Origin of the sequence: Marinobacter gelidimuriae, from assembly GCF_000372805.1 — a bacterium.
GTDB lineage: Bacteria > Pseudomonadota > Gammaproteobacteria > Pseudomonadales > Oleiphilaceae > Marinobacter > Marinobacter gelidimuriae.
In genome coordinates this window covers 1-92642 of the sequence record NZ_KB889952.1, presented here as the reverse complement: position 1 = coordinate 92642, position 92642 = coordinate 1, and the positions used below count along the sequence as shown (strand labels likewise).

The window sequence follows — 92642 nt, the reverse complement described above, 5'->3', positions numbered from 1 at the left end:
GCTCAAGCTGGCCGCCGACGCCTGGCTGTATCATATCGACGATACCGGGAACCGGATACTGGATCAGAAGCCGGTCATGAAACGCAGTCGCCATGACGGCCGTGAGCGACTGCGCTCCGGCATTCATACCTCCGGCATGATTGCCGAGCAGCGCGACGGTCCGCCCCTGGTGCTGTACCAGACATCGCTCAGCCATGCCGGTGAATTACTGGACGATGTCCTGCGCCTGCGCAGTGACGGCAGCCCGCCGCCGCTGGTGATGAGTGATGCGCTCTCATCCAACCATGTCAGCCGCACCCCGCTGCGCATCGCCCTGTGCAATGCACACGGCCGGCGCAACTTTGCCGATCTGGTGGTGCACTTTCCTGAAGAGGCGGAGGCGGTACTGACGCGTTACCAGCTGATCTGGCAACACGACACTGAAGCGACTGAGCAACAGATGACGCCCGCGCAGCGGCTGGCCCATCACCGCGAGCACTCATTTCCGGTGATGGAAGACATCCGCCGCTATGGCGCAGACCGGCTGGCTGCGAACGCGGCTGAAGCCAACAGTAGCTTTGGCCAGGCGGTCAACTACTTCAACAAGCACTTCGACGGACTCAGCGCATTCTGCCGCCATGAGGGGGCACCGCTCGACAACAATCGCATGGAGCGTGGTCTCAAGCTGCCGATCCGTAATCGCAAGAACGCCATGTTCTTCAAGAGCGCCGCCGGTGCGGCCATCGCCGATGTGATCACCTCAGTGATTGCGACCTGCGCCTTTGCCGGAATCAATCCGCTGATTTACCTGCGCAGCGTCCAGCGCCATGCCAGCGAAGCCAGGCAAAGTCCGCAGAACTGGTTGCCGTGGACCTATCAAAGCCATAGCAGTCAAGACACCAAAGCCGCCTGAGCGCGCCCTCCAGACAGGTCTAGCACAAGCGTAGCGCGAAGTTGCGCTATGCTGCCGTAAGGTCACGCAGAGTATTCAGGGATGCCCGTTGAGCCTTCCTGACGCTTCACGATATCCAGCTCGACAGTAGCAATTGCGCCAGATTCGACTATATCTGAGAGGACTTTGCCGCAGCCGATGGGCGGTAACTGATTGGGGTCGCCTGTCAGAATGATGCGTACCGACGGATCGAGGTGTGTGACGATCCTATACATGGTCGGCAGGTCGATCATACTGCTTTCGTCGATAACCAAAAGATGCTTGGGCTGGACCAGTGAGGGTGAGATCGGCTCCTCCCGCAACAGGCGAGCAATCGTCTTGGTGAAAAACCCGATGCTTTCGTGCAGTCGCATGGCCGCCCGGCCAGACAACGCCACGGCATGAACTTCATAACCTAGACTGGCATAAGCTTTGAGCACGGTTCGCAGCACCGTGGTTTTGCCCGTTCCGGCACCGCCAGTTATACAGCTCACCGCGTTGGTAAGACTCGATTCGACCGCCTCTATTTGTTGCTCGGTCAGATCGTAAGGCAGCTCCAGAACGGCCTCTATTAGCGCCTTGAAGACGGATTCGTCTTCATCCTTGATAGTGGCCAGGGTCTGGAGTCGTTTGGCGACGACCGACTCCATCATTAGCTGGGCGGTGGGGTGATAGGTCCCAGTCTCCGGCCTGAGGATGAACTGGCCATTGCGGTGACCTTGAGAAAAGGCCTCCGATACCAGCTCTTTGTCGCCTAGAAGCTTTATGATCTCGGGGTTCAGAGCCTTATGCGTGGCGTAGGTGTGCCCTTTTTCGACCTGCTTGCGGATCGCGCTTTCTAGGGCCGCTGCGAGCCTCACCGGAGTCGATTTCTCTAAGCCCAACTGCTCGGAAATGGCATCGATGTCGGCAAACGACATCCCGAAGCCTAAGAGAGCGTAAGGATTACCCTTGAGTACATCGACGGTGCGTTCATCGTGGTATTTCAGAATGCGTTGTTGGATACGCAAAGGGATTCCGAGCGAGGCCAGCCAATTAGCATGTGCGAGGTTTCGGTATTTGGCGTAGCCGTTATATATGGCGTCTACAGATACATCACTCAGAATACCCCTCAGAAGCTCCCTGTGATCCGCTGTGTCGTATCGCAGCATCTGGTGTAGTTTGCTGCCGAAGGCGTCCCAGAGCGCCCGTGCTTTCACCTCACCAATGCCGGTGAAATCCCTGTCTGACGCGATAAAGCGGATCAGTGCTTCACCGGATTCTGGTAACGTGCATTCCATTTCAACCGGCGCGTTATAGACATGCTGCTGTAATTCATAGTCGCCTGCCTCAACCACCTCCAATACCCGCTCACCACGCACGCGCCATTGCTGGCCCACGGATGGTTTGATGGGCAGTGATTGGTTTTCGCACCGGATGGAGATGATGTATTTCCCGCTGTTGATGCAGTAGCTGTTGGCTTTCAGCGGGACACCAGAAAAGATCGTGTATTTCGCGCCTTCATGCTGGCAACTGGTTACACGGAAATAGTCTTCATTCACGGGGCGACACCAAATTCCGTCAGCACCTCGGATAACTCGCCATAGCGCTTGAGTTTGGCTTCAAGCGTTGCTACACGGGCTTTCAGCTCAATGTTTTCCTGCTCCAGCACTGAGAGTCGTTTTGACTCCAGGGACCGCTGATTGGCGCTGGCATCGTAGGGCTTTGGCGCAGACCGTTGTTGCTGTGCGGTTTCAGTCAGTGGCAGTAATACGCCTCTTTCACGGAGGTCCGTTTCCAGATGATCCAAGGCCGATTTTATCGCTGGATTCTGGCGCAAGGCGCTCTTTCCGATACCGATAGCGTTGGCGACTTCGCCACGGTTTAACTGGCAGCGAAAGACGATCTGTTTGAAATCGTCATCGGTTTGCGTAGCGGCCCAACGCTGAAAGGCAACAAGGTTTTCGCGAGCTTTTTCTTGTCCATTAGCCATTCTCGATACTCAACACTTTGTCAAGGGCATCCACAAAACCGTTTCTAAGGACAACCTTGCCGTTTTGATCCTTGATGCTGCCGCGTTCTGTTTTAGTCCAGCCCTTTAATTTAAGGGATTCCTCAGAGATGGCGTCTTTCAATGCATCAATCTCGTGGCTCAACAGGCTCGGTAACCTCGATTCAGATTTGTCTTCAGCACCCGCTCGGTAGTCAATTTCCAATTTCTTGATCGATGCAAACCTTTTATTTTCGGCCCTCAATTTACGGACCTTCGAAATCAGGTCGAGTATGAGGAAGCGATGAGTTTTATTGCTTACCTCATCAATCCAATCGTACTCGCCCGAGGGCGTGGTCTGTGCTTTGATCGCTTTCTTTTTCTGGTCTCCAAGCGCCTGCCAAGCCTCAATGACCGCTCTATAATGTTCTCCGGTTTTGTTTCGGATGGTCTGTTCGCTAGGAGCGCCACGACTGGCTCCTAGCTTCGCAATCGTTGAGATTCTGAAATCAACCGCGCCTGACTCGTGATGCTCCTTGCAAGCGGCGTGAAGGGCCTCCAGGGACTTCCTGGAACGAGAATTTTTCATTTGGCCCAGTACAGCCTCGTAGACTTCGTTCGGTTCACTCATTGCAGCTCTCGATTCCTAGCGGGAATTTCAAAGACCCGTTCATGGCTGACTCGATCTCTTGGCGCACATCACCTAGCTGTAGTGATTCGGCGAGATCTTCCAAGGTGATTTGCCCATTGATCAACTGGTCAGCGACGTGCCAGTTATTCTGTGTCACTTGCATAATCAGCCGGACGACCTGATTGGCAGCTTTGAGCTGCTGATCCTCGGTCAACCGAAATATCGCGGGTGCAATCCCATTGGTGTCCGCCAATTTGTCGAGCATCTGACTGAGCAGGGGGCGTGCCCTAGAGGCACTGGCGCTCTCGTAAATTTCAGCGTTGGCACAGACCTCAGCGAGCAACCGAAACTCGCTGCTTTGCTCCTCTAAATGCATCTCCATTTCCACGTAATTGCCGCTGACGATCAGTTGGTGCTGGCCTGTCTCGGAGGTCTTCAGCAGTTCGGTAGATTGAGAAATCAGGCGGTATAAGTGCTGGAGATCCGTGAGAAGCATGTCGAGCTTTTTGGCTTTTTCCTCATACGCCGAGGTGATCTTTTTCAGCGTTCGCTCTTTACCAAAAACCTGTCCCGAAGACTCGGCATCGTACCGCTCGTCATCGAGCGTCTGCCTTTTTTCTTCGAGTTCGTGGTATTCATTGCGGGTGACATTGATTTCCAGAATGATTTCGTTGGCAATAGCCGACAAACCGCCCAGAAACGCCGGGCCGGTAATGAAGAAACGGCACTGAGGACAATTTCGAGTCCCAAGGTAGCCATTGGGCACCGGCGCGTACTGTGCTTCAACCTTCCGCTCAACCAGCGCCATGCCACCTTCGTCACACTTGTTGCCGCTCATGGGGCAGATTCCGAAACTCATAAGTTGGAAGGCTCCAGAGGGCCAACTAGGTATCAGACACTGATCCATGATGCTTCGGTCTGTGGCGATTAATTCCGGACGCGCCTCTTCGATTTTCTTCTGGAGGATGAGGTCTTCGTAACGATAGTGACTCTGCTCAAGTGCCCGTTTTTCAGCCGCCGCCATCTCCAGCCGCATTTTGCTGGCTCCTACCTTTGTGTAGTAAATCGTCATCACCAGCGAGGAATGACCAACCAGCTTTGAAATCACGGCTATGGGCGCTCTGCCGTCGACAATGTAGGCAGTGATAAGGCTGACGCGGAGAGCGTGAGGGGTAAATTGGCTCTTGTAATCCACGCTGTTCTTATTTTCGGTTTTCTCAGCGAAGTCCGCACCGGGCCTCTGACTATGAAACAACAGAGCAGGCAGAGTTCGTGTAAACGCGGTTGTCGTAAATATGGGCGACACCTTCTCATCACAGGTAATCGACGCCTGATCGCGAAGAAGGAACGCTTGTTTACCACGCCGTTTGAGGATGTCTTTGTTGGTCTTTTGCTTCAGCTTGATTTGCGTCCACGGTGTGAGTTCCTCGATAGGATTGTATTTGGACTGCCACTCCCGAAGCTGGATAACCCAATACGCTAGGTCTTCCGGCATGAAAGGAACTTCGTAGCCGCCCAGCTTCTTTCCGGTTTTGTTCGTCGTGATGTAGGCACTCAACTCACCGTCATCGTTCCCTTTCCGAATAAAGCCTTGGTTTCGCTTTCGGGTTGCAATCGGGTTTAAATTCTTGATCCAGTGGACCTGCCCATCACGCCATACCGGAAGGAATTCATCCCCCTCTCCGCTATCGAGCCAAAGGATCTGTTGACTGCGCAATGGAATGGACAGCAACGTGTAGAGAGCAACAATTTTCACGGGCGACCATAACTCGTACACCTCTTCAGAATAGCGCTTGCGACCTCGCTTCCGTTCTTTTGTCACTACTCGACAAACGCAGTTTGGGTCGTTCTCATCGATTAACTGAGGATCAACCTCGAACCAGCAGCCTTCGAGGAAGGGATGCAATTGATAGAGATCGCGAAACGACGTCGCCTCTAGCGGAACAAGATGCTGCTTGGCTCGTAAAATGGCATCCATGGGTAATGCGGGCTTGTTTGATTCACTGCGCCTGTAGCTGGGCAACTGGCCTAACAAGCCCTTGAGAACGGTTCTCAGCGGATTACGGTAGCCGGGCAGAACTATCAACTCACCGTTATCGTCCTCGTCAGAGCAATAGGTCTCCAAAACCCACTCGAAAAAAGCGGAACAAGCGTTATGCCGTGATTTTTTTACAGTATCTGCGGTGGCATTTATGAAGTTTTCGTACGCTCGCTCATTAAACGGGATATCCCTTGACAGCATGGCTCCCGGATCGTCAACCAAGCCCAACTTGTCCACGTGAAATCTAAGGAATGCTCTCAAATGTGAGTATTTGTTGGATTGGCCTGTACCAGCATTTACATAACACTGAATGGCTTTCCAAAACTCGGGGTATTTGCTGGTCAGTTCTCGATTAATGGCGTTTTCGTTGCCTAGGAAGTGAGGCCAACTTATCCAATCTCCGGCATAAAATTGGTTTGGGGTCGATACCAGCTTCGGGTCTTTTTCGTAGCCCCTGAAGTATTCCGCCCCTGATTTAAACCCCAAGCGTTGAGCGGCTTCGGACGCCTCGGCGACAGTGGCGTACCTCTTCACGGGGCGCTCAATGCCAAGGTAGCTGTACCAATCATCCCAATCTTCGGCATAGAAGTCGTTGGGAGATACTGTCAGCTTCGGGTCTTTTTTGTAGCTCTTCTGGTATTCCTTAATTGATTTGAATCCCAGGCGCTGAGCGGCTTCGGACGCCTCGGCGAGCGTCGCGTACTTTTCTCTGGGGCGCTCATTGCCAAGAAAACTGTACCAATCAGCCCAATGTTTGCGATAGATTTCGTCGGGATGGGATGGCAGCTTCGGGTCTTGTTTGTAGCCCTCTTTGTATTCTACGGACGTTTTGATTCCTAAGCGCTGAGCGGCTTCGGACGCCTCGGCGAGCGTCGCGTACTTCCCATCGGGGCGTTCAGTGCCAAGGAAGCTGTACCAACTACTCCAATCTTCGGCATAAAATTGGTCTGGGGTCGATACCAGCTTCGGGTCTTTTTGGTAGTCCTCATAGTATTCCGCCTGTGTTTTTAACCCCAAGCGTTGAGCGGCTTCGGACGCCTCGGCGACAGTGGCGTACTTCTCACTGGGGCGTTCAGTGCCAAGGAAGCTATACCAATCATCCCAATCTTCGGCATAGAAAACAGCGGGTTGTGATGGCAGCTTCGGGTCTTTTTGGTAGTCCTCATAGTATTCCGTCTGTGTTTTGAACCCCAGGCGCTGAGCGGCTTCGGACGCCTTGGCAAGCGCCGAGTACCTCTCGGGGCTCTCAACGCCAAGGAAGCTATACCAATAATCCCACTCTCCGGCATAACTTCGTTGGGGATTCGATGGCAGCTTCGGGTCTTTTTGGTAGCCCTCCAGGTATTCGGTGCGTGTTTTGAAGCCCAATCGCTGAGCGGCTTCGGACGCCTCGGCGAGCGTCACGTATTTTTCTCTGGGGTGCTCATTGCGAAGGAAGTTGGGCCAATCAGCCCAATCTTCGGCATAGTGTTTGTCGGGAGCTGCTGGCAGCTTCGGGTCTTTTTTGTAGCCCTTGTTGTACTCATCTCTTATTTCAAATCCCAAACGTTGAGCGGCCTCGGACGCCTCGGCGACAGTGGCGTACTTAGTTGTCATGAGTGAGTCCTTTCTTGATTGGAGAAATTAAGCCGTGCTCGGGCGACAATCTGCTCAAATGTGCTCGCATCTGCTTATCAGTGAGTTCGGTGTAGACCTGCTGACTTTCTATCGATTTATGGTGTAGGGCGTTTTTAATGATCAGAGAATCAGCGTTTGCATTAGCCAGAGCTTGCCCATACGAGTGTCGGTGGGCGTGTGCTGTCGTTCCCGCTTCTTTTGAAAACGGTAAACCAATTCTTTCAACGGCTCTTTTAAGCGATTGGTTATAGCCTTTGATTGAGTGCGGAGCGCCTGATTGCGTCGTGAATGCAAACGGATGTTTACCGCCATCGGGGTATCGCTGGTAGGTCAGGTAAAGCCGCCAAAGGTCGTTAAAGGTTTCACCAGCACTCCTTGGAAACCACCAAACCTGAAGAAAGTGGCGACTTTCATTGTCCTCTTTGGGTGCTTTCCAACCTGCATGCAGCGTATGGGATTTCGAATATTCAAATCGCGGTTGCATCCCATACTTATTGAGCAACTCTTCGCGCCTGCTGGGGCCGTTTGGACGGGGCCGCCCTTTATCGGGATGAAAAATTTTGACCAGTGCAGTTCCGTCCTCCCACGGAACGACATCTTCTACCCAAAAGTGAAAGCACTCGCTGAGCCTGAGTCCGCCGTAATGCATCAGCATTGTAATGAGCACATTCTTCAGGTCCAGGCGCTCATGAACTACGTCGCTCGTTCCAAAGCCATATCGCGTAAAGCCATTCCACAAGAGGTCGTCAATTCGTCCAGAAGGAAAGCTTTTCTTACTCTCATTGCCGTTAGAACGCGACACCTTCCTGGGCATGACCTTCCGGAAATAAGAAGGGTCTGGTTTGTTAGCCCAAAGGTGCGAAAAAAAAGCCCGCCGTTTCTTCTGGTAATAGGCTGCGAGGCCCATCCACTCCTCGTAACGAGTAGGTTTCACCGTTGGGTTTATCTGAAGCTTTTTCTCTTCGTACTGCTCAGAGAGCCAGTCTGTATATTGTGTTATGAGGCTGATTAGAAAGTTCGCGTCCTTATCCTCGCGTGGTTTCCACCGCAGCCAACTTGGATCGCTACCATCCTCGCCAATCGTTCCGGTGTAGAGGCTGTTTGAAAACTCTTGAAACAATTGGTGAGGAGTTTCAAAGCAGTCTTTATTCTGATTCGTGTAATCGATGAGGAGTCGAACCGCAAACGCGCTCCTGTCTTTCCAGCTCCGAGATTTGTATCGATGAACGATCAAATAATCCAAATAACTTTTCAGCAAACCATCTTGGGTGACGATCACCGGAAGACTTATCTTCGTCCCCGTGTTGTCTACTTTGATATTTGCTTCTATGCAGACGCTGTTCAGCACGCAATTTCCAATCGGTAAAATGGTATGTTTTTAATTCCACTATAAAAGCATGTATGCTCAAAAAAAACCAGATTTCGATTTCTGGCATAGGTTTTTGATGCTTTTTAGGATATTTTTTCTATTCCACTAATGTCATCGTTTAACTTGAAATAGTCCAGAAAATCGCCGCTCAGAAACAATGATGGCTTGATCAGGTGATCAATAACCACGCCGTTCACCTCCATGTTGTGCTCTGGCAGCATTTTCATCTGCACTTTACGGCCGGCCCGGTGATCTGCGCTAAGCTCGGACATACCCGATCGCAGCTCCCGGTTGGCGTCTTCCAGTTCTTGACGGTATAGCTGATTCAAGCGATTGATCCGCGCTCGCTCAAGGAGCTTTGCAATCACATCGTCCAGAGCGTTACGGTCTGAACTGCAAGGTTTTAGCAGGAAATCTGAGGCACCGGCTCGCATGAGCGCTACAACGTCAGCACCTGTGGCCTGTTCTGCGCAAGCCACAATCGGTATAAAATGTTCGCTGTCTTCAAGGCGGTTTGCCACTTTCTGAATGGCGTCTGGCGGTAAATCTGCAAATATGATGTCTGGTGCTGGCCCCTCGTGAAGCGCGCTGGCCGCTGACGGATTTGAATAACCCAGCGCGTAAAAGCCGCGAACTTCCAGGTAACGGGACAGTTCAGCGCGCGCATTTGCGTCGGAATCAATGATCAGAATGCGCTGAGTACGCGAAACCATGGCAGCTGCCCTAAACGACTGACGAGAAGCGGAAAACAGAGGGTACAAGGCTTATTCTGGCATTCCTCTGTGATATAACAAGCGGTATAGAAACCGGTACAACACCATTACGAAATCATTACGAAACCAAGAGTATCATCAATTTTAGGGAAAGCCGATTATGAGGCGCGCCGTAAACGACTTGCTCGGAGCCTACGACAAACTGATTATGGACCCGGTTCACGGGGCCATCCCCCTGTACCGCCATGAAATACAGGTGATAGACCACCCGCTGTTCCAGCGCCTGCGCAATATCTGCCAGAACGACATTCTCAGCCTGGTGTTTCCCGGCGCCACCCACTCGCGATTCTTACACAGCATTGGCGTGATGCACGTGGGCACACGCATGTTCCGTGCGATGATCGACGCCTATCTGCGCGAGCGCCAACTCAGTGAACAAACCGACCTGACCCTGAGCCAACTTGACGCTATCGACTACCTGGCCAAGACCATTCGCTTGGGCTGCCTGCTTCACGACAGCGGCCACTCCAGCTTTTCTCACCAGTTCACCCAGGCCCGGCACATTCGCGAACTGATGTCGCGGCCCGGAAGATTTGAGGATTTGTGGGCCAATGTGGACTTTCGCCAGTACCACCCGCAGCCACCGGAGGAACTGGAGCACGAGCATTATTCTGTGCGCGTGGCGCACGATGTTCTGAGCGCTATAGATCTGGCCGACGCCGGGCTGAACGCGGTCGACGTTATCGGCATTATGGAAACCACAGAGGTAAAGCCAAGCCCCACTTTCTGCAAGCACGCAGTGACTTTCTGGGAATTTATCGCCGGGGCCGATGCTCACGGAGGCGCCATTGTGGAAGACGATATTCCGGGGATGGTCATGAACCTGCTTTCGTCTATCGTATCCGGCGAAATCGACGCTGACCGGGCCGATTACATGCTGCGCGACGGCTTTCACTCGTCTGTCACCATTGGCGGCTTCAATCTGGACCATCTGTTGAGCAACCTGCGCTTTGGCTGGAACCCTCACGAGCCCTGGCTGGGACTGGCCATCACCCAGAAAGGCCTGGGCGCGCTGGAGGATTTCGTTTACAGCCGTTATCAGATGTACCGCAAGGTGTATGCCCACAAAACAGCGCTGGGTTTTGACTGGCTGCTGCGCGAGGCCATCAACGAAGTATTGGATGACGAAGAAAGTTTCCACTGGATTGATACGTGCCTGAGCAATATGCAGTGGTTTGCGGAGCTAACGGACAACTTCTTTTGGGAAGCGTTTCGTAAAGTGGCGCGGCGCCAGCCGGAAAGCTTTTCATTCTGCATCGTGAACCGGGTAAAGCTGCAACACCTGGATACCCGGGAAGATCTGAACCCAGACGCCATCGCCCAACACAGCCACTGGCTGGCCGGGCAGCTGGCGCTAAACCCGGCCAATGTGGTGACCTGTTCGATGTATGCACGTTTTTCCAATATTCAGGATAATTTCAACGGCATAAAGGTGCTTATGCGCAACCCCGTCAACCGACGCCGGTCACTGCAGAAAATCACCGACGTCAGCGCCTTTTTCAGTAAGTTTGGCGACGGCATCATCACCCATTTTTACACACGGCCGTTTACGCCTGTCCCGATCCACCAATAGCGTCCACAAGGCCTACGGCGCTGTTATAAGCGCCTTCTATACGCCCCCCTGCCAGCCAGTCACCGGCCAACCCCAATTGCTCGCTGGCGAACCAGGGGTGGCCAGGCTGAGGTTCGCCACCGGCATCCGAACGGGCATACAGCCAGCGGTGGGTTAAGGTTTCCAGTGCTGGCTCGGCGCTGCCGCTGAGCTCGGCGAAGGCCGCCATTAAACCATTCACCACTTGCTGGGAGTCGTCGTCGACGTGGGCATTTGTCCACTCGGGCGTTGCGTGCAGCACCCACCAATGGCCCGTAGCAGATTCATCAGATGCGTTCTCGCGACCCGGCTTGCTGGTGTTATCCGCTTGAATTGGCGACTCGGGCACCCTGGAAGCGCGGCCAGGGGTTAGTACTGAACTTCACCGCTACCGCCCAACACGGCAAAATCTGTGACACCGCCGTGTTCAGTTCGCTTCCAAGCAGCTTCGCTATGACCGCGGCAGCCAGCCTAGCCTGCTGCGTCCCAACGTGGAGTTCGTTCAACCCCGATTCAACGAGCGCCTAACGGTCGGTTATGATTCAGGGAGCGTTGCCATCGAATGGCAATCACCCGCCCAAGAACTTGAACAGTTTCGCTTGGACAGCAATAACAGCCTGGTGGTGGATTCTGGCTTTGACAATCTGGTCCGGCAAAACTGGCAGACCGTGGTTGAGGGCGGCTCTGTAAACTTCGAGTTTCTGGCGCCAACCCGCGGCAGTTACTACAGTTTTGTGATGGAGCCTGTCGATGACAAGAGCGGCAGCGACCGCATTCGCGCCGATCACCTGATTCAGATTCGCCCGACCAGCCTGTTTCTACGATTAATAGTGGAACCCATTTTGCTTGGCTATAACCAGCAAGGTGCCCTGACCCACTATTCCGGCCTGACCAATATCCGTCGCAACCAGCAAGAAAATATTCAAGCGGATATCGTCTATAGCGTAATGGAATACCCCCCCTGTCCGCTGCTGGCACCCTAGTATCCCTAAAGCGAAAACCAAGCGCCATTCCCTCGCGGTTTCAATGTGTTAAACTCCCATTAAACTTGTGCCGGAGAACCGTCCCCCATGATGTTTGTGTCATTCAACGTCAACAGCATTCGTACACGCCTGCATCAGCTTGCCGCGGTTATTGAGCAGCTGAACCCGGATTTTATCGGCTTGCAGGAAACAAAAGTCAGCGATGAAGATTTTCCGCTGGCAGACATAGAAGCGCTGGGTTACCACGTGCATTTTCACGGCCAAAAGACCCACTACGGCGTGGCGCTTATGTCAAAAATGGCGCCCGACAAGGTATACAAAGGCTTTCCTGACGACCTGGACAACGCCCAGCGCCGACTGATTACCGCAGACTTCACCGTGAATGGTGAAACCCTGACCGTTATCAACGGCTACTTTCCCCAGGGCGAAAGTCGCGATCACCCGGTGAAGTTTCCAGCAAAGCAGAAGTTCTATGCGGATCTGATGAGCTACCTGGATGAGTTGAAGCTGCGCAATACCAAAGTGGTGGTGATGGGCGATGTGAACATCTCCCCGACTGACAAAGATATCGGCATTGGCGCCGACAACGCCAAGCGCTGGCTGCGTAGCGGTAAGTGCAGTTTTCTGCCCGAGGAGCGCCAATGGCTGGGTGAGGTTGAAAGCCGTGGCTATACCGATGTGTTCCGCCACCTTCACCCCCACGAAGCGGATACGTTCAGCTGGTTTGATTACCGCAGCAAAGGTTTCGATCGCGAGCCAAAACGCGGGCTGCGCATTGACTTGATCATGGCCAGTGACAACTTGCTGCCCCAGGCGAAAAGCGCCGGCGTCAGCTATGATGTTCGGGCTATGGATCGCCCTTCTGATCATGCTCCGGTATGGGCCAGATTCACGCTCTGATTCTTTCTTCGTCAACCAGGGAGGTGGTCGCGGGTTATGGCAAAGATCAAAACTCGCGATCGCATTCTCGATACCAGCCTGGCGTTGTTCAACGCCCTGGGTGAGCCGAATGTAACCACGCTGCTAATCTCCGATGAACTGGACATCAGCCCGGGCAACCTCTACTACCACTTCAACAACAAAAGCGACATTGTCAGTGAACTGTTTGAAAGCTTCGAGCTTCAGATGCACGACCTGCTGGCCGTGCCCGCAGACGCTAGCATAAGCCTGGACCAACAAAATTTCTTTTTGCATCTATTATTCGAAGCGGTGGCCCACTACCGTTTTCTGTATCAGGATCTGGTGAATGTGCTGTCGCGCCATCCCCGGCTACAGCCAAAATTTCGCAAAATATTGAAGCTGAAAAACACCGCGTTCCACACCATCTGCACCAGCTTCAGCGCCCAGGGGTTTATGACCATCGGCACCGAAGAGTTAGCCACTTTATGTGACCAGTTAACGCTAACCACTTGTTACTGGAGCAGTTTTGATACGCTTTCACATCTTGATGATCGTAATGCGGTGGACCCCGGTCGCGGCGTATACCAGACCATGTGCCTGATGTTGCCTTACCTGGCAGCAGAGGAAAAAGAGCAGGCTTTGCTGATCAGCCGAAGCTATCTCTGACGCGGAAAGGATGTTGATTGTGGCGATGGCGCATAACGCGGGCCGTTACTCTTCTTCATTGTAGCCGGGTATTTTTTGTTTCATAAGCTCAAGTTCGGCTTCCAGGCGCTCTACCCGCTTTTCCAACGTCATGACATCTTCCTGCCGATACATTCCCAGCCTGCGCAGAGCGCCAGATACCCGCTGATCGAACAAATGCTCGAGTTTGTCCCAGGTGCCTGTGGCGCGCTCGCGTACGCCCTCTACCCGGTCTTCCACCGACTTCAGCTGTTTCTCGACCACACCGCGGGTGCGGTTTTCCATCTGCTCGCCTTCCTGCACCAGGCGCTCGAAAAACCGACCGGTGTCTTCTTCGGCCTTATTGAAGGCGCCTAGCCCTGCCAACCAGATCTGTCGTGCCGAATCCTTTATTCTGCCCGGCAGTTGGGCATCCGCATCCGTATTTTTGTCGTGTTCATCGGTCATGGCAAAACCTCCAGGCAGGCGCCGAAGCGCGAGTTACAGCAAGGCTCCCATTGTATTACAGCCGGCGCCCGATTGCAGTCTAGTGTCCCGTCTGGCTAATTCGTAAGCCTACTGCTTGGCGCTGAGGCTTTCTTTTGCATGTTCGCCGCGGTATGCGATTATACCCGTCTATTTTCAAACTCGATTTCGGGAGATAAAGCCATGGACCTCAGAAAAATTAATGACCGTATTTCGGTAACACCGCAGATTCAGATAGCCGACCTGCCCGCCATAGCTGGCCTGGGTTTCAAAACCCTGGTCGCCAATCGCCCGGATGGCGAAGAACCTGGCCAGCCGCTTATGGCGGATATCGAAAAAGCCGCGAGTGAACATGGCCTGCAGTGGGTATACATGCCGGTAGCCTCTGGCAACATCAGCGATGATGACGTGGAACGCTTCGGCGCAATGATCCGCACAGCCGACGCCCCCGTACTGGCTTTCTGCCGTTCCGGAACTCGCTGTACTGTTCTTTGGGCGCTCAGCTCGGCTGGTGAGACCCCGGCAAAGGAAATATTCGAAAAAGCCCAAAGCGCCGGTTACGACATCAGCGGAATTGCGCCGCGGCTGGCTCAGCAGGCTCAGAAAAAGAGCTAATAAGCCGACGCCCCCACTCGCACAGGCAATCAGTCAGGATTCATTCATGCAATTTAAAGGTTCCGAAAACTTCCGCCACAACCAGCCGGAACGCCTGGGCGTGCTGGTTACCAATTTGGGGACACCCGATGCCCCAACCCCCTCGGCACTGCGGCGCTATCTGGGGGAATTTCTGTGGGACCCTCGCGTAGTAGAAGTGCCCCGCCCTTTATGGTGGCTGATTTTGCACGGCGTCATCCTGCGCATTCGCCCGTCACGCAGTGCCAAAGCCTACGCCGGCGTGTGGCAGCCAGAAGGCTCGCCGTTAATGACCCACACGGCTGACCAGGCCAGCGCCATTAGCGAAGAGCTCAAAGCCCGTTACGGCGACAATGTGGTGGTGGGATTTGCCATGCGCTACGGCAACCCATCCGTGGCCAGCGCGCTGGACGAAATGCAACGGCAAGGCGTGCGCAAACTGCTGGTATTGCCGCTGTACCCGCAATACTCCGCGTCTACCTCAGCCTCCACCTTTGATGCCATCGCCCAGGATTTTGCCAAGCGCCGCTGGTTGCCAGATTTTCGCTTTATCTCTCATTACCACGATTTTCCACCTTACATCGAGGCCATGGCTGAGCTTATCGAAGCCCATTGGGTAGAGCACGGGCGCAAACAGAAACTGATGCTGTCTTACCACGGCGTGCCGAAGAAATACCTGACCAAAGGCGACCCTTACCACTGCGAATGCCACAAAACATCGCGCCTGCTGGCTGAGCGCCTGGGTCTGGCAAAAGATGAATACATGACCACCTTCCAGTCAAGATTTGGCCGTGAAGAATGGTTGAAGCCTTATACCGACGAAACCCTGAAGTCGCTTCCCGGCCAGGGTGTCAAATCCGTGGATGTATTCTGCCCGGGTTTTTCTTCAGATTGTCTGGAAACGGTAGAAGAAATCGACGAAGAAAACCGCGAGTACTTTATGGAATCCGGCGGTGAGGCGTTTAATTACGTGACCGCACTGAACGCAACGCAGGGACACATTGATGCGTTGGTCGCTCTGATCGAGCAGAATATTGAAGGCTGGCAAATACCGCAGAATAATCCGGAACACTTAGCTGAGCGCCAGGTCCTGGCCGATGCGCAGCAGGCAGCGGTGTATCCACACGAAACGGCAAAACTGTAGAAGCTTGTATCCGCTGGGCTCCTGTTGTACCCGGGGACAGATTTCAAATCTGTCCCCTTATTCCTATTAATCTATCCCCGTCATTTTACCTGTGTCAGAATCTTCAGCATATGCTAAGAGACCAACACCATGGTATCCGTCAAATCGCTACACGGCTCGGCCCAACTGCTTCTGGATGTGGCTGGTGGCGTTACCCGCATAGCCGAACGGACACACCGCACGATTGTCCGCGAGATAAACCCGTTAAACCGGCTGCGTGACGTTGCAGGCGTGCCCTCTAAGGAACGGGAGGGCCACACATATCAATTTATTCAGTCAACCATGTTTTCATTGCAACAAGGCTTGCATCGATCCCTTGACGGGTTCTCAGCGGATGACGAACCCCCACACTCGGCACAAAGCGAGAAAGTCGCAGCTGCGTTGAATGGTGTCTGCGGTGATCATCTGGAAGCCAGTAACAATCCCCTGGCGATTACCATGCATTTCAGAGATAGCCAGGGCGCAAAACTAAGACCTGACTCAGACAGCGTGGGCGCCATGTTTCCCGACGCCAGTCCGCGCATCGTGTTACTGGTACACGGCCTGTGCCTGTCACACGAGTACTGGAAAGGCCACGACAAAGCGGATTTGGGTATCGAACTGCAGCGAGCCCATGGCTTCACACCGCTGTACCTCAACTACAACACGGGCCGGCATATTTCCAGTAACGGCAGGGAGTTAAGCGAACAACTTCAGGTATTAATAGACGCTTGGCCGGTCGAAGTTGAAGAGCTGGTTCTGATTGGCCACAGCATGGGCGGGCTGGTTATCCGCAGCGCCTGCTGGTATGGCAGCGAGCCGACATTACCTTGGACCCACTTGGTCAAAAAAGCGCTTTACCTGGGCTCACCCCATCACGGCGCCGCACTGGCCAAAGCCGGGCATTTACTCACCTTCGTCATGCAAAAGTTCCGCTACGCCAGCCCCTTTGCGCTTGCGCAACATACCAGCGCCGGTATCAAAGATCTGCAATATGGAAATTTGCTTGACGATGACTGGGAAGGTATCGATCAGGATGAGTTTCACCCCGACATCCGCAAGCCAGTTCCGCTTCTAGAAGGCGCCCGGCACTATTTCCTGGCCGCCACCATTGGCGATCACCCCGGAGATTTTTCGAGCACCATGGTGGGGGATCTTCTGGTGCGGCTCGATAGCGCAAAGGGGCATCATTCTGATGATTTGAAAAAATTACACATACGCTCGGAAGACTGTCGGGTGTTTGAAAAATTGAATCATCTGGCACTGCTCGACAACAAAGTCGTGCATGACCAGATCTTGGAATGGCTGGCTTGATAAAGCAGTGGCAGACCGGCTTCACCTGGGGACAGATTTTAAATCTGTCCCCTTCGAACGCTCCCTACTCTTCGTAGATCATCTTGCGCACCATGCCGCCATCCACCACGATGTTTTGCCCAGTGATGAACCCGGCTTGAGGGGAAATCAGATAATGCACCATCGCCGCGATATCGTCGGGTTTACCGACTCTGCCTGCGGGATGCTGGGCGTGGTCCCGTGCGCTTAGGAGCGCGGACTCCTGGCCTGCCTCCGGCTCGCGGGTATCGATCCACCCCGGGCTGATGGAGTTAACTCGTACTTCCGGCCCCAGGCTGACAGCAAGAGCGTGGGTCAGGGCTACCAGTCCGCCCTTGGTGGCAGCGTAGGCTTCGGTATTGGCTTCAGACTGCACAGCCCGCGTAGAGGCAATATTGATGATAGCTCCCCGGGTAAGGCGCAGGTGCGGTACTGAGTGTTTCGCCATTAGAAAGGGACCGGTCAGGTTTACATCCAGTCGTTTCTGCCATTCCGCCAACGACAGATCTTCCACCGCGCCGGTCACCGGATCGGCCAAGCCGGCGTTGTTCACCAGCGCATCCAGCCGACTTCCCCAGCTTATAAGCTGACGCAACGCCAACTTGACGTCGCCCTCATCTGCCACATTGCAGCGCACGTAAAGCAGGTTGGCGGGATCCCCAAACGCTGTGGCAATCTCATTCGCGGCAGTGTCATCCAGATCGAAAAAAGCGACGCGCCAATTCTGCTTCAGCAGGTACGCCACTATGCCCCGGCCAATGCCATGAGCTCCACCGGTCACCAGGGCCACTTTGCGATCATCAGACATAGGCCAGACTCCTTGGTAAACCTAAACGGAATACACTGGCAGGGGCTAATAGATCTGTCCAGTTCACGTCCAGTCTATTATTGCATCGCTGTAAAACAGCCGGAGAACTCAGAAAACCAGGGAAGAAATTCAAACGTATTTACAGAAGTGGTCGCGATTATGGACCAAAGGGATCTTTTTTTCGGGGAATATTGACTTGAGAAGAAAGTGGCGGTGGGTCAGGGATTCGAACCCCGGGAAGGCTATTAACCTTCGGCGGTTTTCAAGACCGCTGCATTAAGCCACTCTGCCAACCCACCCTATTCTTCCGCTGCCGCCTAGCGACAGCCGGGGGAATGATACCGGAATTCTTATCTCTGTCAACGCCCTGCACAAAATTTAGCGCTAGAAACTGAAAAAATCAGCTCCAAAGTTAAGCCAGAGCTACGACAGAGTTAAACAAGCGTTACGTCAACTTAATGAAATTTTTCAAGCTTGCGATTGTCACAGTAGTTAACGAAAACCCGGACGAAATTACCCGTTTAATGATTGAAAGTTGTGAAATCGACATTATTATAGACTACAGTATATGACCTTTTGAGATAGCATCTGACCATTTTGAATAGCACACAGTTGGTTTAGAAAGCACCCAGTCGCTTTAAACGGAGATAACAATGGAAAACAGACAGTACAACGTTCAGCAGAGTGCTAGCGACAAGATTGCCCGCGGGTCCGCGACCGCACCTATCAGTGCTTCAGCGACCAAGGTTCTGCGCAACACGTACACCCTGCTTGCAATGACGCTGGCATTCAGTGCAATTATGGCGGCTGTTGCAATGTCGGTCGGCCTGGGCCGGGGCACAAGCCTGATGTGTAGCCTGGGCGCTATTGCCCTGGTTTGGTTTGTATTGCCACGTACCGCCAACAGCTCTGCCGGTATTGCAGTGGTGTTCGCATTCACCGGCCTGCTGGGTCTTTCACTAGGCCCGATTCTGCTGTACTACCTCCAGTTCTCCAACGGCGGGCAGATTGTTACCCAAGCTCTTGGCGGAACCGCGCTGGTGTTCTTCGCTCTTTCTGGCTACGTTCTGACCACCAAAAAAGATTTCAGCTTCATGCGTGGCATGTTGGTTGCGGGCTTGGTTGTGGTACTTATCGCCATGGTAGGTGGCATAGTGGCCAGTATGTTTGGTGTTGAGATAACGGCCTTCAGCCTCGCTCTCAGCGCTGCTATCGTGCTGCTGATGTCAGGCTTCATTCTGTATGACACAAGCCGTATCGTTAACGGTGGCGAAACCAACTACATCATGGCAACCACCGGGTTGTACCTGAACATCTACAACCTGTTTTTGGCCTTGCTGCACCTGCTGGGCGCGTTCGGTGGTAACGACTGATTTAATCTGGTTTTAAAGTAATCCGAAGCCCCGGCACTTGCCGGGGTTTTTGTTATCAGACAAGATTCCAAACCATGGCTGACATTTCTCTGCAAACCTACACAGTGGTAATAACCGGAGCCCCCTACTCATCCCAGGCTCCTCAAACCGCGCTGGACTTTGCCCGTGCGGCCGTTGCCGCAGGCCACCAGATTGACCGTGTCTTTCTCTACGGCGATGGCGTTCATATTGCCTCGGCCCTGATATGCCCGCCCTCTGACGAGCCCCACTGGCCTCGGCTATGGTCTGAGTTCCTGGCGGAGCACCAGATCCCAGCCGTAGCGTGCGTCGCCTCAGCGCTGCGCCGTGGCCTCATCGACAGCGGCGAGCAACAACGTTACGAGTTATCCGCACACAACATAAGGGCGCCGTTTGAAATCGCCGGACTGGGCGAGTGGGTGGAAGCTGGCACTTGCAGTAAAATTATCTACTTTCACAGCGGAGCCTGAACATGACGACGTTAATTGTTATTGACCAGGCACCCTATGGCAGCTGGAGCGGGCGCGAAGGTCTGGATATGGCGTTCTCACTTGCGGCCTTTGACCAAAGCTGCGCTCTGCTGTTCAACGGTGCCGGTGTAAACTGGCTTCGCACCGGACAGCAACCCGACGGCCTTGGCCAAAAGTCCGTGGCACAAAATCTGGGCGCGGCGGCCATTTTTGGCGTTGAAGCTCTGTATGCCGATGCCCAGGCTTGCCAACGCTATGGCCTGGCGAATGACGCTATAATTGCTGGCGTAACCCTGATAGCACCTGACCAGACGTTCATGACGGGCTTCGAAAAAGTGACGTTCGCCGGCTGACTAACGGCGACCAACACCCACCCCGTTCGCGAATTGATAAACCGCCTGTTAGGGCGAAAACCATTGGACCACCTTATGAACCAGTCTGTTGCAGACTTACCCGCCCACATTCACACCCTGCACATACTGAACAAAACGGTGGAGCATCCCAGGGCTGCACAGTGCCTTGCAACGCTGGCCACCGCAGACACAGTGCTGCTGATTGAAAACGCGGTGTTAAGCGCGCCTGAAGTTGCTGCTGCGGCGCCCTGCCCGGTGTTCATGCTGGCCGCCGACGCCCGTGCCCGCGGCCTGATTGCCAAATCCGGGGCGGGCACCGAAGCGACGGGAGCTACACCACAGATAGGCTACGAGCACATGGTGCAATTGAGCGCTTTGGCCACACGCATCATCAGCTGGTGAAATCATGATCAACACGCCAACACGTAACAATGAAGGTTTTCTGGAAGATGCCCACAGCTGGACACCGCAGATCGCTGAACAAATAGCCGCCGATAACGGTCTGGAACTGTCGCCGGCCCATTGGGAAATTGTGCAGTTTTTACGGGATTTTTATCAGCAGCACGCCATGTCACCGCCCTCAAACCGGCTATTTGTAAAAGCCGTGAAGGAAGCTCTGGGTGAAGACAAGGGCAACAGTATTTACTTAATGCAGTTGTTTTCCGGTACTCCGGCCAAAAGCGCCTGCCGCGTTGCGGGTTTGCCACGGCCTACTAATTGTTTGTGATGCTAGGACCGGGGACAGATTTGAAATCTGTCCCCTTCGGTTTCCCTTGTGTTGGGCGAACGCTGTTATTGATAGTACGCGTTTTCAGTCACGGTGTGATCGGTCACGTCGCGCACGGCGGTTACTTCTGGAACTCGCTCTTTCAGGGTGGTTTCAACGCCCTGTTTCAGGGTTAGGCTGACGGCGGAGCAGCCCTGGCAGCCGCCGCCGAAGCGCAGCACTACGATGGAGCCGTCGACAATTTCAACCAGCGACACTTCGCCGCCGTGAGACGCTAGGCCCGGATTGATTTCCGACGCAAGAATGTAATTCACCCGATCTGGCAGGGGCGCGTTTTCATCAACATTGGCCACCTTGGCGTTCGGCGCCTTGATTGTCAGCTGACCGCCCATTTGATCCTTGGAATAATCCACGTAGGCTTCTTCCAAAAATGGCACCGAAGCATGGTCCAGATACAAAGTGAACTTTTCCAGATCGAACTGCTCGTCCGTCGGCACAATTTCGTTGGGCGGACAGTAAGCAAGACAGGTTTCGGCGTTTTTGGTGCCGGGCTGGGTGACGAAAATGCGCACACCCATACCTTTAACGTCCTGTTTTGAAATCAGTTCCGCAAGATAATCCCGCGCGGGGTCGGTCACAGTTACCACGGACATATTCTTAACTCGCTTTAGAATTTGAACTCATTTTACGGCAGATGGCGGCAACATGAAAGACCAACCAATTTGGTTGGTCTTTATGCGGTATAATGACTTTCCGCTATTACTCCAGTGTGGATTATCCAGCGTGTCAACTACGCCAGAGGCGCCGAATTTGCTATTATTTGCCGCCGAATATTAACGGCAACGCCCTAGCGCCATTTTTACAGCGCTCGGTAGCCAGCAACGCCCGTGCCTGTTTTAAAACAATCGACGAAAGAGAAGCCCATGACTGATCGCACCACCCGCCTGAAACAACTGCACCAAGCCCTTAAAGAACGCATTGTGATTCTAGACGGCGGCATGGGCACCATGATCCAGCAACTGAAGTTGGACGAAGCGGCATTTCGGGGTGAACGATTTGCCAACTACGCGAGCGATCTGCAGGGCAACAACGACCTGCTGAACCTGACCCAGCCCGCGCTTATGCGCAATATTCACGCGGATTACATGGATGCGGGCGCAGACATCATTGAAACCAACACATTCAACTCTTCACGTCTGTCGCAAGCGGATTATGGCCTGGAAGACATCGCCAAAGAGCTGAACGTGGCTGGCGCCCGGATGGCGCGAGAAATCGCCGACGAGTTTACCGCCAAAAACCCCGCAAAACCGCGTTTTGTGGCTGGCGCCGTTGGTCCCACGTCGCGCACCGCCTCGCTTTCACCGCAGGTGAACAACCCGGGCTATCGCAACGTGGACTTCCAGGGCCTGGTGGACAACTACTACGAAGCGGTAGAAGGGTTGGTTGAAGGCGGCTGCGACCTGATTCTGATCGAAACGATTTTCGACACCCTGAACGCTAAAGCTGCCATTTACGCCACCCAGCAATATTTTGAAGACAGCGGTATTGAACTGCCAATCATGATTTCCGGCACCATTACCGATGCCTCCGGGCGCACTCTTTCCGGCCAGACCACCGAGGCTTTCTGGAATTCCATTGCCCATGCCAAGCCCATCTCGGTCGGCCTGAACTGTGCCCTGGGCGCCGACGCCCTGCGGCCATATATAGAAGAGCTGTCCGCTAAAGCGGATACCTATGTCAGCGCCCACCCCAACGCCGGTCTGCCCAACGAATTTGGTGAGTACGATCAAACTCCGGAAGAAATGGCAGGCATCATCGAAGGTTTTGCCCGCGACGGTTTTCTTAACATTATCGGCGGTTGCTGCGGTTCGCGCCCGGACCATATTGAAGCCATCGCTAACGCGGTCGCTAAATATCCGCCGCGAAAAATCGCACAACCCAAACCCGCACTACGCCTGTCGGGCCTTGAGCCGTTTACCGGTGATGAACACACCTTGTTCATCAATGTGGGCGAACGTACCAACGTCACCGGTTCCAAACGTTTTTTACGCCTGATCAAAGAAGAGCGCTACGAAGAAGCTCTAAGCGTGGCCCGGGACCAGGTTGAGAATGGCGCGCAAATCATTGATATCAACATGGACGAAGGCATGTTGGAATCCAAAGAGGTGATGGTCACCTTTTTGAACCTGGTGGCTTCAGAGCCAGACATCTGCCGCGTACCCATCATGATTGACTCCTCCAAGTGGGACGTCATCGAAGCCGGTTTACGCTGCATTCAGGGCAAGGCGGTGGTGAACTCCATCAGCCTGAAAGAAGGTGAAGAAGAGTTTTTCAAGCGCGCGCGGGACTGCATGCGTTACGGCGCCGCCGTGGTGGTTATGGCGTTTGACGAACAAGGCCAGGCCGATACTTTCAAGCGCAAAACCGACATTTGCAAACGCTCTTACGATGCATTGATCAGCATTGGTTTTAACCCGGGTGATATCATTTTTGACCCGAACATTTTTGCCATTGCCACCGGCATTGAAGAACACAACAACTACGCGGTGGACCTCATCAACGCGTGCCGCTGGATTCGCGCCAATCTGCCCTATGCCTCAATATCCGGCGGTGTCAGTAACGTGTCTTTCTCGTTCCGTGGCAACGACGTGGTGCGCGAAACCATTCACTCGGTGTTCTTGTACCACGCTATTAAAGCCGGCCTGAATATGGGCATCGTCAACCCCGGCCAGCTGGTGATTTATGACGACATTGAAGCGGAACTGAAAGAAGCCGTAGAAGACGTGGTGCTGAATCGCCGCGAAGACTCTACCGACCGCCTGCTGGAACTTGCCGAGCGCTTCAAAGGCCAGGGCGTAAAAACCCCGGAAGAAGATCTGGCCTGGCGTGATCTGCCGGTCAAAAAACGCCTTGAACACGCCCTGGTGAAAGGCATTACCAGCCACATCATTGAAGACACCGAAGCCTGCCGACAAGAAGCGGATCGCCCCATCCACGTGATTGAAGGCCCGCTGATGGACGGCATGAACGTGGTCGGCGACCTGTTCAGCGACGGTAAAATGTTCCTGCCTCAGGTGGTCAAAAGCGCCCGCGTTATGAAGCAGGCAGTGGCCCACCTGCTTCCGTTTATTGAGGCGGAGAAATCCGAAGACCAACAGGCCAAAGGCAAAATCCTGATGGCCACGGTGAAGGGCGACGTGCACGACATCGGCAAGAACATCGTGGGCGTGGTGCTGCAGTGTAACAACTATGAAGTCATCGACATGGGCGTTATGGTGCCCTGCGACAAGATTCTGGCGGCGGCAAAAGAACACAACGTGGACATTATTGGCCTTAGCGGGCTGATCACGCCGTCACTGGACGAAATGGTGCACGTAGCCCGTGAAATGCAGCGTCTGGATTTTCACCTGCCACTGATGATTGGCGGCGCTACGACCTCCAAAGCCCACACCGCAGTAAAAATTGAGCCGCACTATAAAAACGACATCGCCCTTTACGTGTCAGACGCCTCGCGCTGCGTTAACGTGGCCTCAAAACTGCTGAATAAAACCGCTAAACCTGACCTGGTAAAAGCGGCCCGAGCGGAGTATGACGAAATCCGCGAGCGCCGCAAAAGCCGTAGCGAGCGCACTAAACTGGTGTCGTTGAAGGAAGCTCGCGACCGCGCGCCGGAGATCAACTTTGACAACTACGTGCCCCCCAAGCCGGCCTTTTTGGGCGCCCGCTTGTTCGAAGAATACGATCTGAACGAACTGGTGCCTTACATTGACTGGACACCGTTCTTTATTTCCTGGGACATGTCGGGCAAATACCCGCAGATTTTTGACGACCCAAAGCGCGGTGCGGTCGCCAAAACCCTGTTCGATGAAGCCCAGGTTATTCTTCGCAAAATGATTGATGAAAAGCGTGTAACCGCCTGTGGCATAGCTGGTTTTTGGCCGGCAAACCGCCGTGGCGATGACGTGGTGGTGTACACCGACGAAAGCCGCACGGAAGAGCTCGCCGTGCTGCACCACCTGCGTCAGCAAGATGAAAAAGCACCCGGAAAGCCGATGATGGCGCTGTCAGACTTCGTGGCGCCTAAAGGCTATGAACACCCTGATTACGTAGGTGGCTTCGCAGTCACCACCGGCATCGGCGCTGAAGAAATGTCTAACGAGTACAGAGACGCCAACGACGACTACAACGCCATTATGGTGAAATCTCTGGCAGACCGCCTGGCCGAAGCCTTCGCCGAGCGCCTGCATGAGCGCGTGCGCAAAGAGTTCTGGGGCTACGCCGATAATGAGAGTATGGACGCCGCCGAGCTGATCAAAGAACGCTATCAAGGCATTCGCCCGGCACCCGGTTACCCCGCTTGCCCTGACCACATTGAAAAAGGCACGCTGTTTACCCTGCTGGACGCCACCGCTAAAACCGGCATCACCCTGACCGAGCACTTCGCCATGTTCCCGGCCGCGGCGGTCTCTGGCTGGTACTTTTCGCACCCGCAGTCCAAATACTTTGCCGTCGGCCGCATTGGCGTAGACCAAGTTGAAGACTATGCTGATCGTACCGGCCAAACCAAAGCCGAAGCCGAACGCTGGTTACAACCCAGCTTGGCGTACGATCCAGCGGAATAACGCTCTGATGTAAACAGCGGAGACCGGCTATGGACACAAAAGGCAATAATGAAACCACTCAGCCCGGCAGCAAAGCGCTGCCACGGCTGAGCTTATTGAAAGTGATGCAGAGTATTTTGGCGGGCGCCCTGGGTGTTCAATCCAGCAAGCACCACCAAGAAGATTTTGCCAACCCCAGCCCGTGGGCCTACGTTGTTGGCGGGCTATTGTTTACCGCCTTATTGATTGGTGGCTTGGTGCTTCTGGTGAATGTGGTGCTGGCCAGCGCCTGATCGCTTAAATTCAGTAACCAAGCTACTGGCCAGAAACCCAAATCACCGCCAAAACGACCGCAAGTGTTATCAACACAACGGCCGCAATGGCATCTACCTGGCTATCACTGCGTACAGATTTACTCATACCCGCTTCCTCGTGCTTAATTGAAAACAATTGCGCTCAGTTAAGCACGAATTGCGTAATCTGCCAATTTTAGGGTTAATTATCCGTGTTCCAGCACAATTTTGCCGCTGGACTTGCCCGCCAGAAATGCTTCCAGGGCGTTGGCAAGGCCACTGCGCCCGATGACCTTGGCCGACTTTTCCGTTTGTGGACAGCCCCAAGGGCCGACCAGCTTGTTCCAAATGGCTTGTTTGTCCGCCAGCGGAATTTCTACCGAGTCGACACCCAACAGGTTCACGCCGCGCAATATGAACGGCAGCACGGTGGTAGGCAACTCAATGCCCGCCACCAGGCCGCAACAGCTGACAGATCCGCCGGGCTGTACCTGCTTCAGCAGTTCTGCCAGCGGCGCGCCACCTACGGTGTCCACCGCATTGGCAAACGCCGGTTTTAACATCGGCTTTTTTTGCGCCTCCAGTGCGTCACGGCCCAAAATTTCAGCCGCGCCCAGGGTGCGTAACGTGTCTTCCTGCTCGGCTTTGCCGCTGATAGCCACCACGTCAAAACCCAGAACCGATAGAATTTCCACCGCTACGCTGCCTACTGCACCGCTGGCGCCCGAAACAGCGACTTTGCCCTGTCCTGGCGCAGCGCCCATGATGAGCAGCTTGTGCACGCACAGGCCAGCCGTAAGGCCGGCGGTGCCATAGGTCATGGCGGTTTTCGCCGTCCACCCCTCTGGCATGGCAATACACCAGGCTGCGGGCACGCGAATGTATTCGCCAAATCCGCCAGCGCTGTTCATGCCCAAATCGTAACCGGTCACCAGCACCTGGCTGCCTACACCCAATACGCCAGCAGGCGCGTCAACCGTCAACTCAACCACTTCGCCCGCAGCATCAATACCGGGCGTATGGGGAAAATGCCGGGTAACGCCTTTATTGCCCGAAGCAGACAACGCGTCTTTATAGTTAAGTGACGAGTGGCTGACCCGGATCAGCACGTCGCCAGCCGGCAGGTCGGCGGTGTTTAGGGTGATTTCGCGGCCGCGATACTGGCCATCCTGCTCACTGACCTGCCAGGTCTGGTAAGTCTGTCCGTTTTGCTGCGGGTTGCTCTGAGATTCACTCATCGACGACTCCTTGTTTTGGGCACTGCAGGGTATTAACGACAGAGCCTTTTTAATGCAAGTTCTGATTGCGAAACACACTCAGCAAGCGCCAAACCGTATTCTCAACGGCAGCACTGGCTGCCAGCCCGAGTTTTTCCGGTAATGTGCGTTTGCGTTGATACGACACCGACACCACCTCTGCGCGTTCTGCCGCTTCCAGCAAATACTCGTCGGAGGTTTGTATAGCGTCAATCAGCTTTACGTCTAACGCACGGCGGCCAAACCAGATATCACCGTTGGCAACCGCCGCCATGTCTAACTGGGGCCGGCGCTCGCCTACATAATCTTTAAAAAGCTGGTGGATGTCTTCAAGGTCTGCCAAAAATTTCTGACGGCCTTTGTCGGTGTTCTCACCAAACATGGTCAGGGTGCGCTTATGCTCGCCTGCGGTCAGTACCTCAAAGTCCACGTTATTCTTTTTCAGCAACCGGTGCACGTTGGGCAGTTGCGCCACCACGCCGATGGAACCCAGAATCGCAAACGGCGACGCCACAATGCGGTCTGCTACGCAGGCCATCATATAGCCACCGCTGGCGGCTATTTTGTCTACACACACGGTCAAATTCAGGCCTTTGGCGCGGATGCGGTCCAGCTGTGCTGCCGCCAGGCCGTAGGAGTGCACCATGCCGCCGCCACTTTCCAGACGCACCACCACTTCGTCATGTTCCGGCTTAGCCACACTGAGGACGGCGGTAATGGCACGGCGCAGGCCCTCGGTATCGCTGGCCTTTATGTCACCATCAAAATCCAGCACAAACACGCGTGTTTTGACTGCGTCGTCCGCGATCTCGGCGGTGTCACTTTTTGCGCTTTTAGCTTTGGCTTTTACCTTTTCGGCTTTGCGCTCGGCTTTGTCTTCTTTTTTGCGCAACTTGGCGAAGGCTTTGCGATCGACGTCCGTCATCAATCGCGCTTCGATGCTCTCACGCAATTTACGGTAGCTATCGTTGAGTTTGCGAATGCGCAGTTCACCGTCTTCGTGTTCACTGCTTTTCTCCCGTTGAGCGGCGGAGATAATCAGGGTAATAATCACCACCACAGCCAGCACCAAGGTAACGGCTTTAGCAAGGAAAAGACCATAGTCTGCAAGGAATTCCAAAGGGTTTCTCCCGTAGGTTCAGATAAGCAGGCAAGTGTAACCCAGAGCTCATCGGGTGATAACCCGGGCATAAATTAAAACAATCGTTTGAATGCACTTGACGGCTGCCGCTACCGACCATAAAGTCAGGAACTGAGTCGGGCTGTGTCGCCGTCATCACAACCATTTAAAGGGTCAATTTATGTCCGTAGAACAAATCTTTGAAAAGCTGGAACAGAGTTTTAACGCCGAAGCCGCGCAAGGTCTGGACCTGGTTTTTCAGTTTGATATCGAAAACGACAAAACCTACCACCTGGTGATTAACGACGGCACCTGCAAGCTACACGAAGGCGCCCACGGCGACCCTTCCGTTACCTTGATTATGAACTCCGAAACCCTGGAAGACGTCGTTTCTGGTGAAACTGACGGCATGCAGGCATTCATGGCTGGCCAACTGCGCGCCGAAGGCGACATGATGCTGGCTACCAAACTCGGCGACCTGTTTAACTTGACATCCTCCCCTCCCTTCGCTGATAGCTCAGGAAGAGGATTCCCAAAAAAGGGTTCTACCTGATTGCCCGGGTAGCCGGTTCCTGCTTCATCGAGCGGCTAACGCCGACTCTCCACAGGCTAGAACACGATGCCCTCGCGCTTTGATATTGAGCGCACCCACCAGATCGGCGTTCTCCGAAAACCCGCATTCGACGCATTCAAAACGAGCCTGCGTCTTGCGGTTTTCGGCGCTGACAGTCTGACAAGCTGGGCACGTTTGACTGGTGTAGTGCGCCGGCACCGCCAGCACTTCGCCACCCCGAAACGCCTGCTTGTACGTCAGTTGTCGCCGGAACTCGTGCCAGCCCTGATCCAGTATCGACCGGTTTAGGCCAGATTTGGCAGCGACATGGGTGCCCGGATTTTCCGTTGTGCCCTTGGCCGAAAACGTTACTTTTCGGCCAAGGCGCGTTGCGCCCTGGCCAGCTTGTCCTGGTGTTTTTTGAACGAGCTCACCGGCTCAACAAAGGTGCCATCGGACAGGGTTATAAAGCGGGCGATACCCAGATCCGCGCCGATCATGGAGCTGGACGGATGCTTGGGTGGCTCGATCTCGCGCTCAGTCTGGAAGCTGATAAACCAGTGGCCACCGTCAAATCCGACGGTGCAGTTTTTCACGGTGCCGGGGATTTCGCGAGACTTGCGAAACTTGATCCAACCCAGCCCCGCAGGGAGCTTTACCCGGCTGCTTTCGATTTTGCAGTATTTGTGAAAATTCACGAAGCGGATGCTGTCTCTGGATCGCCCTTTCTTCTTAAATCGCGGGCGCTGTGCGTCACCCACTTTCTGAAAACATCGCTGCCAGGCGGTATCCAGGTCTTTGAGTTTCTGTTGCAGGTTGTCGGTGTACGCCTCTTTTAGCCACTCGGTTTCCAAGTCTTTTTTCCAGCTTGTCACCCACTTGGCCATCGACTCGTAGCGAGGNACGTACTCGCCTTCGGTATCGCACGCGGTATTACACACGGCCAATGCCTGATTCCAAACTAATCAACTCACTTAAATCGGTGACCTCTCGCCGGTTGCGGCAACAGTTTGCAGATTTAACCGGGGCGTACAATAAGCCAGTGCTTTGGAGCCGCGCCTACTTCGTTTCTTCTTGTGGCGGCGCTCCCCTTGAAATCATCAAAGATTACATCAAGAACCAGCAGGGCTAACGCCCTGCACCGCATTCACCCCACACCTAGCTCGGAGTGGGTACCCTGCGGCAAGCAGGATGGGCTGAGTCTGTCTGCGTTTGCCAGGTCGGCGGTTTTAAAGACGAACGTCGTCCAAAGACGTTTTCGCCAGGCGCAACAGGTCGGCGTTTCCTGGCTCGTGCTTGCCAATGTTACCAATGTAGTACTCGAGGGATGTCAAAGCATCCGCCATGGCTTCCAGCACCTGTTCAGATGGCGGCTCGCTGTTGTCCAAAAGCTGGTGCTGGATAGCATCGCCAATACACTGCAGAACTTCCGCGGCATCCGGGTCGTTAATCATCACCAGTCCACCCCAAATGGTGTGCAGGGTGGTGGGCACGTTAGCCAGGTGCAGTTTGTCGTAATCCGATTCAATGAACGCGGTAATCGCTCGTTTGGCCAGAGTCAGCGCGTTACGGGCTTCGTCCGCCACCACCCACACGGCTTCGCGCAGACACAGTGACTCTTCACGGCTATCAGATGGGTTAACGCTTGCCAGATCTGCATCGTTGGTAATGCCACGATTGGCAATCTGCAACACAACGTCTTCGATACCAAGCACAGAGTCCGCCAGACTGTGCAGTTCGGTTTCGTCTGGCAGACGCGATTCGTGCTCCAGCTGGCGCAACTTAATGGCTCCCTTGTTAGCGGTTGCAGCCAAACGCTTCAAATCCAACATCACCAGCGTGTTAGCCAACTTTTCCAAAATTTCGGCAATCAATCCCAGTTCAGCCAAGTCCGGTTCGATACCACGCTCAATGATGTCCAGCTTGTCTTTCAGTTGGTTCAGCTCATCCTGCATTGCTTCTGACAAGGACTTGAGCACATCACTGCCCGGGCCGTAAAGTTTGCGGGAATGAGCCTCCAGAATGGCGTCCGAAAATTCTGCAGGCGCCAGGCGAAAGGCCTGAAGCACCTGCGCGACTTCGGGATTGGCCGAGCCACTGCAATGCAGCAGGTACACCAGATCGGTAAGCAAGTCGTCAGGTATTGGTTTATTGGCAGAATCAGCACCCACGTAAACCAGTTGGCGGGCGTATTTTTCAATCGCCATGAACAGGCGTTTACGAGCCTTGGAAAACAGCATTGCACGGTCAAGCATGGTATCGGCAACAATTTCCACCAGGCACCACAGTTGCCCCTGGGGTTTTCCGTTGCACAGCCGCGCAAAACCACGAGCGGCACGGCTGATGAGCTTCTTTGTTACTGCGTCGTTGCGTTCGTGCAAAATGCCCAGCAGCGCCACTTGATAGGTCAAGCGCATGCGCCGGGCCATAATGTCGACATCGCTGGTGTCGTCGTCGGCGACAGGCCGCAGTTTCATGCCTTTGCAAAAGTCCGGGCGTTGCGCAAGGTCGAGCTTGAAATGCCAGGATTCCGGGTAAACAGCTTCGTTGCGCGCTTCGCGCAGTTCGTTGATCACCGGTAACAGCAGATTGGGGTGGTCCTGGCGCTGATGGTGGTGGTATTCCACGTATCGGCGCAGTACGAATAAAGCTTTGTTGAGCGTGGTTAACAGAATATTCTTGTCGGTGGTTGCACCAACTGGAACGTTATTGCAGGTACTTACCGCCTCCTCGCACAGCAAGGTTCCGCCACGCAGCTCCACCAGTGTGAAGGTGCCCCGCAGCTGATTCAGACAGTCCAGGCAGTTTTGCAGATCTTCGTCACTCTCCCGGTTTTCCTGAAAGCGCGCAAGGCCGTTTTCAGCCTGCCGGATGGTTTGCTCGATTTCACTTTTAACGAGATCGAATGACTGCGATTTCGTTGCCAGAGACGATTGCACCATAACTTACGCTTCCCTGTTGACCCTGCGGTGGCACCGCACGCTGTTTTAACCGGTTACATCAAAAAATGTAGTAACTCCCATCAGTTATAACACAATTTTCACGCCACTCAACCAAGGCGTCAGGGCCAGGTAATGTCTTTCTACCCAGCTTGCTACGCAGTTCCTGACGCAGTTCCCGACCCAGTTCTCATTCTGCACCCAGAACCTGGCTCCACACAGTCGAGCCGGCTTTTTTTTCCATCATCGCCATAAACTCGCGATGGGCCAGATCTTCATCTGCACTGGCACGAATCACCTGCAGTGCCTCGCGGGCGGCCTGCACCCGGCGGATGCCATCGCCGTGGGCACCCTCACCCGAGCCGGCATCCAGCAACAGCGCGGTTTGGCCGCCCGTTAACAGCAAGTACACATCGGCTAGAATTTCCGCATCCAGCAGAGCGCCGTGCAATTCGCGATTGCTGTTGTCTACCCCGTAGCGTTTGCACAGGGCGTTCAGGTTGTTTTTTTGACCGGGGTGGCGCTTGCGGGCAATGGCCAGAGTATCAACAATTCCACAGTGTTCGGCGGTTTTACGGCCGCCGTCAAGACGGCCAAATTCGGCGTCCATAAAGCCGACGTCAAATGCCGCGTTGTGGATTACCAGCTCCGCGCCGCGGATAAACTCGAAAAATTCGTCAGCAACAACCGCAAACAGTGGCTTGTCGGCCAGAAACTCGTTGGTGATGCCGTGTATGGCAATGGCTTCGGCTTCTACTTCGCGGCCAGGATTTACGTAAACATGATAGTTGCGCCCGGTTAACGCCCGCTCAACCAGCTCTACGCAGCCAATTTCGATAACCCGGTGGCCTTCGTTGGGGTCAATACCGGTAGTTTCGGTATCCAGTACAATTTGTCGCATGCAGTTACCCTTTATCCTTTTATGCTGAGCCGGTTAACCGGTCAGCTCTTCAACGCCTTGGTTGGCCAGCTGGTCGGCCAGTTCGTTATCTGGCACGCCGGCGTGCCCTTTCACCCAGTGCCAGTTTACCCGGTGGCGCTCGCTTTGTTCATCCAGGGCTTTCCACAGATCGTCATTTTTAACCGGCTTTTTAGCCGCCGTTTTCCAACCGTTGCGTTTCCAGCCGGCCAGCCACTCGGTGATGCCTTTACGCACGTACTGGGAGTCGGTATATAGCTCTACGTCACAATCACGCTTTAGCGCTTTCAGCCCTTCAATCGCGGCCATCAGCTCCATGCGGTTATTGGTGGTGTGCTGCTCGCCACCGTGCAAGGTTTTGCAAACCTCGCCCCAGCGCAGCACCACTCCCCAACCGCCGCGCCCAGGGTTGCCCTTGCAGGCGCCGTCGGTGTACATAATCACGTTACCGCTCATTCACTCTCCTGATGATTCTGATGGCGAGTACGCGCCACTCCCACCGGGCGGCTACCCGCCAGGCTTATAACCTTGCTTTTACTCCAGGCACGTCGGCCAGGCGTGCGGGCCAGTTCGCGTTTGCGCGCAAGGATACAGTAATAAGCGCCGCCCGGCATGAACCCGCTAGGCTGCCGCTTTACCGGATTGCGTGCACAGCGCTGTAACGGTAAACCGTAAAAGCGGGTCACCGAATGTTCTATTTGAAAGCCCAATAACCGCAACCAGTCTTCCATTCGCCCCGCTGGCATAAAACGCCCGCTCCAGGGACCGCCCGACGGCCTGCCAAAGCGCCCGGACAAAAGTCGGCGCAGCCCCCAAACACTGAACGGATTAAAACCGGTAATAGCGATGCAGCCCTCCCCCCTTAACACCCTCGCCGACTCCCGCAGAACCTGATGGGGGTAACGGGAAAAATCCGCCGTGTGGGGCAAAATAATCAGATCCATCGAATCACCGGGAAATGGCAGCTCATCCGCGTCGCAAACCGCAACCCCGTCAGGAATATCCGGATGCCATTGAGGCACGGCAATAATTCGTTGCAAAAAGTCGGTGCCGGTTGCCAGCGGCAGGCGATGGCTGACGCCGACCTGCAACTGACGGGCGCCGGTGTGGTTGGCCAGTTTATGGTCAAGGTACTGGCGCTGGTCCGCCAGCAGAGCCCGGCCAAGCGGAGTCTGAAACCAGTGCTCGAAGCTGTCATGGCGTGCCTGGTAATCAATAGCTTCTTCGAGTTTCACTATACTTCTGCTCCTGTTAGCCCTGCTTTTTAACCCCGCTTTTCAACTCTAAAGCTAAACCGGCGCACGCCACCCGGGCCTGCAAGTTTTGGGGTAAATCGATGAATGCTTTATCATAGCAGCCACATTGGCTAAGCACATGGGTGGGTTATGTTGACGATTTCTGCAATACCGGCGTTCAATGACAACTATATATGGTGCATCGCTGACCCGCATCGGCACAACGCCCTGATTGTGGACCCGGGCCAGGCGCAACCGGTTCTGGACCACCTGGCGCAACAGGGCCTGGCGCTCACCGCCATTCTAATCACCCATCACCACCCTGATCACGTTGGCGGCGTAAAAGCGCTGCGCGAAGCGTATCCCGACTGCCGGGTAATTGGCCCGGCCGACAGCCCGTTCAAAGGCAGCACAAACCCCATCCATCCTGGCGACACCGCGCTGTGGGAGGGCATTACGTTCACCAGCATGGCGGTCCCGGGCCACACCCTGGACCATATCGCCTTTTTTACCGACGACACAGCCATAACCGGGCGACCGCTGCTGTTCGCCGGCGACACTCTGTTCGTTTCAGGTTGTGGCCGGCTCTTTGAAGGCACACCGGCGCAGATGCGCCAATCCCTGGAAAGCCTGCGTCAGTTGCCTGACAACACGGCCGTCTATTGCGCTCACGAGTACACTCTGGCGAATCTCAGGTTTGCCCGCAGCTGGTTGCCACAATCAAGTGCGCTGGCCGATTTTGAACGGCAATGCGAGCAGGCACGGGCGAATAACAAGGCAACAGTGCCGTCCACCCTGGCTGAGGAAAAACGTCTGAACCTGTTTCTGCGCTGGAACGATCCCGAGGTAATTGATGTTGCTAAAAGTTATGCTAATGAGCACACACTGCCGATGGAAAGCGCAGACGACGTCTTTGCCGCGATTCGTCACAGCAAGGATCACTTTCGCGGTTAACAGATCAAGATAGGGACAGATTTAAAATCTGTCCCTGATTTGTGCGATCCTCTCGCAGCGGTAACAATCAGTTTCTTGACCACTGGTAAACCACACCCATAGAATCCTCCTACCTTTTTATTTGCAGCCAAAGTCGCCGGGCACAATTTGCCACTGGTTTGGCCAACTATTATCCCGGAACGCTGTTTATGTCGCCCAACCGATTACTAACCTGCCTGTTTAGCGCCGCTCTTATTGCCGGATGCGCCATTGAACGTCCACTCAGTGGCGGTGATAGCCCTCTCGATTCCACCCATGTAGCCGTCGCCAGCGGTGATGGCAACCTTAAAGAGGCGGTCCTCAAAGGCCAAGCCGATGCCAGCCAAGATGACCCGCTAGACGACGCCATTGCCCCGGAGCTAAAAGCCCAGGCCAGAACCGCCCGAAGTAAGCTAAACGCCGCCAATATTAAACAGCCCGCAACGCTAGCCGATAACGCTCTTGAAAACGGGATCAAGACCGAAAACACCGATTTGTGGCAACGCCTGCGGGACGGCTTTGCGCTGGATCATGAGGTAGACCAACCGCGCCTGGAACAGCAGCTGGCCTGGTTTGCCAGTCACCCTCGCTACATTGAGCGGGTGATGGAGCGCGGTAGCCGCTACTTTCACTACATCATCAGCGAGACCGAACGCCGTGGCCTGCCCACAGAACTGGCCCTACTGCCCATTGTAGAAAGTGCCTTTGACCCGTTCGCCTACTCCCACGGCCGCGCCGCCGGGCTCTGGCAGTTTGTACCAGCCACCGGAAAATACTTCGGCTTAACCCAAAGCTGGTGGCACGATGACCGCCGCGATGTCATTGCTGCTACCGACGCTGCTTTGACCTACCTCGAACGCCTGAGCAAGCGCTTTGACGGCGACTACACACTTGCGCTGGCTGCGTATAACAGCGGCGGCGGCACGGTTTCCAGCGCCATACGCCGCAATACAAACGCTGACAAACCAACGGATTTCTGGTCGCTGGAGCTGCCGAAAGAAACCCGCCACTACGTACCAAAGCTACTAGCCTTGGCGAAAATCTTCGCCGATCCGCAAGCTTATGGTATCGATCTGCCAGCGTTGGCCAACGAACCTTACTTCGCCGTGGTTGAAACCGGCTCGCAGCTAGACCTGGCCAAAGCCGCCGAACTGGCCGCGACCGATATAGACGAAATGTACCTGCTAAACCCGTCTTTTAACCGCTGGGCCACCAACCCCGATGGCCCGCACCGGCTGTTGGTGCCCGTGGCCAGCGCGGAACGCTTTCGCAAGGCCCTGAAAACCTACCCGGTCAATCAACGTGTGTCCTGGCGCAACTACAGGGTGCGCTCCGGGGATAGCCTAAGCACCATAGCCCAGCGTTTTGAAACCACCACACCGGTCATCCGCAAGCTTAATAAACTCAACGGCGACACAATCCGTATCGGCCAGCGCCTGATGATCCCATCCGCAACCGGCGACAGCGAAACCTATGCCCTAAGCGCCGCCCAGCGTCTGGAAAAGAAACAGTCGCGGCCGCGTGATGGCGACAAAGTCAGCTACCACGTTCGGTCCGGGGACACCTTCTGGGATATCGCCCGAGAACACCGGGTGAAAGTGCGTGAACTGGCTGCCTGGAACAGCATGGCACCCGGCGACCCGCTGATTCCGGGCAAGAAGCTCGTGATCTGGTCGCAAAACGCCCAAACCACGGTGGCCAGTTCCGATTCCAGTGCCAGTGCCAGTGCCAGTGCGCGGATCAAAGCTCTGGTGCGCAAAGTCGGCTACAGTGTGCGCAAAGGTGATTCACTGGCGGCCATTGCCGGGCGCTTTTCGGTGAATATCAGCGATATCGCTGGCTGGAATGACCTAAATACCGAGCATTATCTGCAACCTGGACAAAGTCTGGTACTCTACGTGGACATCCGTAATAGCCCGTAATCGGGTAGCCATACAAAGTGGTTAAAATAAAAAGGTGCCCATGATAAAAAAACGCTCGAATACGCCATTGGCCCGATCTTTTAACCACTTATTTTGCGCTGCTGCCATCGGCTTCGCCATGGTTACAGCGCCGCTAATGGCGCAAAACAGCGACGCACCTCCGGCATCAAACACCAACCCGCAGCATGGCATCGCCATGCACGGTAAACCGAAATACCCACCGAATTTTTCCCATTTCGACTACGTCAATCCGAGCGCACCGAAAGGCGACACTTTGCGCCTTGCGGTAGTCGCCAACGGTTTTGACACCTTCAACCCGTTTCATTTGCGCGGAGTGGCGGCGGCCGGCATCAGTGGTTATCTTTACGACACCCTGATGGAGTCATCCGCCGACGAGCCGTTTTCGGCCTATGGCCTGATTGCCGAATCCATTGAAACACCCGCCGACCGCAGCTACGTGGTGTTCAACTTGCGCCCCGAAGCCCGTTTTCAAGACGGCGAACCGATTACCGCCGAAGACGTCGCATTTTCCTTTAACACGCTGGTTACCGAAGGTCATCCGTTTTTTCGCAACTACTACGCCGATGTCAGCAACGTAACCGTGGAGAGCCCTCGGCGTATACGATTTGATTTCGACACCACCAAAAACCGCGAATTACCGATGATTCTGGGGCAACTGCCCATATTGCCGGCACACTACTGGGCCGATCGCGAATTCGGCGACAGCGGCTTGACGCCTCCACTGGGAAGCGGCCCCTATCGGATTGCCGAATTCGATGCCGGGCGGTCAGTGACCTATGAACGGGTGAATGACTACTGGGCGAAAGATTTGGGCGTGCGCAAAGGCCGCTACAACTTCAACCAGATCCGCTATGACTACTATAACGACGACACCGTCGCCCTGGAGGCGTTCAAAGCCGGTAATTTTGATTTCCGTCTGGAGTCCTCCGCCAAAAACTGGGCTACCTCCTACACCGGGCAACGCTTCGAAAGCGGTGAAATTATCACCGAAACCATTGGCCACCAGCGGCCAGCCGGCATGCAGGGCTTTGTGTTCAATACTCGCAAGGCCATTTTCAGTGATCCCAGAGTGCGCAAAGCGCTGACCTACGCATTCGATTTTGAATGGGCCAACCAAAACCTGTTTTATGACCAGTACACTCGTAGCGACAGCTATTTCGCCAACAGTGATTTGGCATCTTCAGGCTTGCCCGAGGGCCGCGAACTGGAAATTCTTGAGCCCTACCGCGATTCATTGCCGCCACGGGTGTTCAATCAAACCTATCAGCCTCCGGTGACCGACGGCCAGCAGGGTTTACGTGCCAACCTCAAGATTGCATTGGAAGAACTGCGTGCTGCCGGCTACAGCATCAAGAACGGCAAAATGGTACACAGCGAAACAGGTGAAACCCTGGCCTTTGAAGTGCTGTTGTTTCAGAAAACATTTGAGCGGGTGGTATTGCCGTTCAAAAACAACCTGGCACGCCTTGGGGTAGACGTCACAGTTCGTCTGGTAGACAGCAACCAGTACGTGCAGCGGGTGCGTTCGTTTGATTACGACATGACCACCCAGGTGTTTGGCCAGTCTGACTCCCCCGGCAACGAACAGCGCGACTACTGGCATTCGAGCAACGTGAATGTAAATGGCTCACGCAATTACGTTGGCGTGAACAATCCGGTGGTCGATGAACTGATTGAACAGGTGATTCAAGCGCCCGACCGCGAAGAACTGGTGTATCGCACCCGCGCCCTGGACCGGGTTTTGTTAAACGAGTATTACGTGGTGCCACACTGGTATCTTGCCAGTGATCGTGTGGCTTACTGGTCACATTTAAAGCACCCCGGACACACTGCCAAGAACGGCGTCGACATCAACAATTGGTGGGTAGAGCGCTAAATGGGCGTTTACATTCTGCGTCGGCTGGCGCTGATTATTCCCACCTTGATCGGCATTATGCTGCTCAACTTCGCGATTGTTCAGGCGGCCCCGGGCGGCCCGATTGAACAAATGATTTCTCAGATGCAGGGCCACGGTGGCAACTCCCTGGCCCGCGCCGGTGGCGGCGACAGCAGCGGCGAAGTGGTTACCAGCGTTGACAGCCGCGGCAGCCGCGGTATTCCGGACGAATTGCTGAAAGAAATCGAAGTCATGTACGGCTTCGACAAGCCCGCCCACGAGCGCTTTTTCAAAATGTTCAAAGACTACGCCACTCTCGATTTCGGCGACTCGTTTTTCCGTGACAAAAGCGTGCTGGAACTGATTCTGGACAAAATGCCGGTGTCCATTTCCCTCGGATTCTGGTCCACGCTTATTATCTATCTGATTTCTATTCCGCTGGGCATTCGCAAAGCGGTCAGTGACGGCTCACGCTTTGACGTATGGAGCAGTTCGGCAATTGTGATTGGCTATGCCATTCCCGGCTTCCTGTTTGCCATATTGCTGATCGTACTGTTTGCCGGCGGCAGCTACTATGACTGGTTCCCCCTGCGCGGGCTTACCTCCAGCAATTTCGACGAAATGACCTGGTATCAGCAGGTGGGCGACTATTTCTGGCACCTGGCGCTGCCGGTGACGGCCAATGTGATTGGCGGTTTTGCCACGCTCACCTTGCTGACCAAAAACTCGTTTATGGATGAAATCGGCAAGCACTACGTGGTCACTGCCCGCGCAAAAGGCCTGGAAGAAAAGCAGGTGCTTTACGGCCACGTCTTCCGCAACGCCATGCTGATTGTGATCGCCAGTCTGCCCGGGGTTCTGGTGTCGCTGTTTTTCACCGGAGCCTTGCTGATTGAGGTTATCTTCTCCCTCGACGGTCTTGGGCTACTGGGCTTTGAAGCGGCCCTGAACCGGGATTACCCGGTGATATTTGGCACCCTGTTCATATTCACTCTGATGGGCCTGTTGCTGAAGCTAATCAGCGACATCACCTACGTATTGGTAGACCCGCGCATCGATTTCGAAAGCCGGGAAGGTGCCTGACCCGTGGCAACCTTGACCGCATTATTCCCAAAGCTAACCCCCATACAGAAGCGCAGGCTCGCTAACTTCCGCGCCAATGGTCGCGGCTTTTGGTCGCTGTGGCTGTTTTTGCTGCTGTTCGGACTGGCCCTGATGGCAGAGGTCATTGCCAACGATTCGCCGCTGCTGGTGTCGTATCAGGGCCAGTTGTACGCCCCGGTTGTTCAGGATGTTCCGGAGGAAACCTTTGGCGGCTTTCTACCTACCACCGCAGATTACCGCGACCCGTTTATCGCTGATGAAATCAACGCTAACGGCTGGATGCTGTGGCCACCCATCCGCTTCAGTTACAACACCATCAATTACAATCTGGACGTGCCTTCGCCGGCGCCACCCAGCGCCGAAAACTGGCTAGGCACAGACGACCAGGGCCGCGATGTTGCCGCCAGGGTTATTTACGGCTTCCGCATTTCCGTGCTGTTCGGGCTAATTCTGACCCTGGCCAGCTGCGTAATGGGCGTTTCCGTAGGTGCACTGCAAGGTTTTTACGGCGGCAAAGTGGACCTGTTTGGCCAGCGTTTTATCGAAATCTGGTCCGGCCTGCCGGTGCTCTACTTGCTGATTATTCTGTCTGGCATTGTGCAGCCAAACTTCTGGTGGCTGCTGGGCATTATGCTGCTGTTCAGCTGGATGGGGCTGGTGGATGTGGTGCGTGCCGAATTTTTGCGCGCGCGTAATTTTGAATATGTGAAGGCGGCAAGGGCACTGGGGCTGGACAACCGGAAAATCATGTTCCGCCATATTCTGCCCAACGCCATGGTGGCCACTCTCACCTTTTTACCGTTTATATTAACCGGCGCCATTACCGGGCTGACCTCGCTGGATTTTCTGGGTTTTGGTCTGCCTTCCGGGTCGCCGTCATTGGGCGAACTGATTGCCCAAGGCAAAGCCAACCTTCATGCCCCCTGGCTGGGCATCTCGGCGTTCGTGTCCCTGTCGGTGATGCTGACGTTGCTGGTGTTTGTCGGCGAAGCGGTGCGCGATGCTTTTGACCCGAGGAAAAACTGATATGGCGGGTCAAAAAACACAGCCGTTATTATCCATTAATGACCTGTCCATCAGCTTTAACGGCCAGCCGCCCCTGGTGCGAGGCCTGGATATTCAGGTGCACGCCGGAGAAACCTTGGCCTTGGTCGGTGAAAGCGGTTCTGGCAAATCCATTTCAGCGCTGTCTGTGCTGCGCCTGTTGGACGCCCGCCACGTTAGTTACCCCAGCGGCCAGATTCTGTTCCACGATGAAGACCTGCTAAAAGCCCCGGAAAACCGCCTACGCCAGGTGCGCGGGCGCCAGATCAGCATGATTTTCCAGGAGCCGATGACCTCGCTGAACCCGCTGCACACCGTGGAAAAACAAATCAGCGAAACACTGGCCTTACACAAAGGCCTGCGCGGTGACCAGGCTCGGGCCCGCTGCCTGGAGCTGCTGCAATTGGTCGGTATAGACGATCCGAAAAGCCGCCTGGCCAGCTACCCGCATCAGTTGTCTGGCGGGCAGAAACAGCGGGTAATGATCGCTATGGCGCTGGCCAACGAGCCGGAACTGCTGATCGCTGACGAGCCCACCACCGCGCTGGACGTAACCGTGCAAAAGCAGGTCCTGGAACTGTTGCAGCAGTTGCAGGAAAAGCTGGGCATGGCCATTTTGCTGATCACCCACAATTTAACCATTGTGCGCCGCTACGCCGACCGGGTGGTGGTGATGGAACAAGGCCAGTTGGTGGAACAGGCCACGGTTGAAACTCTGTTTACAACGCCACAGCATCCGTATACCAAATGCCTGCTAGACGCCGAACCACCCGAATCACCGCCCGCCAGGCCCGACATTGAAAATGCAACGCTGCTGCTGCGGGTTCGTGATTTGAATGTGCGCTTTACCATGGCCAAAACCCTGCTAGGGCGCGTAAAATCGAGCTTCCATGCGGTACAAGACGTTAATTTTGAGCTGGAACGGGGCCAGACTCTGGGCATTGTAGGCGAAAGCGGCAGCGGCAAAACCACCATCGGCCACGCTCTGCTGAAGCTGACGGCGGCCAGCGGTCACATTGATCTGGATGGCCAGCCCTTAGCGAACCTGAACCAGAGACAGTTCCGCCCTTTTCGCAAACGTATTCAGATTGTGTTTCAGGATCCGTTTGGCAGCCTTAGCCCGCGCATGTCGATTGCCGAGATTGTTCAGGAAGGCCTTGAAATTCATACGCCAGACACCCCTGAAGCCCAAGACGCGCTGGTGGTGCAGGCGCTGACGGACGTGGGTTTAAACCCGCAGGACCGCCACCGCTACCCGCATGAATTTTCCGGCGGTCAGCGCCAACGTGTGGCCATTGCCCGGGCTCTGGTATTGCAACCGGATTTGATCATCCTGGACGAGCCAACCTCGGCTCTGGACCGAACCGTACAAAAGCAGGTGATTGAGCTGTTACAATCGCTGCAACGAAAATATGCGCTAAGCTACATTTTTATCAGTCACGACCTGGCGGTGGTTCGGGCGCTGAGCCACAAACTGTTGGTGTTGCAGCATGGCCGAATTGTGGAATACGGCAAAGCCGCCGAGATATTTGCCGCACCTGAACAGCCGTACACACGGGAGCTGCTGAATGCAGCCTTCTTTTACCAGAAAACTTTAGACGACTAAAATGAGCCTTACGCCCGGCAATCAAACCGGGATAATGCCCGCAAATCTTGAACACAGCGTCATTCGTTAATAAAGCGTAACGCGTTAATATAAGGAGAACACCCATGGGAATTCTCAGTGGCAAAAGAGCCCTGATCGTTGGCGTTGCCAGCAAATTGTCGATTGCCTACGGCATCGCTGAAGCCTTCGCTCGCGAAGGCGCCGAACTGGCCTTTACTTACCAGAACGAAAAACTGCAGCCGCGGGTCGAGAAATTCGCCGCACAATGGGGCAGCACGCTGACCTTTCCTTGCGATGTCGCCAGTGATGACGAAATCAACAACGTCTTCACCGAACTTGGCAAGCACTGGGACAACATCGACATTATCGTTCACGCCGTGGGTTTCGCCCCGGGCCACGAGCTTGACGGCAACTACGTCGACGTGACCACCCGTGAAGGTTTCCGCATTGCCCACGACATCAGCTCCTACAGCTTTGTGGCTCTGGCCAAAGGCGCTCGCGGCATGATGCACGAAGGCAGCTCGCTGCTGACCCTGAGCTACCTGGGCGCAGAGAAAGTGCTGCAGAACTACAACGTCATGGGTCTGGCAAAAGCCTCGCTGGAAGCTAACGTGCGCTACATGGCAGCCAGCCTGGGCCGCGACGGCATTCGCGTGAACGGTATTTCTGCCGGGCCGATCAGAACTCTGGCGGCATCTGGCATCAAGAGCTTCCGCAAAATGTTGGCCGAAAACGCCAGACGCGCCCCGCTGCGCCGCAACGTAACCACCGATGAAGTCGGTAACGCCGCCGCCTTCCTGGGCTCCGATCTGTCCAGCGGTATCACTGGCGAAATCATGTATGTCGATGCCGGTTTCAACATTACCGGTATGGGCGAACTGGAAGACGCAGAGATTTAAAACTGCAGGCACCTCCGGAGCTCTTAACCTCCGGAATTCTTACTCAAGAAATATCAGGGAACAATCATAACTATGTCAGGCACGAAATTAGAGAACCTGAACGTGGCGAGCCAGGAAACACTGATGCCGCCTGAAACACTTAAGCAAGATCTGCCGCTTACAGACAAAGCAGCCGCCACCGTGGCGAAAGGTCGCCAGGATATATACAACATTATCGATGGCACTGACCACCGGCTGTTTCTGGTGTTAGGCCCCTGCTCCATTCACGATGTTGATGCCGCCCTGGACTATGCCCGGCGCTTGAAAAAGTTGGCTGACGACGTAAGCGATACACTGTTGATTGTGATGCGGGTCTATTTTGAAAAACCGCGCACCACCGTGGGCTGGAAAGGCCTGATTAACGATCCCCGGCTGGACGACACCTTTGATATTCAGCAGGGCCTCCACATCGGCCGCAAACTGCTTATTGATATCAGCGAACTGGGCCTGCCCACGGCCACCGAGGCGCTAGACCCCATTTCCCCACAGTATCTGCAAGATGCGATTTCCTGGTCGGCCATTGGTGCCCGCACCACCGAATCGCAAACCCACCGGGAAATGAGCAGTGGCTTGTCTATGGCCATTGGCTTTAAAAACGGCACCGATGGCAATCTCGACGTTGCCGTAAACGCCATGAAATCCGTGTCTCACCCCCACAGCTTTCTGGGCATAAACCAGCAAGGCCAGGTTGCCATTATTCGTACCAGGGGTAACAACTACGGCCACGTGGTTCTGCGCGGTGGTGGTGGCAAACCCAATTATGATTCGGTCAACGTTGCCCTGTGCGAACAGGCTCTAGAGAAGTCTGGCCTGCGAAAATCCATCATGGTGGACTGTAGCCACGCCAACTCCAGCAAAGACCCGGCCATTCAACCCCTGGTGATGAATGACGTGTGTAACCAGATTCTGGACGGCAACACCTCCATCCAGAGCCTGATGATTGAAAGCAACATCAACTGGGGTAGCCAGTCGATCCCGCAGAATCTGGCAGACCTGAAGTATGGCGTATCGGTTACCGATGCCTGTATTGACTGGGAAACCACCGAAAAAGCGGTTCACGACATACGTAACAAGCTCAAAGATGTGCTGCCGAAGCGCGCCAAGGCTTAAGATAAGAGACAGGCGTAGCAAGCTAGGGGACAGATTTGAAATCTGTCCCCGGTGCGTGGTTCGGCAAGATAAGGGACAGATTTGAAATCTGTCCCCGCTGTGTCCCCGGTTTTGGTTTGAGTCAGCCGATCTTGTCCAGGCCACGCATATACGGCTTCAGAACGTCCGGCACTGTAATGCTGCCGTCTTCCTGCTGGTAGTTTTCCATCACCGCAATCAAAGCACGGCCAACGGCCAGGCCTGAGCCGTTGAGGGTGTGCACCGGCTCTGGTTTGCCGGTTTCCGGGTTGCGCCAGCGCGCCTGCATGCGGCGGGCTTGAAAATCCCGGGTGTTAGAGCAGGAAGAAATCTCGCGGAACTTCTGCTGCCCCGGCAGCCATACCTCCAGATCGTAAGTGCGAGCAGCGGAAAAGCCCATATCGCCGCCGCACAAGGCCATGGTGCGGTACGGCAGCTCCAGCAGCTGCAATACTTTTTCAGCGTGGCCGGTCAATGCATCCAGCGCAGCGTCGGAATCCTCGGGCCGCACGACCTGAACCAGCTCTACCTTGTCGAACTGGTGCTGGCGAATCATGCCGCGGGTATCACGGCCGTAAGAGCCAGCTTCACTGCGGAAGCAAGGCGTATGGCACACCAATTTCAGCGGCAATTCAGCCGCGTCCAGAATGCTGTTGGCGACCAGATTGGTTGCCGGCACTTCCGCTGTCGGAATCAGGTACAGCGGCTTTTCACTGTCTACACGGAACAGGTCTTCTTCAAATTTTGGCAGCTGGCCGGTGCCAAACAGTGCTTCGGCGTTCACCAGATAAGGCACGTAAGCTTCGGTGTAGCCGTGCTCTTCGGTGTGCAAATCCAGCATGAACTGCGCCAATGCGCGATGCAGGCGGGCCACCTGGCCGCGCATCACCACAAAACGCGAGTGCGCCAGATTCGTCGCCGTCTCAAAGTCCATTCCGTTCAGGGCTTCGCCCAGAGCAACGTGGTCTTGCGGCTCGAACGAAAACACGCGAGGCGTGCCCCAGGTGCGAAGCTCAACGTTATCATCGTCGTCTTTACCCGCAGGTACGCCTTCGTCTGGCACGTTCGGAATACCGGCAAAAAAGTGATTCAGTTCTTCCTGCAATTCGCGCAGCTGGTCTTCAGCTTCGGATTTACGCGCTTTCAGGTCGTCTACTTCGTCCAGCAACGGCTGTATGTCTTCACCCGACGCTTTGGCTTTACCGATGGACTTGGATTTTTTATTCTGCTCGCTTTGCAGGGTTTCGGTCCGTACCTGAAGGCCACGGCGGCGCTCTTCCAGCTGCTCGAAGGTGGCAGTATCAAAGATAAAGTTTTTGATAGCCAACCGGCGGGCAATGTCTTCGGTGTGGCTGCGGACGCGTTTTGGGTCGAGCATGATTATCCTGACTGGTCGGTTTAAGGGGTTTTATCAATGGCCGGCGCTGTAGCGTTGGCGTGGGCTGGCGGCGTTCAGCTGGTCCAGGCGCTGGCGTTTTTCAGCGAGTTTGATTTCCAGGCCGCGAGCCACCGGCTGATAATACCGGCGCTCGCTGATGGCTTCGGGCAAGTAAGCTTCACCGGCGGCAAAAGCGTCGGGCTCGTCATGAGCGTAACGATAGGATTCGCCGTGACCCATGGATTTTATCAATTGGGTCGGTGCGTTGCGCAGGTGTACCGGTACTTCGAAATCTTTATCTTGGCGGATGTCAGCCATGCACTGGTTGAACGCCTTATAAACAGCGTTGCTTTTTGGCGCCATGGCCAGGTAAATCACCGCTTGCGCCAGCGCCAGTTCACCTTCGGGTGAACCCAGGCGCTCCTGGGTATCCCAGGCTTCCAGAGTCAGCTGCAGCGCCCTGGGGTCGGCGTTGCCTATGTCTTCACTGGCAATGCGCACCAGCCGGCGAGCCACGTAGAGCGGGTCGCAGCCGCCGTCGAGCATACGGCACATCCAATAAAGCGAGCCGTCCGGGTCAGACCCCCTCACCGACTTGTGCAACGCCGAAATCTGGTCGTAGAACACATCGCCGCCTTTATCGAAACGGCGCAGACTGGTTTGCATCACCAGCTCAAGCTGATCGTCACTGACGCTATCGACACCATCAGCGTCTGGCTCCGCCAGATCGGCGGCCACTTCCAGAATGTTCAGTGCCCTGCGGGCATCGCCGCTGGCGGCGCTGGCCATCATCGCCAGTACGTCCTCGGCCACCCGCAGGCGACCACCAAAGCCTTCTTCGGCGCTTAGCGCGCGGATAAGCAGGCGCTGAATATCGTCGTCTTCCAGGTTCTTCAATACGTAAACGCGGGTGCGGGACAGCAGCGCGCTGTTTAACTCGAAAGACGGGTTTTCGGTGGTGGCACCCACAAAAATAAAGGTGCCGTCTTCAATGTGCGGTAAAAAGGCGTCTTGCTGGCTTTTATTGAAGCGGTGAACTTCATCCACAAACAGCAAGGTGTCCTGACCGCTGCCCTGCTTGCGTGCCCGCGCACGCTCAACGGCCGCGCGTATGTCTTTTACCCCGCTGAGTACCGCAGATACGCTTTCAAAGGTTAGGTCACTCACGTTAGCCAGCAATTGGGCGAAGGTGGTTTTGCCCACCCCAGGCGGGCCCCACAAAATCATTGAATGCAGCTGGCCCTGCTCCACCGCCCGCCGCAGCGGTTTGCCGGGCCCAACCAGGTGGGGCTGACCCACATAGTCTGCCAGTTGGGCTGGCCGCATGCGTGCGGCCAGCGGGCGAAATCCGCCGCTGCTGGCGAACAGGTTATCTTGCATCAGCTACCGTCACGGATAATATCCACACCGGCCGGGTAGTCCGGCTTGAATATCGACGCTGCTATATCCGCGTTCAGCACAATGTCATCAAAGCTCAGAATACTGATTTGCGACAGGGAATCTTCCATTCGCATTTCCTGCAGCTGCCCGTCAAAAAACGACATCCGCAACGCGACGAACAGTGAATCCGGGCTTTTAGGCGTTAGCGTAAATTCGCGGATGTTGTCGCCCACCCTGCGGGTAGAGACGTCATAGGTTTGCGCCAGGTTATCCACCTCACCGCTCAGCAGCAAAGCCGGCGTGGCCTGCACATCGCTGTTTAGCTTGTGCACGGTAACCTGCTCCAGGTCTGGATCGTACACCGACACCTCATCGCCGTTACTGACGATGTGCTGGGCCATAGGCGCTTTGCTTTCCCAGTAAAACAATCCCGGACGCTTGGCTTTCATAGAGCCGCGGCTTTCCTGAATGCGTTCACCGCCGTTGCCCACCACAATCTGGATAAAGTCAGCCTGGTATGTCTGGTAGCCCCTCAACAACGCAGCCAGTTGAGTCGCCGCGTCTTTCTGCAGTCCCTCTTTTTGTAAATCGTCACTGACAGCCGCCGTTGCGGCGCTGGTCAGAATCATTGCAAACAGCGCTGTGGCCAGCTGTTTCAAAACACCCGTTGTGCTTTTATTCGCCATACTGCCTGCTCCTGAGCGCTAGTTCCGTGGAGGCGGCGGAGCCAATACTTCCCGCGCGCCGTTGTGGCCTGCCGAACTGACAACCCCCGAAGCTTCCATTGCCTCGACCAGGTTGGCGGCACGGTTATAGCCAATCTTTAATTTACGTTGAACCGACGATATCGACACCCGGCGACCTTCTGTCACGAACGCCACGGCTTCATCAAACAAGGTATCCGTTTCGCTGTCATCATCGTTCAAGCTGGGTACGCCAGGCAGATTTTCGCCTTCGGCGCCATTAAGAACGTCGTCTATGTATACCGGCGCGCCTCGGGCTTTCCAGGCACTGACCACCCGGTGCACTTCATCGTCGTCGACAAAGGCGCCGTGTACCCGCACAGGCAAGCCAGATCCCGGTGGCAAGTACAGCATATCGCCGTGGCCCAACAGCTGCTCCGCACCGCCTTGGTCGAGCACGGTACGGGAGTCAATTTTTGACGACACCTGAAACGAGATACGGGTGGGAATGTTGGCCTTTATCAAACCGGTGATGACATCCACCGACGGCCGCTGGGTAGCCAGAATCAGGTGAATACCGGCGGCGCGAGCTTTCTGGGCAATTCGCGCGATAAGCTCTTCCACTTTTTTGCCAACAATCATGATCATGTCGGCAAATTCGTCAATCACCACCACAATAGAGGGCAATGGTTCCAGTTCCGGCCGTTGCTGCTCGTCGTTATCCAAGTATTCGTCGGGCTTCCAGAACGGGTCCCGCAGGGGCTCACCGGCCTCCGCCGCTTCTTTTACCTTACGGTTGTAACCGGCCAGGTTACGCACGCCCAAGGTGGCCAGCAGGCGATAACGCCGTTCCATTTCAGCCACACACCAGCGCAGTGCATTGGCGGCTTCTTTCATGTCTGTAACCACCGGCGCCAGCAGGTGGGGAATACCGTCGTAGATGCTCAGTTCCAGCATCTTCGGGTCTACCATGATAAAGCGCACGTCTTCCGGCCCGGCCTTCAGCAGCATGCTCAACAGCATGGCGTTCACCCCGACCGATTTACCGGAACCGGTGGTACCTGCCACCAGCAGGTGGGGCATTTTCGCAAGGTTGGCCACTATGGGGTTGCCGCCTATGTCGTTGCCCAACGCCATGGTCAGCGCGGAAGCAGATTCGGCAAATACCCGCGAACTCAATACTTCACTCAGCCGCACCATCTGGCGGTATTCGTTGGGAATTTCGATGCCCACCACGGATTTTCCGGGAATCACCTCAACCACCCGCACGCTCAGCACCGCCAGGGAACGCGCCAGGTCTTTCGCCAGGCTGGAAATTTTGCTGACCTTAACGCCCGCGGCCGGCTTGATCTCGAAACGGGTAATCACCGGGCCGGGATTCACCTCAACCACTTCTACGCTGACCCCAAAGTCGGCCAGCTTTTCTTCCAGCAGCCGCGACATATGTTGCAGGGATTCTTCGGTGTAGCCTTTTCCCTGCTGCTCCTCCGGCGGGTCTAACAGCGTGATCGGTGGAGTCGGGCTCTCGATATCTTCCAGCAACGAGGATTGCTTTCCGGCTCCATTACTGCCGCCGGGCTTGCCCTGATCGTCTTTTTTGAACGGCGCGATCTTGAATGAACGGCCAGTGCTCTGAGAAGCGCCTTGGGGCGTGCTGTCAGCGGAAGCCGCTGCGGATGTGCGCGCTGGCGGTCGCGATGCAGGTGCGGGCCTACTGCGTTCGAAATCGCTGTAATCGCCGCGGGCGCTCTCGTCATGGGCACTGAAACTTTCAATACGCGCCGGCTCGTCGTCTGAATCGGCGCTCAGGTCAAAGCAGTCCCCGGAGTCATCGCTGCGTTCCGTTTCAGATTGGCCACGGCGGCCAAACCCTGGAATACGCTGCCACCAACGCACTCGTTCAACCGCTCTGTCCGCGCGAATCTCGGTATCAAAGTGGCCTGAAGACTTGCCTTCAACCCTATGATTTAAAAGCGGTGTCTGATAATTTTCGACGGCTTCTTCGGCTTCTTCGGCTTCTTCGGCTTCTTCGGCTTCTTCGGCTTCTTCCCGGGCTGAACTGCGACCTTTGAACCAGTCTTGTATCCGGGTGCTTACTCTCAGAGCGATGCCGCCCAACTGGTCCATCAGCCAAAACCAGGAAAGCCCGGTGGTAACGGTTAGAGCAAACAAAAATATGGCAATCAATACCAAGGTGGTGGCCGGCAGGTTAAAAAACCGCACCATAGCATCTGCCACAGCTACGCCCATCACGCCGCCGGAAGATTCACCCAGACCAAAAAGAGAATAAAGCGACAACAGACTGGTGGCCGACAGCAGAATCAGAATAAACCCGCCAAAACGCACCATTAACAGGGGCCAGTGGACGTCTTGGGAGCGATTGCGAAGGCGAATCAGCAGCAGCGCGTAACCTGCCACCATGGCTGGAAACAGCCAGGTCACGTAACCGAAGAAATTGCGCAGCAAGCTGGCCAGCCAGGCACCGCTGCGGCCGGCGTAATTCAGCACCCGGGCGTCATGGCCCACACTGGCCCAACCGGGGTCATTGGCGTGAAAGCTGAACAGCGCCATGCACAAATAAATCGCCAGGGCAATTAGCGCAATAACAGCGCCCTCGCGGGCGCCTTGGGCCAGCAGCTTGCGAAAACGCAGCTGTTTATCAGTCAGCGGCTGGGCCGATGTGTCTTTTGCTTTTGCGCTTGCGGCCATGAATGCTCAGATGTTGCCATGACCGGGGTTCTGAAGGGCCTGAAAACCCCGGTCAAGATCGGCTTTCAGGTCGTCAATGGCTTCAATGCCTACCGACAGGCGAATCAGGTTTTCACTGATACCGGCCTGCTCTTTGTCTTCGGGCGACAATCGCCCGTGGGTCGTTGTTGCAGGGTGGGTGATGGTGGTCTTCACATCGCCGAGGTTGGCGGTAATAGACACCATCCGAGTGGCGTCAATAAAGCGCCAGGCCTCTTCCCTGCCCCCTTTTACCCGAAACGACAATACGCCGCCAAAGGCTTTTTGCTGGCGTTTGGCCAACTCATAATGCGGATGCTGCGGCAGGCCGGTGTAAAAAACCGTTTCCACCGCGCTCTGCTGCTGCAGCCATTGGGCCAACTCTAACGCATTGTCACAGTGGGCTCGCATACGAATTGGTAAGGTTTCCAGGCCCTTCATGAACACCCATGCGTTGAACGGGCTCATGGTTGGGCCTGTTGCCCGCAAAAACACGAATATTTCTTCCAGCAGCGCGTGGGGGCCTACAACGACGCCGCCTACGCAACGGCCCTGGCCGTCCAGATATTTGGTGGCGGAGTGGGTTACCAGGTCTGCGCCCAACGCCAGCGGCTGCTGCAGCACCGGGGTGCAAAAACAGTTGTCGACGACCAACAGCGCACCGTGGGCGTGGGCCAAATCGGCCATCTTGCGAATGTCTGCCACTTCGCACAGCGGGTTAGACGGCGTTTCCAGAAACAACATCCGGGTATTGGGCTGAATAGCCGCTTCCCAGCCGGCTTCGTCTGTCAGTTTTACAAAGGTGGTTTCAACACCAAATTTGCTCAGGTATTTCTGAAACAGCGAATTCACCGTGCCGAATACGTCCCGTGAACACACCACATGGTCACCGGCCTTCAGCAACGCCATACAGGTGCTGGTAATGGCAGCCATACCCGAAGCCATTGCCACTGCCCGCTCGCCGCCTTCCATCGCCGCAATGCGATTTTCGAAGGCGGTCACCGTGGGATTGGTAAAACGCGAATAAATATTACCGGGCTCTTCACCGGCAAAACGCGCGGCCGCTTGCGCCGCGCTGGCGTAAACAAAGCTGGACGTAGGAAATATAGCGTCGCTGTGTTCCAGCTGACCGGTACGAATCTGCCCCGCGCGCACCGCCAGGGTATCGCCAGACATGCCGTCCAGGTCTGATTCTGGTATCAAAACCGATTCTTCGCGGCAAAATGTCATCGTTTTCTCCTGGTCATGGTCTTCTGCTGGTCATAGTATTCTTGTGCGGTCTAAAGCATCAGTCTTCGTCGTTATGCATGTCTATACTGCCGTTTTCGGTATCGTTCTTCACGGTGCCGGAGCGCGTTGTATCGTTACGCTGGCCATCCAGGCGATCCAGATAGGCACGATCAATATCGCCGGTTACGTATTCACCGGTAAACACCGAACATTCCCAGCCATCGATGTCACTATTAACATCGCTAACAGAGGTAATCAGGTCTTCCAGGTTCTGATACAGCAACCAGTCGGCGCCGATCAATTCGCGGATTTCTTCCACCGTGCGATCGTGAGCAATCAGTTCTTTAGCAGACGGCATATCAATGCCGTACACGTTGGGATAACGCACCGGGGGCGCGGCCGAGGCGAAATACACTTTGCGGGCGCCGGCATCGCGGGCCATCTGCACGATTTCCTTGCAGGTGGTACCGCGCACAATGGAATCGTCAACCAGCATCACGTTCTTGCCGCGGAACTCAAGATCAATGGGGTTTAGCTTCTGGCGTACCGATTTCTTGCGCATGGTCTGGCCGGGCATGATAAATGTACGGCCAATGTAGCGGTTTTTGATAAAGCCTTCGCGGAATTTCACGCCCAGACGGTGGGCCATCTGCAAAGCCGAGGTGCGGCTGGTGTCTGGTATCGGCATAACCACGTCGATATCGTGATCGGCGAAATCCTTCAGCACTTTATCCGCCAGAGTTTCACCCATGCGCAAGCGCGCTTTATAAACCGAGACTTTATCCATGATGGAGTCCGGACGGGCGAAGTACACATGCTCGAAAATACACGGATAGAGCTTTGGCTGTTTGGCGCACTGCTCACTGTGAAAGGTGCCGTCGGTTTCAATATACACCGCTTCACCCGGCGCAATGTCGCGCACCAGGGTGAAACCGGAGGCGCCTAGGGCCACACTTTCAGACGCAATCATATATTCCTTGCGGCCGTCACTGGCTAAGCGCACGCCATAACAGATCGGGCGAATGCCATTGGGGTCGCGGAAACCAACAATGCCGTAGCCGGTAACCATCGCGATAACCGCGTAGGCACCGCGGCAGCGTTCGTGTACAGAACGCACGGCGGCAAAAATATCGTCTTTGGCGGGGTCTAGCTTGCCCAGTTTCTGGAGCTCGTGAGCGAACACGTTCAACAACACTTCCGAGTCTGAATTGGTGTTGATGTGGCGCAGGTCAGTGCGAAACAAGTCGGTACTGAGCTCGTCAGAGTTTGTCAGGTTGCCGTTGTGGGCCAAAGTGATGCCGTAAGGGCTGTTGACGTAAAACGGCTGGGCCTCGGCAGAGCTCGCACTGCCGGCGGTAGGGTAACGAACGTGACCAATACCGACGTTGCCCACTAACCGGTGCATATGGCGGGTATGGAATACATCGCGCACCAGGCCGTTGTCTTTACGCAGGTAAAAACGCTCGTCTTCGAAGGTAACAATACCTGCTGCGTCCTGGCCCCGATGCTGAAGAACGGTCAGCGCATCATAAAGCAGCTGATTCACGTGCGAAGTGCTGACGATACCGACGATGCCACACATGGAATAGAGATTCTCCGAGTGTTAAAACTGAATGAAAGCCACGCCAGGCAGATTGCCTGATACAGCGCCTGGCGTTTGAATAACCGGGTTTTACTAGATGCCTTGCTCCGCGCTTTGGGGAGTAAGAAATCCGGAAAGCTCATCACCAAAGGTACGACGGGACCAGTCCTCTAACACCGACAACCGGTCAATCATTAGCGATTCTTGCCACCAGGTGTCTTGAGACACCGGTGTGTAACGCAACAAAGCAATGCCCACCACCACCACCAACACCCCACGCAACAGGCCAAAGCCCATACCCAGCACCCTGTCGGTGCCGGATAAGCCTGTGGCCCGCACCAGCTGTCCGATAATGCCGTTAATGATGGCGCCCACAATAAGCGTACCAATAAACAGAATCGCGAACGCCGCAACCGACCTCACCATGGGCGTTTCCACGGTGCTGCCCAGTAGCGACTGCATCTGGGGGTGAAATGTGCGAGCAACAATGAAGGCCATTACCCACGTAACCAACGACAGGGCTTCGCGAACAAAGCCGCGCCTCAGGCTGATCAGCGTTGATATGGTAATAACCGCAATAATGACCCAGTCAATCCAGATCAACGCATTCATGAACCACCCGGGCGACGCAAATAGAGAGGGCGAATTCTATCAGGAAACCGCCCTCTGCCAAACCACCGTTGCGATAAAACCTGGCTGGGCGGCTTATTAATCAGGGCTGGTGACCAAACTATTGAGACTGAAAGCCTTGTCGAGGGCCGCTTTGGCCGCTTCGGCTTCGGATTTGCTGGCGAAAGGCCCACTGAATACCCGGGTCAGCCGGGTGTCGCCGCGGCTGACCTCTTGAAGGTGTGAACTGTAGCCCTTTTCGCGGGCGTTATCACGCAAACGCCGGGCGTTATCGGCATCGCCAAAGCTGCCCAACTGCACAACCCAGGCGCCTTCCAGAGAGCGACTGAACTCTTCCTCGGTTTGCGGATTGGGCTCCGGCCGAGCCGGTGCCGGCTTAACCTCTGCCATCGGTGGCGGCGTAACGGCGTTGCTGACCGCAGTCGGATTTGTCGGCTCAGGCGCCTCAGGCGTCACTTCTTCAATTAGCTGAAAGTCCCCAGACCCGCTGGCACGGTCTGCTGCGGCTGCTTCTGGCCCAGAGACGCTCTGATATTCTGGCATGACGGTCTGCGGTGGTGGCTCGGTGCTCACTTCTGGAAATGGCGGTTCTTCGGGAATGTTTATCGAGGTGGAGTTGCGCCCGGAATGGGGCTCGTCAAAGATCATCGGCACAAAAATAACCGCCAGTGAAATCAGCACCAGGGCGCCGATGATCCTCTGCTTTAATCCGTCCACAATCATGCTCCCGGGTTGGTAACGGCGGCGCTTGGATACAAAAGGTTGCGGGCCGCCGCCACAGTAAAGAACGAACCAAACACAATCACAATGTCATTAGCACGGGCTTGGCCACGGGCTTCAGCCAGGGCCTCCGGCACCGAGTCCCAGCAACCTTCAGGTGCAATGCCGCACTGCTCAAACTGCGCACCGAGAGCCTCGGCGCTATAGCCACGGGGAGCTTCCTTCAACAGTCCGGCCAGATACCAGCTGTGAATCACGCTGGCCATCGCTTTGGCAACGCCTTGCACGTCTTTATCCGCAAGCGCACCGTAGACCGCGTGAATGCGGGTTTCCGGGTGCTGTAACAGGCGCAACCGGCTCGCCAGCCAGCAGGCAGCGTGGGGGTTATGCCCCACATCCAGAATCACCAGCGGCGAAGTGGCTACCTGCTCAAAACGCCCGGGCACCGACACTCCAGCCACGGCTCGCTCGATTTGTTGAACACCCAGATTGGGCGCCAAGGTGCGGGACGCAACAACCGCTGCAGCCAGACTTTTCACCGGCAGGGCAAAATCTGGCAGGCGAAACTCTTCGTCTCCCAACTCCAGATTCACCATCGCCGGCTGCCTTGAACACTGCACCAATTGATAATCGCGGCCCAGCAACGCCAAGTCTACCTCTTGCGATAAAGCTTGCTGCAATACCGAACGCGGAGGATCAAAATCGGCGTAAACCGCAGGGATACCCGGTCGCAACACCCCGGCTTTTTCAAAGCCGATAGACTCACGATCGTTACCCAAAAAGCTCGCATGATCGATATCAATCGACGTAAGGATTACAAAATCCGCGTCTAGCACGTTCACAGCATCCAGACGACCACCCAGACCAACCTCCAGAATCCAGTCGTCTACATCGGCTTCGGACATGGCAACAAACGCCGCCAGAGTGCCGAATTCGAAATAGCTCAACGACACTTCTGCCCTGGCCTCCTGAACCCGCTCAAAAGCGTGGATCATTTGCGCGTCCGAAATCTGCTCGCCCAGCAGGCGTACCCGCTCATTATACACCTGAAGATGCGGCGACATGTAGGCCGCCGTGCGGCGCCCTGCTTCTTGCAACAGCGTTTCTAGAGCTGCAACCGTGCTGCCCTTGCCGTTGGTGCCGGCCACGGTAATAATGCGAGCCTCGGGCTTACCCGGAAAAAGTCTCTGCAAAACCACCATCACCCGGTCCAGTCCCAGCTCGATTTCAACCGGGTGAATGGCCTCAAGGTAGCTCAGCCATTGGCCCAGGCTGGCATCGGCGCCGGGGGCCGTTATGTTCGGCGCGTGCTGATCCGGCTTATGCGACTGAGGCATCTTCGTCCGGCTTTTCAGTCACTTCAATTTCAATGGGCGCCTCGGCGTCAGGTTTTTCCAAATTGCCGAATTTTGCCAGCAGGTGTGCAATGCGCTCACGCAACTGGTGACGGTGCAGAATCATATCGATAGCACCATGCTCCAACAAAAACTCGCTGCGTTGAAAGCCTTCGGGCAACTTTTCACGCACGGTCTGCTCAATTACCCGCGGCCCGGCAAAGCCGATCAGTGCGTTAGGTTCGGCGATATTCAGGTCACCCAACATCGCCAGGCTGGCCGATACGCCGCCAAATACCGGGTCGGTCATCACCGAAACATACGGCACGCCTTGCTGCTTCATATGCTCAAGAACAGCGGCGGTTTTAGACATCTGCATCAGCGAAAGAATGGCCTCCTGCATACGTGCACCGCCGCTGGAAGAAAAGCACACCAGAGGAATGCGTTCTTCCAGCGCCACATTGGCCGCCCGTACAAATTTTTCGCCAACCGTCTGGCCCATAGAGCCACCAAGGAATTTGAACTCAAAGGCGCAAGCCACCAGTGGGAGCCCTATGGTGGTGCCCTTCATGGCCAACAAGGCGTCTTTTTCGCCAGTCGCTTTCTGGGCCTGCGTCAGACGGTCTTTATAACGTTTGGTATCTTTGAACTTAAGGCGGTCCCAAGGTTCCAGGTCTGCGCCAATTTCTTCGCGGCCATCTGCATCCAGAAAAATATCAAGGCGGCGGCGGGCAGCCACTCGCAAGTGGTGATTACACTTCAGGCACACGTCCAGATTTTTTTCCAGCTCGGGCTTGTACAGGAAGGCGCCACATTTCGGGCACTTTTTCCACAGGCCTTCCGGAACACCGGTCCTCGTCTTGGATTCCGAGCGGATCTTGCTCGGCATTATTTTATCTAGCCAACTACTCATGATTTAATCCCGTCTGTAGAACCTGTTTTGATCGTTCTATTGTAAGCACCCGCTACCGGCCAACAATTACACCATCGGATAGCGTTTTGATTACCCCATTCTGGCAGCATGCCATGCTGTGTAAACGTCTCATTCAATGAAACATAGTACATATAACGCCGGGCTGGCCCAATTTTTCCAATCGCGTACCCTGCCCCCGCGCTCTATTTAACGGATCCGTAAGTCTACCAAGACCCAGCGCTTCTGGTCGCGGCCACGAAGTCTGCCATCTTTTTGGCGCATTTGATGCCTTTGCCGATTTCCACGCCGCCACTGACGTCCACCGCCCAAGGGCGTACCTGCTGCACGGCTGCGGCAACGTTAGCGGGTTGCAAGCCACCGGCCAGTATCAGTGGCAACGGCCGTTGTTCAGGAATCAGCGACCAGTTAAATCCGTGGCCGGTGCCCCCGTATTGCTCAGGGTGCCAGGCATCGACCAACAAACCGGCTGAATTCTGGTACTCCTCAAAGGCCTGTTCAATCTGCCCTTGCTGCCGTACCCGTATGGCCTTAATCCAGCGGCGCTGGAACTGCTCACAGAAAGCAGCGGGTTCATCACCGTGGAATTGCAGCAGGTCAAGAGCCATCTGCTGCAGCACCTGCCTTACAAAATCCGCCTGCGGATTCACAAACAATCCCGTTACGCTAACAAACGCCGGTATCCGCGCGGCCAGCTGCCGCGCCAGATCAATACTGACAACCCGCGGGCTTGGGTCATAAAACACCAGGCCAATTGCGTCAGCGCCAGCGGCCACTGCGGCGTCGATATCCTCTGGGCGGGTCAGGCCACAGATCTTTACACGGCTAGTCACAGTTGGGCGGCCTTTGTTTACGGTGGATATGGGTGGCCGCAACCGGCCGATTCTGCTCCGCGCTGAACCATGGCTCAGCAAACGCCGGGCCACAGCTGGGCTGGGGTATTTCGAATTCGGCGGGGTAACCCACGTCTACCAGGTACAAACCATCAGGCGGCGCCGTCACGCCAGCTTGCCTGCGATTCTTCGTCGCCAGAATCTGGCCAATCCAATCCGGCGCCTGCTCCTGGCAACCTACGGCCATCAAGGCCCCGGCAATATTGCGCACCATGTGGTGCAAAAAAGCATTGGCCTGAACGTCAATCACCAGATAATCGCCTTTGCGCGTTACGCTGATGCTCTGTAAAAATCGAATCGGGCTATGAGACTGACAGCCAGCGGCACGAAAAGCACTAAAATCGTGTTCGCCAACCAGCGCCTGGGCCGCCTGATGCATGTTTTCGGCATTCAGAGGCCGAAAGTTCCAGCTAACCTGACCGCGCTGAATACCGGGGCGCACCGGGTTGTTATAAATGATGTAGCGATAGCGCCGGTAAACCGCGGAGAACCGGGCATGAAAGTCGCCCTCGCACTGGCCAGCCCAGCGCACGGAAATATCGAAAGGCAAGGCTGTATTAATACCCATCACCCAGGAACGCATGGTACGCAGAGATGGCGTATCAAAGTGCACCAGCTGATAACTGGCGTGAACGCCGGCATCGGTTCGGCCGGCACACACCAGCTCTACCCCGTGGTCGGCAACTTTGCTGGCGGCTTTTGCCAGCTGTTGCTGCACCGCACGGATACCGGATTTTTGTTGCTGCCAGCCGTGGAATTCACGGCCATCGTATTCAAAGACCAACGCCACACGGCCGTTGCCAATGGGTGTATCCGCTGTAAGCGCCTGGGGTTCAAGAAACAAAAGTCAGCTCGATGTGTTGTCTGGTTGTTAAAAGACAAAGCCGGCGGTCAGAAGGCTCTGAGCACCGGCTTTGTTTAAAGGATTATAACCAATCAGGACAGATTTTTAAGCAGTTCCTTCGCTTCTGCCTTCTGTTCAGCGGTGCCTTCGAGTTCCACTTCCATCAAAATGTCGCGGGCGCCGTCGATATCGCCCATCTCGACGTAGGCCTGCGCCAAATCCAGCTTGGTTGCTGCCTCGTCAGTGCCAGCCAGGAAGTCGAAATCATCGTCGTCACCCAGATCGCTCTCGTCGATCGCTCGAGCCGCGCCAGGTGCCACAATGGGTAGGTCTTCTTCGGCTTGCGGATCGTCACCCAGCTCCAAAGCCAACAGTTCTGCGTCGGTCATTTCCGGCAGTTCTTCTGCTTCGGATTCGGTTTCATCGCCACCGGCGTGATTGGTGCTATCTGCGCTATCAGCAAATTCGCCCATCAGCGCCAGGTCGTCGTCCGAAATCTCCAGGTCCAATTTATCCAGATCAGGCTCCGGCTTGCCCAAATCCGATTCTTGCATGTCAAAAGGCTTGAGTTCGGCCTCGGGGTCGTCTTTATCAAGTTCGGCATCCAACTCGTCCAGGAAGGCTTCGTCTAGGCTTAGATCGTCATCGTCAGACGTCTTGCCGGCCGTGTTGGCGGGTTCGTCAGCCTTGGCCGTGTTGTCCGCCTTGGCCAAGGGTGCGGCGTCTTCATCGGCAAATTCCCTGGCGAAGTCGTCGGACAACACAAAATCTTCCGACGCTTCAGACTTTGCGGGCTCTCCCTTGTCGCCCAGGCCTTCAATAGTGGTCAGATCGTAGTCTATAGGATCGTCTGACGTTGGCTTGGTGCTGTCTTTGGCATCTTCTGATTCCTCATCGAAGCTCCCGAAAGAGCCGGAAAAGGAACCGGAGCGCAATTCAGATTCAAGATCATCGATGCTGGGTGCCGCTTCCGCGTGTTCAAGATCTGTCAGCAAACGATCAGCCTCTGCCATGGCCTCGTGATCATCCAAAGCACTGAGCTCGCCATACTGACGTTCAAAAGCCACTCTATTCTGAGCGTCCGCGTAGACCGCAAGCAACTTCAGACGCAGTTCGGTGCGGCTAGGCTCGCGGGAAATCGCAGACTCCAGAGTAGTTACCGCCTGTTCGTGCTGACCGTACGCCAAGTAGGAATCAACCTCTGCCAGAACGTCTGGTTCAGCTTCGGGTGCTGGCGGTTCCTGATCGTCCAGACCAAGATCCAGGTCAAACGAACCGGAACTGGGTACAGGTTCAACCAAGGGTGCTCGTTCAAAGCCGGTATCGGTACCGGTCTCGCCCCCAGTCTCGGTCTCGGTCTCGGTCTCGGCTGCATCCTGATTTTTAGACTTGCGGCGCGACACCAAAAGCAGCAGTAGTAGCAGCAAAAGCAAGCCGCCGCCCAGAACCATCTGGTACAGCGGGTTATTCATAATGCTGTCGACTAAACCACCTTGGGCTGCGCTTTCTTCAGCTGGACCAGGCTGTGCGATCTGGGGCTGAGCATCTTGTTCAGGTTGCGCTGCAACCGCACTGGCCGGTTCGGCTTCGGCCTGAGTTTCGGCGTCATCCGTTACCAGCTCCTCAGTAACGGCCGGATCATTGGTAGCATTCTCTGTCGCGGTATTGTCGGCAGAAGCAGAGTCGGCACCGGCAACGCCATCCACTGCGGGTTCGTCAGCTGCATTCTGGTCAATGCTGGCGACCGCGTTATCGCCGTTGATACCAGCCTGCTGCATGTCGGCCAACTGGCTGTTTTTCAGCTCCAGCAACCGCTGCAGGGTTTTTACCTGCTCCTGAAGTGAATCAACACGGCTATTCAACTCGCTGTTTTCACGGCGAGCACTGTCAAGTTCTTCGAGCGCCACCATGGTGCCGGCATCTGCGCCGTCGGCCTGGTTACCGTCAGTACCGGCAGATCCGCTCTGCTCAGTGTTATCAGCGGCTTGCGGTGCCTCAGTCTCGGCCACAATCAGTTTCAGTTCCGCATCGCCGCCGTCTATCGCCGCGGGCGCGGAAGGCGTAGCCGCTGGGCTTGCATCAATCGTTGCCCGGGTTATGTTGGTGTCCTGGTTTTGCGCTCGCACGACCTGATTAGCCTCGCCCTGGCCCAGGCGCTGGATTTGTGCCAGCGTGGGTGCACGCAGAACTTCACCGCGTTTCAAGCGGTTGATATTGCCGCCTATAAAGGCATCAGGATTAAGGTCTTGAATCGCCAGCATAACCTGCTGCACAGATACGCTGTTGTTTGGGCGCATCCTGGTGGCAATACTCCACAGGGTGTCAGACGAGGTTGTAGGGCCGTAAGCATTGCCCGATGCAAGAGACTGTGCGGAACCAGAGCTTGCGGGCGCCGGGCGGCTTACTGCACCGCTATTGGCGCTGGGCGATGAGTTGCTGCGGCCAGCAGACGATGCCGCTACAAGCGGTTCCCGGGTGCCGGCTTCTGCCGCATACACGGGTGGGTCTACCAACACCGCGTATTCACGCAGCAAGCGGCCGCTGGGCCAGGTTAGCTCCAGCAGAAAATTAAGGTACGGCTCCCGTAACGGTTCACGTGAAGACACGCTTACCGCCAGGCTGCCATCACTGCGGGTAACCACCTGAAATTTCAGCTTACTGGCAAACTGGCCGCGATTAAGACCCACCCGTTGATAGGCGGATTCAGAAGCCACATTGACGAAAACATCACCAGGGCTGACGCCACGACTCTGGCGCAGCACAATTTGCGCATCCAGGGGCTCATTCAAGTAGGACTGCAACTCCACCTCCCCCAATCCCAGGGCTTGTGCAACGCCAGAGCCAAGACCTCCAGCCAGTGCCAGAGCAACCGCAAGCTTGCGTACCTTCATGCTTTTTCCTTTCCAGTCTCCGTTATTCGTACCTGCTTAGATGCACAGCGGCGTTAAAGCAGTTTCGGACGAGGTTGGATGACTTCCGTCTGGGTGTTGTATAAGTGTGGCGAAACGTTAATCCTCAACTCGGCAAGTATTGTTGATAAGCATCATTTTATCAATGAATCAACGTTCTTCAGTGCACTGCTGCGCTACTTTGCTAACTCTTGATCGCAAACACACAGCCACTACAAAGATTAAGTTATTGCGAGCGCTGAGGAGACACCGGCTTTTATGGTTCTGAAAATAACAGGGGCGAAGGCTGAAAGCAGCCTTCGCCCCTCACCGGTTAGTTGAAACCGAACGCAGTTGGCATTAAATCAACGACTTTGGAGAATTCGCAGCATGCGCCTCAGCGGTTCTGCCGCGCCCCACAACAGTTGATCACCCACGGTGAACGTAGAAATATACTCCGGCCCCATGGTCAATTTGCGAATACGGCCCACCGGAATGCTTAGGGTGCCGGTTACTTTTGCCGGTGTCAGCTCCTGCATGCTGGCCTCGCGCTCGTTGGGAATGACTTTTACCCAATCGTTGCCGGCGGCCAGAATCTTCTCGATTTCGGCAACAGGAAGATCTTTGCGCAGCTTTATGGTCAGCGCCTGGCTGTGTGAGCGCATCGCACCGATTCGAACGCACAAGCCGTCGATAGGAATCGGATTGTCGCTGCGACCCAGAATTTTGTTGGTTTCAACACCGGCTTTCCACTCTTCCTTGCTCATACCATTTTCGAGTTGCTTGTCGATAAACGGAATCAAGCTGCCTGCCAGAGGCGCGCCAAAGTGCTCGGTGGGAAAATCGTCACTACGCATGGTGTCGGTCACCTTGCGGTCAATCTCAAGAATCGCAGAAGACGGACTGTCCAGCTCGGCTTTAACGCTGCCGTTCAGCTCGCCCATCTGGTTCAGCAGCTCGCGCATGTTCTGCGCGCCGGACCCGGAAGCGGCCTGATACGTCATGGGCGATACCCATTCAATCAAGTCCTGCTCCAGCAAACCGCCCAAGGCCAACATCATCAGGCTCACCGTGCAGTTGCCGCCGATGTAATCTTTCACGCCTTTGTCGAGCGCAGCGTCAATCACGTTGCGGTTAACCGGGTCTAGCACAATCACAGAATGGTCAACCATGCGCAGGGTAGACGCAGCGTCTATCCAATAGCCGTTCCAGCCGGCGTCACGCAGTTTCTGATACACCGCCGAGGTGTAGTCGCCGCCCTGGCAGGTCAAAATCACGTCCAGGGTTTTCAGAGTGTCGATATCGAAGGCGTCCTGCAGCGGCAGAATGCCATCGCGGCCCACATCCGGCGCCGGTTGCCCGGTTTGCGACGTGGAAAAGAATACCGGTTCGATATCCGCGAAATCGTTTTCTTCACGCATGCGCTGCATGAGGACAGAACCCACCATGCCACGCCAACCTACAAGCCCAACTCGCTTCATGTGACTTTCAAACCTTTTTTATACCTGCCCTGGCCGGATTCGCGGGCCCGGGCGGAGTGAATGTTAAGGCTGCGACAGTACCGCTTCACCCATTTCACGGGTAGAAACCCGGGTGCAGCCTTCCGACATTATATCCGCTGTGCGCAAGCCCTGGTCCAGCACCTTGCCAACCGCGGCTTCAATGGCTGCTGCGGCGGCGCTTTCGTCCAGACTGTAGCGTAGCATCATTGCAACGCTAAGAATGGTCGCCAGCGGGTTTGCAATGCCTTTGCCGGCAATATCAGGCGCCGAACCATGGCAAGGCTCGTACATGCCCTGCTTCGCCGAGTTCATCGAAGCCGACGGCAGCATGCCGATGGAGCCTGTCAGCATAGCGGCTTCGTCAGAAAGAATATCACCAAACAAATTGCCGGTTACAATCACGTCAAACTGTTTGGGTGCGCGCACCAGCTGCATCGCGGCGTTATCCACGTACATGTGAGACAGCTCTACGTCCGGATACTCGAGCTTGAGCTCGTTCATGACCTCACGCCACAGCACGGTCACTTCCAACACGTTGGCCTTGTCGACCGAGCACAGTTTTTTACCGCGCTGCTGAGCCGTTTCAAACGCGACCCGGCCAATACGGCGAATTTCAGTCTCTGTATAAGCGTAAGTGTTATAGCCCTGGCGCTCACCGCTTTCCAGTTGCCGCACACCGCGAGGCTGGCCGAAGTAAATACCGCCGGTCAGCTCACGGATAATCATGATATCCAGCCCGGACACCACTTCCGGCTTCAGCGAAGAAGCAGACGCCAGCTGCGGATAAAGAATAGCAGGGCGAAAATTGGCAAACAGCTCAAGGTTGGAACGCAGGCCCAGCAAACCTTTTTCCGGGCGTTTGGCCATCGGCAGGCCATCCCACTTCGGGCCGCCAACGGCGCCCAGCAGAATCGCGTCGGCCTTGGTGGCCAACTCCAGGGTTTCATCCGGCAGCGGGGTGTCGGAATCATCCAGCGCAGCACCGCCAACCAAGCCGTGCTGAAAGCTCAAATCAAGCTTGAACGACTCATTCACCCGGCGCAGTACTTTTTCGGCCTCGCCCATGATTTCAGGGCCAATGCCGTCGCCCGGCAGCAGTAATATGGTTCGTGACATATCAGGTTCCTTGATATCGGTTTCGACATTGGTTTAACAGCCAAATTACTGGCCGGCACCAAACAGCCAGGGTGCGGTTTTGCGGCGCGCATCTTCGTAATGCTGAATAACATCGGCGTCTTCCAGAGTCACACCAATATCGTCCAGGCCGTTCAGCAGGCAATGGCGACGGAAGCCGTCTACGTCGAAGCTGAAAGACTCGCCAGACGGCGTAATAACGGTGTTGGCCTCAAGGTCTACCGTCAGTTCATAGCCTTCACTGGCCTCAGCTTCAATAAACAGCTGATCAACTATTTTTTCATCAAGAACAACAGGCAACAGCCCATTCTTAAAGCAGTTATTATAAAAAATATCAGCAAAACTGGGGGCAACAATCACCCGAAAGCCGAAATCTTCCAGCGCCCAAGGCGCGTGTTCACGGCTGGAACCGCAACCAAAATTGGTGCGGGCCAGCAGCACGCTGGCACCGCTGTAGCGTTTTTGGTTCAGCACAAAATCCGTGTTTAACGGGCGTTGGGAACTGTCCTGACCAGGCTGGCCCTCGTCCAGATAACGCAATGGGTCAAACAGGTTGGGGCCGAAGCCGGTGCGTTTGATGGACTTCAAAAATTGCTTGGGAATGATCAGGTCCGTGTCCACATTGGAACGGTCCATGGGGGCTACCAGGCCCTTGTGTTGGGTAAATGCGCGCATGGTGATTGTCTCCTGTGGCTCAGTTCAGCATTTCACGAACGTCAACAAAATGGCCGGCAATCGCTGCCGCCGCTGCCATGGCCGGGCTAACCAGGTGGGTACGCCCACCAAAACCCTGACGCCCCTCAAAGTTACGGTTAGAGGTAGACGCACAATGCTCGCCCTGCCCCAATTTATCGGCGTTCATGGCCAGGCACATGGAGCAACCCGGATCACGCCATTCCAGGCCCGCTTCCAGGAAAATCTTGTCCAGCCCTTCGGCTTCGGCCTGCAACTTAACCAAACCCGAGCCCGGCACTACCATGGCCTGCTTCAAACTACCCGCCACCTTGCGGCCTTTAACCACCAGCGCCGCCTTGCGCAGGTCTTCAATCCGGCTGTTGGTACAGGAACCAATAAATATCCGGTCCAGCTTGATGTCGGTGATCAACTGATTGGGCAGCAGACCCATGTATTTCAGCGCACGTTCAAGCCCTTCCCGTTTTATCAAGTCGGTTTCTTTCGCCGGGTCTGGCACCTGGCCGGCCACGTTTGCCACCATTTCCGGGGATGTGCCCCAGCTCACCTGAGGCTGAATATCCGCGCCCTCAAGCTCAACCACTTTGTCGAATTCGGCGCTCGGGTCACTGTGCAAGGTGCGCCAATGAGCAACGGCTGCATTCCAGGCTTCACCCTTGGGTGAAAACGGCCGACCCTTGACGTAATCGATAGTGGTGCCGTCTACCGCCACCATACCAACGCGGGCGCCGGCTTCAATTGCCATATTGCACACCGTCATCCGGCCTTCCATGCTCAGGCTTTGTATGGCTTCGCCGCCAAACTCGATAGCATGCCCGGAACCGCCAGCGGTACCAATTTTGCCAATAATCGCCAGCACTGCGTCTTTGGCGGTTACGCCTTTACCCAACTGGCCATTCACTTTCACCAGCATATTTTTTATTTTCTGCTGCACCAGGCACTGGGTAGCCAGCACGTGTTCCACTTCCGAGGTGCCAATACCGTGGGCCAGGCAGCCAAAAGCGCCGTGGGTCGAGGTATGGGAATCACCGCAGACAATGGTCATACCGGGCAAGGTTGCACCCTGCTCGGGCCCGATCACGTGCACTATGCCCTGGCGTTGGTCTTTAATCTTGAATTCAAGAATGCCGAACTCGTCGCAGTTGCTATCCAGGGTTTCCACCTGAATGCGCGATACCGGGTCTACAATGCCGTCGATTCCCATGGTGCGGTCAGTGGTGGGCACGTTATGGTCGGGCGTTGCCAGATTGGCATCAATCCGCCAGGGCTTTCGGTTGGCCAGGCGCAGACCTTCAAACGCCTGCGGCGACGTCACTTCGTGCAGCAGGTGGCGGTCAATGTAAATAAGCGCAGAGCCGTCATCACGCTGTTTTACCAGATGATCGTCCCACAGTTTGTCGTATAAGGTTTTACCCGCCATGATCGCTCTCTCATCGTTTTGGGGTTTTTAAAAAAGCTCATCACCGTTAATACGGCTGCGCCCTTTAGAGTTCTGATTGTGTGAACAGTCTAAAGTGCCTGACCAATAACCTCAATTCATGTTTTTATGCATAGTATTCCTGTCTGGAATACTATCGAATAGAATGAAACGCTTCAGGGTGCTGGAAAAAGCACTTTTATTCGACAGCGGACATGGTAGCTATGGATTCCAACACATTGCGCGCTTTTCTGGCCATTGTTGACCAGGGCTCGTTCTCTGAAGCCGCAGAGCAGCTGCACATTACCCAGCCTGCCATCAGCAAGCGGCTGGCCGCTCTGGAAGCCCAGCTCGGCGCCGAGCTGGTTGATCGCAGCCAACGCCAGCTCAAACTGACCGACGCCGGCGCACGGCTGCTGCCCCACGCCAGGCGGATTCTGGATGAAATTCACAACGCCCGCATTGCCCTGTCGCCAAGCACCCGCGAAGTGGCCGGCGAGCTACAGATTATTGCCAGTCACCACATTGGCCTGCACCACCTGCCAAGCTGGCTGCGGCGCTTCAAGCGCGATTATCCGCAGGTCACCCTTGATCTTCAATTTATGGAATCAGACGCCGCCTACGCCCAGATGCGCAAACGCGGCGCCGAACTGGCCTTTGTTACCCTGAGCGATGGTATCGACCCGAACTTTAAGGTGTACGCCCAGTGGCCAGACCCCATGGCGTTTGTGGTCGGGCCGGAGCATCCGCTGGGAGCGCTAGAACAGCCTACTCTGGCGGACTTGTCTGGCCACGCTGCGCTATTGCCAGACACCAGTACGGGAACGTATCGGTTGGTCAGCCGGCTGTTTATGGAGGTCAACCTGCCGTTAAGCTCGCAGATGCCCACAAACTACCTCGAAACCCTGAAAATGATGACCAGTGTGGGTCTTGGCTGGAGCGTATTGCCGGTGCGCATGCTGGACAGCAGCCTGCGGGTACTGCCGGTAGCACATTCAGTGGCGCGGCTGATGGGGGCTATTGGCCTGTCAGGCAGAGACTTGAGCGGTGCCGCCCAGGCTCTGCTGGCGATTGTGGAACAACAGGAAAAAGCCCGGCGTAGTGACCCGCTAAAGCGGGGACAGATTTCAAATCTGTCCCCTACTTTCCTCTAGCTCAGGCGGCGGAGGCGGTGGTCGCAAACCGCGCCAGGCTGCGGCGAACGCCAGGGCGGTGACAACCGCGCTGCCCAGGAAGGCCGCGGAGGTGTCAATACCGTCTACCAGGAACCCCGCACCCCAGGCACCCAAAGCCCCACCGGCACCAAACGTTAACCCGCTATAAAGTGCCTGCCCCTGGCCGTGATGATGGCGGCCAAAAAAGCCTTGAATGTACTGCACCGACACCGCGTGTAACGCGCCGTAAGATGCCGCATGCAACAGCTGGGCAAATATCAGCACCGGCAGCACCGACGCCATTTCCGCAATCAGCAACCAGCGCAGCAGGCTTAGCAGCAAGGCCGCCAGCACAATGTGGCGCACGCTGAAACGCGCGCCCAGGCGATGCATCACCATAAACAGGACAATTTCGGCGATAACGCCCAGCGACCACAACAGGCCAATAGCCAGCTTGCCGTAATCGTGCAGCTGCAGGTGAATACTGAAAAACGTGTAGTAAGAGCCGTGGGCCACTTGCAGTAAAAAGTTCATCACAAAAAACGCAATCACCGCAGGATGGGTCAGAATGGCCTTCAGGCTGCCCCGCGGAGACTTCTGGCTGCGAATGATTTTTTCAACAGGCAGCATCCAGGCCGACACCGCAATGCCGGCAAACAGCGGAATCAACAGCATCGGCAAATAGCGGATATCCACCCATTCCAGCAGTACGCCAATCAACGCCACGGCGGCAATAAAGCCCACCGAACCCCACAAGCGGATTTTGCCGTATTGGTCCCGCTGTGCACCCAGAACCTGCAGAGTGATGACTTCGTAAAGGGGCAGCACGGCGTTCCAGAAAAAAGTGAACGCCAGCATCACCAGCAGCAGGCCGGTAAAGCCCGGCTCTAGAAACACGCCAGCAAAACACAGGGAACCGGTGATCGTACCGAAGCGGACCAGCCGCACCCTTTGCCCGGTGCGGTCGCCCAAATGGCCCCACACGCTGGGGGCCACAATCTTGGTAAGCTGGATGGTTGCCATCAAACTGGCGATTTGCAGATAGGAAAAACCGCGGCCTTCAAGGTAAAGCGACCAGTAAGGCAGCATCCCGCCCAACAGGGCGAAGAACCAGAAATACAAATTCGACAGGCGCCAGTGCGTCACTGTTACCCCTTACCTTTAATTCGCGCCGTTACCTTTCAGTACCATTTTTAAGCCAGTAGGGACGGATTTGAAATCCGTCCCTGGTGCAAATCCGTCCCTGGTGTCTTTCGCCAATTCCTTTTAGCAGGAGCATCAAAGCTGGGGCAGCACCGGCGTGGTTACCCGCACATCAGCGTTCTGGCCGCGATGGCGCAAATAATGGTCCAACAGCACAATCGCCATCATCGCCTCGGCGATGGGCGTCGCGCGAATGCCCACGCAGGGGTCGTGGCGGCCGGTGGTGATAATCTCGACCGGGTTGCCGTCGACATCAATACTCCGGCCCGGCAAGCGCAGGCTGGAGGTCGGCTTGAGTGCGATACTGGCCAGAATGGGCTGGCCAGAGGAAATGCCCCCCAGAATGCCACCGGCTTGATTCGACAAAAACCCTTCCGGCGTCATTTCATCACGGTGCTGAGTCCCTTTTTGGTCAATACAGCCAAAACCGGCACCAATTTCAACGCCTTTTACGGCGTTAATACTCATTAAAGCATGGGTAAGGTCTGCGTCTAGCCGATCAAACACCGGCTCGCCCAGCCCCGGTGGTACGCCTTCGGCCACCACGTTAATACGGGCGCCAATCGAGTTGCCCTCTTTAACCAACGCTTTCATGTAGGCTTCCATTTCCGGCACTTTGCTGGCGTCCGGGCAGAAAAACGGATTCTGGTGTACTTGCTCCCAATCCAGGGTTTCGGCTTTTATCGGGCCTAATTGGCTCAGGTAGCCACGCACAGTAATGCCGAGGCGCCGCAGCAGGAATTTGCGTGCTACGGCGCCAGCGGCCACACGCATGGCGGTCTCGCGGGCCGAAGAGCGTCCGCCACCGCGATGATCCCGCTCACCGAATTTGTGGTGATAGGTGTAATCAGCGTGGGCCGGGCGAAACTGGGTGGCAATTTTTGAATAATCTTTGGAGCGCTGATCGGTATTTTCAATCAGCAGACCAATGGACGTGCCGGTGGTGCGACCTTCAAACACACCGGAAAGAATGCGCACTTCATCGGCTTCGCGGCGCTGGGTGGTGTAGCGCGACGTGCCCGGTTTACGGCGATCAAGATCGTACTGCATGTCTTCTTCAGACAGCTCGAGCCCCGGCGGACAGCCATCAATTACACACCCCAGAGCGGCCCCGTGGCTTTCACCAAACGTGGTCACCGTGAACAGTTTGCCAAATGTGTTTCCAGACATAATTCAGTATCTTATCCAGTTGTTATAAGAAGGTTGTAACGATTTTATCAGCTATTCGCCAAGTATTTACGCAAATCTTTAGCGACAATAGCGAGCACCCCGTCGCCACCGTTTTCAAACTCCAGCCAGGTCAGCGGCAGCTGTGGATAGGCCGCGTCCAGCTCGGGCCAGCTGTTACCCACTTCCACAATCAACAAACCGTTTTCGGTCAACCGCTCGGCGGCTCCGGCCAATATGCGATGGGCAATCTCCAGGCCGTCATCACCGGCCGCCAGACCCAATACCGGCTCATGGCTAAACTCCGCAGGCATGCTGGCCAGGTCCTGCGCATTCACATAGGGCGGGTTGCTCAGAATCACATCGTAACGTTCATTCAGATTGCTGAACACATCCGATTGCACGGTGCGCACCCGCTCACCCAGTTGGTACATTGTAATATTGGAATCGGCCACCGCCAGCGCGTCAGTAGAAATATCCGCCAGGTCCACCTCGGCGTCTTCAAACACCGTGGCGGCGGCAATACCAATGCAGCCGCTGCCGGTACACAAATCCAGAATACGCTCAACATAAACGTCGCCCAGCCAGGGCTGCAAGCCATTTTCCAGCAGCTCTGCCAGCGGTGAACGCGGCACCAGCACCCGTGGGTCTACGTTAAATGGCAGCCCCATAAACCAAGCTTCGCCCAACAGATAGGCCAGCGGAACCTGCTCTTCTACCCGGCGCTCCATGCGCTCCAGAATCAGCTCGCGCTCTTCGCGCACCAGGCGCGCATCCAGAAACAGGTTATTGTTTTCCAGCGGCAAATGCAGGCTGCGCATAACCAGCTGTACCGCTTCGTCCCAAACGTTGTCGGTGCCATGGCCAAAGTACAGCGGCGACTTGGCAAAACGGGAACAGGCGTAGCGCAAAAAGTCGCGTACGGTGGCCAAATCATCAACGGGGCTGGTCACGGCAAAAGAGTCCTGTCTGAACGGAAAATGGGCGCACAGTATACGTGTTTTAGCTGTCTTGCGCGCGGCCTAAACCGCCAACGGGCCTGAGCTGCTGTGGTCTTGCTCATAGCGGTCCAAAGCCGCTGCCATGCGCTCACGACCAAGCTGAATCAGCTCTGGTGCTTTGTGGAAATCGTAGCTGCGGCATACGTTCTTCGGAATATTCACCAACAGATCAGGCGGGTAGCCGGCAATTTTGTACTGCACCAGCACGCTCTGCATGGTTTCAATGGCCAGGTTCATCACCTCGAACTTACCAATACCCAGCTTTTCCCAGTTAATGGTCTGGCCTTCGTCCTGAGCTTTGCTGGTGCTTGTCGGCTCGGGCGATTTCGGGCTTTGTACCGCTTCTTCTCCGGCCTGCTTTCGCTGTTTTTTGGCGTTCTGCTTTTGCACTTCGCGGCTGATTTTATCTTCCGCAGGCTCACCGTCGACTTTGCCGCCGGCCAACCCTTTCAACGTGTCCCAGTCAAACCAGCGCGACGCTTTTTCGCGCATGGCGCTCATCCACTCTTCACTGTCGTTATCGTCGTCCAGGCTGGTAAACGCCGCATCCGACAGGCGCTGGCGGCGGTCGTCTTCACCCGCCAGGTTCACCGCAACAATCAGGTCGGCGTGGGCCGAAATGGTCGGAATGATCGGCAGCGGGTTCAGGGTGGAGCCATCGACCAGCACCCGGCCGTTCAGAACCAGCGGCGTAACCACACCGGGAATAGCCACCGATGCGCGTATAGCCTGGTCCAGAGGGCCTTCCTGAAACCAGATTTCTTTATGGCCCAGCAGGTCTGTGGCTACCGAGGTAAACGCAATGGGCAGGTCTTCTATGCGAGTATCTCCTAAAATGTCGCTTACGATCGAAAAGATTTTGTCACCGCGAATAGCGCCCACCGCGCTGAAGGTTACGTCCAGCAGCCTTAGCACATCGAACTGCCCTAACCCCGTTACCCAGTCTTTGTACTGCTGCAGTTTTCCCGCGGCGTACATGCCGCCCACCAGCGCTCCCATAGAGCAACCGGATATAGCAATAATTTCATAACCGCGCTCGTTAAGCACTTCAATAGCGCCAATATGGGCATAGCCGCGGGCTCCGCCGCTGCCCAGGGCGAGCGCTACGGTAGCGCGCTTTTGCCGAGACGCCGACTTTTTGTCTTTGCCGGTTTCCGGCGCACCGGCAGAAGCCAGGCCGCCGCTTTCGACCACCCCGGAACTGCTGCTCGCAGCGGTTTTCGCGGGACCTGCCGCCAGGCTTTTGCCAGCAGCTGCAACAGCCTTTTCATCGTCTTTAGATGTCATGACATCACCTTGAAATCACCACAATTTCCACACGATTGCCTTTGCGCTTCGGATCTGACTGAATAATGCTCGGGCCCACCACTACTAACTGCTGGCGATCCTTCTCAATGCCGGTTTGCACCAGCAAATCAGACATTGACTCACCGGCCGTGCGTGCGCGGGCCATGGCGTCTTCCAGCGGCTCACTGCCTTCCAGTTCCGAGTAGGTGATCAGCATCACGGTGCTGCCGTCGGCATCGGCCCAGTCCCGTAACATGCGGCGGTCACGTGATTGCCAGTCAAAGCGCACAATGAAGCCGTCTTGCCAGGCCACCGTCAAAGGCCCGCGAATGCGACTTTCCAGAGATCCCAGGCCCGGCACCACCGCGCCTTGGCCAACCTCGAAGTGCTCTACCCATACGTATTCGCTCAGGTTACCGCGGGTAACCGTGTATACCAGGGTTAGCCAGCGCTGGCCGTCTTCACTGACAGTGCCCGCCACCAGGTAATCCTGTGCAGTGTCGCGGCCAAGCAGCATGGATTTGTCAAAAATCTGATTGGCCCACACGTTGCTGCGACCGCAACGCACGCCTGTACATTCGAACAATATGTTAGCGCCGGAATCCAGCATCGTCTGGCGATAGTGGTTCAACGCGCCCACCCGACTGGCGTCGTTGTTAATACGGTACAGCAGGCTATTACCGGATACCGGCAGCCGCGCCATCACATCGGACCGAATTTCACTGTTAATCTCCCGCACCGGGCTGAACAGAACAAGATGCCCGCCCGACTCCAACGGCCGGGTTTCTTCCAGTTGTGACAAAGGAAACGGCTCTGGAGTTGTCTCCGGAAATGCAGCCAGTGCCTGTTTGCTGGCAACAGCGAGCATCGCTCCAAGTGTTAACGTAGCTCCAATAACAAAATTTTTCGCACATTGACTATGCAACACAGCATCACCTATTGATTCAAAAATCGTTTAACAGCCTCGGTCACCGGACGGGTATCGCCATCCAGATGACAGTGGTGGCCGCCGGGAACATCAACCTGCTGGAAATCTTTAATCACTTGGGCGCGGATTTGGGTAGTGTCGGCGTTGTCTGCTAACAATCCGGATTGCGCCCGCACAAATAACGTTGGCGTGCTCAGCGCCGCTAAAGACGCCAGCACCTGCTGTTCTGACGGCATCAGCGCCGAGGGGTGCCGCAACCGCGCATCGGTGCGCCACAACCAACCGCTTTCCACTTTTTGCATATTACGAGGTATAAGGACCAGAGCAGCTTCCGGGCTCAAAGGACTCAGGCCGCCGGCCCGTACCTTCGCCGCTGTCGCCAGGTCCGGATACAACGCCGGCTTGCTAGAGCCCGCCAGGCGTTTGCTGATGGAACGGCGCAACTGGGGAATCACTTCGTGTTCGTGACGGCTGAGCGCACCCAGGCTGTCAATCAGCACCAGTTTGCGCACCCGCTCGGGGAATGCCGCAGCGTAAAGCGCCGCAACAATGCCGCCAAGGGAGTGCCCAGCCAAGTCCAACGGAGTCTTGTCAGCGTCAAAGTGAAGTTCGATCAGTTCGGCAAGATCCGCTACGTAATCCATCAACACATAATGTTGCCCCGGCGGGCGATGGCCGGAACGGCCGTGGCCTGCAAAATCAAACGCGTACACGTCGCCAAGACGGGTCAGCTCCGGTGCCAGATGGGTAAACGTATCGCTGTTATCAAGCCAGCCGTGCAGCAACAACATTGGCCGCAGGTTCGCGGTTTCGGGCTGTGCAGGCCAGCTCAAACCCGCCAGCGTGATGTGTTCCAGTGGCCAGAGAGCTTCCCGCCCGGCGGCAAATTCTGTGCCTGTATCCGCCAACGCGGCAGCAACTTCGGTCATCGGGTACCTCAGAGTGTATGGGTGGGGCGGTCAGAATTCAGCGAACCCGCCAAATACGACTCGATTTTGGTTCTGGCCAATTCAGCGTCATCACTGAACTGTACGCCAATACCGGCCGCGCGGTTCCCTTGTGCGCCTTTTGGTGTAATCCAGATAACCTTGCCAGACACCGGCAACTTCTCCGGTTCGTCCATCAGATTGAGCAGCAAAAACACCTCGTTACCAAGCTGGTACTGCTTTTGGGTGGGAATAAACAGGCCACCCTGGCGGATATAAGGCATATACGCAGCGTAGAGCACTGCTTTGTCTTTAATGGTCAGGGTTAATATGCCACTGCGATTTCCGAATCCGGACCCCATAACAAATACCTTATCTGTGGTGTGTCAATAAATGGTTCAATAAACGTTTCGGTAAACGTATCAATAAAGTTTGGTTAATCATAACAGTAGCGAGACCGATGCGGGTATTTGCCGGCTCTTCAATCAACATTAGCCTGCGCGGCTATCTCAGCCGGCACGCTGGCGTTTTGGCATCAGTTGTTGCCACGCCAGCAGCAGCCGGCTGGCTTCCAGCTCCGGGCTGGCATTGTATACAACGGCTTCACGCCCTTCACGCACCGCGCCCAGCAATTCATGGGCGCGCCAGGGCGGATTGCAGCCGGCCAGGAAGCGCAGCATATCCGCGGCTTCATGGTGCGCCGGCTCACCCCCGGCGCTCAGGCGGGCCAGGTCTGCCGCCCAGCCTTCAAACAGCCCCAGGGTTACATCCAGCCCCAGGACTTTGAAGGCTTTGGCAGCATCGGCCAGGGTCATCTGGTTTTTCATAAAATCGCGAAAACCGCAAAAAGCCGCGTCGTGCAGCGCTATAAAGCCGCTGTTCAGATAATCCAAAGCCAGCCTCGGGGCATTGCCAGCCAACATCAACGCTTTCGCCACGGAAGTGCTTTCCGGCTGCTTTTCAGGTGGTAGCAGGGCCAGTTGGCCCACCAGCCAGCGTTCGGCGTCAGCTGCCACGGGTACCGGCAACGTATGAGTCTGACAGCGCGAGCGAATCGTCGGCAACAACGGCCGGCCACTTTCCTGTAACAGCAACAGCACGGTATCACCGCTGGGTTCTTCCAGGGTTTTCAGCAACGCATTGGCGGCGTTAATATTGAGCTGGTCGGCGCGATCAATAATCGCGATTTTACGATGACCCACCTGAGGTGACGCAGAAGCAAAAGTAATCAATTCCCTGATTTGAACAATGCGCACCATGCGCGATTTTTCAGGGGCGTATACCCGCACATCGGGATGGCTGCCGGCACGTTTCAATTCGCACTGTTTGCAGTGGCCACAGGCTTGTGGCATTCCCTGCGGGTCGGTTTGCAGCTGATCACACAGCAACAAACCGGCAACCGCATCGGCCCAGGCACGTTTACCAACACCGCGCTCGCCATTAATAATCAGTGCGTGGGGCAGCCGCGACTCCGCCAGCTGTTTCTGCACGCTGTGCCAGGCTTTTGCCAGCCAGGGCATATCGGTCGCCATATCGGTGTCCTGGTGTATCAATCCTTTGCCTCGCTGCTCGCTTAGAATGATTCGCTCGATTGAGCGGGAGACCCGCCTGAACCCGCGCCCGCCTGCCGGCGCTGCCGTTTCATACGGGCCAGCAAGCGCCGCAGAAGGCGGATATCCGACGCCGGCTGCGCAACTGCATCAACCGTTTGGCGACTATAGTAATGAGTATTGACCACACCGGCAAAAACTCTGGCAGAATCCGCCAGCGCCGGTTCCGCCCGTGCCAGCCGTTCAGCCAGTCCCAGGGGCGTTTCACCCTGGCGTACGGGTACACCAACACCTTCGCAAAACCTTTGCCAACGCTTAAGTTGACGCGCCACGCCGGTATGGCGACCGCCCTGCCGGCCGCGCCAGGCACTGATCAACCCGGCCAACAGCAGTGCGGCCGCCACAGTGCCGGCGCTAATATAACCCAGGTCGCGCATGGTAAGGCCACCGGGCAAGCGCGACAGCAGGTCCATCTGGCTCTGGCCCTGATACCCTACCACCCAGCGTTGCCACTGATAATTGATGCGATCCAGCTGCAGGCTGTCCCAAGTAAGCAGCGGCAAGTTGCCGTACTTTTGCGGCGACATCCAGCTGTTTTCCAGAAACGAACCTTCTTCTGCCATCGCCTCGCGCAGGCCGGATTCAATGCGCGACGGCGCAATCGCCGCGGTCGGGTCAAGCCGAATCCAACCCGCACCCTCAAACCAGCCCTCTACCCAGGCGTGGGCGTCGTACTGACGCACAATCAGGTATTCGTCGCCAGCCCCCGATTCACCGCCCTGATACCCAACCACCACCCGCGCCGGAATACCGGCTGCTAACCTGCACTGCAATGGCGTCGTCTTTACCAGCGGTCAGGCGCAAGCTGAACGGCACTGTGTCACCGGCAACGGCCTCTCCCGCCCGGCTTAGAGCCAGAGTCAAACCTGCCAGATTACGGTGGGTCTGGTGCATGGCGCCCACAAACACTCCGCCAAGTACAAAGGTCAGCATATAAATCAGACTGTTTTGATAGTTGATGCCGGTAATCAGCATAATCAGTAGAAGTGCACCGAACATCACGCCGGCACCGGTAGGCAGAATAAACAGATTTTTCTGGCTGAACGTCTGGCAGTCAGATCTGGGCAGGCGTCGATTCACCCAGCGCTGCCAAAAACCATCGATTGTCGGTTTCTTCATTGTCATAAATCCAGTATACGTAACAGCCTTTCGCGAATCGCCAGCGTATAGACAAATCGTCGAATAAATTTCCCTTCAAAAGAATACGAGAGGTTTTCCCTTTGATAGCGGCTACACCCATCAGCGCTGATCAATTTGCCCGGCTTCAGGCCCATGCCAGCCAGTGCAGCGACTTTATCTGCCTGGGTGCTCCCGGGGCGGAAGCTGGCCGCGGTGAACGCTTTGGTTTCACTGCACTGGCAGCCGAGACCGTAGCGCTAGCAGGCAGCGATGTATACGCCGATAAAGCTGCGCTGGCCCGCACCGCGCACTTTATGGAAAAGCAGCTGGCGCAGATGGAAAGTCAGCATTCGCAGGTTAACGAGCCGGCGTCGCAAACGACACCCTGGCTGAATGGCGGCTGGCTGGGTTTTGCCAGTTACGAGTTGGGGTATCGGCATTTGAAAGCTCCGACGAATACGGCAACAGCTACTTCACCCAGCGCCGACCTCAATCCATTGCCCGCCATGCAAGCCGGTTTGTACCTGTGGATGGCGAGCTGCGATCGGCAAAGCGGACAATATTACCTGTGGATTCATCCGCGGTGCGCAACGGCAACTCGGGCGCAACTTGCGGACTGGCAACAAGAAGACGCAGCTTCGCCCCTGCCCGAACAACACTGGCGCATGACCCAAGCCTTTGCGCCACGGCAATCAGCGGCAGATTTCATGGCCGGCGTTGAACGGGTGAAAGAGTACATTCTGGCGGGCGACTGCTATCAGGCCAATTTGTCCCAGCAGTTCAGCGGGCATTACCGGGGCGACCCCTGGCGCGCCTATCAGGCGCTTGCCAGCGCGCACCCTACGCCCTACGGCGCCTTTCTGCGGCTTGGCGACCAGGCCATTGTATCGGCCTCGCCGGAGCGTTTTCTTCAGATCAGCGGCGATACCGTGCGCACAAGCCCTATCAAAGGCACACGGCCACGGGGCAAAGATGCCGAGCAGGATCGCGCCCTGGCGCAGGAATTGATGGATTCAGAAAAAGACCGGGCAGAAAATCTGATGATTGTGGATCTGCTGCGCAACGATCTGGGCCTGAACGCGGCTACCGGGTCTGTGCGTGTGGATAAACTGTTTGCGCTGGAGTCTTATCGCAATGTACACCACTTGGTAAGCCACATTCGCGCAACACTGGCGCCCGGTGTATCACCGCTGCGGGCGTTTTTCGATGCTTTTCCAGGTGGTTCGATTACCGGCGCGCCAAAAATTCGCGCCATGGAAATTATTCAGGAACTGGAGCCGCACTGGCGCGGCCCTTACTGCGGCTCAGTATTCCATCGCAACTTCGACGGCCAGCTAGACAGCAGCATCGCCATTCGCACCTTGGTGTGCGACAACACCGGCGCCATTCATTGCTGGGGCGGCGGCGGCATAGTCACGGATTCAGAAGCCGAGAGCGAATATCAGGAAACCCTGACCAAGGTAAAACCGCTGATGGACTGCCTGGAAAAAGCAGGCGGACTATAGGTAAGAGGTATATAGGTTAGAGGTATATAGGCCCGCTCTCTTACAACACAAGTCCCGGTTCCAGATTTAAAAGGCAATCAGGCGCTGTGCACCAGGCTGGCCTTCAGGAATTCCTGTTTCAAATCGTCAAACGTCTGCACTGCCGGGAACTGCGGAAATTCGCTGATCACGTTTTGCGGCGCGTGGAACAAAATACCGGCCTCAGCCTGCGCCAGCATGGTGGTGTCGTTGTACGAATCGCCGGCGGCAATCACCCGGTAATTCAGCAGCTGGAAGGCGCGAACCGACTGGCGCTTGGGGTCACGCTGACGCATCAGATAGTTGGTAATCTGGCCGTTGTCCGCTACTTCCAGTTTGTGGCACAGCAGCGCAGGATGGCCCAGCTTGGCCATCAGCGGCATGGCAAATTCGTAGAAAGTGTCTGACAGAATCACCACCTGAAAGCGCTCGCGCAGCCAGTCCAGAAATTCTGCTGCACCGGGCAGCGGGTCCAGCCCGCCAATGACTTCCTGAATTTGCGGCAGGCCGTAACCGTGTTGGTCTAACAGCTTCAGGCGCTGTTTCATCAGTACGTTGTAATCAGGAATGTCGCGGGTGGTTGCCTTAAGTTCTTCAATGCCGGTTTTCTCCGCAAACGCAATCCAGATTTCTGGAATTAATACTCCTTCAAGATCAAGGCATGCCAGTTCCACAGTGCTCTCCTGTTTCATCAATAAGGGAAGATTCGGTTGCAATCACAGCGCCGCGCACCCGCATCGGTTCGCTATGATAGAAAAAACCGCACGGAATTGCATCGCTCTGCAAACAGCCCGTCAGAGCACGGGTAGCTCTACATTCTCGAACAGCGCTTCAATCTCAGCGCGGTTGCTCTGTTTAGACACAACCTGATCCACTACGTCGCGGGTCAGGTGGGGAGCAAAGCGCTGGATGAAATCGTACATGTAACCCCGTAAAAAGGTGCCCTTGCGGAAGCCAATATGGGTAATGCTGCTGTCGAAGAGCTTGCTGGCGTCTATCACCACCAGGTCAGTGTCTACTTTCGGGTCGTACGCCATGCTGGCAATAATGCCCACGCCAAGCCCCAGGCGCACGTAAGTTTTGATCACGTCGGCGTCGGCGGCGGTAAACACCACCTTGGGAATCAGGCTTGCGCTTTTGAAGGCTTCATCAAGCCGCGAGCGGCCGGTAAAGCCGAATACATAGGTTACCAGGGAATATTCCGCCAGCTTGGCGAGGGTCAGCTCCGGTCCCGCTGCCAGCGGGTGGTCTTTGGGCACCACGATGCAGCGATTCCAGCGGTAACAGGGCATCATGATCAGGTCGTTGAACATTTCCATGCCTTCGGTGGCAATGGCGAAATCGGCCGTGCCGGTGGCGGCCATTTCTGAAATCTGGGTGGGCGTACCCTGGTTCATGTGCAGAGACACGTCTGGATAGGCGTCCAGAAACCCACGAATCACCGGCGGCAAGGCGTAACGTGCCTGGGTGTGGGTGGTGGCTATGCTCAAGTCACCGGCGCGCTGATCACTGAATTCCTGGGCAATCTTTTTGATACCCTCGGCGCGGCGTAAAATTTCGCCGGCTTCGCGCACAATAATCTCGCCACCCGGGGTAATGCGGGTCAGATGCTTGCCACTGCGGGCAAAAATCTCAAGCCCCAGTTCGTCTTCCAGCAGGCGAATCTGCTTGGAAATACCCGGCTGCGACGTAAATAGACTCTGCGCAGTAGCAGACACGTTCAGGTCGTGGTGCGCAACCTCCCAGATGTAGCGTAACTGTTGTAGTTTCATTAGCTGGGTTGCTCCTTGGACGACCGGCGCAACGGGCCGATTCGCAATCACTGATTTAAAGGTTGAAAAATTTAATTTTACGCATAAGAAAATTATTTTTCATTCTTTTTTCGAATAATTAATACTCAATCACCCGCCGAAACGGCGGTAGCGAATCCAGCAGCAGCTGACCATAGCGCCGCGCCACAATGCGCCGGTCCAGAATGGTCACCCGCCCGGTGTCTTCTTCGGTGCGCAGCAAGCGCCCTACTGCCTGAACCAGCTTAATAGAGGCTTCCGGCACGGTAATCTCCATAAACGGATTACCACCGCGCTGGGTCACCCACTCCGCCAGGCTGGCATCAATCGGGTCATCGGGTACTGAAAACGGCAAACGGGTAATCACCACGTGGTGCAGGTACTTACCCGGCAGGTCTATGCCCTCGGCAAAACTGGCAACACCAAACAACACGCTGGGCCGGCCTTCATCCACCCGCGCGCAGTGTTGGCGCAGCACTTCGCCTTTGGCCATGTCGTCCTGGGTAATAATCAGCCCGGGGTAGTCACTGGCTAGAGCGTCCCTTACCTGGTGCATCTGGCGCCGCGACGTAAACAACACCAGGGTCGCGGTTTCCCCTTGCCACAGCGTGGGCAGGCGTTCAATCAGCTCTTCCAGAAAACCGTCGTCGGTGGGCATGGCCTTCATGGCCGGCACTTCCACCGTGGCCATCTGCTGGTAACGGAACGAGCTGGGCACCACCAGGTAGCGGGCGTCTTCCGGTAATCCCGCGCGGGAACGCAAGCGGTCAAATTTCCCCAAAGCGGTCAACGTGGCACTGGTAAGCACCGAACCGTAGGCCCGCGACCACAGCCGCGTATACAGCAGGTTGTCGGCTAAAACCGGCGAGCTGTAAAGGGTGATGTCCTCGGCGTGGTCCCAGCGTTGGCGCACTGTCCAGCGTGCCGGCGGCGGGCTCTTTGTTTCCTCACACCAGGCCGCCCAAAGGCGCAGCTGCTCTTCAGAGCGGCTGTGGAACGAGCCAATCACCGGATACCAGGATTCTGCCGTTGCACGGTCAATATCGTGGGTTTTGCGCTCGTCAAAGGCACCCTGAAGCTCTTCAGCCAGAGCACCCAGGTGGCGCGAAAAATTAGCGCTGGCAATGCGCGCTTCCGCTGCCAGTACCGCCATGGCATCCGGCAGCTGGCCTTCGGGATAGCGCCACTGGGCCGAGCGGCGCTCTTCGTTAAATTCCCAGGTAATATTGTGTTCGCAGTATTCGTATACCCGGGTGACCACCAGGTCGACGTCCCGCGCGGCTTCGCTGATGCGCTCCAGGATTTTTGCCCCCTGGGTGCCCGGGCTCAGGTGCGGCTGCATTTTTACCAGCATCTGCGACAACTGTTTTAGCCAGCTGCGAGTAGAGTTCAGCGAAATGGACGCGGCGAAGTGATTCAGCGCTTTGTCTGGCAAGTGGTGGGCTTCGTCAAATATAAACAGGGCGTTTTCCGGCTCTGGCAGTATCGCGCCGCCGCCCAGAGCGAGGTCCGCCAGCACCAGGTCGTGGTTGGCTACGACTATATCGGCGGCGTCCAGATCTTTGCGGGCTTCAAAAAACGCACAGCTGTCAAAATAGCTGCAGTGGCGATTGGTGCACTGGCGATGGTCGGTGGTTACCTGGCGCCAGATATCGTCCGGAATCTGCTCCGGCCAGTGGTCGCGGTCGCCGTCCCACTTGCGTGCGCCGTAGCTGGCCAGCATTTCCTCGAAAAACGCGCGGGTACCGGGTTCCTCTTTACCCGGTGCATCCAGCAAAAACAGCGGCATGGCGTCACTGTCGCCATTGCCTTCGTCGTGCAAGCGGCCTTCCAACCGAGACATACACAAATAGCGGCCGCGGCCTTTGGCCAGGGTCCAGTTTATATCCAGCTTGCTGTGTTTTTTCAGGTCTGGCAGGTCTTTCAGAACAATCTGGTCTTGCAGCGCCACCGTGGCAGTGGAAATCACCAGGGTTTTATTCAGGGCTTTGGCCACCGGAATGGCGGCAATCAGGTAGGCCAGGGTTTTACCGGTACCGGTACCGGCTTCCACCACGCACGCCGAAGGCGGTGACGTACGCTGGCCATCGTTGTCGGTGATGTCGCCCATATAGCGGGCGATTTCGGCAATCATCAGGCGCTGGCCATAACGAGCGCGCACCTGCTTACCCGCCAACATATCGCGGTAACCCTGCTGGATTTGCTGTTTGGTTTGTTCGCTCAGGGCCATCAGCGCGGGCTCATCCAGTCGCGTACTATACCCAGTCGAAATTGTTGCCCTTGTCTGCTTAACACCACGCCATCCTCAGTAATTTCTTCCACCCGCAAGCCTTGAAAACTATCGCCCGGCCGCAGATTCTGGTTATTGATCATTACCCTGCGGGCCTGTGGCACCGAGGCAAATATGTGACTGTTTACCGTCAAATCCGGCACTTTGCCTTGATGGCGTTCGCTCTCCGATTTACGCAGCGCATCTAATATGTAGGACATGCCCTAACCCTCCGGCGGCGCGGGCGCCGCTGCATTAGTGGTCAGAACGTCCCCTTTGTCTTGCAGTCGCGGCACCGCTGCGTTCAGATCATTGTGCATCTGAATCACCGTCATGGCGCCGGCAATGCCGTCTTCAGCCAAACCCTTCCGGCCCTGATACCAGCGCACCTGGTCTTTGCTGGAGCGACGCTTTAGTTCGGCGTTGAGTGCTTGATCGTCAGCGGTCAAACGGTCCACCAGCTCCATCATGCGCGCGCTTAACCACAGGTTTTCGCCGCAACACCACGTAGCGGTCGCGGGTATTGTCGACATCGCTGTGCAATCTGCTTTCTAATCCGGCCCTTAATTTTAAAATGGCCGGCCGGTCAATCAGCTCCAGGCTTAGCCGGGTTCCGGTGCGCTCCAGGCAGCCAAGCCCCTCAGCGCGGGCAAAATAACAGGCTATGGGCGCTTGTTGCGGCTGATAGTTAATCTGCCAGGCGCCAAACAACTGCACAAACGCCGCCGAAAGCTCGAGGCTGTGCGCCTGCAGTTCAAACTTTGTCAGCCCATCAGCGCTGCCGGCTGTTTCGGCAACCGTTGCCGGCGCGACAGTATCGCGTTTTATACGCCCACTGCGCTGAGTCGCTTCGTCGTCCGCTAGTGCCGCTTCTGTTATTGGACTTTCAGCAGCCGGGGAGGAAATAAGCCCGTCAAAATCGCCATTGTTCCAGCGCTGCACGGCCCACAGGGTTAATACGATGGCCATCAACAGGGACGCCAGAAGCGGGCCGAGGCGGCGAAGCCTGAATGCTCCCTGCCCGTTGGAAGGATGGCTACCGCGAACTTCCCGCGCCGCGGTGCGGATATGAACCGCAGTAATTTCGTGTTCGCCCTCGGCGTAGGCGCCCAACAGCGCACGATCACTGATCAGGTTAATCAGTCGCGGTATGCCCTGGCTTTCACGGAATAACCGCAGCCTGGCAGCGCGACTAAACAATTCGCCGCGCACACCGGCCACGCTGAGCCGGTAACGCAAATACGCGGCCAACTCCTGGCGATTGATCGCTTTAAGATGATAACGCGCCGTAATGCGCTGGTTCAGCTGCCGCAGCTGCGGTAACGCAAGAATGTTTTGCAGCTCGGGCTGGCCCAGCAGCACAATCTGCAACAGTTTTTTCTCGGCGGTTTCCAGGTTGGTCAACAGGCGCAGCTGTTCGAGCACACCCGCTGACAAATTCTGCGCCTCGTCAATAATCAGAACTTTGTGCCGACCGGCAGCGTAGGCTTGAAGCAGATGGTGGTTAATCAGGTCTACCAGCTGTTTGATGCTGGCGTCGTCGCGGTGGGGTATTTCCAACTCGTCGCAGATCACCATCAGCATTTCAGCGGCAGACAGGCGCGGGTTGATAATCAACGCAATGTCGGCATTTTGCGGCGCGTTTTCAATAAAACAGCGGCAAATGGTGGTTTTTCCTGTGCCCACTTCCCCGGTAATCACAATAAAACCGCCCTGCCCGGGAATGCCATACATCAAGTGCGCCAAGGCTTCTTTGTGGCGCTCACTGAGGTACAAATAGCGCGGGTCAGGCGCTATGGAAAAAGGGGGCTCGCGAAAACCGAAAAAGTCGTAATACATGCTTACGCTGGTGTCCCGTTTGGCTAATTCGTGAACCTGCTGTGCGAGAGTTTCCTTAACTCATTAGAAGTCATCAAGCATCAGGTCTTCACTCTCGTCGGCGGCAAACGGATCCCGCTGTACCTTGCCGTCGTTAATCAGGAATTCGCGGCGCTGCATAAACGCATTGCGAACGAACACGTAACGGTCACCGGAAATCAGCTTTTCAGCCGGAATCAGGTCAGCCCGCACGTCCACCAGCTGCAAGCCACGAGCGTACCCGTTGTATGGGCTTTCAATTTCGTCCCAGCTGGATGGCAACAAAAAGCTGTCGACACCAAAGCCTGCAAAATCCCGCGGGTTGGATGGCCCCAGCACGGGCAGCATTAAGTAGGAGCCTGCGCCCGAACCCCAATGGCCCAGGGTTTGGCCGAAATCTTCCGGGCGCTCGGGCAAGTCCCAGGCGGTGGCCACATCAAACACGCCCGCCAGCCCGAACACCGTGTTAAAGGTAAAACGACCGGCGGCCACAACGGCCGACTCAAGCTTGAGCTGCAACACGCTGTTGGTGAAATTGCTGACTTCACCCAAATTACTGAACGCATTGGTAACGCCACGGTCCACGAACTCCGGCATAATCGCACGGTAACTCTGGGCGATCGGCTTCAGAAACCAGCGGTCCAGGCCTTCGTTAAACGCAAACACTTTGCGGTTCCAATTTTCATAGGGATCGCGCTTGTGCTTGCTGGAGTTCGTGGTCAAGGGCGCAGATTCAGTAAACCCTGCGCTTACCCGTTGCTCTGCTGTCTGTGTCGATTCCTGGGCCTGTATCGATGCTTGGGCCTGGGCTTGGCCGGATGCGAATAAAAGAATCAACACCAGCGTCGCTAACACGCCACGGGGAAGCATAAACAGTGAGCAAGGCCAGAGATTGAATTGGGTCATGTTAAGCTCTTTTGCATTCTATATTTACAAACGGAGAGATCGATGTCGGTACCGGGAAATCTAGTCAACACAATCACAGCTCCCCTGCGCTGGGGTGATATGGACGCCTACGGACACGCCAACAACACAGTGTACTTCCGCTTCTTTGAGGAAGCTCGAATTGTCTGGTTGGCCGACATCAACATCGGCATGAGCGGCCCTACAGGACCCATCATTATAAAGACTAGCGCGACCTTTCTAAAGGAATTGAAGCACCCTGCCAACTTGGTGATTACCACCTACGCCGACAAAGCCGGCAATACCAGCCTGGACACCTACCACGAGATAAAAGACGCAGACAGCGGACAACTCTACGCGGAAGGCTACGCAAAACTGGTGTGGTTTGACCACAACACCCGCGGTTCCTGCCCTTTGCCAGACACCCTGCGCGCCCTGGCAACAAACCCCTGATCGGCTTGAAGGGTTTGAATGCCTTTGTTTGTCAGCGGCGTCGCACAGCCACGCTGCCGATGGAATAGCCGGCGCCAAACGAGCAGATTACGCCAACATCCCCGGACACCAGATCGTCTTTATTCAGGTGAAAGGCAATGATGGAACCGGCGGAGCTGGTGTTGGCGTATTCATCCAGAATCACCGGTGCCTCGTCTTCGGTGGCATCGCGGCCCAAAACCCGACGCGCAATCAGCTGGTTCATGTTCAGGTTAGCCTGGTGCAGCCACATGCGCCGCAGTTGATCGGGCGTCAGCCCAAGGCTCTGTAGATGGTTCTGAATGGTGTCGGCCACCAGCGGTGACACTTCCTTGAACACCTTGCGACCCTGCTGCACAAACAATTTGTCAGGCTGACCAACACCGCTGTCGTCGGCGCGGTTCAAAAAACCGAAATTGTTGCGAATGGCGTTGGAATACAGGGTTTTCAGATTAGTACCCAAAATTTCAAAGCCGGCGGCCGGCGCTACCGCGTCTTCCCGCTCCACCAGAATGGCGGTGCAGGCATCACCAAATATAAAGTGGCTGTCGCGTTCGCCAAAATTCAGGTGGCCGGAACAGATTTCCGGGCTAACCACCAGCACCGCGCGGGCCGTGCCGTTTTCCACCGAATTCACCGCGGCCTGCAAACCAAACGTGGCAGAACTGCAGGCCACGTTCATATCGTAAGCAAAACCCTGAACGCCCAACGCGTTTTGCACTTCAATCGACACCGCCGGGTAGGACCGCTGCAAGTTGGAGCAAGCCACAATCACCGCGTCTACGTCATCCGCGGTTTTACCCGCCTGCTGCAGAGCTTCGCGACAGGCCGCGACGCTCATATCGCACTGCACCGAAGGCTGATCGTTGGCGCGGTCCGGAATATTCGGCTTCATCCGCGTGGGGTCCAGAATGCCTTCTTTATCAATCACGTGGCGGCGCTTTATACCAGACGCTTTTTCAATAAAGGCCGAAGACGAATGCTCCAGGGCCTGCTGCTCACCGCGGGCAATCGCATCGGCATGCTCGGCGTTGTGCAGGTCTACGTACTGATTGAACGTTGCAACCAGTTCGTCATTGCTGATGGTTGCCGGTGGTGTGTACAAACCGGTTCCACTGATGATGGCTTTAATCACGCTAACCCCGTGTCATGGTTGAAATCTGAAAGGTTAAGGGGAAAAAGGTTACCACAGTCACAGGCGTTTGCCCGCGTTCCCATTACACCCGGGTAGCCTGCCATTGTTTATCAAGGCGCTTGATAGACACCGTCATCTGCGTGCCCAACTGCTGGGCGAAAAACGACACCCGGTATTCTTCCAGCATCCAGCGGTAAAGCTCAAGCTCCGGGTCTTTAACACCCTGGCGTTGCTGCTCAACAAGCTTGCTGGCATAACGCGCCCACAGCGGTTCAATGGTATGCAGGAACTCCCGCTCGCGGCCCATCTCACGCGACATCTTCTCAAACCGTGCCAGAGCCGCTTCAAAATAACGCCCGAACTGGGCCAGCGACTGCGCCGGCGTGTTCACCAAAAAGCCCGGGTAAACAAGGTTCTGCATCTGAAACTTAATGTCAGCCATGGAATTGGCCAGGGCCAGATTAATCTTGCCCTTCAGCCGCTTTGCCACCTGTTGGTAGCCGTGCATGGCCTGGTGAAGGTGGTCTACCGCGGTTTCGAGCGCTGGAATGAAGTCGCCCCGGTGCTGGTTGAAACAAGCATCGAACGCCTCCGGGCTGCGAGGTAATGAACCACCAAAAAAGTGCTGCATGGCGGTCGACAGCAGCAGGTCGTCCAGCAGAATACGCGCCGGCCCTACCGGTGCGAACATCAGCGCCGCCTGTTTGAATTTCGGCAGCTTGCGTTCCAGATCGTCCAAGGTATTGCCAAACCGGTTCAGAATGAGCCGGGCGATGGCCTTGCGGGTAATGGTTTCCGCCGTCAGGGAATCCAGGCAGCGGGTTTGCCGCACGTCTTTGCCCAGGTCTTCCAGAGCCGGATACACAGTCACCTGCATACCGCCTTTTTCAGTTTGCACCTGCTGGGCCAAGGTGCCGAACTGCCAGCTGGTATGAGTCGCTGTGGTGGTCTCGTCTTTGCTGTCGGTGGCGGTAATCGACGCCAGGGCCTGTTCGGCTTTGGCCTCAAGCTGGTTCTGCAAATCAACGGTTTCACGGCTCTCCGCGATGACGGCGCCTTTGTCGCCAGTCACCCGCAGATTCATTCGCAGGTGCCGCGGCAGATCGTTTTGCTGCCAGGATTGCGGGTCTATCTGCACCCCGGTCATGCGCCGCAGCTGCGCGCCCAGTTGCAACGCCAGCGGCTCGTTGGAAGGCTGAAGGTTGGCCAGAGCCGCGTCGACAAAATCCGGCACCGGCACAAAATTACGCCTCAGGGATTTCGGCAGCCCTTTCACCAGCGCAATACACTTTTCCCGCAGCAAACCGGGCACCAGCCATTCCAGGCGACGCGCCGGAATCTGTTTCAGTGCCATCAATGGCACCCGAAGAGTCACCCCGTCGCGCTCGCTGGTGGGCTCAAACTCGTAATCCAGCGGGTATTTCACCCCCTCCCACTCCAGAAAATCCGGGTAGAGGGCAACGGCCTGGGCGTCCAGCGGGCGTTGCAGCACGTCTTCTTCGGTCAGCTCCAGAGCTTTCAGCTCGGCAGCTTCCAGATTTTTCCACCAGTGCTCAAAATGGCGACCGCTGACGATGTCTGCCGGCAAGCGCTGATCATAAAAGGCCACCAGGGTTTCGTCGTCTACCAGCAAATCCCGGCGACGGGTTTTCTTTTCCAGGTCTTCGACCGATTCCAGCATTAACCGATTAAGTTCAATAAACGGCGCCCTTGAGCGGTATTCGCCGTCTACCAGGGCATGGCGAATAAACAAGTCGCGGCAGGCGGCCGGGTCAATGTCGCTGTAAACAATGGCGCGGCGCGGAACAATGTCCAGGCCATACAGGGTGATTTTTTCAAAACCCATCACCTGGGCGCGTTTTTGCTCCCAGTGCGGCTCAAAATAGTGATGCTTTACCACGTGGGCTGCCAAGGGCTCTATCCACTGGGGCTGAATAGACGCCACCATGCGCCCGAACACCCGGCTGGTTTCCACAATTTCAGTGGCCACAATCCACTTGGGTGCGGTTTTCGCCACCTTCGAGCCCGGGAATATCAGCAGCTTGCGATTGCGCGTGGCCATGTATTCGCGGTTTTCAAACTTTGTTGCCACCTGCCCCAACAAACCCGCCAACACCGCGGTGTGTACCGACTGATAGCTGGCAGCCTGGAGATTCAACTTAAGCTTCTGTTCGCGGCAAATCAGCGTCAGCTGGCGGTGCACGTCACGCCATTCGCGCATGCGCATCCAGCTCAGAAAGCTTTTTTGACAGACTTTTTTCAGCTGATTCAGCGACAGTTCCTGGCGCTGCTCTTCGTAAAAATTCCAGATATTCAGCAAAGTAACAAAGTCGGATTCTTTGTCGTTGAAAGGCGCGTGGGCCTGGTCGGCTTGCTGCTGTTTGTCTTGCGGCCTGTCACGTGGGTCTTGCACGCTCAGCCCGGCAATAATAATCAGCACTTCACTCAGGCTGCCCTGCTCCGCAGAGGTCACCAGCATGCGCGCCAGGCGCGGGTCCAGGGGCAGGCGCGACATGGTGCGACCAGCCGCGGTTACCCGGCGCTTGTCGGTGACCGCACCCAACTCTTCAAGCAGTTTGTAGCCATCGTTTATCTGGCGATTATCCGGCGATTCCAAAAACGGAAAGTTACGAATCTCACCCAGGCCCGAGGTAGCCATCTGCAAAATCACCGAGGCCAGATTGGTGCGCAGAATTTCGGGGTCGGTGTATTCCGGGCGATTGATAAAATCGTTTTCGTCATACAGGCGAAAACAGATGCCCGGCGCCACCCGCCCACAGCGGCCGGCGCGCTGGTTAGCGCTGGCTTGGGAAATCGGTTCTATAGGCAAGCGCTGAATTTTCGAGCGCACGCTGTAGCGGCTGATGCGCGCCACACCGGTGTCAATCACGTAGCGAATGCCCGGCACCGTCAGCGAGGTTTCTGCCACGTTGGTAGACAACACCAGGCGCCGGCCGCGATGGCTCTGGAACACCCGGTTCTGTTCCTGATTGCTGAGCCGCGAATACAGCGGCAGCACTTCGGTGTGCCGCAGCTCGGCGTGGCGCAGCACGTTGCTCAAGGCACGAATTTCCCGCTCGCCGGGCATGAACACCAATACATCGCCCGGCGGCTGGCTGGCGCTGCGTTCGTGCTGCTCAATTTCTTCCAGCGCCTGCAAGACGCCGTCGGTCCAGCCCTGATCCCGGTCATCGTCATCGCCTACCAATGGGCGATAGCGCACTTCTACCGGAAAGGTACGACCGCTGACTTCAATCACCGGGGCGTTATTGAAGAATTCGCTAAAGCGCCCAAGCTCGATGGTGGCGGAGGTAATAATGATTTTGAGGTCGGGCCGCTTTGGCAGCAGCTGTTTCAGATACCCCAGCAGAAAGTCGATATTCAGACTGCGCTCGTGGGCTTCGTCGATAATCAGCGTGTCATAACGGTCTAAAAACGGGTCGTGCTGGACTTCCGCCAGCAGTATGCCGTCAGTCATCACTTTCAGGCGAGAATCTTCGGAGGTGGTATCAGTAAAACGAATCTGGTAACCCACTTGCCGGCCGGTCTGTTCACCCAGCTCTTCGGCAATGCGCGCGGCCACGCTGCGGGCGGCAATACGCCGGGGCTGGGTGTGGCCAATCAAACCACGAATACCCAGGCCGGCGTTCATGCAAATTTTTGGGATCTGGGTGGTTTTACCAGAGCCGGTTTCACCGGCAATAATCACCACCTGATTGTCCGCAATAGCAGCGGCTATGTCGTCTACTCGCTCCGAAACCGGCAAGCCCTCAGGGAAACTGGCCGGTTTGTGCAAGCGCTGGCGCGACTGCACTTTTTCTTGCCCAGCTTGCAGCCAGCGGCCGATTTTTCCCAGCTCTTTGGTGCCAGGGCGGCCTTTGGCGCGAGCAAGAGTTCGGGTTATGCGGGCGGCTTCAAGCTGCGCGCAGGCGTCAAGCTGCTCCGTAATGCCATGAACAGCGGACCGAACAGCCGCGCGAGGGTCAGCGGGCGTTGCCGCGTCATGTTCAGGAGGCGTTGCAGAAACAGTGTCAGTTGAAGATTTATTGATTACTTGCTTCATCCCTTAGTTCGCGACGCAGCACTTTGCCAACGTTGGTTTTTGGCAACTCGGTGCGGAATTCAAAATGCCGCGGCACTTTGTAGGCCGTCAGGCGTTCACGGCAGAACTCTTTCAGCTCACCGGCGGTTACACCTTCTTTGGAGGCAACCAGGTACACCTTGACCGCTTCACCGCTTTTTTCGTCAGGGATGCCCACTGCGGCGCATTCCAGCACGTTAGGGTGGCCGCTGATCACGTCTTCGACTTCATTGGGGAACACATTAAAGCCAGAAACAATAATCATGTCCTTTTTACGGTCCACAATGCGAATGTAGCCATCTTCTTGAATAACAGCCACGTCACCCGTCCGCAAATAGCCATCGTCGGTCATGGATTTACGGGTGTCGTCCGGGCGCTGCCAGTAACCGCGCATGACCTGCGGACCCTTAACACAAAGCTCGCCGCGCTCACCAAAGGGCGTTTCATTATTATCGTCATCCACGGTTTTCAGCAGAGTACCCGGCAGCGGCAAACCAATGGTGCCCAGCTGAATAGCGCTGCGCGGGTTAAAGCTCACCACCGGCGAGGTTTCAGTCATGCCATAACCTTCACAAATGTCGCAGCCGGTCACCCGCTTCCAGGTTTTAGCCGCCTTGGACGTCAGCGCCATGCCGCCGGAAGCGGTCAGCTTCAGATGGCTAAAATCCAGCTTACAGAATTCTTCGTTATTACACAGCGCCACAAACAGCGTATTCAGACCCAGAAACGCCGTGAATTCGTGATTTTGCAGCTCTTTCACAAAGGCGTCTATATCCCTCGGGTTGGGAATCAGCACGTTGTGGGCACCGGCTTCCAACAGGGTGCCGCAGTTCAGAGTGAACGAGTAGATGTGATACAGCGGCAGCGGCGCAATCACCACTTCTCTGCCTTCAATAATGTTGTCTTCCAGCATCGGCCGAATCTGCAGCAAGTTTGCCACCAGATTGCCGTGGGTCAGCATGGCGCCTTTGGCCACGCCGGTGGTGCCACCGGTATACTGCAGCACCGCGATGTCGTCCTGTTTGCATTCAACCAGAGTGAACTTCTCGCGGGCACCGGCTGCCAGCACCGCGGGTAATTTGTGGGCCTGAGACAGATTGTACGCAGGCACCATTTTCTTGACGTGCTTGACCACCGCGTTCATCAGCGTGCGCTTAAAGGTGGAATGCATATCCGCCACTTCGGTCACAATCACGTGTCCAATGCTGGTATTGGGCAGCACTTTTTCCGCGTTGGCGGCCATATTAGCCAGCACCACCAGCGCTTTTGCGCCCGAGTCGTTAAACTGGTGTTCCATTTCACGGGGGGTATACAGCGGGTTGGTGTTCACCACAATCAGCCCGGCGCGCATGGCACCAAAGGTAACCACCAAATACTGGCACACGTTCGGCATTTGAACGGCAATGCGGTCACCGGGCTTCAGGTCGGTTTTGTTCTGCAGCCAGGCTGCAAAATGACGGCTTTGAACATCCAGATCTTTATAACTGAGGGTAACGCCAACGGCAGACACTGCCGGGCGATCCGCGTACTTGGTGACCGCCTGATTGAACACGTCAACCATGCTTGAGTATTTTGCCAGATCGACATCCAACGACACACCTTGTGGGTACTTGTCCTGGTAAAACTGCTCGAAACTCATCATTACACGAACTCCTGTCTGGGCTTTTCTAGTTATAACTCAAGTTTCGGGGTTCAAATCCAACCAATAAAGGTGAACACTTCCTCATTCTAGGGCTTCTTGGCGTAAGGTGAAACTATCCATTTGCATGACTTGCGTAAAAAAAGCCACAACCGTTTGGTCAATTTTGCTTAGCACGTCATGTTTTTCAGTATCCGTTAAATTGGCCATGTCATTTAACGCACCGGCAATGAGCGCTTTGAATAACCCCCACAACTTACTGGCAAAATTCAGGCAG

The 92642-nt window shown here is 55.7% G+C and carries 79 protein-coding genes, 1 tRNA gene and 6 pseudogenes; 28 read left to right on the top strand and 58 right to left on the bottom strand.

Annotated elements, in window-relative coordinates:
* The coding region (locus A3OI_RS0118630; RefSeq protein WP_018405718.1) for an IS66 family transposase at window positions 1-892 on the top strand (892 nt) is incomplete at its 5' end.
* 62 nt (window positions 893-954) lie between these two features.
* On the opposite strand, the gene A3OI_RS20900 is transcribed toward A3OI_RS0118630, so the two are convergent.
* From A3OI_RS20900 to A3OI_RS20895, 6 genes are all read right to left on the bottom strand, one after another.
* On the bottom strand, window positions 955-2451 hold the full coding sequence (locus A3OI_RS20900; RefSeq protein ID WP_018405717.1) for an AAA family ATPase: 1497 nt from the start codon (window positions 2449-2451) through the stop codon (window positions 955-957).
* Window positions 2448-2882 (bottom strand): VPA1267 family protein, encoded by a 435-nt coding sequence (locus A3OI_RS0118620; RefSeq protein ID WP_018405716.1) that lies wholly within the window; start codon window positions 2880-2882, stop codon window positions 2448-2450. Before A3OI_RS0118620 ends, A3OI_RS20900 begins: the two co-directional genes overlap by 4 nt.
* On the bottom strand, window positions 2875-3510 hold the full coding sequence (gene gmtX, locus A3OI_RS0118615) for a gamma-mobile-trio protein GmtX (RefSeq protein WP_018405715.1): 636 nt from the start codon (window positions 3508-3510) through the stop codon (window positions 2875-2877). Before gmtX ends, A3OI_RS0118620 begins: the two co-directional genes overlap by 8 nt.
* Complete coding sequence (gene gmtZ / locus A3OI_RS0118610; RefSeq protein ID WP_018405714.1) at window positions 3503-7147, bottom strand: gamma-mobile-trio integrase GmtZ; 3645 nt, start codon at window positions 7145-7147, stop codon at window positions 3503-3505. Before gmtZ ends, gmtX begins: the two co-directional genes overlap by 8 nt.
* The gene (gene gmtY / locus A3OI_RS0118605; RefSeq protein ID WP_018405713.1) at window positions 7137-8516 is read right to left on the bottom strand and encodes a gamma-mobile-trio recombinase GmtY; all 1380 of its coding nucleotides are present in this window, start codon (window positions 8514-8516) and stop codon (window positions 7137-7139) included. Before gmtY ends, gmtZ begins: the two co-directional genes overlap by 11 nt.
* Before the next feature lie 104 nt (window positions 8517-8620).
* Window positions 8621-9250: a response regulator gene (locus tag A3OI_RS20895; protein ID WP_018405712.1), complete on the bottom strand. Its 630-nt coding sequence runs from the start codon at window positions 9248-9250 to the stop codon at window positions 8621-8623.
* 160 nt (window positions 9251-9410) lie between these two features.
* On the opposite strand from A3OI_RS20895, the gene A3OI_RS0118595 reads away from it, so the two are divergent.
* A complete protein-coding gene (locus tag A3OI_RS0118595; RefSeq protein WP_018405711.1) occupies window positions 9411-10883 on the top strand; it encodes an HD domain-containing protein in 1473 nt (490 codons plus the stop codon).
* On the opposite strand, the gene A3OI_RS0118590 is transcribed toward A3OI_RS0118595, so the two are convergent.
* Window positions 10858-11250, bottom strand: a complete 393-nt coding sequence (locus tag A3OI_RS0118590) for an NAD(P)/FAD-dependent oxidoreductase (RefSeq protein ID WP_018405710.1) — start codon at window positions 11248-11250, stop codon at window positions 10858-10860. The two genes, A3OI_RS0118595 and A3OI_RS0118590, sit on opposite strands and share 26 nt — an antisense overlap.
* Before the next feature lie 142 nt (window positions 11251-11392).
* Between A3OI_RS0118590 and A3OI_RS20890 the strand changes: the two genes are divergently transcribed.
* The 3 genes from A3OI_RS20890 (at window position 11393) to A3OI_RS0118575 (ending at window position 13450) form a co-directional block, all read left to right on the top strand.
* On the top strand, window positions 11393-11884 hold the full coding sequence (locus A3OI_RS20890) for a hypothetical protein (RefSeq protein ID WP_018405709.1): 492 nt from the start codon (window positions 11393-11395) through the stop codon (window positions 11882-11884).
* 87 nt (window positions 11885-11971) lie between these two features.
* Window positions 11972-12784: an exodeoxyribonuclease III gene (gene xthA, locus A3OI_RS0118580; protein WP_018405708.1), complete on the top strand. Its 813-nt coding sequence runs from the start codon at window positions 11972-11974 to the stop codon at window positions 12782-12784.
* Window positions 12785-12820: 36 nt separating this feature from the next.
* On the top strand, window positions 12821-13450 hold the full coding sequence (locus A3OI_RS0118575; RefSeq protein ID WP_018405707.1) for a TetR/AcrR family transcriptional regulator: 630 nt from the start codon (window positions 12821-12823) through the stop codon (window positions 13448-13450).
* 45 nt (window positions 13451-13495) lie between these two features.
* On the opposite strand, the gene A3OI_RS0118570 is transcribed toward A3OI_RS0118575, so the two are convergent.
* Entirely contained in the window at window positions 13496-13915 is a 420-nt protein-coding gene (locus A3OI_RS0118570; RefSeq protein ID WP_018405706.1) for a phasin family protein, read from the bottom strand.
* Between the two features lie 201 nt (window positions 13916-14116).
* Here A3OI_RS0118570 and A3OI_RS0118565 point away from each other — a divergent pair, with 201 nt between their 5' ends.
* The 3 genes from A3OI_RS0118565 to A3OI_RS0118555 all read left to right on the top strand — a co-directional run bounded on the left by A3OI_RS0118565 (window position 14117) and on the right by A3OI_RS0118555 (window position 17042).
* Window positions 14117-14548 (top strand): TIGR01244 family sulfur transferase, encoded by a 432-nt coding sequence (locus tag A3OI_RS0118565; RefSeq protein ID WP_018405705.1) that lies wholly within the window; start codon window positions 14117-14119, stop codon window positions 14546-14548.
* Window positions 14549-14594: 46 nt separating this feature from the next.
* Window positions 14595-15710: a ferrochelatase gene (hemH, locus tag A3OI_RS0118560; RefSeq protein WP_018405704.1), complete on the top strand. Its 1116-nt coding sequence runs from the start codon at window positions 14595-14597 to the stop codon at window positions 15708-15710.
* A 129-nt stretch (window positions 15711-15839) separates the two neighbouring features.
* Window positions 15840-17042, top strand: coding sequence for an esterase/lipase family protein (locus A3OI_RS0118555; protein WP_018405703.1), 1203 nt, complete (start codon window positions 15840-15842; stop codon window positions 17040-17042).
* Between the two features lie 64 nt (window positions 17043-17106).
* Here the strand turns inward: A3OI_RS0118555 and A3OI_RS0118550 are convergent, their stop codons facing one another.
* Window positions 17107-17868, bottom strand: coding sequence for an SDR family oxidoreductase (locus A3OI_RS0118550; RefSeq protein WP_018405702.1), 762 nt, complete (start codon window positions 17866-17868; stop codon window positions 17107-17109).
* Between the two features lie 208 nt (window positions 17869-18076).
* Window positions 18077-18167 (bottom strand) — tRNA-Ser (locus tag A3OI_RS0118545).
* Window positions 18168-18521: 354 nt separating this feature from the next.
* Here A3OI_RS0118545 and A3OI_RS0118535 point away from each other — a divergent pair.
* From A3OI_RS0118535 to A3OI_RS0118515, 5 genes are all read left to right on the top strand, one after another.
* Entirely contained in the window at window positions 18522-19241 is a 720-nt protein-coding gene (locus tag A3OI_RS0118535) for a Bax inhibitor-1/YccA family protein (RefSeq protein WP_018405700.1), read from the top strand.
* A gap of 74 nt (window positions 19242-19315) precedes the next feature.
* On the top strand, window positions 19316-19729 hold the full coding sequence (tusD, locus tag A3OI_RS0118530) for a sulfurtransferase complex subunit TusD (protein WP_018405699.1): 414 nt from the start codon (window positions 19316-19318) through the stop codon (window positions 19727-19729).
* Between the two features lie 2 nt (window positions 19730-19731).
* Window positions 19732-20082, top strand: a complete 351-nt coding sequence (locus tag A3OI_RS0118525; protein WP_018405698.1) for a DsrE family protein — start codon at window positions 19732-19734, stop codon at window positions 20080-20082.
* Window positions 20083-20157: 75 nt separating this feature from the next.
* Window positions 20158-20484 (top strand): DsrH/TusB family sulfur relay protein, encoded by a 327-nt coding sequence (locus A3OI_RS0118520; protein WP_228703042.1) that lies wholly within the window; start codon window positions 20158-20160, stop codon window positions 20482-20484.
* Window positions 20485-20488: 4 nt separating this feature from the next.
* Entirely contained in the window at window positions 20489-20809 is a 321-nt protein-coding gene (locus A3OI_RS0118515; protein WP_018405696.1) for a TusE/DsrC/DsvC family sulfur relay protein, read from the top strand.
* A 65-nt stretch (window positions 20810-20874) separates the two neighbouring features.
* On the opposite strand, the gene nfuA is transcribed toward A3OI_RS0118515, so the two are convergent.
* A complete protein-coding gene (gene nfuA / locus A3OI_RS0118510) occupies window positions 20875-21462 on the bottom strand; it encodes a Fe-S biogenesis protein NfuA (RefSeq protein WP_018405695.1) in 588 nt (195 codons plus the stop codon).
* A 270-nt stretch (window positions 21463-21732) separates the two neighbouring features.
* Between nfuA and metH the strand changes: the two genes are divergently transcribed.
* Both metH and A3OI_RS0118500 read left to right on the top strand, forming a co-directional pair.
* Window positions 21733-25431: a methionine synthase gene (metH, locus tag A3OI_RS0118505; protein WP_018405694.1), complete on the top strand. Its 3699-nt coding sequence runs from the start codon at window positions 21733-21735 to the stop codon at window positions 25429-25431.
* A gap of 29 nt (window positions 25432-25460) precedes the next feature.
* The gene (locus tag A3OI_RS0118500; RefSeq protein WP_018405693.1) at window positions 25461-25703 is read left to right on the top strand and encodes a DUF2970 domain-containing protein; all 243 of its coding nucleotides are present in this window, start codon (window positions 25461-25463) and stop codon (window positions 25701-25703) included.
* 206 nt (window positions 25704-25909) lie between these two features.
* On the opposite strand, the gene A3OI_RS0118490 is transcribed toward A3OI_RS0118500, so the two are convergent.
* Together A3OI_RS0118490 and sohB are read right to left on the bottom strand one after the other, a co-directional pair.
* Window positions 25910-26941 (bottom strand): YhdH/YhfP family quinone oxidoreductase, encoded by a 1032-nt coding sequence (locus tag A3OI_RS0118490; RefSeq protein ID WP_018405691.1) that lies wholly within the window; start codon window positions 26939-26941, stop codon window positions 25910-25912.
* A gap of 49 nt (window positions 26942-26990) precedes the next feature.
* Window positions 26991-28079 carry a protease SohB gene (gene sohB, locus A3OI_RS0118485; protein ID WP_018405690.1) on the bottom strand — a complete coding sequence of 363 codons (1089 nt, stop codon included), beginning with the start codon at window positions 28077-28079 and terminating at the stop codon, window positions 26991-26993.
* Between the two features lie 181 nt (window positions 28080-28260).
* Between sohB and A3OI_RS0118480 the strand changes: the two are divergent.
* A pseudogene (locus A3OI_RS0118480) lies at window positions 28261-28563 on the top strand (SCP2 sterol-binding domain-containing protein); the annotation flags it as partial.
* Window positions 28564-28656: 93 nt separating this feature from the next.
* Here the strand turns inward: A3OI_RS0118480 and A3OI_RS23495 are convergent.
* Both A3OI_RS23495 and A3OI_RS24165 read right to left on the bottom strand, forming a co-directional pair.
* Window positions 28657-28860: a zinc ribbon domain-containing protein gene (locus tag A3OI_RS23495; RefSeq protein ID WP_267283318.1), complete on the bottom strand. Its 204-nt coding sequence runs from the start codon at window positions 28858-28860 to the stop codon at window positions 28657-28659.
* A gap of 140 nt (window positions 28861-29000) precedes the next feature.
* Entirely contained in the window at window positions 29001-29573 is a 573-nt protein-coding gene (locus A3OI_RS24165; RefSeq protein WP_155903235.1) for an RNA-guided endonuclease InsQ/TnpB family protein, read from the bottom strand.
* A gap of 14 nt (window positions 29574-29587) precedes the next feature.
* Here A3OI_RS24165 and tnpA point away from each other — a divergent pair.
* A pseudogene (gene tnpA, locus A3OI_RS22465) lies at window positions 29588-29764 on the top strand (IS200/IS605 family transposase); the annotation flags it as partial.
* 97 nt (window positions 29765-29861) lie between these two features.
* On the opposite strand, the gene A3OI_RS0118465 reads toward tnpA, so the two are convergent.
* The 4 genes from A3OI_RS0118465 to A3OI_RS0118450 form a co-directional block, all read right to left on the bottom strand.
* Window positions 29862-31574 (bottom strand): hypothetical protein, encoded by a 1713-nt coding sequence (locus A3OI_RS0118465; RefSeq protein ID WP_018405688.1) that lies wholly within the window; start codon window positions 31572-31574, stop codon window positions 29862-29864.
* A gap of 187 nt (window positions 31575-31761) precedes the next feature.
* Window positions 31762-32472: a DNA polymerase III subunit epsilon gene (dnaQ, locus tag A3OI_RS0118460; RefSeq protein WP_018405687.1), complete on the bottom strand. Its 711-nt coding sequence runs from the start codon at window positions 32470-32472 to the stop codon at window positions 31762-31764.
* A 33-nt stretch (window positions 32473-32505) separates the two neighbouring features.
* Complete coding sequence (gene rnhA / locus A3OI_RS0118455) at window positions 32506-32946, bottom strand: ribonuclease HI (protein WP_007351039.1); 441 nt, start codon at window positions 32944-32946, stop codon at window positions 32506-32508.
* Entirely contained in the window at window positions 32943-33725 is a 783-nt protein-coding gene (locus A3OI_RS0118450) for a class I SAM-dependent methyltransferase (protein WP_018405686.1), read from the bottom strand. The genes rnhA and A3OI_RS0118450 overlap by 4 nt, the downstream gene beginning before the upstream one ends.
* 150 nt (window positions 33726-33875) lie before the next feature.
* Here A3OI_RS0118450 and gloB point away from each other — a divergent pair, with 150 nt between their 5' ends.
* From gloB to A3OI_RS0118410, 8 genes are all read left to right on the top strand, one after another.
* Window positions 33876-34679, top strand: coding sequence for a hydroxyacylglutathione hydrolase (gene gloB, locus A3OI_RS0118445; protein ID WP_018405685.1), 804 nt, complete (start codon window positions 33876-33878; stop codon window positions 34677-34679).
* A 188-nt stretch (window positions 34680-34867) separates the two neighbouring features.
* Window positions 34868-36619 (top strand): lytic transglycosylase, encoded by a 1752-nt coding sequence (locus A3OI_RS0118440; RefSeq protein ID WP_018405684.1) that lies wholly within the window; start codon window positions 34868-34870, stop codon window positions 36617-36619.
* A 40-nt stretch (window positions 36620-36659) separates the two neighbouring features.
* Complete coding sequence (locus tag A3OI_RS0118435) at window positions 36660-38516, top strand: extracellular solute-binding protein (RefSeq protein WP_026224295.1); 1857 nt, start codon at window positions 36660-36662, stop codon at window positions 38514-38516.
* On the top strand, window positions 38517-39599 hold the full coding sequence (locus A3OI_RS0118430; RefSeq protein ID WP_018405681.1) for a microcin C ABC transporter permease YejB: 1083 nt from the start codon (window positions 38517-38519) through the stop codon (window positions 39597-39599). It begins immediately after the preceding gene.
* A 3-nt stretch (window positions 39600-39602) separates the two neighbouring features.
* Complete coding sequence (locus A3OI_RS0118425) at window positions 39603-40646, top strand: ABC transporter permease (RefSeq protein ID WP_018405680.1); 1044 nt, start codon at window positions 39603-39605, stop codon at window positions 40644-40646.
* A 1-nt stretch (window position 40647) separates the two neighbouring features.
* On the top strand, window positions 40648-42270 hold the full coding sequence (locus A3OI_RS0118420) for an ABC transporter ATP-binding protein (RefSeq protein ID WP_018405679.1): 1623 nt from the start codon (window positions 40648-40650) through the stop codon (window positions 42268-42270).
* A 104-nt stretch (window positions 42271-42374) separates the two neighbouring features.
* The gene (locus tag A3OI_RS0118415; RefSeq protein WP_018405678.1) at window positions 42375-43169 is read left to right on the top strand and encodes an enoyl-ACP reductase FabI; all 795 of its coding nucleotides are present in this window, start codon (window positions 42375-42377) and stop codon (window positions 43167-43169) included.
* Between the two features lie 72 nt (window positions 43170-43241).
* On the top strand, window positions 43242-44318 hold the full coding sequence (locus A3OI_RS0118410) for a 3-deoxy-7-phosphoheptulonate synthase (RefSeq protein ID WP_018405677.1): 1077 nt from the start codon (window positions 43242-43244) through the stop codon (window positions 44316-44318).
* 121 nt (window positions 44319-44439) lie between these two features.
* Here A3OI_RS0118410 and serS read toward each other — a convergent pair whose 3' ends face one another.
* The 18 genes and pseudogenes from serS to leuC all read right to left on the bottom strand — a co-directional run bounded on the left by serS (window position 44440) and on the right by leuC (window position 66305).
* Window positions 44440-45714, bottom strand: a complete 1275-nt coding sequence (serS, locus tag A3OI_RS0118405) for a serine--tRNA ligase (protein WP_018405676.1) — start codon at window positions 45712-45714, stop codon at window positions 44440-44442.
* A gap of 33 nt (window positions 45715-45747) precedes the next feature.
* Complete coding sequence (locus A3OI_RS0118400) at window positions 45748-47094, bottom strand: replication-associated recombination protein A (RefSeq protein WP_018405675.1); 1347 nt, start codon at window positions 47092-47094, stop codon at window positions 45748-45750.
* Window positions 47094-47780, bottom strand: a complete 687-nt coding sequence (gene lolA, locus A3OI_RS0118395; RefSeq protein WP_018405674.1) for an outer membrane lipoprotein chaperone LolA — start codon at window positions 47778-47780, stop codon at window positions 47094-47096. Before lolA ends, A3OI_RS0118400 begins: the two co-directional genes overlap by 1 nt.
* Before the next feature lie 18 nt (window positions 47781-47798).
* Window positions 47799-49331: pseudogene (locus tag A3OI_RS24775) on the bottom strand (DNA translocase FtsK); the annotation flags it as partial.
* Window positions 49332-49949: 618 nt separating this feature from the next.
* Window positions 49950-50348 (bottom strand): annotated as a pseudogene (locus A3OI_RS24770) (DNA translocase FtsK 4TM domain-containing protein); the annotation flags it as partial.
* Between the two features lie 144 nt (window positions 50349-50492).
* Window positions 50493-51734 (bottom strand): O-succinylhomoserine sulfhydrylase, encoded by a 1242-nt coding sequence (locus A3OI_RS0118385; RefSeq protein ID WP_018405672.1) that lies wholly within the window; start codon window positions 51732-51734, stop codon window positions 50493-50495.
* Between the two features lie 58 nt (window positions 51735-51792).
* The gene (gene purF / locus A3OI_RS0118380; protein WP_018405671.1) at window positions 51793-53316 is read right to left on the bottom strand and encodes an amidophosphoribosyltransferase; all 1524 of its coding nucleotides are present in this window, start codon (window positions 53314-53316) and stop codon (window positions 51793-51795) included.
* A gap of 93 nt (window positions 53317-53409) precedes the next feature.
* The gene (locus A3OI_RS0118375) at window positions 53410-53928 is read right to left on the bottom strand and encodes a CvpA family protein (protein ID WP_018405670.1); all 519 of its coding nucleotides are present in this window, start codon (window positions 53926-53928) and stop codon (window positions 53410-53412) included.
* 96 nt (window positions 53929-54024) lie between these two features.
* Window positions 54025-54669 (bottom strand): SPOR domain-containing protein, encoded by a 645-nt coding sequence (locus A3OI_RS0118370; RefSeq protein WP_018405669.1) that lies wholly within the window; start codon window positions 54667-54669, stop codon window positions 54025-54027.
* Entirely contained in the window at window positions 54666-56003 is a 1338-nt protein-coding gene (folC, locus tag A3OI_RS0118365; protein WP_018405668.1) for a bifunctional tetrahydrofolate synthase/dihydrofolate synthase, read from the bottom strand. The genes A3OI_RS0118370 and folC overlap by 4 nt, the downstream gene beginning before the upstream one ends.
* On the bottom strand, window positions 55987-56913 hold the full coding sequence (gene accD / locus A3OI_RS0118360) for an acetyl-CoA carboxylase, carboxyltransferase subunit beta (protein ID WP_026224293.1): 927 nt from the start codon (window positions 56911-56913) through the stop codon (window positions 55987-55989). The genes folC and accD overlap by 17 nt, the downstream gene beginning before the upstream one ends.
* Window positions 56914-57137: 224 nt before the next feature.
* Window positions 57138-57764 (bottom strand): phosphoribosylanthranilate isomerase, encoded by a 627-nt coding sequence (locus A3OI_RS0118355; protein ID WP_018405666.1) that lies wholly within the window; start codon window positions 57762-57764, stop codon window positions 57138-57140.
* Window positions 57757-58668 (bottom strand): tRNA pseudouridine(38-40) synthase TruA, encoded by a 912-nt coding sequence (gene truA / locus A3OI_RS0118350; protein ID WP_018405665.1) that lies wholly within the window; start codon window positions 58666-58668, stop codon window positions 57757-57759. The genes A3OI_RS0118355 and truA overlap by 8 nt, the downstream gene beginning before the upstream one ends.
* A gap of 92 nt (window positions 58669-58760) precedes the next feature.
* Window positions 58761-61559, bottom strand: a complete 2799-nt coding sequence (locus tag A3OI_RS0118345; RefSeq protein WP_018405664.1) for a FimV/HubP family polar landmark protein — start codon at window positions 61557-61559, stop codon at window positions 58761-58763.
* Between the two features lie 362 nt (window positions 61560-61921).
* Window positions 61922-63037 carry an aspartate-semialdehyde dehydrogenase gene (gene asd, locus A3OI_RS0118340; protein WP_018405663.1) on the bottom strand — a complete coding sequence of 372 codons (1116 nt, stop codon included), beginning with the start codon at window positions 63035-63037 and terminating at the stop codon, window positions 61922-61924.
* A 63-nt stretch (window positions 63038-63100) separates the two neighbouring features.
* The gene (gene leuB, locus A3OI_RS0118335; RefSeq protein WP_018405662.1) at window positions 63101-64174 is read right to left on the bottom strand and encodes a 3-isopropylmalate dehydrogenase; all 1074 of its coding nucleotides are present in this window, start codon (window positions 64172-64174) and stop codon (window positions 63101-63103) included.
* A 45-nt stretch (window positions 64175-64219) separates the two neighbouring features.
* On the bottom strand, window positions 64220-64867 hold the full coding sequence (gene leuD, locus A3OI_RS0118330) for a 3-isopropylmalate dehydratase small subunit (RefSeq protein ID WP_018405661.1): 648 nt from the start codon (window positions 64865-64867) through the stop codon (window positions 64220-64222).
* Window positions 64868-64886: 19 nt separating this feature from the next.
* Window positions 64887-66305: a 3-isopropylmalate dehydratase large subunit gene (gene leuC, locus A3OI_RS0118325; protein ID WP_018405660.1), complete on the bottom strand. Its 1419-nt coding sequence runs from the start codon at window positions 66303-66305 to the stop codon at window positions 64887-64889.
* A 221-nt stretch (window positions 66306-66526) separates the two neighbouring features.
* Between leuC and A3OI_RS0118320 the strand changes: the two genes are divergently transcribed.
* Window positions 66527-67456: a LysR family transcriptional regulator gene (locus A3OI_RS0118320; RefSeq protein WP_018405659.1), complete on the top strand. Its 930-nt coding sequence runs from the start codon at window positions 66527-66529 to the stop codon at window positions 67454-67456.
* Here the strand turns inward: A3OI_RS0118320 and A3OI_RS0118315 are convergent.
* The 10 genes and pseudogenes from A3OI_RS0118315 to A3OI_RS0118270 all read right to left on the bottom strand — a co-directional run.
* On the bottom strand, window positions 67430-68602 hold the full coding sequence (locus A3OI_RS0118315; RefSeq protein WP_018405658.1) for an MFS transporter: 1173 nt from the start codon (window positions 68600-68602) through the stop codon (window positions 67430-67432). The genes A3OI_RS0118320 and A3OI_RS0118315 overlap by 27 nt on opposite strands.
* Window positions 68603-68734: 132 nt before the next feature.
* Window positions 68735-69829, bottom strand: a complete 1095-nt coding sequence (gene aroC, locus A3OI_RS0118310; protein ID WP_018405657.1) for a chorismate synthase — start codon at window positions 69827-69829, stop codon at window positions 68735-68737.
* Window positions 69830-69876: 47 nt separating this feature from the next.
* Window positions 69877-70779, bottom strand: a complete 903-nt coding sequence (gene prmB, locus A3OI_RS0118305) for a 50S ribosomal protein L3 N(5)-glutamine methyltransferase (RefSeq protein ID WP_018405656.1) — start codon at window positions 70777-70779, stop codon at window positions 69877-69879.
* A gap of 69 nt (window positions 70780-70848) precedes the next feature.
* A complete protein-coding gene (locus A3OI_RS0118300; RefSeq protein ID WP_018405655.1) occupies window positions 70849-72114 on the bottom strand; it encodes a patatin-like phospholipase family protein in 1266 nt (421 codons plus the stop codon).
* Window positions 72115-72118: 4 nt separating this feature from the next.
* Complete coding sequence (locus A3OI_RS0118295; RefSeq protein ID WP_018405654.1) at window positions 72119-72982, bottom strand: DUF4892 domain-containing protein; 864 nt, start codon at window positions 72980-72982, stop codon at window positions 72119-72121.
* 68 nt (window positions 72983-73050) lie between these two features.
* A complete protein-coding gene (locus tag A3OI_RS0118290; RefSeq protein ID WP_018405653.1) occupies window positions 73051-73971 on the bottom strand; it encodes an alpha/beta hydrolase in 921 nt (306 codons plus the stop codon).
* Between the two features lie 8 nt (window positions 73972-73979).
* Window positions 73980-74330, bottom strand: a complete 351-nt coding sequence (locus A3OI_RS0118285) for a PilZ domain-containing protein (RefSeq protein ID WP_018405652.1) — start codon at window positions 74328-74330, stop codon at window positions 73980-73982.
* Between the two features lie 147 nt (window positions 74331-74477).
* Complete coding sequence (locus A3OI_RS0118280) at window positions 74478-75500, bottom strand: DNA polymerase III subunit delta' (RefSeq protein WP_018405651.1); 1023 nt, start codon at window positions 75498-75500, stop codon at window positions 74478-74480.
* A 41-nt stretch (window positions 75501-75541) separates the two neighbouring features.
* Window positions 75542-76312 (bottom strand): DUF4129 domain-containing transglutaminase family protein, encoded by a 771-nt coding sequence (locus tag A3OI_RS0118275; RefSeq protein ID WP_018405650.1) that lies wholly within the window; start codon window positions 76310-76312, stop codon window positions 75542-75544.
* Window positions 76299-76697: pseudogene (locus A3OI_RS0118270) on the bottom strand (DUF58 domain-containing protein); the annotation flags it as partial. The gene A3OI_RS0118275 and the pseudogene A3OI_RS0118270, both read right to left, overlap by 14 nt.
* 101 nt (window positions 76698-76798) lie before the next feature.
* Between A3OI_RS0118270 and pabB the strand changes: the two are divergent.
* The gene (gene pabB / locus A3OI_RS0118265; protein WP_018405648.1) at window positions 76799-78202 is read left to right on the top strand and encodes an aminodeoxychorismate synthase component I; all 1404 of its coding nucleotides are present in this window, start codon (window positions 76799-76801) and stop codon (window positions 78200-78202) included.
* 77 nt (window positions 78203-78279) lie between these two features.
* Here pabB and thrH read toward each other — a convergent pair whose 3' ends face one another.
* From thrH to A3OI_RS0118235, 7 genes and pseudogenes are all read right to left on the bottom strand, one after another.
* A complete protein-coding gene (gene thrH / locus A3OI_RS0118260; RefSeq protein WP_018405647.1) occupies window positions 78280-78894 on the bottom strand; it encodes a bifunctional phosphoserine phosphatase/homoserine phosphotransferase ThrH in 615 nt (204 codons plus the stop codon).
* A 120-nt stretch (window positions 78895-79014) separates the two neighbouring features.
* Complete coding sequence (gene cysB, locus A3OI_RS0118255) at window positions 79015-79992, bottom strand: HTH-type transcriptional regulator CysB (RefSeq protein WP_018405646.1); 978 nt, start codon at window positions 79990-79992, stop codon at window positions 79015-79017.
* A gap of 118 nt (window positions 79993-80110) precedes the next feature.
* Complete coding sequence (gene dinG, locus A3OI_RS0118250) at window positions 80111-82240, bottom strand: ATP-dependent DNA helicase DinG (protein ID WP_018405645.1); 2130 nt, start codon at window positions 82238-82240, stop codon at window positions 80111-80113.
* A pseudogene (locus A3OI_RS0118245) lies at window positions 82240-82452 on the bottom strand (general secretion pathway protein GspB); the annotation flags it as partial. The pseudogene A3OI_RS0118245 and the gene dinG, both read right to left, overlap by 1 nt.
* Before the next feature lie 51 nt (window positions 82453-82503).
* On the bottom strand, window positions 82504-82749 hold the full coding sequence (locus tag A3OI_RS24160) for a hypothetical protein (protein ID WP_228703039.1): 246 nt from the start codon (window positions 82747-82749) through the stop codon (window positions 82504-82506).
* Window positions 82718-84118: an ExeA family protein gene (locus A3OI_RS20875; RefSeq protein WP_228703038.1), complete on the bottom strand. Its 1401-nt coding sequence runs from the start codon at window positions 84116-84118 to the stop codon at window positions 82718-82720. The genes A3OI_RS24160 and A3OI_RS20875 overlap by 32 nt, the downstream gene beginning before the upstream one ends.
* A gap of 63 nt (window positions 84119-84181) precedes the next feature.
* The gene (locus tag A3OI_RS0118235) at window positions 84182-85042 is read right to left on the bottom strand and encodes an MlaA family lipoprotein (protein WP_018405643.1); all 861 of its coding nucleotides are present in this window, start codon (window positions 85040-85042) and stop codon (window positions 84182-84184) included.
* A gap of 42 nt (window positions 85043-85084) precedes the next feature.
* On the opposite strand from A3OI_RS0118235, the gene A3OI_RS0118230 reads away from it, so the two are divergent.
* On the top strand, window positions 85085-85492 hold the full coding sequence (locus A3OI_RS0118230) for an acyl-CoA thioesterase (RefSeq protein ID WP_018405642.1): 408 nt from the start codon (window positions 85085-85087) through the stop codon (window positions 85490-85492).
* 31 nt (window positions 85493-85523) lie between these two features.
* Here the strand turns inward: A3OI_RS0118230 and A3OI_RS0118225 are convergent, their stop codons facing one another.
* The 4 genes from A3OI_RS0118225 to A3OI_RS23295 all read right to left on the bottom strand — a co-directional run.
* Complete coding sequence (locus A3OI_RS0118225; RefSeq protein WP_018405641.1) at window positions 85524-86645, bottom strand: beta-ketoacyl-ACP synthase III; 1122 nt, start codon at window positions 86643-86645, stop codon at window positions 85524-85526.
* A gap of 82 nt (window positions 86646-86727) precedes the next feature.
* Window positions 86728-90708, bottom strand: a complete 3981-nt coding sequence (hrpA, locus tag A3OI_RS0118220; protein WP_018405640.1) for an ATP-dependent RNA helicase HrpA — start codon at window positions 90706-90708, stop codon at window positions 86728-86730.
* Window positions 90689-92365, bottom strand: coding sequence for an AMP-binding protein (locus A3OI_RS0118215; RefSeq protein ID WP_026224292.1), 1677 nt, complete (start codon window positions 92363-92365; stop codon window positions 90689-90691). The genes hrpA and A3OI_RS0118215 overlap by 20 nt, the downstream gene beginning before the upstream one ends.
* A gap of 84 nt (window positions 92366-92449) precedes the next feature.
* A partial coding sequence (locus A3OI_RS23295; RefSeq protein ID WP_040475238.1) for a hypothetical protein occupies window positions 92450-92642 on the bottom strand: 193 nt, incomplete at its 5' end.

Coding starts and splice junctions, on each gene's coding strand:
- A3OI_RS0118215 (WP_026224292.1), bottom strand. CDS start 92,365: ATGAGTTTCGAGCAGTTTTACCAGGACAAGTACCCACAAGGTGTGTCG.
- A3OI_RS0118565 (WP_018405705.1), top strand. CDS start 14,117: ATGGACCTCAGAAAAATTAATGACCGTATTTCGGTAACACCGCAGATT.
- A3OI_RS0118535 (WP_018405700.1), top strand. CDS start 18,522: ATGGAAAACAGACAGTACAACGTTCAGCAGAGTGCTAGCGACAAGATT.
- gloB (WP_018405685.1), top strand. CDS start 33,876: ATGTTGACGATTTCTGCAATACCGGCGTTCAATGACAACTATATATGG.
- A3OI_RS0118465 (WP_018405688.1), bottom strand. CDS start 31,574: ATGGTGCAATCGTCTCTGGCAACGAAATCGCAGTCATTCGATCTCGTT.
- A3OI_RS20875 (WP_228703038.1), bottom strand. CDS start 84,118: ATGTATTACGACTTTTTCGGTTTTCGCGAGCCCCCTTTTTCCATAGCG.
- A3OI_RS0118490 (WP_018405691.1), bottom strand. CDS start 26,941: ATGAGTGAATCTCAGAGCAACCCGCAGCAAAACGGACAGACTTACCAG.
- A3OI_RS0118285 (WP_018405652.1), bottom strand. CDS start 74,330: ATGGGGTCCGGATTCGGAAATCGCAGTGGCATATTAACCCTGACCATT.
- A3OI_RS0118320 (WP_018405659.1), top strand. CDS start 66,527: ATGGATTCCAACACATTGCGCGCTTTTCTGGCCATTGTTGACCAGGGC.
- A3OI_RS0118385 (WP_018405672.1), bottom strand. CDS start 51,734: ATGACATTTTGCCGCGAAGAATCGGTTTTGATACCAGAATCAGACCTG.
- A3OI_RS0118515 (WP_018405696.1), top strand. CDS start 20,489: ATGATCAACACGCCAACACGTAACAATGAAGGTTTTCTGGAAGATGCC.
- nfuA (WP_018405695.1), bottom strand. CDS start 21,462: ATGTCCGTGGTAACTGTGACCGACCCCGCGCGGGATTATCTTGCGGAA.
- A3OI_RS0118430 (WP_018405681.1), top strand. CDS start 38,517: ATGGGCGTTTACATTCTGCGTCGGCTGGCGCTGATTATTCCCACCTTG.
- A3OI_RS0118300 (WP_018405655.1), bottom strand. CDS start 72,114: ATGACATCTAAAGACGATGAAAAGGCTGTTGCAGCTGCTGGCAAAAGC.
- tusD (WP_018405699.1), top strand. CDS start 19,316: ATGGCTGACATTTCTCTGCAAACCTACACAGTGGTAATAACCGGAGCC.
- A3OI_RS0118415 (WP_018405678.1), top strand. CDS start 42,375: ATGGGAATTCTCAGTGGCAAAAGAGCCCTGATCGTTGGCGTTGCCAGC.
- accD (WP_026224293.1), bottom strand. CDS start 56,913: ATGAGTAGTTGGCTAGATAAAATAATGCCGAGCAAGATCCGCTCGGAA.
- folC (WP_018405668.1), bottom strand. CDS start 56,003: ATGCCTCAGTCGCATAAGCCGGATCAGCACGCGCCGAACATAACGGCC.
- aroC (WP_018405657.1), bottom strand. CDS start 69,829: ATGTCTGGAAACACATTTGGCAAACTGTTCACGGTGACCACGTTTGGT.
- hemH (WP_018405704.1), top strand. CDS start 14,595: ATGCAATTTAAAGGTTCCGAAAACTTCCGCCACAACCAGCCGGAACGC.
- A3OI_RS0118555 (WP_018405703.1), top strand. CDS start 15,840: ATGGTATCCGTCAAATCGCTACACGGCTCGGCCCAACTGCTTCTGGAT.
- A3OI_RS0118420 (WP_018405679.1), top strand. CDS start 40,648: ATGGCGGGTCAAAAAACACAGCCGTTATTATCCATTAATGACCTGTCC.
- cysB (WP_018405646.1), bottom strand. CDS start 79,992: ATGAAACTACAACAGTTACGCTACATCTGGGAGGTTGCGCACCACGAC.
- dnaQ (WP_018405687.1), bottom strand. CDS start 32,472: ATGCGACAAATTGTACTGGATACCGAAACTACCGGTATTGACCCCAAC.
- metH (WP_018405694.1), top strand. CDS start 21,733: ATGACTGATCGCACCACCCGCCTGAAACAACTGCACCAAGCCCTTAAA.
- A3OI_RS0118520 (WP_228703042.1), top strand. CDS start 20,158: ATGAACCAGTCTGTTGCAGACTTACCCGCCCACATTCACACCCTGCAC.
- A3OI_RS0118435 (WP_026224295.1), top strand. CDS start 36,660: ATGATAAAAAAACGCTCGAATACGCCATTGGCCCGATCTTTTAACCAC.
- asd (WP_018405663.1), bottom strand. CDS start 63,037: ATGAAGCGAGTTGGGCTTGTAGGTTGGCGTGGCATGGTGGGTTCTGTC.
- xthA (WP_018405708.1), top strand. CDS start 11,972: ATGATGTTTGTGTCATTCAACGTCAACAGCATTCGTACACGCCTGCAT.
- serS (WP_018405676.1), bottom strand. CDS start 45,714: ATGCTCGACCCAAAACGCGTCCGCAGCCACACCGAAGACATTGCCCGC.
- A3OI_RS0118440 (WP_018405684.1), top strand. CDS start 34,868: ATGTCGCCCAACCGATTACTAACCTGCCTGTTTAGCGCCGCTCTTATT.
- A3OI_RS0118345 (WP_018405664.1), bottom strand. CDS start 61,559: ATGAAGGTACGCAAGCTTGCGGTTGCTCTGGCACTGGCTGGAGGTCTT.
- gmtZ (WP_018405714.1), bottom strand. CDS start 7,147: ATGACAACTAAGTACGCCACTGTCGCCGAGGCGTCCGAGGCCGCTCAA.
- leuD (WP_018405661.1), bottom strand. CDS start 64,867: ATGCGCGCATTTACCCAACACAAGGGCCTGGTAGCCCCCATGGACCGT.
- hrpA (WP_018405640.1), bottom strand. CDS start 90,708: ATGAAGCAAGTAATCAATAAATCTTCAACTGACACTGTTTCTGCAACG.
- A3OI_RS0118500 (WP_018405693.1), top strand. CDS start 25,461: ATGGACACAAAAGGCAATAATGAAACCACTCAGCCCGGCAGCAAAGCG.
- A3OI_RS0118375 (WP_018405670.1), bottom strand. CDS start 53,928: ATGAATGCGTTGATCTGGATTGACTGGGTCATTATTGCGGTTATTACC.
- leuC (WP_018405660.1), bottom strand. CDS start 66,305: ATGGCGGGTAAAACCTTATACGACAAACTGTGGGACGATCATCTGGTA.
- A3OI_RS0118400 (WP_018405675.1), bottom strand. CDS start 47,094: ATGCAAGATAACCTGTTCGCCAGCAGCGGCGGATTTCGCCCGCTGGCC.
- leuB (WP_018405662.1), bottom strand. CDS start 64,174: ATGTCACGAACCATATTACTGCTGCCGGGCGACGGCATTGGCCCTGAA.
- A3OI_RS0118235 (WP_018405643.1), bottom strand. CDS start 85,042: ATGACCCAATTCAATCTCTGGCCTTGCTCACTGTTTATGCTTCCCCGT.
- A3OI_RS0118230 (WP_018405642.1), top strand. CDS start 85,085: ATGTCGGTACCGGGAAATCTAGTCAACACAATCACAGCTCCCCTGCGC.
- A3OI_RS0118525 (WP_018405698.1), top strand. CDS start 19,732: ATGACGACGTTAATTGTTATTGACCAGGCACCCTATGGCAGCTGGAGC.
- gmtX (WP_018405715.1), bottom strand. CDS start 3,510: ATGAGTGAACCGAACGAAGTCTACGAGGCTGTACTGGGCCAAATGAAA.
- A3OI_RS24160 (WP_228703039.1), bottom strand. CDS start 82,749: ATGATGGAGCTGGTGGACCGTTTGACCGCTGACGATCAAGCACTCAAC.
- A3OI_RS0118370 (WP_018405669.1), bottom strand. CDS start 54,669: ATGATTGTGGACGGATTAAAGCAGAGGATCATCGGCGCCCTGGTGCTG.
- A3OI_RS0118620 (WP_018405716.1), bottom strand. CDS start 2,882: ATGGCTAATGGACAAGAAAAAGCTCGCGAAAACCTTGTTGCCTTTCAG.
- A3OI_RS0118410 (WP_018405677.1), top strand. CDS start 43,242: ATGTCAGGCACGAAATTAGAGAACCTGAACGTGGCGAGCCAGGAAACA.
- A3OI_RS0118550 (WP_018405702.1), bottom strand. CDS start 17,868: ATGTCTGATGATCGCAAAGTGGCCCTGGTGACCGGTGGAGCTCATGGC.
- rnhA (WP_007351039.1), bottom strand. CDS start 32,946: ATGAGCGGTAACGTGATTATGTACACCGACGGCGCCTGCAAGGGCAAC.
- A3OI_RS0118595 (WP_018405711.1), top strand. CDS start 9,411: ATGAGGCGCGCCGTAAACGACTTGCTCGGAGCCTACGACAAACTGATT.
- A3OI_RS0118575 (WP_018405707.1), top strand. CDS start 12,821: ATGGCAAAGATCAAAACTCGCGATCGCATTCTCGATACCAGCCTGGCG.
- lolA (WP_018405674.1), bottom strand. CDS start 47,780: ATGGCGAATAAAAGCACAACGGGTGTTTTGAAACAGCTGGCCACAGCG.
- A3OI_RS20895 (WP_018405712.1), bottom strand. CDS start 9,250: ATGGTTTCGCGTACTCAGCGCATTCTGATCATTGATTCCGACGCAAAT.
- purF (WP_018405671.1), bottom strand. CDS start 53,316: ATGTGTGGCATCGTCGGTATCGTCAGCACTTCGCACGTGAATCAGCTG.
- A3OI_RS0118290 (WP_018405653.1), bottom strand. CDS start 73,971: ATGACCGAAGTTGCTGCCGCGTTGGCGGATACAGGCACAGAATTTGCC.
- A3OI_RS0118280 (WP_018405651.1), bottom strand. CDS start 75,500: ATGGCGACCGATATGCCCTGGCTGGCAAAAGCCTGGCACAGCGTGCAG.
- A3OI_RS0118570 (WP_018405706.1), bottom strand. CDS start 13,915: ATGACCGATGAACACGACAAAAATACGGATGCGGATGCCCAACTGCCG.
- dinG (WP_018405645.1), bottom strand. CDS start 82,240: ATGGCCCTGAGCGAACAAACCAAACAGCAAATCCAGCAGGGTTACCGC.
- A3OI_RS0118295 (WP_018405654.1), bottom strand. CDS start 72,982: ATGCTCGCTGTTGCCAGCAAACAGGCACTGGCTGCATTTCCGGAGACA.